This is a genomic window from Pseudomonas sp. (genome assembly GCF_051660785.1).
Lineage (GTDB): Bacteria > Pseudomonadota > Gammaproteobacteria > Pseudomonadales > Pseudomonadaceae > Aquipseudomonas.
The window spans coordinates 1-103406 of record NZ_JBOFQE010000039.1 but is presented as its reverse complement, the minus strand read 5'-3'; the positions used below and the strand labels follow the sequence as shown (position 1 = coordinate 103406).

Here is a 103406-nt window from a genome sequence, read left to right as displayed (position 1 = left end):
CGGCTTGCTGGCGATAGCGGTGGGGCAGGCGACAAGTTAATCGCCTGACGGACGCTATCGCCAGCAAGCCGGCTCCTACAGGGCGCGCGTACATCTGGAGAGTAAACAGTGCACTCAATTAAAAAGTTCGTGGCAGGGGCATTCTTGGTGTTTGCGGCAAGTGCTCAGGCGGATGACGGTATTGACCGCATGACCCTCGCCGATATGCGTCATGCGTTGAATAACGGGACAATCAGTTCTGAGCAACTGGTCCAGCACTATCTGGATAACATCCGGGCGAACAATCATCAGGGCCAACACATCAATGCGCTGGTGACGCTCAATGAGCAGGCGATCGAACAGGCGCGGAAGTGGGATGCTGAGCGGGCGAAAAATCCCGATGCCAAATACCCTGCGCTGGCCGGTATTCCGTTCGTGGTGAAAGACAACTTCGACACCGCCGGTATGGTCACCTCCGGTGGCTCCTACGTCCTGCGTTCGTCTGTGCCGAGCCAGGATGCCTTCACCGTCAAGAAGCTGATCGACGGGCAAGCGATTCTGCTCGGCAAAGCCAACCTGTCGGAATTGGCCGCGTCCTTTGGCTGGTTTGGCTACAGCTCGTTTGGCGGGCAGACGCTGAATCCGAGAAACACCAAGCGCGATGCGTCTGGCTCCAGCAGCGGCTCTGCTGCCTCGGTGGCAGCCGCGTTTGCACCGTTCGCACTTGGGTCCGATACCAGCGGCTCGATCCGCGCGCCGGCCAGCGTGACCGGCACGGTGGGTTTTCGACCTTCGCTGGGACTGATCAGCCGCAGCGGCATCATTCCGCTCTCGCTCGCGTTCGATACCGGTGGCGTCATCACCAACAGCGTGCTGGATCAGGCCATCGTGCTGGATGCGATCAAGGGCCAGGACAAAAGCGATCCGGCGACGCTCGACCTTGTGGCCGACAAAATACAGTTCGAGCCAGCGCTGAACCGTTCCTCGCTGCAAGGCAAGACCATCGGGGTGATCACCAATTTCAACGGTGCCAACCCGGAGGTGGATGCGGTGTTCAAGTCAGCGCAGGAAACCCTCGGCAAGCGTGGGGCGCATGTGGTTTCCATCGAGCTGCCGAAGGCATTTGAAACCTTGTGGAGCGATGTACTCGGCCCAGTGGGAGAGAGCGAATTCAAACCGCAATTCGAACGCTACCTGGCCACCCTCAACCCGAGTCAGCCGCGAACGCTTGCGCAGTTTCTCGACCTGGCGAAAAAAAATCAGGCTGAAAACGGTCCGCATGGGATGAACCCGGCGCGCCTGGCCGGGCTGGAAGCAGTATCGAAAACCGAAAGCACCGACTCACCGCAATACATCTCGATTCTCTCAAGGAAGATCCCGCAATTGCGTACGGAGCTGTTGGGCATCATGAGGAAGAACAAGGTGGATAGCCTGTTCTTCGCGACCATCAATTGCCCGGCGTCGGTGGTTCACGGCGTGACCGATGACAGTTATGTGTGCAAATCCGGTGATACCTACGCCTCGTCGTACATTGCCTCCGCCACAGGATTTCCCGAAATCACGGTGCCGGCAGGCACCATCAAGGGCAATCTGCCGGTCGGCGTTTCGTTCCTGGGCGGCTACGGCGAAGACGCCAAGATCGTCGGCTTTGGTTACGCGTTTCTCGGGCGCTGATCGTTCAGATCTGTTCCAGCAACCAGGTCCGGAACGCGACAAGGGAGGGCAGCATTTCGTTGCGCGGCGGGTAAGTCAGGTAGTAACTGCGCTGGCTGGCAAAGGGCTGGTCGAGGCTGATCAGCTCTGCGTTCGCCAGCTCGTCGGCCACCAGAATACGCGGCACCAGACCGATGCCGATGCCGGCCCTGACAGCCTGGATCAAGTGTGAGGTGAGTTCGAAACTCGGCCCCAGCCGCATCATTCGATGGGGCAGGCCGTGATGGCTGAACCACTCGCCCCAGACGTTGGCATTGCTTGCGACGTTGAGCAGCGTCTGCCCGCCAATGCGCTCCGGCGTCCAGATGTCATGGGCCTCGGCCGCTTGTGGAGACATGATCACCATCAATTCTTCCGTGTGCAGGCGATGGCTGATCAAGCCCGGCAGATCGGCATTGCCGACGACGATCGCGGCATCGATACCGCTGGTTTCGAAGTCGATGGCGTCGATCCGGGAATTGATATGCACCAGCATGCCCGGATGGGTTTTGTAAAAGTCATGAAGGCGCGGCAGTAACCACTTCGAGCCGAACGTTGGCAGTGTGGCCAGGCGCAGGGTGCCGCTGCCGGATTGATACGCCATGGCCTGCAACGTGGCGCTGCGGATGCGTCCGAGCGCTTCGCTCATTTCCCGCTGATAAAGACGACCGACATCGGTCAATTGCACTTGCCGGCCTTCACGGCGAAACAGGGTCAGGCCCAGTTGCTGTTCCAGCGCCTGGACTTGCCGGCTCACGGCGCTTTGGGTCAGTGACAGTTCCATCGCGGCGCGGGTGTAGCTTTCATGGCGGGCGGCGGCTTCAAAGGCCAGCAGCAACGACATCGAAGGAGTGAGGTGACGGTAATTCATTCGTAAAAGTCATCGATAGCGGCAGGATTATCCGTTTGTCCGGCGCCAGAGCCTGCAGGATCATTGGCATAGCCGACGACCTGAGGCTGACTCATTAATGCTCAGGCGACAAGTGTTTTGAATTTTCCCGTGATTAGACCGACAAGAGAACCGCCTGCGATGATCGCCCAGTTGCCCACCGTTGCACTCGCGGCACAGTACCCGGAATTTCTTCAAGCCCTGCGCGTCAGCGGCTTCCGCGGTCAGCTCAGCGCCGACTACGCCACGCGCACCGTGCTGGCGACCGACAACTCGATTTACCAGCGCTTGCCGCAAGCGGCGGTGTTCCCCATGGACGCGGACGACATAGCCCGCATCGCGACCTTGATGGCCGAACCACGCTTTCGCCAGATCAAACTGACCCCGCGCGGCGGTGGCACCGGCACCAACGGCCAGTCGTTGACCGATGGCATCGTGGTCGACTTGTCGCGGCATATGAACAGCATTCTCGAAATCAACGTCGCCGAGCGCTGGGTGCGGGTGCAGGCGGGCGTGGTCAAGGACCAGCTGAATGCCGCGCTCAAGCCCCACGGGCTGTTCTTTGCCCCGGAGCTGTCAACGTCCAATCGCGCCACCGTGGGCGGCATGATCAACACCGACGCCAGCGGCCAGGGCAGTTGCACCTACGGCAAGACCCGCGATCATGTGCTTGAACTGCACAGCGTACTGCTCGGTGGTTTACGCCTGCACAGCCAGCCTTTGTCTTATGCAGAACTGGAAGCGGCGTGTGTGCAGCCCGGCCGCATCGGCGAGGTGTATCGGACAGCGCGGCACATTCAGGAAACCCAGGCCGACCTGATCGAGTCAGTGTTCCCCAAACTCAACCGCTGCCTGACCGGTTACGACCTGGCGCACCTGCGCGACGAGCTCGGGCGTTTCAACCTCAACAGCGTGCTGTGCGGTGCGGAAGGTTCGTTGGGCTACATCGTCGAAGCCAAACTCAACGTGCTGCCGATTCCCAAGTATTCGGTGTTAGTGAATGTTCGCTACGGCAGCTTCATGGACGCGCTGCGCGACGCCAATGCGTTATTGGCGCACAATCCGTTGTCCATCGAAACCGTGGATTCCAAAGTGTTGATGCTGGCGATGAAAGACATCGTCTGGCACAGCGTCGCCGAATATTTTCCGACGGACGCCGAGCGCCCGACGCTGGGCATCAATCTGGTGGAATTCAGCGGTGAAGACCTGGCGGATGTGAATGCACGGGTGGCATCGTTCGTGGCGCATCTGCAGGCCGACACGACCATCGAGCGACTGGGCCACACGCTGGCCGAAGGTGCCGAAGCGGTGACCCGCGTCTACGCCATGCGTAAACGCTCCGTCGGGCTTCTGGGCAATGTCGAAGGCGAGATCCGTCCGCAGCCTTTCGTTGAGGACACCGCCGTGCCGCCGGAGAAACTGGCCGACTACATCGCTGAGTTTCGCGCATTGCTCGACAGTCATGGCCTGGCCTACGGCATGTTCGGTCACGTCGATGCCGGCGTGCTGCACGTGCGCCCGGCACTGGACATGAAAGACCCGGCGCAGGCCGCGCTGGTCAAGCCGATTTCCGATGCCGTGGCCGAGCTGACACAGCGTTACGGCGGCTTGCTGTGGGGCGAGCACGGCAAGGGTTTGCGTTCGGAATACGTCCCCGGTTTTTTTGGCGAGCTGTACCCGGCGCTGCAATCGCTCAAGGGCGCATTTGACCCGCACAATCAACTCAACCCCGGCAAGATCTGCACGCCGCCAGATGCCGCCCAAGGCTTGCTCAAGGTCAACGAAGTCACGCTGCGCGGTGATCTGGATCGGCAAATCGACGAGCGCGTCTGGCAAAGTTTCGGCACCGCTGTGCACTGCAATGGCAACGGCGCTTGCTACAACTACGACCCCGACGATGCGATGTGCCCTTCGTGGAAAGCCACCCGTGAACGCCAGCATTCGCCGAAGGGCAGGGCGTCATTGATTCGCGAGTGGTTGCGTCTGCAAGGCGCGGCCAATATCGACGTGTTGCAAGCGGCCCGGGGCAAGTTGTCGTGGCTGAACGGGTTGCCGACGCGGTTGCGCAATAACCTGGCGCGCTCGCGGGGTGAGGCGGATTTCTCCCATGAAGTCTACGATGCGATGGCGGGGTGTCTCGCCTGTAAATCCTGTGCGGGACAATGCCCGGTCAAAGTCAACGTGCCGGAATTCCGTTCGCGGTTTCTGGAGCTGTATCACGGCCGCTATCAACGTCCGCTTCGTGACTACCTGATCGGTTCGCTGGAGTTCACCCTTCCTTACATGGCCTGTGCGCCTGGTTTGTACAACGCGGTGATGGGCTCTAAATGGATGAGCCGCTTGCTAGAGCGACAGGTCGGCATGCTCGACAGTCCGCTGATCAACCGCTACGACTTGCAGGCCACGCTGACCCGCTGCAGCGTCGCCGTTGCCAGCGTGCCAGCCTTGCGCGAGCTCACTGGTGCGCAACGTGAGCGAAGCGTGGTGCTGGTGCAGGATGCTTTCACCCGGTATTTCGAAACGCCGTTACTGGCGCGCTTAATCGAGTTGGCGCATCAGTTGGGCTATCGCGTGTTTCTGGCGCCCTACAGCGCTAACGGCAAGCCTTTGCATGTCCAGGGCTTCCTCGGCGCATTTGCCAAGGCAGCAATCCGCAACGCCACTCAGCTCAAGGCGCTCGCCGACTGCGGCGTTCCGTTGGTTGGGCTGGACCCGGCGATGACGCTGGTCTATCGCCAGGAATATCAGAAAGTGCCGGGGCTTAATGATTGCCCAAAGGTCTTGCTGCCCCAGGAATGGCTCATTGATGTGCTGCCTGAAAACCCGCAGCCAGTGACGCAGACATTCCGTTTGTTGGCGCACTGCACCGAGAAAACCAACGTCCCGGCCAGTACAGCGCAATGGGAAACCGTGTTTGCCCGGCTTGGGCTCAAGCTGGTGACTGAGGCGACGGGCTGCTGCGGCATGTCCGGAACGTACGGTCATGAAGCACGAAACCAGGACACTTCGCGGACCATTTTCGAGCAGTCATGGGCGGGCAAACTGGACAAGGCGGGGGAGGCGCTGGCGACGGGGTACTCGTGTCGCAGTCAGGTAAAACGCCAGGCCGACAGGCAACTTCGCCATCCGCTGGAGATTGTGTTGGAACAAGTGCGAGCAGAGTAGGGGAGTTTGATCCTGCGGCTATCAGCCAATAAGCCGCGAGGGTGAAAAGACCTCGCGGCTGACCTCGGTTGTTTTCAGAAACGGCGCTGGGCAAGCGGTTTCAGAAGTGGTGAGGTCGGGGACACAGTGCCCCGGCTCTCATCATTCAGAAGCGAGTGCGGCAGCCCCTTGTTCCTGTTGGGTATCGGCGGCCGTCTGCCGATCCACTTTGAACCATGCCGCATACAACGCCGGGACGAAGAAGATCGTCAGTAGCGTCGCCACGGTAAGGCCGCCCATGATCGCAATGGCCATCGGCCCCCAAAACACACTGCGCGTCAGCGGGATCATTGCAAGCACGGTGGCCAGCGCCGTCAGCATCACCGGACGGGCCCGGTGAATGGCAGCATCCAGCACTGCGTTCCACGGGTCGCGCCCTTCGGCGATCTCGATCTGCACTTGATCGATCAGGATCACGGCGTTGCGCATGATCATGCCGCCCAGTGCAATGATGCCCAGAATCGCAACGAAGCCCAGCGGTGACTGGAACACCAGCAGCGCCGGCACCACACCGATCAGGCCCAGCGGTGCGGTCAGCACTACCATCCACATGCGGGAGAAGTTCTGCAGTTGCAGCATGAGCAACAGCAGGATGGTGATCAGCATCAGCGGGGCCACCGCGAGCAGCGCCTTGTTGGCCTTGTCACTTTCCTCAACGGCGCCGCCCGTGTCGATGCGATAGCCCGACGGCAGTTTCGCTTCGATGCCTTTAAGCAACGGCTCGATCTCCTGCGTCACCGATACACCTTGCTCGCCATCTATCACATCGGCACGCACCGTGATTGCCATGTCGCGGTTGCGGCGCCAGAGCACTGGCTCCTCCAGCCCGGAACGCACCTGGGCGACTTGCGACAGGGGCACAACCGTGCCCTGGCGCGTGTAGAGATTGATATCTTTCAGCGTGTCGAAGTTCAAGCGTTCCTCGGGTACGGCGCGGGCGACGATGTCGATCAGGTCCTCGCGCTCACGCAGCTGCGACAGGGTTGCGCCGTTCATCACGGTCTGGGTCGCCAGCGACACATCAGACGGCGTCAGGCCGAGCGCGCTCGCCTTGTTCTGATCCAGTTCCACCTTCAGCGTGCGCACCGGGTCGTTCCAGTCGAGCTGGAGGTCGCGGACCTTCGGGTTGGACGCAACCACGTGTTCCACCTCGCGAGCGATCTGGCGCACCTTCTGGGTGTCAGGCCCTACGACGCGGAACTGCACCGGGTAGCCGACAGGTGGCCCCAACTCGAGCCGGGTCACGCGCACCCACGCCTGCGGGAATTGTTGGTCGGCCGAGGCCACCAGCCGCGCACGCACTCGCTCGCGTGCCTCCAGATCTTTGGTCATTACAACGAACTGGGCAAAACCCGGATTGGGCAGCTCGGGGTTGAGCGAGAGATAGAAGCGCGGTGCGCCAGCGCCGGTGTAGGCGGTATAGAAACGCACGTCCTCGTCTTTTGCCAGGATCTCCTCCATGTGCTTGACCTGCTCGGTTGTCGCGGCGAACGAGGAGCCTTCCTTGACGCGCAGGTCTATGACCAGTTCAGGGCGCGAACTGTTGGGGAAGAATTGCTGCGGCACCAGCTTGATGCAGGCCAGAGCAAGCACCAGAGCGCCAACCGTCGCACCGATGACCACCCAGCGACGCTCGATGGCGGCGTCGATCAGGCGGCGCAGGCTGCGGTAAAACTTGGTGTCGTGCGGATCAGCGTGCTGGTGCTTGCCCAGGTCGTTGGGCAGCATCTTCACCGCCAGGTACGGCGTGAAGATGCCGGAACAGACCCACGAGAACAGCACCGCGGCGCCTACGATCCAGAAAATGCCACCCGCGTACTCGCCGGTGGTGGACTTCGAGAGGCCGATCGGCAGGAAGCCCACGACGGTGATGAGTGCGCCGGTCAGGCGCGGCATGGCGGTGGACTGATAGGAGAAGGCGGCCGCCTTCACGCGGTCCATGCCGGTTTCCATCTTCGCCACCATCATCTCGATGGCGATAATCGCGTCATCCACCAGCAGTCCCAACGCGATAATCAGTGAGCCGAGCGAGATGCGCTCGAGGTTCCAGCCCATCGCCAGCATCACCAGCGCCACGCCGCCCAGCACCAGCGGCACCGTGGCCGCGACCACGAGGCCGGCGCGCCAGCCCAGGCTGGCGAGGCTCACCGCGATCACGATGATCAGCGCCTCGGCCAGCGCGCGCCCGAAGTCCAGGATGGCATCCTTCACCGTGGTGGGCTGGTCGGCCACAAGTTCCAGCTCCACGCCATGCGGGAGCTCCGACTGGATCTTTGCGACGGCCGTGTCCATCGCTTTGCCAAGGTCCACGATGTTGCCATCGCCGGTCATCGTGATGCCGAGCATCAGCACCGGCTGGCCGTTGTGGCGGACCGTGTAGGTGGGCGGATCCTCGAAACCACGAGTGACGGTCGCAATGTCGCCGAGCTTGATCAGCCGGCCGCCTGCCGCGATGGGCACGTTGCGGATAGCCTCTTCGCTGGCAAATTGGCCGCTCACGCGCACCATGACGCGGTCGCCCTGGGTGTCGATCTGGCCGGCGGGCAACATGGCGTTCTGGCTTTTGAGGCTGTCGGCGATGGCCAGCGGAGTAATGCCCAGCGCTGCCAGGCGTTCGTGCGAGAACTCGACGTAGATACGCTTGGCCTGTTTGCCGATCAGATCGATCTTCTTGACCATCGGCACCTGCAGCATCTGGCGCTTGATGTTTTCGGCCGCGTCCGTCAGGTCGGCGTGACCGACGCCGTCGCCCTTGATGGCGTACATCAGGCCATACACGTCGCCGTACTCGTCGTTCAGGATCGGGCCGATCACGCCGTCAGGCATCTCGAGGCTCAGGTCGTTGAGCTTCTTGCGCGCCTGGTACCAGGCCTCGCGCTGGTCAGCCTTGGAGACGCCGCCGCGTACGGTGAGCGTCATGCCGGCGTAGCCTTGTCGCGCGTAGGTGACCACCTTCTCGAAGTTGTCGATCTGCTCGAATTTCTTCTCCATGCGGTTGAGGACCTGGTCCTGCAACTGCTGGGCAGTGGCACCCGGCCAGATGACCATGGCGGTCATGGAAGGCACGGAAAAGTTCGGATCCTCGAGTTGACCGAGCCGGGTGAAGCTGAAGGCACCGGCCACCGCGACAATGAGGAGCATGAACAGGACGAAGGCGCGATGGCGCAACGCCCAGTCGGTGAGGTTGAAATTGTTCATCGGGCGGCCTGCTGCGTGGTATTGGCGTCAACGATTGCCGCACCGGGGAGCGCGACTTTCAGTCCGGACGTCATCTTCTGGACCCCGGCGGTGACGACCAATACGCCAGCCTGCGGCCCGGAGACGAGCACGTCGTCGTTGCGGTAGCCCCAAACGGCCACACGCTCCAGTTCGACGGTACCTACCGGATCCTTGCCCGTGGGCGTGACCACCCACAGTGCCGGCTGACCGCCGTTTTGCGTCAGTGCCGAGGCTGGCACCGTCGCCACGGAAACGTTGGTCATGACACGCTCGGCCATCACTGTGGCGGTGGCGCCCAGCGGTAGCGCCTGCACCGGCTTGAGCCGTGCGCGATAGGTGCGCGTCTGCGCTGCAGCCTGCGGCGATAGCTCGCGCAGCGTGACATCGAAGACTTCGCTTGGCGCACTGGCCAGCGACGCCTTGAAACGCACGTCGTTGAAGACGGCCAACTGATCCTCGGGTACGTCAATGACGATTTCGGATTCATCTGGATTCGCGATCGAGACAACCGGTTGACCCTCCGGCACGACCTGCCCGGCCTCAAAGCGCACAGCCGTGACGACGCCGCTACGAGAGGCGCGCAACACAGTGTATTTGAGCCGGTTGCGCGCCAGGTCGAGCTTGCGTGCCTCGGCCTCGGCAGTCGCATGCGCGGTCTGGGCATTGGTCTGCGAGCGCTCGGCGTCGGCCGCACTGACCGAGCCGTCAGCCTTCAGCGCGGTCAGGCGCTGGCGGTCCGAGTCGGCCTGACGCGTCTGCTCAACTGCAACCGTCCACTGTTGTCGCGACGCTTCCTCAGCGAGGCGGTAATCGCTGTCGTCCAGCACAGCCAGGATGTCGCCTTCGCGCACGAGCTGGCCCACCTCGACCTTGCGCTGGGCAACCTTGCCGCCAACTCGGAAGGACTGGTCGACTTCATGCCTAGATTGTACGGTGCCCACGTAGCGACTGATGTCGCGGGCATTGTCGTAGCTGATTTCAACGGTGTGCACGGGGCGTGGTGCCTGCACGGCGGGCTGGTCGGGGCTGCACGCGGACAGCATGACGGCTACGGCCAAAGCGCCGGCCGCAGTAAGCGAATTCTTCAAGACGGTTCCTCTTTGGAAAACGACAGATTCTTAGGAAAGTGGTGGCCGGTCGGCTTTGGCGGATGCGGTTGGATTAGAGGGTTGTTCGAACACCTGCCAGCCCCCGCCCAGAGCCTTATAGAGCTGCACGCTGTTGATCAGCAGGCGGGTGTTGCTTTCATTGGAGTTCAGACGTGCCGCCAGACGCGCCCGCTGCGAATCCAGCAGCGGCAACAGGTCGATCTGCCCGCGGTTATAGAGCGACTGGGCGCGGTTCTGTGCAGCCTCGGCGGACGCGGCGGCCAAATGCAGCGAGCCGGCGCGGCGCCGCTCCTGCGCCAGGGTGACGAGGGCGTTCTCCACATCCTCGAGCGCCCGTACGATGCCGTCTTCGGCGCGCAGCAGCGCCTCTTTTTGAGCACTTTCGGCAGCCTCGTTGATGGCTTGCGTGCGCCCGGCGTTAAAGAGCGGCATCGCCAGCAGGCCCGCCACGTTGGTGAAGCGTGCGACGCCGAGATCGGCGCCGTTCAGGCTCAAGCCCTGGCGGCCGAAGGAGGCATCGAGGAACAGCCGCGGGAACCACTCGGCCGCGGCCTGCTTGCGGCGCGCATTGGCTGCATCGAGTTGCGCCATCAGCGCCAGCACGTCAGGTCGGCGTTGCAGCAGCTCGGCGGGCTGGCCCGGCTTGGCCTCGGGCACCACTGTCACATCGCTAATCGAAGTCTGGATGTTCGCGGTATTGAAGGACTGGTCGGCAATCAGCACCGCGATACGATGGCGCGACACAGCCACCTGCGTTTCTAGAGGCGGAATCTGCGCCCGCGCCGACAAGGCGTCGGTCTGCGCGCGTTCGACGTCGAAAGCGGATGCCAGCCCCGCCTGCTGGCGAGCGGCAACCAGACGTAGCGTCTCTTCCTGCATCGCTGAAATAGCGCGCAGTGTCGCGACCTGGCGTTGCGCACCGACCAGAGTGAAGTAGTTGCTGACCACGTCGCTCATCACCAGCAGGCGCACGCCGCGCATGCTGTGTTCCGCGGCCAGCGCATCGGCGTCAGCCGCCGCTGCGCCGGCTCGCAGACGGCCGCTCAGGTCTAGCTCCCACGAGACGTCCAGACCTGCACTGGTGGTTTTGGTATCCGGATAACCCTGTTTCGTGGCCGAGCTGTAGCCGCTGCTGCGGTCACTGCCGGAGACGGATGCTCCAACGCTCGGGAACAGCCAGGACTGGCTGACCGTTTCGCCGGCTCGTGCGGCGTGCAGGCGTTCGGCGGCGATCTTGACGTCGCGGTTCTCACGCGCTGCCCGGCGCACCAGATCCGTCAGCAGCGGATCGTGGTAAACCTCCCACCATGCCGCCTCGGGTTCCATCTCGGAGGCCGTGCTCGCGGCGAAGTTGCTCGGCAGGTCTATCGACGGCGTGAGCACCTCCGTGGAGCAACCGGTCAAGACCAGGGCAACAGTCGCGGCGAGCGCTGCCCCCATGACGATGCTGACCACGCGCTCGGCATTTTGCAGGGGTGTCTGCCCGTTGCGGGTCAACAGTTGGAAAGCTGGAAGTCGTGGCATCGGATTGGGGCTCGTGAAGATTCGAGGTGGCATCAGCGTAGGGCCCGGTGTGCGCGAAGTCGTCAGCGAAGGGTCGCCGTTCGGTCACCATATCGAGCGTTGATTGGGGGTGGAGGCGTCATTCGCCGCCGGTATCGGCCGTGTGCTCGCCGGTTGCCGACGCGAGGTCCGAGGCAATCGACTCCAACAGCTCTTCGGCGGACGAAAACTCGCGCTGTCGTCCGGTGACCAGGTTTTCGAGACGGCCCACGAAGGCCCCCGGCGCGGCGTCGCTGCGCAGCTTCACTACGTACGAGCGGCGGCTCGGGTATCTGGATTCAGGGTTCAGGATCATCGCAGACCAGGGGGGCAAGAAAGTTCGACGACAGCGTAAGCCGCCCCCCTGGGTCGAGTCGTAAGCGAAAGGTCAGGCTTTGGTCGGGACAGGTTAAGGCCTTGAACACCGCAGCCCCCTGCTCGCGATGACGGCAGTACATCCAGCATCAATATTGGCTGACCCACCGCTATCGCGAGCAGGCTCGCTACCACAAGTTTTTGCCCTTAACGCTTCAAGTCGACTGTGCAGCCTGAATCAGCGAGCGCGCACGTTGCGCCAGATCGGTTCCGTCAATTTCGGGCGACTGGTCAACCAGTGTGGCCAATGCCTGTAGGTCCTCGGCCGCAGCATCATGGTGCTCGCACAATTCGACCAGCGCTTGCAGTTCCAGCCACGGTGCTTCCTGGGCACGAGCCTCCTCAATCGCGCGCCGCACCGCAGCGATACCGGCATCGGGCCGACCCTGCGCTCGCGAGATCGCTGCCTCCAGCAGCAATAGCTGCGGCAGGTAGACGCGCTCGCCCAATTCCTCGCCCATCCGAAATGCTTCCTGCAGCTCGACTTGCGCTGCGTTGCAATCACCTGCGAGCAGCAACGCCTCGGTGGCGTACCCGAGTACCTCGCTGGCACCGGAGCGCATTCCAAGCCCGGTGTGTTCTTCATAGGCTTCACGGATGCGACGGTAGCCATCGCGCGGCGTACCGTTACGCGCGTCGGCCCAGCCGTGCCACCAGCGGCAAGCCGTACGCCCGAGTGCGAGTGAATATTCATCGACCAGCGCCTGCATGTCGTCGGCCAACGCAGCCACGCGCACGTGGTTTCCTAATCTGACTTCGATCAACACCTCCTGCCAGGCGGCGACCAGCCATGTCATGGGCTGGCGCAACGTCTGCGCACGTTCTCGTGCCTGCTGCAGGTGGACCCGGGCTTGCTCAATCAGGCCAGAACGCACCAGTTCTATGGCCAGCATGCCGTGCAACATGACCTGAGGATCAGTCGCAAAGACCTCGTTCGCCCCGATGTCCAGCGGCTCGGCGATCGCAAGGGCGCGCTCTAACCAATGGCGGGTCGTTTGCGTGTCTCCCTGCATATGATGCACCTCGCCCTGGACGATGCACGCCGCCAGCATGAGCTCTTGATCATTTGCATCCGAGGATAGGGCTTCAGCACGCTTCGCCACCTCAAGCGCCAGCGCATAGTCGCCGCGCAGACCCAGCAGATAGCCGAATCCGTGCAGCAGGCGACCACGCATGGGATGTTCAGGTACATCTGCCAACAGCGTGTAGGCGCGTTCGAAAGCGTTCCTGGCTTCGCTGCCGACACCGAACAGGTGGAATGCCGAGACCGCCTGCAGCGTAGCCAGGGTGATTTCGCGGGCGCTGCGCTCCGTTCCTTCGGGTGCCTGCATGAGCAAGACCAAGGCGCGTTCGGTGAGGCCAATGCACAAGCCCGGGCTGAAGTGCAGTAGCGCGGCTTCTGCGGCCTCGGCGTAGTAACGCAGCGCAATCATCGGCAGGCGGGCGCGGTCGAAGTGCATCGCCAGTTCCGAGGCAGCAACCGGCACGCCGGTCGTGCGCTCGCGTTCGAGGGCAGCGCCGGCCTGGCGATGAAGTTGAGTGCGCAATGATCGTGGCGTGCGTTCATACAGCACCTGGCGAAAGAGGGCATGCCGGAACGAATAGGGTTGATCTAGCGTCTCGTCAACTTTGGTAGTCCGGGACTGCGTGAGCCAGACCTGCTCGTGCATCAGCTCCTCACACGCGCTGGCGACCGAAGAGAAATCGCGCTCAAGGGCCAGCGAAACCGTCTCAACCCGGAATTCGACCCCGCACACCGCGGCGGTCGAGAGGAGGGCACGTTGCTCCGGATTCAGCCTGGCGATGTAGTGATCAATAATGGCGGCGAGGTTTTCGGGGACCGCCAGATCCGCAAGCCGAGACTCGATGGTGGCTTTGTCGTCCTTCGGGTCCATCACTTCACGGGTGATGGACGAAACGAACAAGGGCACACCATCGGTCCGCTCGTGCAGGGCGCGCACAAAGGCTTCATCGCGTGCCAGCGAGGTCGAGCGCAGCGCAACATAATCAGCGACCTCGGTTTCCGAGAACGGGTCGAGCACCACTTCCTCGCACAAACGCTGCAGACGCAATTCATGGCGCAACGAGTTGAGCGGATGTTCTAGTGCTACAACCTCGGCAAGGCGGAAGCTCGACAACCACATAAGCCGCGCGCGGCCACGTCGCCGCGCCACATAGTCGATAAGCTGAACCGTAGCCCGATCGCTCCAATGCAGGTCTTCGGTCACCAGCATCAGCGGGCGCTGCTCTGTGTAGCGGTCCAGTAATTCACCCATTTCCCTCAGCATGCGATCCGGGCCGACGCCGGCAAGCTCGCGCCGCAACGCTTCTTTCTCCTGCGCGGTACTCAACCACGGGAGTTGCAGCAGCCAGGTCGGTGCCACGGCGCGCATCAGCGGTGGCAGAGTGGGGTCGCTGCGGCACAGATCGGCTAACGCTTCCAGTACCGGCAGATACGGTTCGCCGGCGCCATAGTGCTCCACGCAATGGCCGCGTGCGCAGGCGACATCGCCAAGGTTTTCGAGGAAATGCTCGATCAGCGTGGTCTTGCCAATCCCCGGCTCGCCGGCGAGCCAGACCACTGAACGCTGGCCGCCATTCGCCCGCTCCCAGGCGCTTCGTAGCCTCTCGACCTCGTCAGCGCGACCGATGAATGACGGTGACGAAGGTGTACCGGCAGTTGAAACCAGGGTGAACGCAGGCGGCAGCGAAAGTGCGGAGGAGGGTGGGGCGATGAAGCGATAGCCGCGCCGCGACACCGTCTCGATGAACCGAGGCTGCCTGGGGTCGTCGCCCAGAACTTTGCGCAGATCGCTGATGGCCGTTTTCAGGACCGAATCGCTGACGAACCGATGTCCCCACACCGCATCAAGCAAGGCGTCCTTGGTCACCAGCGATCCTGGCTGGCGTGCAAGCGCGCATAGCAACGTGAAAGGCGTTGGTGCCACTGCAACGGTTTCTCCATGACGCAACAGGCAGGCGTTGGACTCGTCGAGCTCGAATTCGAAGAAGCAGAGCAGGACTGGATCTGGATGGGGCTGCAGACGTGCCACGGTTGATTCCTAAAGACTGAAACAGGGTTGTGCGCCGCGAAGCTGCACAGGGGACGATGTTGAAAACCGATGTGCCCGACTTCCCTGTTGACCAGCCATTTGAATCAACGGCGCTCCAGTCTCTGCAGTCTTGAGCCATTGGTGCAATGACAACGCTGATCGGCTCTGAAGCCAAGCGTCGCCGGTCGGAAACTGGCACACGCGCACACTCGGTTCAGGCCGCGCAATTCGGCTCGCCCCTTGGCCTCATCGCGGCTTGAGCATGATCTCAAAGATTAATGACAAAAACATCAATATTGAAATATCTCTCAATATTGAATACCTTCACCGTGCCTGACGATGGGACCTCGCGTCTCACGACTTCAATCACAACAAGGGCTCGAGATGAACAACAACAAGAAAGTTTGCGAATTGCCTCCCGCCGCCGTCGACGTGCTGATCATCGGATATGGTCCGGTAGGTGCGACAATCGCCGCGCTGCTCGGCCGCTATGGCGTCACGACCCTGGTCCTGGACAAGATCCATGACATCGTACTGATGCCGCGTGCCATTGCCCTGGACAACGAGGCGCTGCGCATCCTGCAACTCGCAGGTCTGTCGGAAGATGCTTTCGAGAAAATCGTAATCCCTGAGGTGAAGATGCACTCTCCGGTTCTCGGGCAATTCGGTCGAGCCAATACACAGGGGTGTATCGACGGCCATCCGAAGCTTGTGACGTTCTATCAACCCGATCTCGAACGAGCGATGCGCGCCCAGGTGTCCCGGCTGAAGTCTGTAAATAGTCTGGGTGGCTACGAACTTGAAAATCTAACTGAGGAAGCGGGTTGCGTGGTCGCCGCTGTACGGGATGAAAACGGACAGTCGCATTCCGTTCGCGCCCAGTACCTGATCGGTGCAGATGGCGCGAGCTCCAGGGTAAGGACGCTGATAGGCCAGGAATTCGATGGGCAGACCTACGCGGAGGATTGGCTGATTGTCGACGTCAAGAACCGGCATAAATCTGCGATTGATCACATTGAGTTTCTCTGTGATCCGTGCCGTCCGACGCCGCACATGCCCGCACCCGGCGGCAGGGAGCGTTGGGAGTTCATGCTGCAACCCAATGAGTCTCGAGAGGAGCTGGAAAGCCCGGAAAGCATCGCCCGGCTGATCGCGCCATGGATCAACCCGCAGGAGCTGGAAGTCGAGCGCAAGGCGGTTTATCGATTCCACGCTCGCTGCTGTAACCGGTTCAGCAAGGGGCGAACTTTCCTCGTTGGTGACGCCGCACACATTACCCCTCCATTCGTCGGGCAAGGCCTCGTAGCCGGACTTCGAGATGGCGCCAACCTTGCCTGGAAACTGGCTTGGGTCCTTCGCGGCCATGCCGCGCCTGCAATACTCGATACCTATGACGTAGAACGCCGTCCCCACGCTCAGGCAATGATCAATCTAGCGAAATTAATGGGCCGTCTGGTGATGCCCAAGAACAAGGTCGCCGCTTTCTTCGTCCACGGCCTGATGCGCACGCTGGCGCTGACTCCCTCGACCAGAAGGTACTTCGAACAGTTGGACATCAAGCCGAAGAACACCTTCAAACACGGTCTGTTTGTGCAGCATCGCCGAGGCGACAAGCTGGTGCGTGGCAGTCTGTTTCCCCAGGCCTGGACTCGCAACCTGCAAAAGCAGATCAAACTGAGCGACGATGCGCTTGGCGATAACCTGACCCTGGTTGGCTTCGGTGTTGACCCGTTGTCACTGCTGACCCCTGATCAGATTGTTTCCTGGGAAAAAATGGGAGGCCACTTTTTAGAAGTCAGAGCACGCGGCCAACGCTCCGGCGGCAGCTGTGACTTCATCGAAGACATGAACCATGAGATCCTGCCACTGGCAACCAAGGGAACGCTCGTCGCTGTTCGTCCAGACCGAATCATCATGCACCACGCCCCCGGCACTGAGGCAGGCAACCTCCTTCGAGACTGCGGGAACCTGCTGGCCAGCGAAGGCGCCACTGCGGACAGCGTTTCCATTACCATCAACGCGCCCATTAAATTGCGAGCTTGATCATGCATTCCCCCACACTTCCTTTAGAAAGTGATGCGCCAGAACCTCTCACGAGGGGTCACAAGAAGCGTGAGCGCACCCGCCGCGGCCTGATGGACGCAGCATTGCGCCTTATCGCACGTAAGGAAGTGGGGGAGATCGCACTGCTCGAGGTGGCTGCGGAAGCCGCGGTATCCAATGGCACCATCTACAACTATTTTCGGACTCGCGATGAAGTGCTGGAGGCGGTGGGCATTGCCATGGCCGCCGAGTTCTCCGATGCCATTTGCGCACTCAGCGCGGACGTGAACTGCGGTGCGCAGCGGCTTTCGATCGGTGTGCGCATGTTTGTTTGTCGGGCTGCGGCCGACCACCAATGGGCGAATGCGCTGCTGCGCATCATTCATTTCGACCAGGCCATGCGCTCGCGCCTGGCTGACCATGTACTGGGCGATCTGCGCGAGGGGCTGCGTGCGGGCACGTTTGCTTACCAGGACGAAGGGGTCGCCCTGGATATCGTCTTATCGTGCACAACCGGAGCCATGCGCTCGGTTGTCGAGGGAAGGGCAGTGGCGGAGCACGATCTGCGGGTCGCCGAAATGGTTCTCCAGGCTCTGGGTGTCACACCTGCCAAAGCCAGGAAAATCGCCGGCAAGCCGCTACCGGCCTGATCCTCTACCTGCCTTGATCAATCCATTGCCGATAGCTCTTCGCCTGGCGACGGGCTTTCAACTGATTGCCGATCAACGCCATGAGTGGCGACGTCCCGGGGTTCGTCCGTTTTCCCTGGCTCAGCAGGCCAAGCTGTTTCTTGATCACCGACGCCACTGCAAGCGAAGCCAGCGCCTTGTTCTTCCAGCGGACCACGATCGGTTCCACTTTGATGTCCCGACCCGCTATCCACTGTTTCGGCAGGGCTGGCTCGATTGCTAACGCAGTGGCAAGGCCGACCATCGATATCGAGCCGCTCACCACGCGCTCCGCGACCTCCTTTCTACGCACGCCGCCGGTAACCATCAGCGGCATGCGCGCTATTTTTCCTATTTTCTCCGCGAATTCGAGAAAGTAGGCCTCTCGAGCCAGCCGGCTGCCATCGCGGGTCTGCCCCTGCATGGCCGGGCTTTCGTAACTGCCACCCGACAACTCGACCAAGTCGACCGCCTTGGCGTTCAGCATTTCCACCACGCGGGCCGCATCCTCGGCATCGAACCCGCCGCGCTGAAAGTCTGCGGAGTTGAGCTTCACTGCGACGCAAAAGATCGGTGCAACTCGCTGACGTATGGCGTCGATGGTTTTTAATAAAATTTGCGCACGATTTTCGAGGCTGCCGCCCCAACGGTCATCACGCCGATTGGTCAGGGGGGAAAGGAATTGGCTGAACAAGTAGCCATGCGCGGCATGAATCTCCACACCGGTGAATCCGGCACGCTCGGCCAGCACCGCCGCTTGGGTGTAGCGCCCGATCAGCTCTTCGATCTCCTGCTCCTCCAAAGCCCTGGGCGGCACGAACGCTTTTGAAAGTCCGGGGATATCGACCGCCACTGCGGAAGGACCCCTTGCCGATTGTCCCATTGAAGCCAATAGCTGGCGTCCCGGATGATTGATTTGCATCCAGGCCTGGGCTCCACGGCTGCGGCAAGCATCGGCCCATAGCTTGAACTTGCCCAGATTCCGACCGTCCTCAAGCACTACGCCGGCCGGTCCGGTCAAGGCATGGCGGTCGACCATGACGTTGCCAGTGATGATCAGACCGGCTCCACCCTCCGCCCAACGCTGGTAGAGCTTGACCAACGCCTCGCCCGGAGCGTGTTCCTCGTTGCCAAGATTCTCCTCCATGGCAGCCTTGGCGATTCGGTTTGGAATCACCGTGCCGTTGGGCAATCGAGCGGTTCGGAGAGATTTGAGCCGGTCATGTTCTGTCCTTCAGCTGATGAAAAGTCGACCAACGTAATTGAACATGCGTGTTCAATTATGTCAATGTGCAGGGCTTGAAATGATTCAATGACCTCAAATCCTGTTATTCGGTTTGTCAGGTTCTAGGCCGGTTTTTTGGTTAGACAATCCAGCATGCTAAAAAATAGTGTTGACGTAAAATGAACACGAGTGTTCAATCGGTCCATAAGGTAATCCTGGAGAGAGCCGTGGAATCCCTGAATCCAACACAGCGCCGTATTCATCAAGCCGCCTTTCGCCTGTTCGCCGAGAGAGGCACTTCACAAGTGAACATTCTTGATCTCGCGCAAGAGGCGGGCGTGGCGCGCGGAACGGTTTATAGCAACATCGACAGCATGGAAAGCCTGTTCGAGGCGGTCGCCAGCCAGCTCGCGAGGGAGATGCATGAGCGCGTCAACAAGAGCTTCGACGACCTTTCGGATCCCGCTCATCGTCTTGCCAATGGCATACGATTCTTCATTCGCCGAGCGCACGAAGACTCCCAGTGGGGCGCGTTCATCCACAAATTCGCCATGAGCAATTCGGCGTTGCGCGAAATGTTCAGCAGCCAGGCAACCAAGGATCTTCTGAGCGGGCTTGCCACTGGGCGCTACTCGTTTGCGCAGGAGCAATTGCTCTCGGTACTGACGCTGATATCGAGCAGCGTATTGGGTTCGATTTTCCTGGTATTGGAAGGTCACCGAACGTGGCGCGAGTCGGGCTCTGATACCGCCGAGCTGGTACTGCGGGCATTGGGTGTACCGTCAGAAGAGGCTCGTGAGTTGGCGACCAAAGAGTTGCCGACACTTTCATCTCTCGACTGAGTTCGTAATTGATTTAACTGGATAAACCCCTGTTTTTCAGGGGTTCGGCACAGTTTTGCCCAAAAAACCGGAAAACAAGAACAATGAACAACAAAATCGAATTACACCGGTTGGCGACGCAACAACCCGCCCGGCATCCGCAGCCGACGGTGAAGGCCCATGATCTGACTCACCTGATCTTCCAGCGGCCGGACTTGAATGCAGCGGCGCGCTTCCTCACTGACTTCGGCCTGACGGTCAGTCGGCAGGACGCCGATACGCTCTACCTGCGCGCCACCGAAGCGACTGCCTACTGTTACCGTGTCCAACGTGCCGAACAGGCACGTTTTATCGGATTCGGACTTGCCGTGCAGTCTCTGGAAGATCTGGAGAAGCTCGCTCGAATCCCGGGTGCTTCATCGATTGAAAAGTCGGAGCATCCTGGCAAAGGGTGTTACGTCAGGCTGACGGATCCTTCCGGTTTCATCGTGGAAGCCGTCTGCGACCAGACGCTGTGCAAACCGCTGGCCCATAGAGCTCCTTTGAACTGGAATCTGGCGCACGAGCAGCCCCGAATCAACGCCACACAGCGCCCGCCGATTGCTCCCCCTGAAGTCCTCAAGCTTGGTCACATCGTCATTGAAGTCGCCGACTACCAAGCGACCTGTGCCTGGTATACGCGGCATTTCGGGTTTATTCCCAGCGATGTGCAGGTACTTCCCGACGGCACGCCTATCGTCACTTTCATGCGCCTTGATCTCGGTGACACTCCGGCGGATCACCATACGCTCGCGATTGCGCAAGGGTTCATGGCCACCTACAGCCATAGCGCCTACGAAGTCGTCGACGCAGACGCCGTGGGTATGGGGCAGCGCGTTTTGCGCGACCGCGGATGGAAGCATTCATGGGGTATCGGCCGGCACATTCTGGGCAGTCAGATCTTCGATTACTGGCAAGACCCTTGGGGTGACAAACACGAGCATTACTGCGACGGGGATCTTTTCACCGCCACCCGGCCTGGGGGCATTCATCCGGTCAGCCCCGAAGCAATGGCGCAGTGGGGGCAGCGCATGCCCAAGAGTTTCACCAAACCCAAGTTGAACTTGACCAATTTGCTTCTGCTGATCCGCAACTTGCGACGCAGCCCGGACCTGACCCTTCGGAAGTTGATAACGCTCATGCGGATGTTCGGGTAGAGCTGCCGCCATGTCGTGCAATTCAATCCGGTTTCGCCGGCGGGACGTGCTTAAAGCCGGCGCTTTGATTGCCGGCGGTGTGTGGGTCTACACCGTTGCCGGCCCCGTTTCAGAACAACACCACAGTTCTCGCGCCACCGAACGCGGGACAAACGCCGCTCCAGGAGTACCTTCAATGTCTGCTGTACACGTAGTCCGCTTTGAATTTGAGAACGGTATCCACTGGGGCGTGCTTCGCCAGGGCCGTATCACCGTTGTCCCCGGCGTTTTTGAAACCACCGGTGACTTCATTAGCCAGAACAGTCTCGACGACCTCGCTCAACTGAAAGGTCCGGAGTTGGAAGAGGGCGACGTAAAACTGCTGTCGCCGGTGACCCGCAACCAGCAGTTCGTCTGCCAGGGTGCCAATTACCGTCAGCACATGATCGAGTCGGGCATGGACCCTGATGCGAAGAAATTCAACATGATCTTCACCAAGGCGACGAGTTGCCTGGTGGCAGCTGACAGCGACCTGATCAAGCCGCGCCACGTGCGTTTCCTTGACTACGAGATCGAACTGGGCCTTGTGATGAAGCGCGCAATCACTGGGTCTGTTTCTGTCACCGACGCCAATCTGCATGAGTTCATTGCCGGCGTCGTCATTGTCAACGACTACTCGGCTCGTGACATTCAGATTCCCCAGATGCAGTTCTACAAGGGCAAGAGCTACCGCACTTTCGGCCCGGTCGGCCCGTACCTCTGCCTGCTGGATGCCAGGAACATGCATTACCTGAAAGAACTGCAGCTGCGCCTGACGGTGAATGATCAAGTGCGCCAGAACGACAGCACGGCCAACCTCGTTTACGGTCCCGCTGAAACCCTGACCGAACTTTCCACCTTGCAAGATTTCGCCGTTGGAGACTTGATCGCTACCGGTACGCCTGCCGGCTGCGCCTTGACGATCCCTTCGCCTGCCAAAATGCGCATTGCAGCCCTGCTGCCTGAAGCCACCAAGTGGATGCTTTTCCTCAAGGCGCAGGAAGGCCGGACGCAGTACCTCAAAGCCGGTGACGTGGTCGAGGCGCGTATTCGTAGCGCCGATGGTGTGGTCGACCTCGGTGTACAACGCAACTGCGTCGTGGGGGAAGCCTGATGGTTGTGCAGACCCTGGATGACATCGAAAGTCTCGAACGAGTCTCCTTGTCGGAGCGTGGTCTGGCTTGCAGCACTTATGAAGCCCTGCGACAGGCGGCCAAGCGCAACCCACAGGCACCGGCGCTGAGTTTCTTCGCTGATGCTGCCGATTTCAAACGCACCTGCAAGTGGAGCTACTCCCAGCTTTTCGCGGATATCACCCGCGCGGCAAATGCCTTCCATGACTTGGGCATACAACCGGGCCAGGTGCTTGCCTTCATCCTGCCAAACCTGCCGGAAACCCACTTCACCCTATGGGGCGGCGAGGCGGCAGGGATCGTCATGGCGATCAATCCGCTGCTTGACGCCAAGCAGATGGCCGGCTTGCTGAATGCCGCAAAGGCATCCGTGGTGGTGACACTCGCGCCGACTGCGGGCAGCGATCTTTGGCCCAAACTGGCTTCGCAGCTGGATCAGTTGCCGACGGTCCAGTCTGTCGTTTGGGTCAGCATGGAGCCCTATGCCGCCGAGACTGTGCGGGGGGCGCGCAACGCCATGGCATTGAAGGAACGAGAACTACACAGCGACATCGCGATCCACGATTGGCAATCGCTGATGAATGATCAGCCGCACACACACCTCAAGAGCGGTCGGCAAATCCGCCAGGATGAGTGCTCCTCCTACATTTGTACGGGCGGCACCACCGGACTCCCCAAGATCGCCGCGCGTACCCATGGCTCGGAAGTCTTCAACGCATGGGCCGTGGCCGCCCACTTGCAGCCACGCAGCGGTGGTCAGGTTATCTTTTGTGGCCTGCCGCTGTTTCACGTCAATGGCCAGTTGGTGACTGGACTGATGCCTTGGACTCAGGGCGATCATGTGATCCTCGGGACGCCTCATGGGTATCGTGGCGAGGGGGTGATCCCACGATTCTGGGAGATGGTCGAGCACTTCGGTATCAACCTCTTTTCCGGCGTGCCTACTGTCTATGCGGCGCTTCTGCAAAATGAATGGCAGGGGCGCGATCTTTCAAGTCTGCGCTTTGCCATGTGTGGCGCCGCACCCATGCCGGCTGAGCTTTTCCGAGAGTTCGAGAGCCGGACCGGGGTAAAGATCCTTGAAGGTTACGGTCTTACCGAGGGTGCCTGCGTCTCTTCAATCAATCCCCCCCATGGCGAGCGCCATATCGGCTCCATCGGGATACGGATCGCCTACCAGAATATGCGCGCGGTCTTGCTCAATGATTCTGGAGAGTATCTGCGCGACGCGAACGTGGATGAGATCGGCCTGATCACTATCAGTGGACCGAACCTATTCAACGGCTATCTGGAGGAGCGTCATAACCAGGGCCTCTGGATCGATATCGACGGTCAGCGCTGGCTGAATACGGGCGATTTGGGTCGCCAGGATGCGCAGGGTTATTTCTGGCTGACCGGGCGCAAGAAGGAGTTGATTATCCGTGGCGGCCACAACATCGATCCCAAGCAAATCGAGGAGGCTCTTCAGACGCATCCTGCCGTTGCCTTGGCCGCTGCAATCGGCAGCCCCGATGCCTATTCGGGGGAGGTGCCGGTCGCCTACGTTCAACTACGCCCCGGGCAAGTGTGCAACGCCGAAGAACTTCAGGTGTTCGCTCATCACAACATCAGCGAGCGCGCAGCAGTGCCCAAGCGCATTGAAATTCTTGACGCGTTGCCACTGACTGCGGTGGGCAAGATATTCAAGCCCGCTTTGCAGCAGCGGGAAATTGCCAAAGTAGTCCAGCTGGAAGTGGAACGTCTGGGGCTTTCGGGTATTGCTGTTGAAGTGGTGCAGGACAGTCGTTGTGGGCAGGTTGCCTGCGTCAGGGCCGGCACTGACCAGGAAGTTTTGGCTCCGCTCTTGGGGCGTTACAGCTTTCAAGTCGATTGGATTAATTGAACTCCTGAATTCACGCCCTGGCGCTGTTGCGCCAAGGCCTTTTACACACCATCGATCAACTCCAACCGGCACTGAGAAGTGCACAGGACGGCGAAGCCTTGCCTGCGTGCAATCAACAAAAATAATAAACAAGAGGTGGAAAATGAAACTGAATAGCCGCGTGATCCCGTGTCTCTCTGCTCAATGCAAGTGCGCTGTCTGGATTAAATTCAGCAGTGCCATCGCACTACTCAGCGCCTCTACAATCGCAAGTGCCAATGGCATTGCTCTAAACGAACAAAGTGCAAGCAGCGCGGGAACTGCTTATGCGGGGAGATCATCTTCCGCGCTGGATGCCAGCACCATCTTTGGAAATCCCGCAGGCTTGACCAAGTTGAAGCACACTGAGATTTCTGGCGGTGCCGCGGTCATCTCGGTGAGTGATGACATCAGTAATGCGCAGAGCAGTGCCGCAGGAACGAACAAGGGGGACTCAGTACCTTTGGGGGCGGTGCCTTTCGCTTATATGTCGACGCCACTTGATGATCGCCTTTCGATTGGTCTGGGCCTTTATGCGCCGAGTGGACTGATCAATGATTACGAGGACTCTTTTCAGGGCCGCTATCATGGTTCTTACAGCACGACCAAGGAAATAACGCTGCAGCCCACCATTGCCTGGCGGATCAATGATTACGTGTCCATTGGCGGCGGCCCGACTGTAAACCGCTTCAATGCAAAACTTCAGAATTACCTGGCCACCGGTGCGCTGAACAACGGCGAGGACACGCTGGTCACCATCAAAGGCGATGACACGGCACTTGGTTACAACGTAGGCATTCTGGTCGACTTTACTGAAGCCACCAGTTGGGGGATTAACTATCACTCGAAGGTGGATTATGAACTCGAAGGGCATACTGAGGTTTCTGGCTCCCCGAGCGTTATTCCGCTGGACGGAAAGTACGACAACAAGATAAACCTCACGATGCCCGAATCCGTGGACACGTCTATCACCCATCATTTCAATAGTCGCTGGACGGGCTACCTAGGGGCCACCTGGAAACGCTGGAGCCGGATCCAGAAGGTCGAGGCAGTCAACAGCGGTCTTTCCCCCATGGGCCAGGCGGCGGGCCTGGGACATGTGATCGAAGAAATGAACTGGCGCGACACCTGGAGCAGCGCAGTCGGCGCCTCCTATCAAGTGAACCAACAATGGCTGCTGCGCGCAGGCTACGCCTATGATCCTTCGCCCATCAGGAATGCTGACCGCAGCGTGCGTATTCCGGTCGGAAATCGCCAGGCCGTGACCTTGGGTGGCGCTTACTCTCCGAATTCCGATCTGACCATAGACTTTGCTTACGGTTATCTCTGGGATTCCAAAGTTTCGGTAAAGCAGCCGAATAACTCCGGTATTCAACCGGAATACAGTGCTAATTACGACAATAGTGCGAATGGAGTTTCAGTGCAGGCTACCTATCGGTACTAACGTGTGAGGCGCTGCGCAGCAGGTTTGCATCGAGCTGCAAAACCAGTCCAACGGCGTGCGCCGCACCAACGTGTTCGGACTCAAGTAGGCTCAGTTGACCGTTCCTGAAGCGGTTACGCACCTGCACCAGCTGCCTGGTGGGGATGGAGAGAACAGCTTTTCGACGTGACAGGACGCAGTTATCCAAGGTATGGGCTGAAGTATGGACTGTAGGATTTTATCAAAAGCCAGAAACGACAAAGCCCTGAATAATCAGGGCTTTGTCGGTACAAATATGGCGGAGGCGATGGGATTCGAACTCATGGACCTGTTACAGTCGACGGTTTTCAAGACCGTTGCCTTAAACCACTCGGCCACACCTCCGTTTGCGTTGCGGGCGCCATAATACCTGAATGAAACACACTGTCAAACTCTCTGCATGGCTTGTTACAGAGCGTCTGTTATGATCTTTGCGACTGAACGTTTCAAACCAACAGGAGTGTCGCCATGCGCGAACAGGATTACGCAGTTAATAACAGCGTGCAGGCTGAGCAGCTAGAGGTTAGCCGCGTCCTGCGCAACACATACGGCTTGCTCGCTCTCACCCTCGCATTCAGCGGCGTGATGGCGTTCGTCGCTCAGCAGATGCGTGTCGGCTACCCGAACATTTTCGTGGTGCTGATCGGTTTCTACGGGCTTTTCTTCCTAACCAACAAGCTCCGTGACTCGGCCTGGGGCCTGGTGTCGGCATTTGCCCTGACCGGTTTCATGGGTTTCCTGCTCGGCCCGATTCTCAACCGATACCTGGGCATGCAGGGCGGCGCTGAAGTCGTCAGTTCGGCTTTCGCGATGACCGCACTGGTGTTCGGTGGCCTGTCGGCTTACGTGCTGATCACCCGCAAGGACATGAGCTTCCTCGGTGGTTTCATTACCGCAGGCTTCTTCGTGCTGCTGGGCGCGACGCTGGCGAGCTTCTTCTTCCAGATCAGCGGTCTGCAACTGGCGATCAGCGCAGGTTTCGTGCTGTTCTCCTCGGTCTGCATTCTGTTCCAGACCAGCGCCATCATTCACGGCGGCGAGCGTAACTACATCATGGCGACCATCAGCCTGTATGTATCGATCTACAACCTGTTCGTCAGCTTGTTACAGCTGTTCGGCATCATGAGCCGCGATGATTAATCGCAGGCTTTAAGTAAAAAACCCGCCTGGGCGGGTTTTTTATTGCCTGAAATTCGGGCTTATTCCGTGATGATAATGCTGCCATCCGCCTGCTGGCGGTAGATGGTATAGGGCAGGAGCAACGTATCGAGAGCGCCGGAAATGACCACGTCGATGAGGACAATGGCCGGAGCATTGTCATGCACCTGCGCATCCCGTCCTTTTTCCAGGGGCGCATTGAGTATGCAGAAATCGTAGGTCACGCCGCTGTAGATACGGGGAACGGCACCGCAGTAACTTTTGTGCTCCTTGAGACTCTTCGCCGCCACTTCATCACCGCGCAAAGCTGTTTGAATCGTGCCGCAACCCGCCAGCATCAGCGCCGCGAGTAATATTGCCTGAGTTTTCATACCGCCAATCCTTCGCCGGAAAATTGCCAATTTACGCGTTTCCAGGCAAAACCGCACTCACGCCATCGGTGGCAAGCGGCGTTTGACCGGGGTCTTCTTGACGATGGCGGTATTGGTTTCAGCGTGGGTGTTGAGGCGATCGAGCAGGGTGTCCAACTGCTCCATAGAGCGCACATGCAGGCGTGCGATGAAGCAGTCGTCGCCGGTGACTTTGTCGCACTCGGTGAATTCGGGGATCGCCTGGATCTGCCGCTCGACTTCCTGCAACTGGCCCGGCAGTGGGCGAATCCTTACGATGGCCTGGAGTTGATAGCCGAAGCACTTGGGGTCAATCTCGACGGTGTAGCCCTTGAGTACGCCACGTTCTTCGAGGCGGCGCAGGCGTTCGGCAACGCTGGGTGAGGACAGGCCGCTGATGTGCGCCAGGGCCTTGAGCGAGCGGCGTGAATCTTCCATTAACGCGCCGATTAGCACTTGGTCGATGTCGTCGGTCATGGCAAATCCCCTGTTAGGCGGTTGACTGAATACGCCTTGATAAAAAAGGCAGAAACCGAGTTTAGCCTGCTTTTTGCTCTGGAGAAGCCCTTGGCCGGATTGGCATAATTTGGTCTCAATCACGGGAGTCTGATGATGGACAACACAATTCGTCGCGGTTCATTTGAAATGAGCGCTGCCATGCTGATCTCCGGGACCATCGGCTGGTTCGTGCTGGTATCCGGGCAGCCCGTGCTGGACGTGGTGTTCTGGCGGTGTGTGTTCGGCGCCGGCACGCTGTTGTTGATCTGCGCGGCCTTCGGCTTTTTGCGCCCGGGTATTCTGACCCGCACCACGTTCCTGCTGGCGGTGCTCAGCGGTGTGGCGATTGTCGGCAACTGGGTGCTGTTGTTCGCCTCTTATTCCCGTGCCTCGATTGCCATCGGCACGGCGGTTTATAACGTACAGCCGTTCATGCTGGTCGGGCTCGCGGCGCTGTTCCTGGGCGAGAAAATCACCCTGCAAAAGCTGTTCTGGCTGGGGATTTCGTTTCTAGGGATGCTGGCGATTGTCAGCGCCCATGGCGAGCAGGGCGCGGGTGGCAACGATTACCTGATGGGCATCGGCCTGGCCTTGGGGGCTGCGTTTCTGTACGCGATTGCGGCGTTGATCATCAAACACCTGACCGGCACGCCACCGCACCTGATTGCCCTGATCCAGGTCAGCACCGGCGTGTTGCTGCTCGCACCTTTCGCGCATTTTTCGGCATTGCCGCAAGCGCCAAGTGCCTGGGCCAGCCTGGTGACGCTGGGCATTGTTCACACCGGCGTGATGTATGTGCTGCTATACGGCGCGATTCAGAAACTGCCGACGGCGCTGACCGGGGCGTTGTCGTTCATCTACCCGATTGCGGCGATTTTCGTTGACTGGTTTGCCTTCGGGCATCGCCTGGAGCCGCTGCAATGGATCGGTGTCGCCGCGATTCTGCTGGCCGCCGCCGGCATGCAGCAGGGTTGGGGCCTGAAGGTTCGCCGGACGGTCACACAATAATCAGATGTTCCAGCGCGGTGCGGTTTTGGCCAGGCGCTGGCGCATCTCGCCGATGTTCGAAGCGAACTGGCGGATCAGTAGTCGATAACCGTCCAGCGCGTTATAGACCGGCGCTTCCAGACTTGAATCAACCGGCACATCGGCGGGGCGACTGAGCCGCTGCGAAGCGCCGGTTTTCAGCGCCCGGGCCATGCCGATCAGTTGCACGCGAATCTGCCGGTGTTCGGCTTTGAAGCTCGATTGCAGATGCGCCATGGCGTCGCGGTCGTTGGCATCGGGCCGGGTGTTGCCGAGAATTTCCAGGGTGCTGACGCACATGCGCAAATTGCGCTGGATGGCGTCGAGCTCGGTCATGGAAATCTTCACTTCCTTGGACACCGACGGCATCAGCGAACGCAATTGCACCATCACCGCGTTCAGGCGATTCATGATCTTGAGGTGTTCGTCATCAGAGACGGACTGACCATCGATGATGCGTCCGTAAATCGTCGCGCAATCGCGCAGTGCATTGGCCAGGTTGTAGCGCCAGGAATACAGCGCATACGACGGCAGGGCGAAGGAAAAGGCCAGGGCCAGGGCCACGCCAATCAGAATATCCACACCACGCCACAACCCGTCAGAGATCGGGTTGTCGCCATGCCCGGCGACAATAAACACCGTGATCCCGGCCAACAACGCGGTGTAACCGCCCCTGCCGATGGCGTGATACGAGAAGAACCCGCACACCACCGACATCACGAAATAGGTCAGCCATGGCATCCCGAGCCAGGCCTGTTGCGCCACCAACAGCAGGCCGATACTGGCGCCGATCAACGTGCCGACGGCGCGCTCGGCGGCTTTTTTGCCGATGTTGCCGTGGTGCTGCAAGCCGCCGATCACCACCAGCATCGTCACCGACGCCCACTCACCATGGGGCAGGTTGATGCCGGTGGTCAGCATGATCGAAGCCAGCAACCCCAGCGACACGCGGACTGCGTGGATCAGTTTTGCGTGGCGATAGCGCCGATACGGGTCCAGCAATGGACGCAGTAGCCGGCGCAGCAGCGGTGGCAGTCGATGGGCTCTGAACGTGTTCAGGCTTCGTGTCCTCAGAAGATGTAATCGGTGGTCAGGAAACTCGAACTGCGCCCGCTGATGATGTCGCTGATGAGTTCTTTGTTGGTTTCCTGGAACTTGGTCGCCACCAGCGTGCGGATCGAAAACACCCGCAGTGCATCGTGCACCGACAGCGTGCCTTCGGCGGAGTTTTTGCGGCCGTTGAACGGATAAGTGTCCGGGCCGCGCTGGCACTGGGCGTTGAGGTTTATCCGGCCGACCTGATTGGCAAAGGTGTCCACCAGTCGACCGACCGCCACCGGATTGGTGCCGAAGATACTCAATTGCTGGCCGAAGTCCGATTCCAGAACGTAGTCGATCACCGTGTCGAGATGCCGGTAAGGCACGATCGGCACCACCGGGCCGAACTGTTCTTCCTGGTAGACGCGCATCTGCGGCGTCACAGGGAACAATACCGCCGGGTAGAAGAACGACGCCCGCGCTTCACCGCCATTCGGGTTCACGACCTTGGCGCCTTTGCTGACCGCATCCGCGACCAGCGAGTGCAGATAATCGACCTTGCTCGCCTCGGGCAACGGCGTCAGCGCTACGCCGCTTTCCCATGGCATACCCGGTTTCAGGGTGGCCAGTTTGGCGTTGAATTTCTCGATGAAGGACTCGACCACGTCTTCATGGACGAAGAGGATTTTCAGGGCGGTGCATCGCTGCCCGTTGAACGACAGCGAGCCGGTCACCGCTTCGTTGACCGCGTTGTCCAGATCGACCTCCGGCAACACGATGCCCGGATTCTTCGCGTCCAGGCCCAGGGCCGCGCGCAAGCGGTGTGGTTTCGGGTGGAGTTTCTTCAGGTCGCTGGCGGCTTTGTTGGTGCCGATGAACGCAAAGATGTCGATCTTGCCACTGGCCATCAGCGCGCTGACGGTCTCGCGGCCGCTGCCGTAGATGACGTTGATCACCCCGGCCGGGAAGCTGTCGCGGAAGGCTTCCAGCAGCGGACGAATCAACAGCACACCGAGCTTGGCCGGTTTGAACACCACGGTGTTGCCCATGATCAGCGCCGGAATCAGCGTGGTGAAGGTTTCGTTCAGCGGGTAGTTGTAAGGCCCCATGCACAAGGCGACGCCCAGTGGAACGCGGCGGATCTGCCCGAGGGTGTCCTGTTCCAGCTCGAAGCGGCTGGAGCGGCGGTCGAGTTCCTTGAGGGCGTTGATAGTGTCGACGATGTAATCGCAAGTGCGGTCGAACTCTTTTTCCGAGTCCTTGAGGTTCTTGCCGATTTCCCACATCAGCAGCTTGACCACCGCTTCACGCTGTTCGCGCATGCGGGCCAGAAACGTTTCGACGTGCTGGATTCGTTCGGCCACACGCATGGTCGGCCACAAACCCTGGCCCCGGTCATAAGCACGGACGGCGGCGTCCAGCGCAGTCAATGCGGTTTCTGCGTCGAGCAGCGGGGTGCTGCCGAGGATGACTTGTTCGTCGCCATTTTCACCGGTCAGGTACACCGGGCTGCGGACTTGGGCGAGAGGACCGGACCAGGTTTTCAGTTCGCCATCGACCAGGTATTCACGCTGCTCGGTCTGGCCGTCGAGGCGGTATTTTTCCGGGATGTCGCTTGAGTCCGGAAACAGGTTGCCAAGGATATGTGCTGTGGTCATGTCGCTACCCCGTCTGGATTGGCTGATGCGCTGATGAATCGTTTTAGCAGACCTCGGCCTCGCTTGTCATGACTCATCTCATCGTTCGGCGTTTCAGGGTTTTCGATCGTGGAACGGCCGGCATCTTCGGTCATGGCCTCAGATGCCCCCCTTGTTGGCCCCCAATGCCCTCAACCCGCCCGCGCCGGTGCCTTAGTGTTGACCTGTGCCTGATCACAACAAAAAAGGTGCTTTCCACTGAGGGGCGCCATACGTGAGGACAACCATGCGGGCCAGTCGAGTCTCTGAAAAGCCTAGCCTTTGTTTGGCATTGGTGGGCGGCGTCTTCGCCGCTCTGCTAAGTGGTTGTGGCGATGAACCGAAAAGCCCGGCGACCTACAACGACGCGGCCATCGCCACGCCCCCCGATGCCGCTCTGGCGCAGGTCTACGACAACAGCTGCAAGCTCTGCCACGCCAACCCGGCAGCCGGCGCACCGTTGACCGGCGACACCAAAGCCTGGGAGCCGCGGGTGCAGCAGGGCGCCGACACGCTGCTCGACCACGCGATCAACGGTTACAACGGCATGCCACCGATGGGGATGTGCATGCAGTGTTCGCAGGAAGAGTTCCTGGCACTGATTGCCTTCATGTCCGGCCAATCCATCCCACAATAAAAACGGCAGGGTGCGATTCATGACGATGGATTTAACACGGCGCCAACTGCTGCAACGGGCGAGTGTCATTGGCGCCTTCACCGCGCTGGGATCGACCCCCGCGCTGGCCGAATTCCTCCGCGCGCCACGGCTGATTCCGTGGCGCAATTGGTCGGGTGGCCAGAGTTGCCTGCCGGCGGCGCGGCTCGCGCCCAAGACCCTGGACGAACTGACCCAGATCATCCGCAAGGCCCCGGGCAAGGTTCGCCCGGTCGGCTCGGCGCATTCCTTCAGCGCGCTGGTGCCCACCGACGGCACGTTGCTGTCGCTGAGCTATTTCACCGGACTGCTCGATCACGACGCCCAGACCCTGCAGGCCGAGTTCGCCGCCGGCACGCCGATGTCACGCATGGGCACGCCGCTCAAGGACATCGGCCAGGCCCTGCAAAATATGGCCGACATTGACTACCAGACCCTGGCCGGTGCGATCGCCACCTCGACCCACGGCACCGGGAAAAACTTTCAGTCCTACTCGGCCCACGTCTGCGGCCTGCAACTGGTGAACGCAAACGGCGACGTCCTCGACTGCGACAGCACGCGCCAGCCTGAAGTGTTCAACGCGGCGCGGGTGTCGCTCGGCGCGCTCGGCGTGGCCACCAAAGTGCGCCTGCAAAACCGTCAGGCGTATCGCTTGAAAGAACGCCAATGGATCGCCAAGACCGAAGAATTGCTGGAAGAACTCGACAAGAACACCCGGGAAAACCAGCACTGGGAAATGCTCGTGGTGACCCATTCCGATTACGCCTTGTCGATCGCCCTGAACGAAACCACCGACCCGGCCACACCGCCGATTCCGCCGGAGGAAGAGGGCGGCAATGAGTTTGTGACGCTGATCGAGAAGATCGACAAATACGCCAGCGACTTCCCCGACCTGCGCCGCACGATGCTGAACAACCTGCGTCACCTCGCCAGTTTCGATGATCGGGTCGGCGACTCGTTCGACATCTACGCCAATGTGCGCACGGTGCGCTTCAACGAGATGGAGTATTCGGTGCCGGCGGAACACGGCCCGGGCTGCTTGCGCGAGATTCTGAAGCTGATCCGGGACAAGGACCTGCGCACCTGGTTTCCCATCGAATATCGCTACGTCAAAGCCGATGACATTCCGTTGAGCATGTTTGAAGGTCGCGACAGTTGCTCGATATCGGTCCACCAGCATTATCAGATGGATCACCACAATTTCTTCGCCGCCATCGAACCGATTTTCTGGAAGTACAACGGCCGGCCACATTGGGGCAAGTTGCACACGCTCAATGCGAAGAACCTGCAACCGTTGTACCCGCGCTGGCAGGAATTCATCCAGGTTCGCCAGGAAGTCGACCCCGGCGGCAAATTTCTCAACGCGCATTTGTCGTCGATTCTGGGGGTGAGCTGATGGCCGTCAATCGCCGCAGGTTTCTCATCGGGACTATCGGAATTGGCGCCTTGCTGGCGGGCGTTGGCGCGTGGCTGCGGCCGGGCGATCGGGGCGGCCCCTACAACGATTATTTCCGCGCGCTGAACGACGAGCTCGAAGCTTACGGCCCGATGCGCCCGGTGATGCTGATTGATCTGGATCGGCTCGACCACAACATCGATGTCGTCATGCTGTCGGTGAAGCGCGGCGGCAAGCAGCTGCGCCTGGTGGAGAAATCACTGCCGTCGCCGGGGCTGCTGCGCTACATCGCCAATCGCACCGGCACCCAGCGCTTGATGTCGTTCCATCAGCCGTTTCTCAACCATGACGCGGTGCAGTTTCCCGAGGCGGACATTTTGTTGGGCAAGCCGCTGCCAGTGCGTTCGGCCGAGTTGTTTTACAAGACGCATCAAGGACCATTCGATCCGTCGAAGCAGTTGCAATGGCTGCTCGATACGCCGGAGCGCTTGCAGCAGTACCTGGCATTGGCCAAGGGATTGGGCACGCGATTGCGGGTCAACATTGAGCTGGACGTGGGTTTGCATCGCGGCGGTGTCGGTGATCTGGCGGTGCTCGGGCAGATGCTGACGCTGATCAACGCGAACTCGCAACACCTGGAGTTCGCCGGGTTCATGGGCTACGACCCGTTTGTGGGCATGGGCGTGCCGGGCATTCTGGGATCGCCCGAGGAACTGTTCGCCAAGGTCATGGTGATTTACAACCGCTGCGTCGACTTCACCCGTCAGCAATTCCCCGGGTTGTGGCGTGAGGGGCTGACGCTCAACACCGCCGGCAGCCCGAGTTATCGCATGCACGAGCAGGAAAGCCTGAGCAGCGAAGTGTCGGTGGGCACGGCGATGCTCAAGCCGACACACTACGATTTGCCGTCGCTGGTGGAGCATGTGCCTGCGGCATTTATCGCGACGCCGGTGTTGAAAAGCACGGGTGCGGTGAACATTCCGGCGCTGGACGGCAAGTCGAAAGTGTTTTCGTGGTGGGACGTTAATCAGCGCGAGACGTTTTTTATCTATGGCGGCAACTGGATGGCGGAGTTTGAGTCGCCGTCGGGGCTGCAGAGTAATGGAGTGTATGGGCGCAGCTCGAACCAGGAGATGGTCAATGGTTCTGCGGCGGTGGGGCTCAGGGTTGAGGATCAGGTGTTTTTGCGGCCGACCCAGACCGAGGCGGTGTTGTTGCAGTTTGGGGATTTGTTGGCGGTTCGGGGTGGGAGGATTGTTGATACCTGGCCGGTGTACACCTGATAAATGTCAGGTGTTCTTGCAATCGCCATCGCGGGCAAGCCCGCTCCCACATTTTTTTGGTGTGGCACAACTTGCAGTCACGCCATCGAACCCTGTGGGAGCGGGCTTGCCCGCGATGGCGTCTGTCAGAACGCAAACGGAATACTGACTTTGGCCCACAGCATCTCGCCCTCCGGCCGGTTCTCCACATCGAACTCCTTGGCCCAGCGAATCTCCGCGCTGGCGTACTTCAAAAAGGTCAGGTGCAACGCCGGCCCGATCGCGAACACTTGCCCACGCACGCCGTCATTCACGTCCTCGCCATTGAACTGCACGGTCCTGCCGAACTGCTTGTCGTCGGTGGTCTGCTTCAGGTAGTAGCCGTTCAGCCCCAGCATCAGGTTGTCGGTGATCTTGTAGCTCGCCGAATAATCGAAGTGAAAAATCTGCCCTGACTTGTAATCGGTGTCCTTGTTTTTCTCGTTGAAGCTGTACGTCGTCTTCATCGACACCTCGGTTCTTTCCGTCGGTAGCCAGGTGAAGGAAAACAGCGGCTTGTAGGTGTAGAAATTGTTGCTGGTATTGGCCAGGCGATCGACGCTGTACTCGCCGGTGGGCACGGTGATTTCCACAGCGGCGCCGAGGGTCAGGTGCTTGCCCATGTCCCACAGAATGATCGGCGCGAAAGTGGTGTCGCCCATGCCTTCGCGGGTGTCCTGCAAGCCGAACACCGAGACTTCCTGTTTCAGCCACGGCTGCCCGATGTAGCCGGCCAGCCGCCCCCCGAAAACCCGCACAGGGCTGAGGTAATCCAGGCGCGGAACAACTGCCGTGGATTCGATCTCGACATTCGGCACCTTGCCGCCGAGTGAGCTGATGTTGAGCTTCGTGGATTTGTAGTGGTTGTAGTAGAGATTGAACACAACCATGTGGTCCGGAAGGCTGTCGACGTCCAGCGGCAGCATGAAGAAACCGTCGGTGCCTGGGCCGATGTTGTCGACGCCGGCCTCGGTGGCCAGGGCTGGTTGAATGGCGCAGACGCCGGCCATGCTCAGGGCCAGCAGGGGAAATCTCGTGCGGGTCGGGTTCATGTGTGTACTCATTATTATTGTTAGCGGGCGAGCCGGCGGCCACACGCAGGCCGCACCATAGAAATAAGCTGTCTACGCCATGCGGGGCAGGGTATTGGCGGCCATTAGGGGGACTTCTGCGGACAGCCTTTCAACCCTGTGCTAACTTCCTTCGACATAACCGGTAACAAAAATAAGAATGCAGCCTGATCCGGAATGTCTAGCCCCATGCAGATGAAAATGATCGATCCCACCTTTGAATTGGCGCTGGTGTCGCCATTTCTGCTGCAAACCCTGGCCGAAGTCGCCGAGCAAAAAGGCGTCGATCCCGACAGCCTTTGCCGAGGCCTGGGTTTTACCCTTGAAGACCTCCAGGACCCGGCGCAACGCATTTCCTATCGGCAAGCCGTGGCCATGATTCAGCGCGCCCTCAAGGCCTTGCCCAATCAGGGGCTGGGTTTGTGGGTGGGCGCGCAGAATGTGCTGGGCACGCTTGGGTTGCTCGGGCATGTGCTGTCGTTGTGCAAGACCCTGCGCGATGCCTTTGCGCTGGGCATTCGGCATCAGCACACCTCGGGCGGTATCGTGGTCTCGAGCGTGGAGGAGGCGGGTGATCGGGTGTTTGTCGACGTCGAATGTCGCTTGCCGTTTGCTGACGTGCAGTTGTTTGCGGTCGAGGAGTTTTTCGCCAGCCTGCTGGTGTACGGCCGGGCGTTGGTGGGGGCTGATTTCAAGCCGATGGCGGTGGAGTTCATGCACGCGGCGCCAGAGTACTTCAGCGAATATCAGCGGCTGCTGGGGCCGGACGTGCGTTTCGGTTGCCGGCAAAACCGCATGGTGATTGCCGCCCATTGGTTGGGCGTGCACCTGCCTAATCACCATTCCCTGGCGCTGCGCCAGGCGGTCAAATTGCTCGAGCTGGAAGCGGCGCAGGTTCACCGCAAGATGGACTTGATCCAGGCCGTCGAGCGAGCGATAGCCCGGGACCTGACCGAGGGCAGTCACATCGAGAAGATCGCCAACGACCTGAACATGAGCAGCCGCACCTTGCGCCGCCGCCTGACTGAACATGCGCTGACCTTCGAAACGCTGCTGGAACAAGTGCGCCAGGCCCGCACCATGAACCTGCTGGCCAACCCGGACCTGTCCATCGAGCGCATCACCGAAGAAGTCGGTTACAGCGACGTACGCAGCTTTCGCCGGGCCTTCAAACGCTGGACCGGCATGAGCCCGAGCGCTTTCCGCAACGAAACCCCACTCTCACTAACGACAAATCCCCTGTAGCAGCTGCCTTGTGGCGAGGGGATTTAGCGAAACGTCGCACCGCCCCGTTCGGCTGCGCAGCAGTCGTGAATCAGGCAACTCGGTGCGCCAGATAGACCGTGCGTTCAGGTATTACGACGGCTTCGCCGCCGAACGGGGCGGTGCGACGTTTCGCTAAATCCCCTCGCCACAGGGCAGCTGCTACAGGTCAGTGCACACAAAATCCCGTTCCCCGGTTAAACTCCGCGCTCTTTTCAAGGAGTTCATATGAGTTACTACCAGCCGGGCATTCTCGCCACCCCCGTTCCGCCTCAAGCCCGTCATATGTTCTTCGCCCTCGAATCCGCCGAAGCCTTGCCGGCCGCGCTCGATAACTTGATGCAACGGGTGGACGGTAAATCGGCGGTGGTCGGCTTTGGTGAATCCCTGGTCAAGGCGCTGCACGCGCAGATCGATGGCCTGCGACCGTTTCCAGCGCTGACCGGTGTCGGCGTCGACAACCCGTCGACCCAACACGCGCTCTGGTGCTGGCTGCACGGTGTCGACCGTGGTGAGTTGCTCAATCGCAGCCACGCCATTGAAGCCGCGCTGGCCCCGGCGCTGCGACTGGTGCAGATGAACGAAACCTTCCGCCACCTGACCGGCCACGACCTGACCGGCTACGAAGACGGCACCGAAAACCCGCACGACGAAGCCGCCGTGGCCGCCGCGTTGTTGGGCGAAGGCGCTGAAGGCCTGATCGGTGGCAGCTTCGCCGCGATCCAGCAGTGGCAGCATGATCTGAAGGGCTTTCACGCGATGCCCTCCCATGAAAAGGACGACATCATGGGCCGTCGCTTGAGCGATAACGAAGAACTCGACGACGCGCCGATTTCTGCTCACGTCAAACGCACCGCCCAGGAAAGCTTCGCCCCTGAAGCGTTCGTGGTCCGTCGCTCGATGCCGTGGATCGAAGGCGATCGCGCGGGCCTGATGTTCCTGGCATTCGGTTATTCCCTCGACGCCTTCGAGGCCCAACTGCGACGCATGAGCGGGCTGGAAGACGGTATCACCGACGGTCTGTATCGCATCAGCCGCCCGATCACCGGCGGTTACTACTGGTGCCCGCCGCTCAAGGACGGTCATCTGGACCTGCGCGCCTTGCGCATCGGCTAAGGATCAAGGACAGAACATGGACGTCGTACGCTGGGGCATGATCGGTTGTGGCAGTGTCGCCGAGCGCAAGAGCGGGCCGGCCTTCTACAAGGCACCCGGCTCGGCGCTGGTGGCGGTGATGGGGCGGCGGCTGGAGGCGGTGACCGACTACGCCGCACGCCACGGCATCGGCCGGGTTTACACCGACGCGCACGCCCTGATCAATGATCCCGAGGTGGACGCGGTGTACATCGCCACGCCACCCGACAGTCACTATGCCTATAGCTTGATGGTCGCCGCGGCCGGCAAACATTGCTGCGTCGAGAAACCGATGTCGCTGAATGCCGGGCAAAGCCGTGAGATGCAAAAGGCGTTTGCCGATGCCGGTTTGCACCTGTTCGTTTCCTACTACCGACGCTCTCTGCCGCGCTTTCAACAAGTGCGACAGTGGCTGGAGGAGGGGCGGATCGGCGAGGTGCGGCATCTCACCTGGACCCTGACCAAAGCCCCTTCGCCGAACGATCTAAGTGGCGCCGGCAATTGGCGCACTGATCCGGTGATTGCCGGCGGCGGTTACTTTGCCGACCTGGCCAGTCATGGTTTTGACCTGTTCCAGTATTTGCTCGGGGATATCGTTGAAGTCGCCGGATTCACCGCGCGGCAGGCCGGTTTGTATGCCGCCGAAGACGCTGTCAGCGCCAGTTGGCGGTTCGCTTCGGGTGCGCTGGGCATGGGCTGCTGGAGTTTCGTGGCGGATCGCCGCGAAGACCGGGTCGAGCTGATCGGCAGCCAGGGCCGGATCAGTTTTTCCGTGTTCGACGAGCACCCGGTGCAGCTTGAAGCCGATGAACACCTCAGCCTGCACATCGACCATCACGAGCACATTCAGTGGCATCACGTGCTGGGCATGAACGCTCATATCCGGGGTGAGGCGCAGCATCCGGCAGTAGCCGAACACGCGCTGAAAACCGACTGGGTGATGGACCAGATCCTCAAGCGCTGAACTCACTGAAGAAACCGAACGTTGTAGCAGCTGCCTTGTGGCGAGGGGATTTATCCCCGTTCGGCTGCGAAGCAGTCGTGAATTCAGACAACGCGGTGCATCAGATAGACCGTGTGTTCAGGGTTTACGACTGCTGCGCAGCCGAACGGGGATAAATCCCCTCGCCACACGGCAGCTGCTACAGGGGTGAGCGGTTTGTCTGGTGAATCTAACCTTATGCTCAAACAGTATTTCTCAAGCCTCCCATTAGAACTTTAAGATCACGTCATAACTCGTTATAACAAGTGATCTGCCATGACCGATAACGTTCTATCCCTCAGTAGCGTCCCGCTGCACACCCAGCTGCGCGATGTGCTGCGTGCCCGCATCCTCGACGGCGAATACCCGCAAGACAGCCAGATGCCTTCCGAAAGCGAACTCGGTGCGCTGTTCAAAGTCAGCCGCATCACCGTGCGCCAGGCCTTGGGCGATCTGCAGAAGGAAGGGCTGATCTTCAAGATTCACGGCAAGGGCACCTTCGTCGCCAAGCCGAAAACCTTTCAGAACGTCAGCACCCTTCAAGGCCTGGCCGAGTCCATGACCGGTCGTGGCTACGAGGTGATCAACCGCCTGCGCAGCTTCAAATTCATCCCCGCCGACAAACTCGTCGCCGAGCGTTTGCAGGTTGCCGAAGGCGAGACCGTGGCGCAGATCAAACGCGTTCGGCTGATCAACCGCGAGCCGATCTCACTGGAAATCACCTACCTGCCCAAAGCCATCGGCGAACGGCTGGAGAAAGCCGATCTGGTCACCCGTGACATTTTCCTGATCCTCGAAAACGACTGCGGTCTGGCCCTCGGTCACGCGGATCTGGCCATCGACGCGGTGCTGGCCGACAGCGACCTGACCCAGGCGCTGAACGTCGAACCGGGCTCGCCGATCATGCGCATCGAACGCCTGACCCACGATGCCAGCGGCCAGCCGGTGGACTTCGAACACCTTTACTACCGCGGCGATGCTTTCCAGTACCGCTTGCGAATCGATCGGCAAAAAGGGGATCAGGCATGAGTAGAAATACCCTTGAACAGGAATACGACATCGTCGTGATCGGCGGCGGTACCGCTGGGCCGATGGCGGCGATCAAGGCCAAGGAACGCAACCGCGATCTGCGCGTGCTGCTGATCGACAAGGCCAACGTCAAGCGCAGCGGCGCGATCAGCATGGGCATGGACGGCCTGAACAACGCGATCATTCCCGGCCACTCGACACCGGAGCAGTACACCAAGGAAATCACCATCGCCAACGACGGCATCGTCAATCAGGCGGCGGTTTATGCCTACGCGACCCACAGCTTTGAAACTATCGAGCAACTGGACCGCTGGGGCGTGAAGTTCGAGAAGGACGAAACCGGCGACTACGCGGTGAAAAAGGTCCACCACATGGGCGCCTACGTGCTGCCGATGCCGGAAGGGCATGACATCAAGAAAGTCCTGTATCGCCAGTTGAAACGGGCGCGGGTCAGCATCACCAATCGCGTGGTTTGCACGCGCTTGTTGTTGGACGAAGAGGGCGCGGTCAACGGCCTGATGGGCTTCGACTGCCGCACTGCCGACTTCCACGTGATCAAGGCCAAGGCGGTGATTCTCGCGTGCGGCGCCGCCGGCCGCCTGGGTTTGCCGTCTTCGGGTTATTTGATGGGCACTTACGAAAACCCGACCAATGCCGGCGACGGCTACGCCATGGCGTATCACGCCGGCGCCGAGCTGGCGAACCTCGAATGCTTCCAGATCAATCCGTTGATCAAGGATTACAACGGCCCGGCCTGCGCCTACGTCACCGGCCCGTTGGGCGGCTACACCGCCAACAACAAGGGCGAGCGCTTCATCGAGTGCGACTACTGGAGCGGGCAGATGATGTGGGAGTTCCACCAGGAACTCGAAAGCGGCAACGGTCCTGTGTTCCTCAAACTCGATCACCTGGCCGAGGAAACCATCCAGAACATCGAAGAGATTCTGCACAGCAACGAACGCCCGAGTCGTGGCCAGTTCCACGCCAATCGCGGCACCGATTACCGCACGCAGATGGTCGAGATGCACATCTCGGAAATCGGCTTTTGCAGCGGGCATTCGGCGTCGGGCGTGTGGGTCAACGAGAAAGCCGAGACGTCGGTCAAGGGTTTGTACTCGGCGGGTGACATGGCGGCGGTGCCGCATAACTACATGCTCGGTGCGTTCACTTATGGCTGGTTTGCCGGCACCAACGCGGCGGATTTTGTCGCCGCTCGCGAGTTTTCAGCGGTCGATGCCAAGCAGATAGAAACGGAAAAACTAAGGGTCTACGCGCCACTGGATCGCGAACACGGTCTGCCACCCGCACAGGTCGAATACAAGCTGCGACGCTTTGTGAATGACTACCTGCAACCGCCGAAAGTGACCAAGAAGATGCAAATCGGCCTGCAACGCTTCAGCGATATCCAGCGTGACCTCGATCAGATAAAGGCCCACAACGCCCACGAACTGATGCGCGCCATGGAAGTCAGCATGATCCGCGACTGCGCCGAAATGGCCGCCCGCGCATCCTTGTTCCGCGCGGAAAGTCGCTGGGGGCTTTACCACTATCGGGTCGACCACCCGCAACGCAACGATAGCGACTGGTTCTGCCATTGCCACCTGAAGAAGGGCGACGACGGCCAGATGACCAGTTTCAAGAAAGCCGTCGAGCCTTACATCATCCCGCTGGATGCCGAAGAAATGCAGGCTTACGACCGGCTGCGGGTCGGTGCCTTTGCTGCCTGAGCCTCATAAAAAAGAGAGACCGCGAAATGGCCTATCAACCCCAGGAAATCTTCTTCCGATCCAACGCACCGGTCACGGTCGACGAGGACCTTTGCATCGCCCACAAAGGCTGCACCGTTTGCGTCGACGTCTGCCCGATGGACCTGCTGGCCATCAACCCGGCCACGCAAAAAGCCTACATGGCGTTCGATGAATGCTGGTACTGCATGCCGTGTGAAAAGGACTGCCCGACCGGGGCGGTGAAAGTCGAAATACCTTACTTACTGCGGTGACTGAAAGGACGCCATCGCTGGCAGGCCAGCTCCCACAGGGATTTGCAGTGGGACACAGATTTCGTTGGCACCAGAGAACCTTGTGGGAGCTGGCCCGCCAGCGATGAGGCCCACCCAGACAACCCAAAGCCATCCGGAAACACCGGACGCTGGATTCACCCAACACCCCTCGTTTCCCACCACGCCCTGATCGTGGCGGAGACGAACATCCTATAAATGATTCGAGGGGATACACCCATGTCTTTGCCAACATCGCTGCGTGCAGCATTTGCCGGTCTGGTACTGGCTTCATTCACCTTGTCGGCTTCGGCCGAAACCATCCGCATTGCCATCGGCACCCAGGACACCACGATCAACTGCGCCGCCGGCGGTCTGTTGATTCGCGAGCTCGGTTTGCTGGACAAATACCTGCCCCATGACGGCCAGTACAAAGATGCCAAATACGAAGTCGAGTGGAAGAACTTCACCAGCGGCGCACCCCTGACCAACGAGATGGTCGCCGGCAAACTCGACTTCGGCGCCATGGCCGATTTCCCCGGTTCGTTCAACGGGGTGGCGTTCGAAACCGCCGGCAAGCACAGCCTGTTCATCAGCGTGCTCTCGGGCAGCATCAAGGGCAGCGGCAATGGCATCGTGGTGCCGAGTGCGTCGGGCGTGCAGTCATTGGCCGAATTGAAAGGCAAGACCATTTCTGTGCCGTTCGCCTCCACCGCCCATGGCATGTTGTTGCGTGCGGTGGCGGCGCAAGGCTGGGATCCGCTGAAAGACGTGAACATCATCGCCCAGCCGCCGGAAGTCGCCGGCTCCGCATTACAGGCCGGGAAAATCGACGCTCACGCCGACTTCGTGCCGTTCGCCGAACTGTTCCCGAGTCGTGGTTTCGCCCGCAAGATTTATGACGGTTCCCAGGCCAATGCACCGACCTTCCATGGCGCGTTGGTGGATCAGGCCTACGCGAAAAAGTACCCGGAAATCGTCGTCGCTTACCTGCGCGCAAGCATCGAAGCCAATCAATTGTTGACGGCCGAACCAGAGAAATACAGCGAGCTGATCGCCAAGGTCACGGGCGTCGATGCCGAGGTCAATTACCTGTTTTACGGCCCGCTCGGTGTGCAGACCCGCGACCTCAGCTGGAAGCCGGAATACCGTCAAGCCGTGGGCACCGCCATCGATACCCTCAAGCTGCTGAAGAAGGCTGATCGGGGTCTCGATCTCAATACCTTTATCGATGACCAGTACATCCGCGCCGCGTTCAAGGCGTCGAACCTGGACTACACCGCGCAACTGGCCAACTACGCACAGACACCGCTCAAAGGCGTGGATGCGGCCAGCGGCAAAGCCATCACCGACTTCAGCCATGTGGCCGAGATCTGGGTGCGTGGCGAGCCGAAGGTGCGTCAGTACGCCTCGGCGGAATCGGCGTTCACCGCATTGGCCAGTTTGAAATCCCAAGGCAAAAACATTCGGGCGGTGTATGCCCAGGCCAGTGACAGCGGGATCAAGTTGCTGGCGGATCAGGCCTGGTTTGCCAGTGATGCCAAGGGTCGCCTCAGTGCATTCCTGCTCAAAGGACAGGCCCAACAATTCGCCACGGCCCAGGGCGGAAAAGTCCTCGACTTCACGGATGCCACCACTCAAGCCGTCGCCAGTCGCTGAGTAGTGGGGTGGACTCAAGAACCACCCCCCTCACCCCAACCCTCTCCCCAGTGGGAGAGGGGGAAAGGGAGCAGATCTCCATGCTTTTCAAAGCCTGAGTTCGACTCGAGGTCGCAGGTCTCAGTACATCGCCCAAACACCTCGGTCAGTCCCCTCGCCCCTCCGGGGAGAGGGTTAGGGTGAGGGGTGGTTCTCCCGTCCTACCCATCTACAACTGGAACCCGACATGCCCAAATCACTAACCCGCTGGATCCCCCGAGCAGCCTCCTTACTGCTCTGCCTCCTGTTCTGGCAACTCGCCGCCAGCCACCACTGGAACCTCGGCCTGGTCACCTTCGCCAACGTCCCGACGCCGGTGGCCGTCATCGAAGCAGCATTGGGCCTCGGCGATTCCGGCAAGCTCGCCCAGCACCTGAGCAGCAGCCTCAGCCGGGTCTTCGCCGGTTACCTCGCGGCGCTGGTCATCGGCATTGCCCTGGGCCTGGCCATCGGCCGCTCGAAATGGGCCGAAGATTTACTGCTGCCACCCCTTGAAGTCCTGCGCCCGATCCCCGCCGTCGCCTGGATTCCCCTGGCCATCCTGATGTTCCCGTCCTCGGAACTGTCGATGGTCTTCATCACCTTCACCGGCGCACTGTTCCCGATTCTGCTCAACACCGTGCACGGCGTCGAAGGCGTCGACCCGCGCCTGATCGCCTCGGCCAGAAGCCTCGGGGCAGGGCGTCGGGCGATTCTGCTGGAAGTGATCCTGCCGGGCGCCGCACCGAGCATCATCACCGGCCTGGCCATCGGCATGGGCACCTCGTGGTTCTGCCTGGTGACTGCGGAAATGATCTCCGGCCAATACGGCATCGGCTATTACACCTGGGAGTCCTACACCATCCAGAACTACGCCGACATCGTCGTCGGGATGTTGCTGATCGGCGTACTCGGCATGGGCAGCAGCCTGCTGATCAAACGTCTCGGCGGGCTGTTCACGCCGTGGCACCGACCACGAGGAAAAGCCTGATGAGCGTGATGCAAACCCCTGAAGGGCGGATCGACATCCGCCAACTGTCCATCGTCCTCGGCGAAGACCAGCAAGCCTTCGAAGCCGTGCAAGGCCTCGATTGCCAGATCGAACCGGGACAATTCGTGTGCATTCTCGGGCCGTCCGGGTGCGGCAAATCGACCTTGCTCGGCGCACTCGCCGGGCATCTGCAGTCGTATACCGGAATACTGAAAGTCGACGGCGCGCAGGTCTCGGGTCCATCGCCCCAGCGCGGCATGGTCTTCCAGCACCACACCCTGCTCCCTTGGCGAACCGTGCGCGACAACGTCGCCTTCGGCCTGAAAATGCGCGGCATCGGCAAAACCGAACGCCACAAAGCCGCCGATGAAATCCTTGCACTGGTAGGGCTGGAAGGCTTCGCAGACCGCTGGCCCGACCAGCTCTCCGGCGGCATGCAGCAACGGGTTGAGATCGCCCGGGTGCTGGTCAATCGTCCGCGCCTGTTGCTGATGGACGAACCCTTCGGCGCCCTCGACGCGTTGACCCGGTTGAACATGCAGGAACTGCTGCTGGACATCTGGACGCGAATTCGCACCACCGTGGTGTTCGTCACCCACGACATCGACGAAGCGCTGTTCCTCGCCGATCGCCTGTTGGTCATGAGCTCGCGCCCCGGTCGAATCATTGAAGACCTGAGCCTCGACTTCCCCCGGCCACGCACTACCGAACTGGTGACGAGCCACGAGTTCTCCCGCCTGAAACGCCATTGCCTCGAATTACTGCGTCACGAAGACGGTCGGCAGTTACCGCGCCTGAACCCTCTCGGACTTCCCCCTGAAAACAAACTGCCGCGATTTGCCCTATGACCTCACTATTCGATGTAACCGACAACGACGACATTCTTGCCCTGCAACCGCGCCTCACGGATGAAGATCCGGGCGTGCGCAGAATTGCCTTGATCGAATTGGCCGACCTTGAAGAACCGGACGGTTTGCTGTGGCTGGTCAATCGTCTGGCTGAGGACGCGACCGAAGAGGTCCGCGCCGAAGCCGCGCGATTGCTCGAAGCCTGGGAGGACGAACCGGTGGTCGAAGCGCTGTGCCAGGCCCTGACCGATCCATCCTCGGCGGTGCAGGCTGCCGCTGCGCAAAGCCTCAGCCTGCTCAAGAGTGAGGCGGCGGGCAGGGTGATTCTGCCTTGGACCGGGCATGCCGACATCAGCGTGCGCATCGCCGCGTTCCGGGCCTTGCGCGAGTTGCGTTTTCCCGATGCCGCTGCTGCCGCCGTCGTTGCCTTGAACGATGAAGACGCTGGCGTTCGTCGCGAAGCGGTCGGCGTGCTCGGCTGGCTCAAGCAGCTCGATGCCTTGCCAGCCTTGGCGAAATTGGCCAGCGACGACCCGGACACCGAAGTCCGCCGCGCCGCCACCGGCGCCCTTGGCCTGGCCTCCGATGCTCAAGTGCTGCCCGCGCTACGTCAGGCCTTGCAGGACCACGCCTGGCAAGTGCGCGAAGAAGCCGCCACCACCTTGGGCAAGGTCGGCCACGTTGACGCCGGTGCCGCCCTGGTCGACGCCTTGAACGACGATTACTGGCAGGTCCGCCTGCGCGCCACCCGCAGCCTCGGCCGCTTGCGTTTCGTCCCGGCCCTCGACGCCCTGATCGAAACCCTCGGCCACCGCATCAGCAACCTGCGCAAGGAAGCCGCACTGGCCCTCGGCGAACTGAACGATAAAGGCGCCATCGCACCCTTGCAGGCCGCCCAGGACGACGGCGACCCGGAAGTACGCAAAGCCGTGCGCATCGCCTTGAGTCAGCTGCAATGAACCCGCTGGCGATTGGCAATTCCCAAGGTCAACAACAGCTGCGATTGAACTGGCCGGATGGACGAGAGCAACTGCTGGGCCATGCCGAGTTGCGCCGCCAGTGCCCGTGCTCGCAATGCCGGGCGTTTCGGTTGCAGGGGCTGACGGTGAAAGTCGACGAGCGCATCCGCGTGATCGAACTCAACCAACAGGGGTACGGCTTGCAACTGATCTTCAGCGACGGCCACGAACGCGGCATCTACCCGTGGCCGTACCTGGCACAACTCACCCCCGAAACCACTGAAATCTAATGTGGGAGCGAGCCTGCTCGCGATAGCGGACTTACATTCAACATCGATGTTGAATGTGAGGCCCTCATCGCGAGCAGGCTCGCTCCCACAGGGGATCTGTGTGGGGTCAGAAGGATTTGCTGATGCTTGCTACGACGGTCGCGGTGCAGACATCTCCATAACCCCAATTGCTGATGCACTGGCTTTGGGACAGGTCAGTGTCGATGTAACTCAAGCCCAGCATCACACCCGCCAGTTCATGGGTCAGTTTGACTTCCCATTCGCGGTACGAGTCTTCGGCTTCGCCCGACATCGCGTACAGGTGCGGGTCCTTGAAATCCATGTTGCCGTAACGCAGCTTCAGGCCTGTGTCGTAAGGCAACTCGGTTTCATAGCCAACGTAGCTGTAGAGCGAGCTCTGCTTGCTGTCGATGCCCGGCGCGTCCGCGGAGTAATAGGCCGCCAGCTTCACGCCGTAAGCGCTGAGGATGGCGTAGGTCTCGCCCTGGTTGAACTGGCTTTCCTTGGGGTAAGCGTATTTGAGATAGCCGAGGTCCAGGCTGACCGCATCGGTCGCTTGCCAGAGCCAGCCGGCGTAGTAATCGACTTCCTGTCGGGTCTTCAAACCGCCGCCGAAATCGACGTTCGAACTCCATGCGCCGAGGTACAGGCCGCTGCTGTGCGCCAGGGTCAAACCGGCCTGCACGGCGGGGTCGTTCTGGGTTTGGGAAATGCCACGGGTGCGGTAGTCGCTGGCCAGGGTCAGGTCGACCAGCAGGGCGAAGTCGTCATTCAAGGGCAGGGCCTGGCTGCTTAAGGGAAGAAGGCTCAAAGAACCGAGGGCGAACAGGGTGAAAGCTTTCATGGGGTGCGTCCCGTTATTGTGATTTTTATTGGGGCAAAGCTGTGCCGGGCCCCGGCTACAGGAGCGGGGTCGGGCAAGGGTTACAGCTGGTGTTTCTAGAGCGTCGGTGCGTAGACTTCGCGACCGGCGAACCAGGTTTGCAGCACCTGGGTGTCGTGCAGGGCTTTGTTGTCGACGCTGAAAACATCGCGGTCCAGCACGATGAAATCGGCTTGCTTGCCGGGGCTCAACGAACCGATCTGCTTCTCCAGCCCAATGGTCCGGGCAGCGTTCAGGGTGTAGGCGTAAAACATCGTCTCGCGGTCAATACGCTCATCGGCATTCAACACGCCCAACGGACCTTCTCGGGTAATGGCCTGGGCCATGGCGTTCCACGGATTCGGCGAAGACACCGCCCAGTCACTCGCACCGGCAATGGTCGCGCCCTGTTTGAGCAGCGAGTGCGCCGGGTATTGGTAACGGAAGGCGAGCGCGCTGACATACGGCTTGATCATGTCCAGGGTGTACTCGTCGGCGCTGGCCCACAGCAATTGCATCGAGGCAACGACGTTGAGCGGTTTGAACCGCGCAAACTCTTTCGGGTTGACCATTTGCAGGTGGGTGATCGAGTGGGTCACGCCGCTCTGACGATCCTTGCGCGCCTGGGCGATGCCGTTCAACGACTCACGCACTGCGCGGTCGCCGATGGCGTGGATGTGCACCAGCCAGCCACGCTGATCGATGGCGCTGACCAGTTCACCAAAATGCTTCGGATCGATCAGCAGTTCACCCTGTTTGTGCGAGTTGCTGTATGGATCGATCATCGCTGCGCTCTGCGCCGGGTATTCAATCACGCCATCGGCGAAGATCTTGATCCCGGGCAAGGTCAGGTTGGGGATGCCCTGGAATTGCTGGCGGACCTTGTCCAGGGTATCGAGATCGGCCGGCACGCTTTTCGGGTTGGCTACCAGCAGCGCAGCGACGTGGGCACTCATGCCGCCGCTTTCGGCCAGCGCTTTGTACACCGGCAGCACGCCAACGGTTTTTTCCGTGGGTTTGAGCGCGAACACCGGCTCGCCGGGCGCGGCATTGGCGGCGGGGTCCATCCACGCGGTGATGCCCAGGCTGTTGTTGTAGCGCACGGCGGATTGCGCGGCTTTCAACATGTCGGCGGGGCTCGGCACTGGCATCTTCGAGGCGACGCGATCCCAGCCGGCGTCCACCAGGAAACCGTTGGGGCGGCCATCGGCGAGTTTGCCGATGGTGTCTTTCTCGGCGTCCGGCAATGACTTGAGCAGCGCCGCATCAATCCCCGCGCGTTCGAGCATCACGTTGTTGGCCCACGCGGTGTGGTGATCGCTGCCGGTGAATACCACGGGCACCTTGGCCCATTCGCCATGGTTGAATTTCTTGCCGAAGGCTTCGGCCTGAGCCCAGTAAACCGAACTCATGCCGGCCACGCTCAACACATCGCCATGCCTCGCCTTGCCGTCATCGCGCCAGGCTTTCAGGCGTTTTTCCAGTTCGTCGAGGTCGACCACCTCGTCTGCCATATTGGCCGAGACCATTTCCAGACCGCCGAAAACCGCGTGGGAATGGCTGTCGATCAGGCCCGGCATCAGGGCTTTTCCGCCGAGGTCGACGACTTGGGTGCCCGAGTCGATCAGGGCCTTGATCTGCGCATCGCTGCCGACTTGCAGCACTTTGCCGTCCTGTACCGCCAGCGCCTGCACCTTCGGCAGGGCGCGGTCAGCGGTGAAAATCTTGCCATTGATCAGCACCAGATCGGCCGCTGCCATGGCTTCCATCGAGGCAAAACTGACGGCGGCCATCAATAGATTCGGGATGAATCTTTTCATTGAATGTTTCCTTGTTATTGCGTCTGATGGCCAGATTAGTGGCTTGTCACGGCAAGCAGAACGCCTTGCTCACGAAAAACGTTTTTGCCTTAATGGAAAAGAATGGACAAGTTGGGTGCACTGAAAATGTTCGTGGTCACGGCGCAACTGGGCAGTTTCAGCCGCGCCGCCGAGCAACTGGGCAAGACCCCGTCGGCCCTGACCAAAGCGGTCAATCATCTGGAAGCGGAGCTCGGCGCCCGGCTGTTCGAGCGCAGCACCAGGCGGATTTTGCTGACCGAATCGGGGCGTCTTTATCTGGAAACCGCACGTCAGGTGTTGCAGCGGCTGGACGAGGCCGGCGAGGAGATCGAGCAGTTGCAGCATGGCCTGCGCGGCAACCTGAAAATCACCGCGCCGCTGGCGTATGGGCAGGCATTTCTCGATCAGGTGTGCGGCGGTTTTCTGGAGCAATACCCGCAGATCAACCTGCAAGTGGACCTGTGCGATGAGTTCGTCAATCTGCTGGAAAGCGGCTACGACCTGGCGTTGCGCGAGGGGCATGACGACTTGCCGGGGTTGATTGCGCGCGTCGTCGGCAGCAATCGCCTGGCGTTGTGCGCCAGCCCTGATTATCTGGCGCGAAAGGAGCTGCCGGTCACGCCCGAAACTCTCGATGACCACGAATGGCTGCTCTATCGACATCCGTTGCTCAGCCGCGAATTCTGGTGGGCCGAGCGCGACGGCCAGCGTTTGAGCCTGCAGCAACCGCAGTCACCACGGTTGCGCAGCGACAATTACGACCTGCTGCTGGCCAATGCGCTGGCCGGGCGCGGTTTGCTGCACACGCCTTTGTGGAGTGCCGCGCCGTATCTGGCGGATGGCCGGCTGGTGCGGGTGATGGCCGACTATGATATCGATCCGGACAGCTTCGGCTCGTACATCCTGGCGGTGTACCCCAGCCATCGACGGGCCACCGCCAAAGTGCTGGCCTTCATCGATTACATCGCAGGGTTTCTGGCGTCGCGTGGCTTGAGCTGACTGGCGGTCCTTGCCAGGAAAATGCCGAAAGAGTACAAATGTACTCCATGACGACCCTAACCCCCCGCCGTACCGCCATCCTGACCTTTATCCGTGATCGAATCGCGGAGCACGGTCAGTCCCCGAGCCTCGCTGAAATCAGCGAGGCGTTTGGTTTCGCCTCCCGCAGCGTGGCGCGCAAGCATGTGCTGGCGCTGACCGAGGCAGGGGTCATTGAGGTCAACCCGCATCAGGCCCGGGGCATCCGTTTGCTCGGGCAACCGGCGCGCCCCGAATTGCTGGACATCCCGGTACTCGGTCGGGTCGCGGCAGGTGCGCCGATCGGTGCCGATGCCGAGGTGCACAGCCGCTTGCTGCTCGATCCGTCGATCTTCTCGCGGGTGCCGGACTACATGCTGCGGGTCCAGGGGGATTCGATGATCGAGGACGGCATTCTCGACGGCGATCTGGTGGGCGTGCACCGCAACCCCGAGGCGTTCAACGGCCAGATCGTGGTGGCGCGGCTCGACGGCGAAGTCACCATCAAGCGTTTCGAACGGGTCGGCGATGTTGTCCGGTTGCTGCCACGCAACCCGGCCTATAAGCCGATCATCGTCGAGGCCACTCAGGACCTGGCCATCGAAGGGGTGTTCTGCGGTCTGGTGAGGCAAGGGTGATGGGCGCCGTCGTTGCGTTGGACACGCTGTTCAATGGCGGCCAGGTCTGGAAGGGCCGGCCTGCGCCACCGGCGGTCAGCCCGCAACCCACCGGGCATGCAGCGCTGGATGCGGCGTTGCCCACGGGTGGTTGGCCGGAAGCGGCGCTGACGGAAATTCTCCTGGCCGGGCAGGGCGTTGGCGAGTTGCAACTGGTGTGGCCGGCGCTGGCGCGGCTGTCGGCGGCGGGTGAGCGCATTGTGCTGGTGGCGCCGCCTTACGTGCCGTATCCCCAGGCCTGGCAGAACGCCGGGGTCGATCTGCGCCAGTTGTCGATCATTCAGGCCAGCGAGCGCGATGCGCTGTGGGCCGCGGAACAATGCCTGCGTTCGGGCAGTTGCGGTGCGGTGTTGTGCTGGCCGCACAAGGCCGATGACCGGGCGCTGCGGCGCTTGCAAGTGGCGGCCGAAACCGGCTCGACCCTGGCGTTCGCCTATCGCTCGATCAACGAAGCCATCAACCCTTCGCCCGCGGCCCTGCGCATCGCCATCGATGCCCGGCCTGCACAGTTGCGCGTGCTCAAGTGTCGGGGCGGGTTGGCGCGGTCGACGCCGATTGCCTTTCCCGTGGGGCATTGAGGTTGCCATGCGCTGGGTCTGCATTCTCTTCCCGCAATTGGCGCTGGACGCGGTACTGCGTCAGCGCCCCGATCCCGATGAACCTTTGGCGCTGCTGACCGGACCGGCGCAGCGTCGGGTGCTGCAAGCGGTCAACGCTCCGGCGCGGGCATTGGGCTTGCGCCCGGGCCAGTCGATGACCGCCGCCCAGGCCTTGAGCAAAGGTTTTGTCACGGCCGAATACGACGTCGCCGAAATCGAATACTGGCAGCAGTTCCTGGCGGCATGGGCCTATCGCTTCAGCTCTCAGGTCAGCGTGCATTACCCGCGTGCCGTGGTGTTTGAAATCGAATCCAGCCTGGGGTTGTTCGGGCCCTGGCCGCAGTTCGAGGCGCGGTTGCGAGCCGAGCTCGGCGAACTGGGCTTTCGCCATCGCATCGTCGCCGCGCCCAACCCGGTGGCCGCGCGGGTGTTGGCCAACGTGTATGACGGTCTGGTGGTGCCAGACGATCAAGCCTTGCGCTATCACCTGGGGCAACTGCCGGTCGACCGGGTTGCCCTGGAACCGGCGGTGGCCACGGCGTTGTCGCGCATGGGATTGCGCACCTTGAGTCAGGTGCAGGCGTTGCCGCGCAATAGCCTGGCGCGACGGTTCGAAGCGCAGGTGCTCAAGCACCTGGATGCGCTGTTCGGTGAGCGGCGGCTGGCGCTGGCGTTCTACCTGCCACCGGACCGGTTTGATGTGCGCATCGAGCTCAACTTCGATGTGCAGTCCCATCAGGCGCTGCTGTTTCCATTGCGTCGCCTGACCGGCGATCTGTCGGCCTTCCTCTGCGGCCGGGACAGCGGCGTGCAGCGTTTCGACCTGCACCTGGAACACGCCGGTTTGCCGGACACGGTGATCAAGGTCGGCCTGCTCAGCGCCGAGCGCGATCCGGCGATGCTCTTCGAACTGGCCCGGGGGCGGCTGGAGCAGGTCCAGGTTTCGGCCCCTGTACGCGGTTTCCGGCTGCGCGCCGAAGACCTGCCGAGCTTCGTCCCGCAGCGTCAGGAGCTGTTCGACGACCGCCCGCAGCAATCCTTGCCCTGGGAGCAACTGCGCGAACGCCTGCGCGCACGGCTTGGGGATGAGGCGGTGCATGGCTTGCGCTTTCAGGCCGATCACCGTCCAGAGTGCGCATGGCAGGCACGGGCCGGCAGTCAACTGTGCGCGGGATTGGCGGGCGTGCAGCGTCCGGGTTGGTTGCTGACGGAGCCGCAGGCCGTGCACGAAGGCTCGACGCGGATCCTCATGGGGCCGGAGCGCATTGAGTCCGGCTGGTGGGACGGCGACGACGTGCGCCGCGATTACTACCTGATCGAAACCCGTTCCGGCCAGCAGGGCTGGGCCTACCGTGCGGTGGGTGAGGGCGGCCCGTTGTGGCTGCAAGGCTGGTTCGCATGAGCGTCGAGTATGCGGAGCTGCACTGCCTGTCGAACTTCAGTTTCCAGCGCGGTGCGTCCAGCGCCCTCGAGCTGTTTCAGCGGGCGAAAAAGCACGGCTATCAAGCGCTGGCGATCACCGATGAATGCACCTTGGCCGGCATCGTCCGTGCCTGGCAAGCGGCGAAGTCGGTGGAGCTGCCACTGATCATCGGCAGCGAGATACGCATCGAGGACGGTCCGAAACTGGTGCTGCTGGTGGAAAACCTTGAGGGTTACCAGACCCTGTGCCGGCTGATTACCCGCGCGCGGCGCCGTACGCAGAAAGGCCAGTACCAAGTGCTGCGCGAGGACTTCAGCGAACCGATGCCGGGGTTGCTGGCCTTGTGGGTGCCGGACACGGTAGATGATTTCGCCAGCGGCCACTGGCTGAAACAGACGTTCAGCGATGGCCTGTGGCTGGCGGTGCAGTTGCATCGGGGGCAGGACGACACCCGACGACTGGACGCACTGCTGACCCTGGCGCGGGAACTGCGGATTCCAGCAGTGGCCAGTGGCGATGTGCACATGCACACCCGTGGGCGGCGCGCCTTGCAGGACACCATGACTGCGATCCGTCATCACCTGCCAGTGGCCGAGGCCGGGTTGCGGCTACATCCGAACGGCGAGCGGCATGTGCGCAGCCTCGATGCCCTGCAAACGCTCTACCCGCAAGCGTTGCTCGATGAAACGCTGACCATTGCCCGGCGCTGCACCTTCGACCTCGGCCAGTTGCGTTACCAGTATCCCCGCGAGCTGGTGCCGGAAGGCCAGACGGCCACATCCTGGTTGCGGCATCTGACCGACGAGGGGATCGCGTGGCGCTGGTCCGCAGGTCCGCAAGCCAAGGTGCTGGTGCAGATCGACAAGGAACTGGCGCTGATCGCCGAGCTGGGCTACGAAAGCTACTTCCTGACGGTGCACGACATTGTGCGCTTTGCCCGTGAGCAACAAATCCTCTGTCAGGGCCGGGGTTCGGCGGCTAACTCAGCGGTGTGTTTTGCCTTGGGCATCACGGAAATCGATCCGGATCGCACCACTCTGTTGTTCGAACGTTTTCTCTCCAAAGAGCGCAATGAACCGCCGGACATCGACGTCGATTTCGAACACGAACGTCGCGAGGAGGTCTTGCAGTACGTGTTTCAGCGTTATGGCCGGACCCGCGCCGCGCTCACGGCGGTGGTCAGCACGTATCACGCAGCCGGCGCGGTGCGTGATGTGGCCAAGGCCTTGGGGTTGCCGCCGGATCAGATCAACGCCCTGGCCGATTGTTGTGGCCACTGGAGCGATACAACGCCCCCCGTGGAGCGCCTGCTTGAAGGCGGCTTCGACCCCGAGAGCCCGGTGCTGCGCCGGGTGCTGAGTTTGACCGGGCAACTGATCGGTTTTCCTCGCCACCTGTCCCAGCACCCGGGCGGCTTCGTGATTTCCGAGCAGCCGCTGGACACTCTCGTGCCGGTGGAAAATGCCGCCATGGCCGAGCGCACGATCATTCAGTGGGACAAGGACGATCTCGACGCGGTGGGGCTGCTCAAGGTGGATATCCTGGCCTTGGGCATGCTCAGTGCGATCCGCCGTTGTTTTGATCTGCTGCGCCGTCATCGCCATCAGGACTTGAGCCTGGCGACGATCCCGTCCGAAGACTCCCTGACCTACGACATGATCGGCCGAGCCGACACCATCGGCGTATTCCAGATCGAGTCCCGGGCGCAAATGTCGATGTTGCCGAGGCTCAAACCCCGCAAGTTCTATGACCTGGTGATCGAGGTGGCGATCGTCCGTCCGGGGTCGATTCAGGGCGGGATGGTGCACCCGTATCTGCGCCGCCGGAACAAGGAAGAGCCCGAAACCTATCCCTCGCCGGAACTGGAAGTCGTGCTCAAGCGCACCCTGGGTGTGCCGCTGTTTCAGGAACAGGTCATGCAGATTGCGATTGTCGCCGCCGACTACAGCCCCGGCGAGGCCGATCAGTTGCGCCGTTCAATGGCGGCCTGGAAACGCCACGGTGGACTGGAGCCGCACAAGGATCGGCTGGCCGCCGGGATGAAGAAAAACGGTTACACGGCCGAGTTCGCCGCGCAGATCTTCGAGCAGATCAAAGGCTTCGGCAGCTACGGTTTCCCCGAGTCCCATGCCGCCAGTTTCGCCTTGCTGACCTACGCCAGTTGCTGGTTGAAATGCCATGAGCCGGCGGCCTTCGCCTGTGCGCTGATCAACAGCTGGCCCATGGGTTTCTACAGCCCGGACCAGATTCTGCAGGACGCGCGCCGGCATCATTTGCAGATTCGTCCGGTGGACGTGCGCGCCAGTGACTGGGATTGCAGCCTCGAACCGATCACCGGCGCGCAACCGGCGATTCGCATGGGGTTGCGGATGATCAAGGGCTTTCGCGAGGACGATGCCCGGCGTATCGAAGCGGCGAGGGCGAAGGGGGTATTTGTCGACATCGCCGACCTGGGCGAGCGCGCGCGCCTCGATGCCCGTGCCCAGGAGCAACTGGCCGATGCCGGTGCGCTGCGCGGCCTGGCCGGTGACCGTCATCGGGCGCGCTGGGAAGTGGCGGGGGTGCACAGGCAGCTCGGTTTGTTTGCCGGTCTGCCGAGTCAGGAAGAACCTGCGATCTATCTGCCCAAACCCACGGTGGGTGAGAATTTGCTGGCCGATTACAACAGTGTCGGCACCACCCTCGGCCCGCATCCGCTGGCGTTGCTGCGCGGTGAATTGAAAGCCCGACGCTGCCGCAGCTCGAAAGAACTGATGGAGGTCGAACACGGGCGCCCGGTCAGCGTCGCCGGGCTGGTCACCGGTCGGCAACGGCCGGGCACGGCCAGTGGCGTGACCTTCGTCACCCTGGAAGATGAGTTCGGCAACATCAACGTCATCGTCTGGCGCGACCTCGCCGACCGGCAGCGAAAGGTCCTCGTCGGCTCACAATTGCTCAAGGTCGATGGCCGCTGGGAAAAGGAAGGCGAGGTGCGCCACCTGATTGCCGGACGGCTGAGCGATCTGAGCCCTTTGCTGGACGGCATCAGCGTGCGCAGCCGGGATTTCCGCTGATCGCTACCTGAACAACACCCTCTGTAGCAGCTGTCGAGTGAAACGAGGCTGCGTTCTTTTGATCTTGTTTTTAAAAAGCAAAATCAAAAGAACGCAGCCTCGTTTCACTCGTCAGCTGCTACAGGTAAGCGTGTAGCCAAATCACTGGCGCCAATAATAAATTAAACACTGTCCACGATGATGGCACTTTGGCATAATGCCCGCCGCCGACGTCCCGCACGTCGATTATCGATTTGATTCCCCCTCGCTTTTTCGCCGCTGCAACCCGCAGCGGTTGGCTATTGCCATGCCGGGATAAACCGTTTTTTCAGAAGGAATGCACAGTGAGAATGATCTCTCGGATGTTGGTATCAGCGGCAGCGATTGCCTTCTTCGGCGCGATGACCGGATGTGCGACCGAAAGCTCGCGCGCCTTGCCGATCGCAAAAGTCGAAAGCGCCAGCGTCGTTTATGCCGGTGTTCGCGTACCCATGGCCGTTGGCAAGTTCGACAACCGTTCGAGCTACATGCGCGGGATCTTCTCCGACGGTGTGGACCGCCTCGGCGGTCAGGCCAAGACCATCCTGATCACTCACTTGCAGCAAACCAACCGCTTCAGCGTGCTGGACCGCGACAACATGGGCGAGATCCAGCAGGAAGCCGCGATCAAGGGCCAGTCCCAGCGCCTCAAGGGTGCGGACTTTGTGGTCACCGGTGATGTCACCGAGTTCGGCCGCAAAGAGACCGGCGATCATCAGCTATTTGGCATTCTTGGTCGCGGCAAGACCCAGGTGGCCTACGCCAAGGTCAACCTGAACATCGTCAACATCAGCACGTCCGAAGTGGTTTATTCGACTCAGGGCGCGGGCGAGTACGCCTTGTCCAACCGTGAAGTCATCGGCTTCGGCGGCACCGCTGCCTACGATTCGACCCTCAACGGCAAAGTGCTCGACCTGGCCATGCGCGAGGCGATCAATCGCCTGGTGGACGGCATGAACGCCGGGGCATGGAAACCAGGTAACTGATCAAGGTTGATGACAAGGAGCGGTACAAGCATGTTCAAGACTTATTTGTCGTGGGCGCTGATGGCGTCGACTTTGCTGGTCAGTGGCCTGTTGGCCGGTTGCGCCGGCCCGAAAACCCTTTACCAGTGGGAAAGCTACCAGCCTGAGGTCTACGAATACTTCAAGGGTGAAGAACCCAAGGAAGCCCAGGCCGAAGCGCTGGAACGCGACCTGCAAAAGATCAGGTCCACCGGCAAGACCCCGCCGCCTGGCTACCATGCTCACCTGGGTCTGTTGTACCTGAGCATGGGCAAGGACGATCAGATGGTGCAGCAGTTCCGGACCGAGAAAACCCTGTTTCCCGAGTCGACGCCGTACATGGATTTTCTGCTTAAAAACGCCAAGACCGGAGACACCCAATGATCGCGCGCTCATTGAAACTGATGGCCGGGCTGCTGGCTCTGGCGCTGCTCGGTGGCTGCGTCAGCCCCAAGACCGTGGACTATTCGGCGTACAAGCAAGCCCGTCCGAAAACCATTCTGGTGCTGCCGCCGCTGAACAACTCGCCGGACATCAAGGCGTCTTACAGCATGCTGTCGCAGGTCACGTTCCCGTTGGCGGAAGCCGGTTACTACGTGCTGCCGATCGCCCTGGTCGATGAAACATTCCGCCAGAACGGCCTGACCACAGCGGCGGATATTCACCAGGCACCGGCCAACAAGCTGCAGGAAATCTTCGGTGCCGATGCGGCGCTGTACATCACCGTGACGGACTACGGCACTCGCTACATGATCATCAGCAGCGAAACCGTGGTGACCGCCACCGCGAAACTGGTGGACCTCAAAAGCGGCACCACCCTGTGGACCGGCTCGGCCCGGGCCTCGAGCGAAGAGGGCGGCAACAATGGTGGCGGTGGTTTGATTGGCATGCTGATTACGGCGGCAGTCAAGCAAGTGATCAACAGCTCCACCGACGCCGGCCACCCGATTGCCGGCGTGACCAGTGCGCGACTGCTGTCGGCCGGGCAATCCGCGGGCTTGCTATACGGACCGCGCTCGCCGAAATACGGGACTGACTGAACCCACGAAGCACCTGTTTGGAGCTACTCCTGTGGCGAGGGAGCTTGCTCCCGTTCGGCTGCGCAGCAGTCGTGAAACCATTCAACGCAGTTTTGTCTGAATGGCTGCGGTGACTGGTTTAGGGGCTGCTCCGCAGCCCAGCGGGAGCAAGCTCCCTCGCCACAGTAACAGGTGATTTTCGGTTACTTGGTGACAGGCCAAAACCGCTCCCCACCCCCGGGCGCATCCGTCCACGCCTGCAACGACCGCGTCGGCAAATCGAAATAATCCCGCGTCCGCGCATAGCCATGCCCACCCATGCGCCCGATCGCATCCAGCCCCAGCTGATCGATGTACAAAGTCTTCGGGTCGATCAATTCGTCCCGCACGTGCGCCATCAACACTTCGCCGAAGATAATCTCCCGCGACTGCCCGATGGACAGCGCCATCATCCGTCGACACTCCAATGCCACCGGCGCCTCGCCGATGCGCGGGCATTTGACCGTGGTGCCGGCAATTGCAGTCAGCCCCGCCGCCGTCAACTCATCGAAGCCGGGAGCAAACGGCACGGCGCAGACGTTCATGGCCTCCACCAGCGCATCGCTGACGATGTTGACGGTGAATTCCTGATTGAGCTGGATGTTGCGGGTGGTGTCCTTGGGGCTTTGATCGCCGTAGTTTTCCACGCCCAGCGCGAGGATCGGCGGGTCGGCGGACAGTGCATTGAAGAAGCTGAACGGCGCGGCATTGATCCGGCCTTCGCCGTCAATGGTGGTGACCAGCGCAATCGGCCGCGGCACAACGCTGCCGATCAGAATCTTGTATTTGTCCCGGGCACTCATTTTGCTGAAGTCGAAGCTTTGCATAGGCAGACATCTCTAAAGAAGGGGATCGATTGCGCTCAGCGGCGCGTGTGCGCTGTAGTCGTCGGCGAACGGGATGGTCGGTTTGAACAGGGTTTTCCAGTCCGGTTGGCCAAAGGCCCGGTCGCTGTGGCTGCGCATCAGTTTTTCGAATTGTTGTTGGGCCTGGCGTTGCAGGGCGGGGTAATCGATGCCCTGAACCTGGCCGTCCTGCATGACGCAGCGGCCATTGATGTAACTGGCGATGCAGTCGTCACCACGACCGGCCAGCACCAGGTTTTTCAGCGGATCGAACAGCGGTCCCAGATGCAAACCGCGCAGGCTGAACACCGTGATGTCAGCCTTGGCCCCGGTTGCCAGGCGGCCGAGATCATCACGGCCCAAAGCCTTGGCACCGCCGAGCGTGGCGGCGTTGTACAGGTCCAGCGTGCTGGTCAGAGCGCTGCCGCCCTCCATCAAACGGGCGATGTTCAAGCCCTGGCGCATGTTCTCCAGCAAATCCGCCGGCCAGGTGTCAGTGCCCAAGGCGAAGTTGATGCCCTTGGCCCGATATCGACCGAACGAGTTCAACGCTTCACCGTCCCGGGCAAATACCACCGGGCAATGCACCAGGTTTGCGCCGCCATCCACCACGCGTTGCAGATCGTCGTCGCCTGAGGTGTAGATGCCGTGGGGCAGCAGGCTGCGTGGGGTCAGCAGGTCCAATTGCTGCAACCAGCGCAGCGGCGACACACCGCGCAGTTGCTCGACCATCGCCACTTCACCCAGCCCCTGGCAGCAATGCAGACGCATCGGCGCGTTCAGTTCGCGACTCAGTGCGGCGGTGCGTTGCAACAATGCCGGGGTGCAGGTCTGGATGCGATCCGGCAACAACGCACCACGAATCAATCCCTCGTGCGCACCCTCGAAATCATGGAAAAACCGGACAGCGGCATCGAGCCCGGCCATTCCCCGCGCTTCATCCCAGTGATGCCCGAGGGTGCCATCGGCCCGCCAATAACTCATGCCGCTCATGTAGCAAGGGCCAAGGTAAGTCCGCAGTCCCAACTCGCCGGCGACTCCCGCCACGGCAGCAAATTCGTCGTAGGTCTCGGCCCACTCGCGGTAATACATCGAGGTGATCGGCATGGCCGTGGTGATGCCGTTGCGGATCAGTTGAGTGAAGGCGTAGCGGTATTTGAAGACTTCTTTGTCGGGGTTGAAGCTCTCGCGCGGGCCGGCCGCCAGATAGTCCTCGGACCACATCCGACCCATGTCGCGTTCATCGCCATTGTCCAGCGTCAGCACCGTGGAATCCAGATCGCCCAGCGCATCCAGATCGATGAAACCCGGGCCGATCAGCGCGTTGCCATAGTCGATCCATTGATCCACCGGCCCTGCATAACCACGCCCGACAAACTCGATGCACGAACCTTCGAACACCACTTCGCCATCGCGCCACAGCACGTGCTGCGTGCCGTCGAAGCCGACCACGCAACTGGCCTTCAGGCCGATGCGTTTCACAAGCGACTGTCCAGCAAGCGGCCGCCCGTAGCGATCAACTCACCGCCGCGATACACCTGGCGCAACGGTCGCGCTACCACGGCTTCGCCCAGCGTCTGCACCGGCATCAGCAGGAAGTCCGCGGGCCGGCCGATCTCCAAACCATAACCTTCACAGCCCAGCGCCCGGGCACCGTTCACCGTTGCCGCTTCGAACGCCGCCGCCAGTTCATCGTCCTTGTTCAAATCAAAACGGAACGCCAACAACATTGCGCGTTCCAGCATGTCGCCGTTGCCCATTGGCGACCAGGCGTCGCGAATGCCGTCCGAACCCAGGCAGACATTCACGCCTGTTTCACGCAATGCGAGAAACGGTGGCACCGCACAATCGGCCGGTGCCGAACTCATCAGTGAAATCCTCAAAGCCGCCAAGCGTTCGGCCACCGGTTTGACCTGGCTCCACGGCAACATCCCCAGGCAGTACGCGTGGCTGATCATCACCCGGCCCTGAAGCCCGAAGCGCTCGGTGTAGTCGGCGATCAACGCGATTTGCCACAGGCCCAGTTCACCTTTGTCGTGCAGGTGAATGTCGACGCCACGCTCGAACTCGCTGGCCAGCTTAAAGACGAAGTCGAGTTGCGCGACCGGGTCGTTGTCGATGCCGCACGGGTCGAGGCCGCCGACGTTTTCCACGCCCAACATCATCGCTTCGCGCATCAAGTCGGCGGTGCCGGGCCGGCTGATCAGGCCGGTTTGCGGAAACACCACGAGTTGCAGGTCGATCAGGTCGCGGTAGGTGTCGCGCAGTTGTTGCATGGCCTCGACATGACGCAGGCCGAATTCCGGGTCGATATCGACGTGACAACGCATCGTCAGCGAGCCACGGGCGATGCAGTTTTCCAGCAGCGCGCCGGCGCGTTGAGCGATGGGCGCCTCGACTTCACGCAGCACACGGCGCTCGTTGGCGATGTAGTCCTTGAGCGTCGGGCCGGCGCTGTTCGGGCGCCAGGGTTGGCCCCAAAGGGTTTTGTCGAGGTGGACGTGGCTTTCCACCAGGGCCGGGGTGAGGAGTTGGTGTTGGCCGTCAATGTCGGTGGCGGTCAGTGCCGCGGACGATGCCGGGCGGCGCTGTTTGAACAGGCCGTTTTCGATCAGCAGATCTTCGGCGGTGGAACCGTAGGGCCGCACATTGCGCAGCCAGCGGGATTGGGTCATCTAAACCTCGAATTCTGTGTTGTTTGGGAGGGCCTCATCGCTGGAAGGCCAGCTCCCACATGGATTTGCGGTGTTCACAAAACCCCTGTGGGAGCTGCCTGCTAGCGATAGCCGCGACTCGGTCTCAAGCCAGGCAATCAGCCCTTTAGCTTCGACCAGACCCGATCCTGCAGCTCCCGCGCCTTGTTGCTGCACTCTTTTTCTGGGCGCAGGCGCGAGGCGAACTCGTCGGGCATGTTGATGGCGTCCATGACTTTCCACTTGGCGTCGAGCAGCTTGTCGCTCTGGATGCCGTTGGCATAGGCGATGGAATTGGACACGGCGGCGGCGTTTTCCGGTTTCATCATCCAGTCGATGAAGATCTTGGCGTTGCCCGGGTGCGGCGCGCTTTTCGGCACGGCGAAGTTGTCCTGGAACATCGCTAGGCCTTCGCGCGGATAGACGTACTTGATGGTGCTCTTCTGCAGGGTGGCCCGCGCTGTAGAACCGTTCCAGTTCTGCATCATGATCACCTCGCCGCTGGCCATGCGGTCGACGGTGTTGTCCGAGCTGTACATTTTCAGGAACGGTTTCTGTTTTTGCAGCAGTTCGAGGATGCGCTTGGCGTCCTGCGGGTTTTCGCTGCATTCGTCGACGTTCAGGTAATGGCTGGCGGCGTTGATCACGCTGCTGGAAGTGTCGAGGGCCGCGAGTTGTCCTTGCAGTTCCTTGCGCGGTTCGAAGAACTCTTTCCACGAGTCATCGAGCTTGCCGCCAGGTACACGTGCGCTGTCATAGGAAAAACCGGTGGTGCCCCACAAATACGGCGCCGAGAACTTGCGGCCGGGGTCGAACACCGGGTCGCGGAACGCCGGTTTCACGTATTGGAAGTTGGGCAGGGTGGAGGCATCGATTTGCAGCAGCAAGTTCTGGTTGATCAAGGTGCGCATGATCGACTGCGACGGCACGATCACGTCATACGCCGCGCCGCCGGCCTGCAACTTGGCCAGCAGGGTTTCGTTGCTGTCGTAGCCGTCCATGGTGACCTTGATCCCGGTCTCCTTTTCAAACTTGGCCAGCAGGTCGACCGGGTAGTAGTCGGTCCAGTTGTAGAAGAACAGTTCCTTGGGCTCAGCCGCCTGCGCGGAAAAAACGCTGAAGCAACTGAGGGCCAGACCGGTGACGGCGAAACACATGTTTTTCATTTTCATGTTTTTGTGCGCTCCAGGATTATTGGTTTTTGCCGCGCTGTCCCAGCCAGAAGGCCAGCACCACCAGCACGATGGAAATCACCAGCATCAGGGTCGAGATCGCGTTGATCTCCGGCGTCACGCCGGCCTTGATCGCCGAGAAGATGTACACCGGCAAGGTGGTCGAACCCGGGCCGGCGACAAAGAAGGTCATGATGAAATCGTCGAGGCTGACCACGAACGCCAGCACCGAACCGGACAGCACTGCCGGCCACAACAGCGGCAGCGTGACCCGGCGAAACACCTGCCACGGGTTGGCGTACAAATCGTTCGCTGCCTCCAGCAGGCTCTTGTCCAGATCATTGAGCCGCGCGCGGATCGGCAGGTACGCGAAGGGAATGCAGAAACCGACGTGCGCGACAATCACCGTCAGCAAACCGAGCTTGATCCCCAGCGCCATGAACAGCAGCAGCGTGGCCACGGCGGTGACGATCTCCGGCAGGATCAGCGGCAGGTTGATCCCGCCCTCGACCATCTTCTGTCCATAAAAGGGTCGGTACGTCGCCAGCGCCGCGAGCAACGCAATCGCCGTGGCACAGACGGTGGCGATACTGGCGACGATGATTGAGTTCAACGCCGCGGTCTGGATCGACGGGTTGGCGACAATCCTTGCGTACCAGTCGAACGAGAACTCGGTCCACACTGTCGCCGAGCGGTTGGCGTTGAAGCTGTAGGCGATCAGGACAAAGATCGGCACGTACAGGTAGGCCAGGATCAGCAGGCTGACTTCGCGGGTCAGCGGCAGTTTTTTCAGGTGCAGGGCGATCATGCGGTGGCTCCCCGGCGAAGTGTTTTGGCGGCGCTGCGGCTGTAGAGCGCGTAGCCCACCAGCGACAGCAGCAGAATCCCCAGCAACAGGAACGACAGCGAACTGCCCAGCGGCCAGTTGCGCGCGGTGCCAAATTGCTGCTGGATCAGGTTGCCGATCATCAGCGTCTTGCCGCCGCCGAGAATCGCCGGGGTGATGAAGGCGCCGAGGCTCGGCACAAACACCAGCAGCGCACCGGCAATCACCCCCGGCATCGACAGCGGCAGGATGATCCGCTTCAACGCATGCCAGCGATTGGCGCCCAGGTCGTAGGCGGCTTCCACCAGGCGCCAGTCGAGTTTTTCCAGGGTCGAGTAGATCGGCAAAATCATGAACGGCAGGAAGCTGTAGACCAGCCCGACACTGACGGCGAAGTCGTTGTAGAGCAGGGTGATGCCGCCGGCCTGCGGGAATAGCGCGTTGAGGCTTTGGGCGACCCAGCCGTGCTCGCGCAGGATGATCAGCCACGCGTAGTTGCGGATCAGCAGGTTGGTCCAGAAGGGAATGGTGATCAGCAAGACCATGAGGTTGCGCCGACGCGGGGTCAGGCTCGACATCCACAACGCCACCGGAAAGCCGAACAGGAAACACAACACCGTGGTGCCGCCGGCCTGGAACACCGAGCGCAGCAACGCCTGGGCGTAGACCCAGTTCAGCTCCAGTTCACCGTCGAAACCTTCCTGGAAAAACAGTTGCACATAGCTTTGCAATTGCCAGTCGGCCTGCCAGTCGACACCACCATACACATTGCGCGGCAACAGGCTGATGTAGCCCATGATGCCCAGCGGAATGGCGATCAGCGCCAGCAAAGTCAGAACCACCGGGCTCAGTAACAGCGCGCGGTTGAGGGCGGGAGAAGTGCTGCTGACGCTCATCTCAGGCCTCCATCAACAGACAGGCGTGAGGCGGCAGATTGACCGCCACACGATCACCGACCACTCGGCCGCGGTTCAGGCCTTCGTTGTTCTCGCGCAGCATGACCTTGATGTCGTTGTTCAGGCGGCATTGGTAAAGCGTCGCGGTGCCGACGTACAACACCGCTTCGATGACGCCGCGCAGGTGATGCGGTTGCGCCGGGTCGACCAGTTGCGAACGCTCCGGACGGAAGGCCAGTTGCACGTTGGCGCCGTCGAAGCCTTGGGCCGGGCAGGGGATTTCCACGGGCATGCCGCTCGGGACGAAGAGTTTTTCGTTCTGCTGGCCGCGCTTGAGGTGGCCGGGGAGGAAGTTGATGTCGCCGATGAATTGGGCGACGAACTGATGTTGCGGGCGTTCGTAAATATCGTTGGGCGTGCCGATCTGCAGGATCTTGCCGGCGGACATCACAGCAATGCGGTCGGACAGCGTCAGCGCTTCTTCCTGATCGTAGGTGACGAAAATGAAGGTGATGCCGGCTTCCTTCTGCACGCGCTTGAGTTCGACCTGCATTTCCTTGCGCAGCTTGAGGTCCAGCGCCGACAGCGGCTCATCCAGCAACAGCACCTTCGGCTTCGGCGCCAGGGCCCGGGCCAGCGCCACGCGTTGCTGCTGACCGCCGGACAATTCGGCCGGTTTGCGCTTGGCCAGGTGTTGCATTTGCACCAGCGCGAGCATCTCATCGACACGCTGGGCAATTTGCTTGGTATCAAGACCCTGCATCTCGAGGCCGAAGGCGATATTCTGCGCGACACTCATGTGCGGAAACAGCGCGTAGCTCTGGAAGACGGTGTTGACCCGGCGCTTGAACGGCGGCAAATCATTGACCGGCTCGCCCGCAAGACGTATCTCGCCGTCGCTGACGTTTTCGAAGCCGGCGATGGTGCGCAGGAGGGTGGTCTTGCCGCAGCCGGAAGGGCCGAGCAGGGTGAAGAATTCGTTGTCGGCAATGTCGACTGACACGTTGTCGAGGGCTGGAGCCAGCCCCGGGTCGTCGGAATACCGCTTGGAGACGTTACGCACTTCGATTGCTACTGGATGACCCATAATGGTGCATTCCTCTAATTATTGTATGCAATATCTGGATGCAATCTACAAATAACCGGATTAATCTGCTCGTGCAACCCCCTTTTTCCAATGGCTGCTCACCGCCAGGGGCCGGTTGTTTAGCGCTAAAGGAGTGTTGAGATGACCGACAAGAAACTCGAAACCACTGTCGACCGCGTCTACCAAGGGGTTTACGAGGCGATCAGCAAACGTTCGTTGCGTCCCGGCATGAAGCTTGGCGAGGCATCGCTGGCCGAACTTTTTAATGTCAGCCGCACGTCGGTTCGTGCCGCGCTCAAGCAATTGGAAGCGGATGGACTGGTGACCACCGAGCCCAATAAGGGGGCGTCGGTGTCGTTGCCCAGCGACGAAGAGATCCGCTCGTTGTTCGAAACCCGGCGCTTGATCGAAATCGGCATCGTCAGCGAACTTTGCCGTCGACGTGACACCTCGGTGACCCAGGACCTGCGCGATCACCTGTTGCTGGAAGATGAGGCGCACCGCAGTGGCGACCACGAACGGCTGATTCATCTGCTCGGCGAGTTCCACATCAAGCTCGCGCGAAGCCTGAACAACCCGGTGCTGCTGGACTGGTTCCAGAAGCTGATTTCCCGCGCCTCGCTGTACGCCGCCGCGCTGGATGACGACAGCCACGAGGCCTGCCGCGACGATGAACACCTGCGGCTGATCGAGTACATCGAGGCCGGCAATCAAAGCGCGGCGATCGAACTGACTTGCATGCATTTGAACGGCATCGAGAAGGCCATCCTCGACGTCGCCGCCACCCTGAAAACCGGCTACCACCCGCTCAAGCACCTGATCGAGGTTTAGTCGCCGGGACCTGTAGCAGATGCCCTGTGGCGAGGGGATTTATCCCCGTTCGGCTGCGAAGCAGTCGTGAAATCGGAGTACGCGGTGTGTCATAAGAAATGTGATTACCGACTTTTGGGGCCGCTTCGCAGCCCAACGGGGATAAATCCCCTCGCCACAGGGCAGCTGCTACAGGGGGCGTTCCTCGGGCAAGACCACCAAATCCGCAGATCAAGAATCGGCTAACCTCTTATGAAACCATTGGCGTCGGTGATGCTCGAAACAAACGGGTCCGCGCCGTCCTCGAGCCGTTGCGATCCCGCACGTCAGCCACTCACAAGGACATAAAGCCAGTCGATGCAGTTTCTATCTGATAGCCACGGATGTGCCGGCTGGAACGGTGAAATGGCCGGGCGCATCCGTGCGTTCGACTGGAGCCAGACCGAGCTTGGACACATCGACGCCTGGCCCGCCAGTCTGTGCAGCGCAGTGCAGCTGATGCTCGCGTCGCCACTGCCGATGGTGATGCTCTGGGGCCATGCCGGTTACATGATCTATAACGATGCCTACTCGCAATTCGCCGGTGGCCGCCATCCGTATTTGCTGGGGGCTCCGGTGGAGCTGGGCTGGCCGGAAGTGGCCGAGTTCAATCGCCATGTGGTCGATACCTGCCTGGCGGGCGGCACGTTGTCTTATCGCAATAAAGAGCTGGAGTTGTTGCGCAACGGGGTCCCCGAAGACGTGTGGCTGGACCTCTATTACAGCCCGGTCGCCAATGACGAAGGTCTCCCGGTCGGGGTCATGGCGATGGTCGTTGAAACCACTGAACATGTGATTTCCGAGCGCCGACGCCAGGAAGCCGAAGACGCCTATCGCGCCGACAACGAACGGGTGCGCCTGGCGCTCAATGCCGGGGCTTTGCTCGGTTCATTCGTCTGGGACATCAAGGGCAATGTGCTGTCGGGTGATGAGCGCTTTGCACGGACGTTTTCCTACCCCGCCGAACAGAACCTGGCCGACCTGCCCACCGACATCGCTGAAGCGCAGATTCATCCTGATGACCGCAGTTGGGTCCAGGAACAGGTCAATCAGTCGGTGACGACCGGCGAGCCCTTCAATGCCGAGTACCGGGTCTTGCGCCCCGACGGCAGCTACCTGTGGGTGCAGGCCAGTGGCTGTTGCGAATTCAACGAGCAGGGCGAACCGTTCCGTTTTCCCGGTGTGTTGATCGACATTCACGAACGCAAGATTGCTGAAGAATCCTTGCTCAGATTCACCCGCAACCTCGAGCAGCGCGTGGCCGACGAAGTCGACGCGCGGCTGGCGGCTGAAGAACAGCTGCGCCAGTCGCAGAAGCTCGAAGCCATCGGCGGCCTCACTGGCGGCGTGGCCCACGACTTCAATAATCTGCTGCAAGTGATCGCCGGCAACCTGCACTTGCTGGCGCGGCATGAACCGGACAACGCCAACGTGCAGCGTCGGGTCAGCGCTTCGATTGCGGCCGTCGAGCGTGGCGCCAAACTGTCTTCGCAATTGCTCGCGTTTGCCCGCCGCCAACCGTTGTCGCCAGCGGTGTGCGATCCAAAACAGATCTTCGAAGGCCTGGGTGAGTTGTTGCAGCGAGCGCTCGGGGAGACCATCCAGATCGATGTGCAGGTCCCGCAAGAGTCCTGGCACATCAACGTCGACCGCAATCAGCTGGAAAACGCCATTCTCAACCTGGCGATCAATGCCCGTGACGCCATGCTGGGCGAAGGGACGATTGACCTGAGTGCCGAAAACGTAGCCCTCGACCGTGCGTACTGTGCCGGCAAGGGCATCGTGGCGGGCGACTATGTGTGTGTCGCGGTGGCCGATACCGGCGCCGGCATGTCGCCCGAAGTGCTCGGGCAGGCGTTCGAACCGTTTTTCACCACCAAGGCCGACGGCCAGGGCACGGGTCTGGGACTGAGCATGGTGTTCGGTTTCGTCAAACAGAGCGGCGGCCACATCGAAATCTCCAGCGTCGTCGGGCAGGGCACTCGGGTGCAGCTGTACTTCCCCCGCAGCTTGCGTGCGTTGCCCAGTGAAACAACGCAGCGTGATTCACCCCGCCGAGGCGGGCATGAAATCATTCTGGTGGTCGAAGACAATGAAGCGGTGCGCAGCTCGGCGGTGGAGTTACTGCGCGAAGAGGGCTATCAGGTGCTGACCGCGGCCAACGGCGACCAGGCGATGCAGATGTTGCTGGAGGGCGAGAAGGTGAACCTGATTTTTACCGACGTGGTCATGCCTGGCCTGATCAAAAGCTCGGACCTGGCGGCCTGGGCCAAGGTGCAGAATCCACCGGTGGCGGTGCTGTTTACCTCCGGCCATACCCGAGACATCATTTCGCGCAATCACCAGCTCAGCCCCGATACCCATCTGCTGAGCAAACCGTATGGGCCGGACGCGCTGACGCACATGATCCACACCGTCCTCAGCGGTTGACCACATTCACAGGTGGAAGCGAACCTGTGGCGAGGGAGCTCGCTCCCGCAGGACTGCGTAGCAGTCCCATTTTTCGGAGCGCTTCGCACTCCAGCGGGAGCAAGCTCCCTCGCCACAAGGGCTCGTTCACACAAGGGTTTTGTGTTTTTTCTGCAATCTGACAAAGGCTTCCCGATGACTTCAACGCGCACCTCCAATCCTCCTTCCGGCATGGTCAGGGTACGCGGTGCCCGGGAACACAATCTCAAGAACATTGACGTCGACATTCCCCGGGACGCACTGGTGGTGTTCACCGGCGTCTCGGGTTCGGGCAAGTCGTCGCTGGCATTTTCTACCCTGTATGCCGAAGCGCAGCGACGTTATTTCGAATCCGTGGCGCCGTATGCCCGGCGTTTGATTGATCAGGTCGGTGTGCCGGATGTGGATTCCATCGAAGGCCTGCCACCGGCCGTGGCCCTGCAACAGCAGCGCGGCACGCCAAGTACGCGCTCTTCAGTGGGCAGCGTGACGACGCTGTCGAGCCTGATCCGCATGCTCTACTCCCGGGCCGGCAGCTATCCGCCAGGGCAGCCGATGCTGTACGCCGAGGACTTCTCGCCCAACACCCCTCAAGGCGCCTGCTCTGAATGTCATGGTTTGGGCCGGGTGTATGAGGTTACCGAAGCGCTGATGGTCCCGGACCCGAGCCTGACCATCCGCCAACGCGCAGTGGCTTCCTGGCCCACGGCGTGGCAGGGGCAGAACCTGCGCGACATCCTGGTGACGATGGGCTACGACGTCGATAAACCCTGGCGCGAGCTGCCGAAAAAGCAGCGTGACTGGATCCTCTTCACCGAGGAAACACCGACCGTCCCGGTGTACGCCGGGCTCACGCCAGAAGAAACCAGAGTCGCGCTCAAACGCAAAATGGAGCCGAGTTATCAGGGCACGTTCACCGGTGCCCGGCGTTACATCCTGCACACGTTCAGCCACTCGCAAAGCGCGCTGATGAAGAAGCGTGTTGCGCAATTCATGCTCGGCAGCCTGTGCCCGTTGTGCGATGGCAAGCGGCTCAAGCGCGAGGCGTTGTCGGTGACGTTTGCCGGCTACGACATCGGCGAGCTGTCGCAGATGCCGTTGCTGCAAGTGGCCGAGGTGCTGAAACCGGTGGCGGCTCACAGTTACCTGGAACAGGCCGAGGAGGCGGGCGAGGTGTTGACGCACCGCCAGACGCGCGAGGCCCGTGAACAACGCGTGGCCCACGGCGCCAGCGGGCATGCCAACGCGCCGGACGTGCGGCACACGCCTAACCTGTCGGTCGAGAAGCGCTTGGCCGCACAACGAATCGCTCAGGACTTGCTGGAGCGGGTCAGCACCCTGACCGACCTCGGCTTGGGTTATCTGGCCCTGGAGCGCAGCACGCCGACGCTGTCGTCCGGTGAGTTGCAGCGGCTGCGCCTGGCCACGCAATTGGGCTCGCAATTGTTCGGCGTTATCTACGTGCTGGATGAGCCGTCGGCCGGTCTGCACCCGGCGGATGGCGAAGCGTTGTTTGAAGCGCTGCAACGGTTGAAGGCGGCCGGCAACACCCTGTTTGTGGTCGAGCACGATCTGGAAACCATGCGCCGCGCGGACTGGTTGATCGATGTCGGCCCGGCGGCCGGTGAGCATGGCGGGCGGATTCTGTACAGCGGGCCGCCTCAGGGACTGGCCGGGATCAAGGATTCGCAGACCCGTGCCTACCTGTTCGCCGAGCAGGTCACTGAAGCCAGAACCCAGCGCAAGGCGACCGATTGGCTGCGCCTGGAAGGCATCACGCGCAACAACCTCAACGAGCTCGCCGTCGAGTTTCCCTTGGGCTGTTTTACCTCGGTGACCGGTGTTTCCGGTTCCGGCAAATCGAGCCTGGTCAGCCAGGCCTTGCTGGAACTGGTCGGCGCGCATTTGGGGCGCGGCACCAGTGCCAGCGAACCCGAGGAGTTGAGTCTTGAGGACGATGCGCCTCAAGTCAGCGGTGGTCAGGTCACGGCCGGTCTGGAATCGATCAAGCGCCTGGTGCAGGTTGATCAGAAACCCATCGGTCGCACGCCGCGCTCGAACCTGGCGACGTACACCGGGCTGTTCGACAACGTGCGCAAACTGTACGCCGCCACGCCTCAGGCACAAGCAGAGGGTTACGACGCCGGGCAGTTTTCCTTCAACGTTGCCAAGGGCCGTTGCCCGACCTGCGAAGGTGAAGGTTTTGTCAGTGTCGAGTTGCTGTTCATGCCCAGCGTGTATGCACCGTGTCCGACCTGCCACGGCGCTCGCTACAACCCCGAGACGCTGGCGATCATCTGGCAAGGTTTGAACATTGCGCAGGTGTTGCAGTTGACGGTGGACGAAGCGGTCGACGTGTTCGCCGAGCAACCGGGCATTCGCCGTTCGCTGGAAGTGCTGCATGACATCGGCCTGGGTTATCTGCGCCTCGGTCAGCCGGCAACGGAGCTCTCTGGGGGCGAAGCCCAGCGCATCAAACTGGCGACCGAGCTGCAACGCAACCAGCGTGGGGCGACGCTGTATGTGCTCGATGAACCGACGACAGGCTTGCATCCACGGGACGTTGACCGGCTGCTCGAACAGTTGAATACGCTGGTGGCGGCGGGGCATACGGTGATTGTGGTGGAGCATGAAATGCGCGTGGTTGCGCAGAGTGACTGGGTGATTGATATCGGGCCGGGGGCGGGGGATCAGGGCGGGAAGATTGTCGTGGCCGGCACGCCGCAGAAAGTCGCCAGGAGCAAGAAAAGCCGGACGGCACCGTTTTTAGCCCGGACACTTGGCTCTGCTTGAGAGGGATATTGTTTTCGCTGGCCTCATCGCGAGCAGGTCGAATCGTCGCACCGTCGCTCCCACAGGAGAATGCAGTTTAATGTGGGAGTGAGCCTGCTCGCGATGGCTGCTTATCAGGTGCAGTCGATTGTGCGCCGGACCTTGTCCAACAGCTCATTGATCTGAAACGGCTTGATCAGCATGTCCATGCCTTCGCCCAGGAACACTTGGCGGTTGAGCGCGTTTTCCGCGTAGCCGGTCATGAACAGGATCGGCAATCCCTCACGCCAGCCACGGGCGACATCGGCCAGCTCGCGACCGTTCATGCGCGGCAACCCCACGTCGGTCAGCATCAGATCAATCGACGGATCGTTTTGCAGGCGTTCAAGGGCGCCTTCGATATCGCCCACTTGCGTACAGCGATAACCGGCATCCACCAACACTTCGGCGACGAACAGGCGCACCGACGGCATGTCTTCGACAATCAGCACATGCTCACCCGCACCCTGTTGATCCACTGTCGTCTGTTCCACTTCAGTGGTAGTCGCATCGGTGCTGGCAGGCAGCATGATGGTGACTTCGGTGCCGCGACGGGCCACGCTGCGGATGTGCGCGTCGCCCCCCGATTGCCGGGCGAACCCGTAAATACTTGACAACCCGAGCCCGGTGCCCTGACCCAGTGGCTTGGTGGTGAAAAACGGGTCGAACACCTTGTCGATCACATTGTGTTCAATGCCCGTCCCGTCATCGCGAACAGACAATGCAACATACGCACCGTCCGCCAGTTTCAGGTCGCCGTGGGAATACGCCGCGTAGGTGCTGACCCAGATATTCCCGCCCTGGGGCAAAGCATCGCGCGCGTTGATCACCAGGTTGAGCACCGCGCTTTCCAGCTGGATCGGATCGACCAGGGCGATCGCAGCCTTGGAGGTCAATTCGAGTTTCAGCGCAATGTGCTCGCCGATGGTACGTGCCAGCAGTTCCTCAAGGGAGCGGATGTGCTCGTTGATGTCCACCGGCCGGGTGTTGAGCGGCTGCTGACGGGCGAAGGCCAGCAAACGATGGGTCAGGGAAGCCGCGCTCATGGCCGAGTTCAGCGCCGCTTCGGCATAGAACTGGACCTTGTCGGTACGCGAATCGGCCACCCGTTTCTGAATCAGTTCCAGGCTGGTGATGATGCCGGTCAGCAGGTTGTTGAAGTCATGGGCGATGCCGCCGGTCAGCTTGCCCAGCGCGTCCATTTTCTGCACTTGCAGCAACTGGCCCTCGGTGCGCACCCGCTCGGCGATCTCACGTTCCAGTTGCGAGGTGGCATCGTCGAGTTGAGCCAGGTGCGAGCGTTCGCGGTGACGATGCTCGGTGACGTCTTCCACGAAAACCAGGCTCAGTTCAGGGGTGCGATACGGTGAAATCTGCCACTCGGTTTCCCGCAGCTCCCCATTCACACGCATGTTCAACGTGCCTTTCCAGCGCTCGCCGGCGGTCAGGCGCAGGCGCAGTTCGTCGAGGATCGCCTCCTGTTGGTCGGCGAAGCATTCGCGCAAGGTCTGCGGGTCGAGGTTGTCTTGAATCAGTCGGGCGAACGCATGATTGCATTCGTGAACTTTGAATTGGGCGTCCAGCACCGCGATGGGCGCCGACACATTGACGAAAATCTCCCGAAAACGCGCCTCGCTTTCACGCAGGGCGTTTTCCGTATCACGCACCCGCAGCAGGGTGCGCAGGGTCGCCAGCAACACGTCCGGGTCCACGGGGTGGATCAGGTACGCGTCGGCACCGGCATCCAGGCCGGTAATGATGTCACCGGTCTGGATCGACGCGGCGGACACGTGAATCACCGGCAGCAACGCCGTGGCAGGTTCCGAACGCAGCTTGCGGACGATGTCGAAGCCGCTCATGTCCGGCAGGTTGACGTCCAGAATCAGCGCATCGATCAATTCACTTTCGATCAGCGCCAGGCCGTCGCCGCCGGTCCCGGCCTCCAGCACAATGTAGCCGTGCGGCTCCAGGCGTCGGCGCAGGGCGTAGCGGGTGGCGACGTTGTCGTCGACGATCAGCAGGCGAATGTCACGTTTCATCGGCAGGCTCCATGGCGATGGCCAGCGGGATGATCACGAAAAAGGTCGAACCGACCCCGGGTGTACTCTCGACTCCGACCTCGCCACCCAGCAGTGCGGCGAAGCGCTTGCACAAAGACAAGCCCAGACCGGTACCGCGCAGGCGTTTTTGCAAGGGCGAATCGACCTGGGAAAAGTCTTCGAACAATGCGCCATGTAGCTCGGGAGCGATACCGATTCCTGTATCGCTGACGGCAAAACGTACCTGGCTTGCGCCTTCGAGAAAGGCCGAGACCCGCACTTCGCCGCGGGTGGTGAACTTCAGCGAGTTGGAAATGAAGTTGCGCAGGATCTGCGCCAGCTTCTTGTCATCGGTGTACAAACGCGGCAATCCCACCGGTTCTTCGAAGATCAGGTCCACGGCGGTCGCATCGACAATCGGGCGGAACATGCCGCGCAGGGCGGCGAACAAGTCGAACATGTCGAACCAGGCGGGCGAGATGGTGATGCGCCCGGCCTCGATTTTTGCCAGGTCCAGCAAGTCGTCGACCATGTTGCTCAGCTCCCGCGCGGCGGTGCTGACGAACGCGACTTGCTTGTGTTGCTCAGGGCTCAGCGGGCCGTCGATTTCGTCGGTCAGCAGGCTGGCGATGCTCAGGATCGAGCCCAGTGGCGTGCGAAACTCATGGCTCATGTACGACAGGAAGCGGCTCTTGAGATCCGACGCCTGGCGCAGTTCTTCAGCCTGGGTGTCGAGTTCGGCGTACAACGCGAGCACGCCCTGATTGGTTTCGTCGAGTTCTTCGCGCAGCGCTATGCTTTCGTTCTGCAGGCGCTCGATCAACGCTGATTGTTCGTCGATCAGGGGCAAGTCAGCCATGGGCGGCCTCCAGGGCAACGACCAGCACCGTTACGTCGTCCCGGCCGCGACAGAAATCGCGATGCAGGACCGCGGCTATCACGGCGGGATGACGGTGTGCCAGGCCGGGGTAGTCGTGCAGGTTCCAACGTGACTGCAGGCCGTCGCTGTACATGATCAATAGATGTCCGTTCACGTGAGCATAGTTAAAAGGTTGAGCTTTGCGGTATTGCCCGCCGACGATGCCCGGGTGGGATGCCAGGCCTCGGGACGTGCCCGGGCTGATCAGGCTGCCGCCGATGTTGCCGATACCGATGAATTTCAGTGTGCCAAGGTGACCGTCGAACTGCGCAATCGCCAAGGCGCCGCCACGGGTGCCGATCATGGCCTGATGGATGTCTTCGAGCAGCAACAGCGGTGAGGCAAACGGTGCCAGGGCGAAAGCTTTTTCACCGGCGCGGGCGGCGCGCTCGGCTTCTTCGCCATGGCCCAGGCCGTCGATCACCAAGACACTGAGGTTCGCCCCGTCGAATGCGAGGTGCCAGACATCGCCGCATGCCGGATCGTTGTGCAGTGAGTGCTGGCTGATGCCGATGCGCAAATCCGCGGCCTTGTGGGTGCGCGGATACAAACGGGCCAGCAACACGGTGCCGCGCGAGTCGGTGTGAACATCGAAGACTTCGGTCTGGCGCGACACCGCTCCCAGGCCGATGCCCTGGGTGCCTACGGTGGAAAACCCGTCAGCCATGCAAGCGTAAAAGTCAAAGCCCTGCGCACGGTCCACTGCCAGCATCTCGATGCCGCGGGTGTCTTTACCGGGCAGAATCCGCAGGTGCAACTCGCCCCGGGCCGCATGCTTGAGTACGTTGCTGGCCAATTCAGTGGCCACCAGCGCCACACGTCCGGCATCCGTCGCGTCGAAACCATTCTCTTCGGCGAGCTTCTGCGCGGTGCGCCGGGCAAAGCCGATCTGGCTGCTGTCCTCGATCAGCAGCACTTGCGTCAGCGATCCCCCGATGTTCATGTCCATCGGGTGATCGTTATGCGAGTGCCTTTGCCGGGCGCGGTGTCCAGTTCGAACTCATCCACCAGCCGTTTCGCCCCGGTCAGGCCCAGGCCCAGACCGCTGCCGGAGGTCCAGCCGTCGGTCATTGCCAGTTTGATGTCCGGGATCCCGGGGCCTTCATCACGAAAGGTCAGGCGCAAACCGACCCTCGAGTTTTCGTCGAGGATCTGCCAGTCCATGTCACCACCGCCGCCATAGACCATGGTGTTGCGCGCCAGCTCGCTGACGGCGGTCACCAGTTTGGTCAGGTCGATCAGGCGCATGCCGCACTCCGTGGCCAGCTTACGCGCGGCCTGGCGGGCCAGGACCACGTCCTGCTCGATCTGGATCGGTTGAGTGCCGCTGCTGCGCAGGGTCATTGCGTGAGTACTCGATCCTGAAGCAGTTTCATCCCGCGCTCGACGTTCAGCGCGGTGCTGACGCCAGGCAGGGTCAGGCCGAGCTCGACCAGCGTAATCGCCACGGCGGGCTGCATGCCCACCAGTACCGTTTCAGCGTCCATGATTTTCGACAGGCCGGAAATCGTCCCGATCATCCGGCCAATGAACGAATCGACCATGTCCAGCGCGGAGATATCGATCAATACCCCGCGCGCCGAGGTGTTGCTGATCCGTTCCGACAGGTCGTCTTGCAGGGTCAGGGCCAATTGGTCATGCATGTCGACCTGAATGGTCACCAGCAGCAAATCGCCCATTTTCAGAATAGGAATGCGTTCCATCGGCTTATACCGTCTTGCTGACGGTGATTCCCAGACGGGTCAGGGCCAGTTTCAGTGCATCGGCCAGGTTGGCCTTGGTGACCACACCTTGCAGGTCCAGGCCCAGGTGGACGATGGTCTGCGCAATCTGCGGACGTACGCCACTGATGATGCAATCGGCGCCCATCAGGCGAATCGCGGTCACGGTCTTGAGCAGGTGCTGAGCCACCAGGGTGTCGACGGTCGGCACGCCGGTAATGTCGATGATGGCAATTTCCGAACCAGTGTCGACGATCCGTTGCAGCAGCGATTCCATCACCACCTGGGTGCGTTGCGAGTCCAGGGTGCCGATCATCGGCAGGGCGAGTACGCCGTCCCAGAGCTTGACCACCGGGGTGGAGAGCTCCAGCAGCTCTTCCTGCTGACGCTTGATCACCGCTTCACGGGATTTCTGGAAGGTACGGATGGTGTGCATGCCCAGCGCATCGAGCAGCTCGGACACTTCCCAGAGCTGTTCGGCCAACGCAGCCGGATTGTCTTTGTAGTGAGATTGCAGCAAGGTAAACAGCGGACCTTTCAGCGAGAAAATGAAGCTGGCGGTCTGGTGGGAATCCTGACCGAGCAGGGCGCGGCTGTGGGAAAGTTTTTCAAGAAATTGACGAACTTCGTCCCAGCCCGGTGCGGCGATATTCGGGCCATTGCCGTTTTCCAGGCCTGTGACCACCAGTTGCAGAAACTCGGAAGTCTGTTGCTTCAGGTCATGGTCCTTGAGATTACGGTTGGCGCCACTGGCTTCCAGACTAGTGACCCAATCGCCAAGCAATTGCGCGTGGTTATTTTTCATCGCGTCGAGTGTGCTGATTTGCATTGCTGCCATGTTGTTGTGCTCCAGAAAAATGACGGGCCGACTCCCCAAAAAACGATCGGCCCGAGTCAGTGACATTTGCCGAGTGAAATAGTTAGTTATTCAGGCGGGAAATTTTCATCCTGGCCAGTACTTGCCCGGTAACTCTAGTCGGCACTGCGTCAGTTGGAGATTTATTGACCCTGGTTTTCAGGTGCCCGCCCATTGGATTGAACCCCTGTCCCGGGATGGCTTCGAACGTTCAAGGCCCGGCTGTTTGAATCGCGGGCTTGCCGTCACGAGCGAGGTACGTATGAAAGAGGAATCGACACAACAACAGGATCAATCGGGGGCGCCGGTTGACCGCAATGATCCGGCAATAGACCCGCAGACACCGGGTGAAGGCGCGCCCGGTGGTCAAGGGCAAAACCAATCCGGCGACTCGCAAAGCGCCGATGCCGCGGTGGATCAGAAGAATCGCCACACCGACAACGACAATGAATTCAGCCCGGGTTTCAAACCGACTCCAGACAGGCCAAAACCCGGCGAAGACACGGATGCCGACATCGACACCGATGGCGGCTAGGGTTGTCAGGCATAAAAAGAGGCCGCATCAAACGATGCGGCCGTTTTTTTGGGGGTTATTTGTCGGGATGGGCGGCCTGGAGCTTTTTCGCCATATCCAGGTGCTTTTCCAGCGCCGGCAACATTTTCTGTGCGAAGCCTTTCAACTCGGTGGCGCCTTTGACCTTGTCGTCCGTCACCGTGTTGGCTTGTTTTTTGAACAGCTCAATAGTGTCTTCATGGGCCTTCACCTGATTGTTGGCATAGGCCGTGTCGAAGGACTCGTCGCGCATGTCGAGGATTTTTTCCTTGGCCTGCTTCACCAGTGTGGTGTCGTCCGGCACCTCGATGTCGTTCTTTTTCGCCAGCGCAGTCAATTCCTCATTCGCCTTGGTGTGGTCGGTGATCATCATGTTGGCGAACGCTTTGACGTCGGCCGATGAGCTTTTTTCCAGGGCCAGTTTGCTGGTTTCGACTTCGGCGATGCCACCGGCAGCTGCTTTGTCGACAAAGTCATTGGAAGTGGCGGCAAAAACTGTGCCCATGCTCGTGCTCAAGGCTACGGCCAGGGCGAGGTGGCGCAGGGTGAATCCGTCCATTGGTCATTCTCCACACAGGTTTTAGATAAGCGATCGGGGTGATCGTTATTCAATGGAGGCGGGCGCTCGGGCAAAGGTTTTATCGGGTTTGCAACCGGACGACGAACGGGCACCGCTGGTCTGATAGGCGGTCGACAGAACCTGCCAACCGAGGCCATTCTGATAGTTGGTGAACGCAATCGATCGCGTTTGCCATCGATCAACAAACGGAGGTGTTCCATGCCGGTGCCACACGATATTTGTCAGGACCTGAAACTTTCAAAGGAAGATATCCAGCAAAAACGCTCCAAGGATTCTCGACTGGACTCATTACTTAACCAGTATTCGCAAGCGGACGCCGAGGTGGTAAAGGCTGAAACCGCGAAATCGGATGCGCCCAGTGATGACGCACTGAAGAAACTCAAGGAGAGGCGCGTACAGGTCAAGAATCAGATCGTTGAACGGCTCCAGACGCCATCTTGATGTGCCTTGCCAACCCACCGACAACCGGTGACTGAAAAATTGGAACGGTGATCAAAACCGGCACCTCGAAAGATCAGAGTCCGACCCTTTCGACTCCCTGCGAGGTGCCTTATGACCGACATGACCGATCCAAAATTCCCCAGTGAAGAGCAGGGCGGGTTCGACCCGATCCCGACTCATCCTGAACCGCTAAGCCCTGGCCGTACCACGGTCAACCCTGAAGACGAACCGGGCATCGATGAATTGCCGAACAATGAAGGTGTGCGCCCGCTGGATGAGGACGACTCCACCGCGATGGACCCGGAACGGGTGCGTGAAGAAACGGACAACGCCGTACGCGACAACGAGATGGATCCCCGCTAATCCCTGAACAAGCAAACCCCCTGTGGGAGCGAGCCGGCTCGCGATGAGGTCGTGTCAGTCAATATCAATATTGAATGCCAGACCGCCATCGCGAGCAGGCTCGCTCCCACATTTTGATTTGCATTATTTTTGGAGGGCGGTGGTCAGGGGTAATCGCGCCATGTTTTTCGCTTTCAGCGAACCCAGGTACAACCATTCTCCATACTCGCGCACCGTGGTAATCGGCGAGTAATTGCCCGTGCTTCCATCCTGCAGGTTGGCAATTACCTTGCCGTCAACATCCAGGCCCAGCGCAAAGGCGCGCTTTTCCACCGGTTTGGGCAGCACTGTCATCGCCCGTGCAATCATCTTGCGCACGAACGGGTGCGGCGCTGTGGCGTCGAGCAGGGCATTGCGTGGTGCGTAGAGCGCCACCCAGAAGCGATCCTGGCCATTGAAGGCGAGGTTGTCCGGCATCCCCGGCAGATTGTCGATAAACACGTCGTGGGTACCGGTCTTCGGCCCGCTCAACCAAAAGCGGGTAATGCGGTAGGCGCCGGTTTCGTTGACCAGCACAAAGCTGTCGCCCGGCCCCAGCGTCACGCCGTTGGCAAACTCCAGTTTGTCCAGCAATACCGTGGTCTTGCCCGTCTGGAAGTCATAGCGCAACAAACGACCGTCGCTACCGTGCTCGATGATCGCCTGGCCGTCCTCGCCATAACCCCAGCGGCTGGAGGCGTCGCTGAAATAGGCGTAGTGCCCGGACTTGTCGATGACCACGTCATCGGTAAAACCGAAAGGCACGTTGCCGGCCGCAGTGGTCAGCGCAATCAACCGACCCTGGGCATCGAGGGAAAGCAAGCCTTTGACGCCGTCAGCGATCACCAGCATTCCATTCGGGTGTCGCGCCAGGCCCAGCGGCCTGCCGCCGGTGTCGGCCAGTACCTTGATGTCTTTACCGTCGAGACTGGTGCGGATCAGCCGGCCGTCGTGCAGGCCTGTGATCAGCACGTTGTCTTCCAGTAACAGCGCCTCGGGCCCGTCGATGTCCGCCGGGCCGACACGCTCCACCCCTTTGAGACGCTGATTGTCGGCATACACGCCGCTGGCGAGGGAAGGTGCCGGAGGCGGTGTCCAGGCCACTGGCTGAATACTGGTCGGAAACAACAGCAGAAAGGCGCCCAGGGCAATGATCAGAACCAACAACAGCGTGCTAAACCTGAAGGCTCTTCTCACACGCGGGCTCCCGCTGGGGCCAGGTGTTTTTGCGCCATCTCGCGCAACGCCAGCATCGAGGCTGCGGATTCACGCTCGATGCGCCGCTTGAGCAGCAGCTGATTGGTGATACGCATCGCCAGGCCACTGAACTGATACTCCAGCGTACGCACGAAGCGGGTGCCTTCACCTTGCGCCTCGCACTCGTAGGTCACGACCAGCGACAATCCATGATCACCGCGCGCCCAGGCGCTCCAGCGGCGGCCTGGCAGGTATTCGTTGACCTCCCAGCTCAAATGCCCCGTACGCCCACCGGCACGGATGTCCTCCTCGAACCGCCGGCCGGCATGCAGCGGGCCACCTTGTCCCTCGACCTTGAGCGAGGACGGATGCCACTCCGGCCAGCGGGTGACGGTGCTGGCATAGGCAAGCACGTCAATCGGATTTCCAGCGATAGCGATCTGGTGCTGCATGCGGGTCATGGTCGATCTCGTCAGGGGCAGGGGGGCTGGCTCCGGTTCCCAGTACAGGGTGCCGAACAGGTAGTCCATCAGCGGAAAAACGATATTGAAATTGCGCTCCTGCATCAGCTCGCGGCGGTGATGCAGTTCGTGCAGGCGTCGCATCTGGCGGATCCACGGCAGGCGCGTGACCGGGTTTTCAGGGGGCAAGTGCTCGCAGGCATGGAACACTTCGTACATCAGGTAGCCGAGGACCAGGCAGCCGCCAAACAGTCCGGCGACATTGGCGTCGACCTGCTTGAGCAACCACCAGAGGGGCAGGGTAATGGCGACGGTGTGCAACACGATCAGCCAGGCCGGGAACAGAATCACCCGCCAGTCCCGGGGGCTGTCGTAGGTCATGTGGCCGGGGGCGAAAAAGCTGTGATGGTCGCCGGCATGACGGGCGTAGAACATCCGCGCGAAGCTTTTTTTGTGATGCCCGAGATGCCGATGCACCATGTACACGCCGAAGTTGAAGAACAACAGCGTCAGCGGCACTGCCAGCCATTCCAGCGGCCGGACCTGATGCACGGTGCTCCAGAATCCGCCGATGGCCAGCAATCCGAACAGGAGCACGAAGGCGCCGTGCAGCCATGGGTTGTAGCGGGGATGAATGTCAGCGCGATAGCGGCTGCGGAATGCCTGGGTGGTCTGCCTCACTGCGGTCACCTCCTGGTTATTGTTATCACCAGCAGATTAGCTGATCTGCCCGCGAAGGCTCGAGCAAACCTGGATGACACAAGCGCCATGATCCGGTGTATTCAGGTCAGCGGGTTCCAGCGCTGGGACCAGTCGTCATCGCTCTTGATGACTTCGCGCAGCAAATCGAAGGCCCGTTGCAGGGTCGCCGAGTCGCGATCGCGCGAGTAAACCAGGTAGGTCGGGTAACTGAATTCCGGGGCCTTGGGCACGGGCTCCAGCACGCCGCTTTCCAGGTAACTCTGGACCACGCGGGTGCGAAAGTAGCCGCTGCCGCCGTTTTCCAGAATGTATTGCAGGGCGAGTGGCCCGAGGTTGAAGCTCAGGGCCGCCTTGGCTTTTTCCGGCAGGGCAGCATCGTGCTGACGGCGGAAGTCCGGGCCCCAATCGATGTAGACGTAAGGATCGGGCTGTCCGGCAAGGCGTACCAGAATGAGTTTTTCTTCGAGGATCTGTTCGACTTGCAGGCGCGGCCAGTACTCGGGCTGATAGACCAGCGCCGCGTCCAGCACCCCCAGTTCCAGCTGACGCAACAGATTCTCTCCGTCGCGGATTTCCATGCGCAAGGCGTGGCTGGGAATCTTCTCGCGCAGTTCGCCCGCCCAACTGAGCATCAGCGGATTGCACAGGCTGACTTCGCCGCCGATGTGCAGCACGTCGCGGTAACCTTCGGGCAACGGCAAGTCCCGACGCGCCGCTTCCCAGGTCTCGACCAGTTGATTGGCGTACACCACAAAGGCCTCGCCATTGGGCGTCAGGCGCGCACCGGCGCGGTTACGCACGAATAATGTGCTGCCCAGCTGGCTCTCGAGTTTTTGCACGCGCGCCGTGATTGCGGTCTGGGTGACGTGGAGTTTTTCAGCGGCGGCGGCAAGGCTGCCGTGGCGGACAATTTCCAGAAAGGTACGAGCGAGATCGATGTCCATGGGGCGGCCGGTGCAAGAAGTGCAGGCATTGTAAACGGATCCTGCCGGAGCCGGCTCCTGTTGCTGTTAGCTAGATCCCTGTGGGAGCGAGCCTGCTCGCGATGAGGCCATGCCAGTCAATATCAATGTTGTATGTCAGACCGCTATCGCGAGCAGGCTCGCTCCCACAGGGACTTCGCCAGCTGCGACAGCGTGTGTTCAGTTTCGCGGTGTGTGAAGGCACTACACTGCAACCGTCTCTAGCCCAACGGCGCCCCCCATGACGGCCAAGCACGCAGCAAACATCCTCGATACCACTGAAGGCCTGCGCCTCGCCGGCCACGACGCCGAAGCCTGGCGCGAATGGGGCCCGTACTTGAGCGAACGCCAATGGGGCACAGTGCGCGAGGACTACAGCGCCGATGGCGATGCCTGGCGTTACTTCCCCCATGATCATGCCCGCAGCCGTGCCTATCGATGGGGCGAGGATGGACTGGCCGGTTTCTCCGACAAGGCTCAACACTGGTGCCTGGGGCTGGGACTCTGGAACGAGCGTGATCCGATTCTCAAAGAGCGCCTGTTTGGCTTGAACAACGCCGAAGGCAATCACGGCGAGGACGTCAAAGAGCTGTATTTCTACGTCGATGGCGTGCCAAGTCATGCGTACATGCGCATGCTCTACAAGTACCCGCAGGCTGAATTTCCCTATACCGACCTGGTGGCCGAAAACGCCCGCCGTGGCCTGGCCGACACCGAGTACGAAATCCTCGATACCGGTGTGTTCGAGGACAACCGTTATTTCGACGTGACAGTGGAATACGCCAAACACGCCGCCGATGACATCCTGATGCGCGTCACCGTGCACAACCGGTCCGACCAGCCGGCACGGCTGCACGTGTTGCCGCAGCTCTGGGCACGCAACACCTGGAGCTGGGCGGCGGACGGTCAGTCACCGAGCCTCACGCTGAGCGGCGATGAGGTCCTGGCCCGGCACCCGCAACTCGCCGATCGACAGGCCAGCGCCTGGGGCGAGGAGGACTGCCAATGGCTGTTCTGCAACAACGAAAGCAACTTCCCCAAACTCGATGGCGTGACGGCAAGTGGTCCGTTCAAGGACGGCATCAATGAGTTCCTGGTCGCGGGCAACGACGATGCGATCCGCCATGACGCTGGAACCCGGGTAGCGGCGCACTTCACCCTGGAGTTTGAAGCGGGCCAAAGCCGATGCGTGTACCTTCGGTTCGCTCCCGTCGGCGCGGTTCGGGTCAACGCCAATGCGCTGTTCGAACGGCGTCGCGGTGAAGCTGATGAGTTTTACACGGCCCTGCAAACCGGCATCGACGATGCGGATGCGCGTAACGTTCAGCGTCAAGCGCTGGCCGGGCTGCTCTGGTCGAAACAGCTGTATTACTTCGACGTCAACCAGTGGCTCGACGGTGATCCGGCCCAGCCTTCGCCACCGCCCGGACGTACGCACATTCGCAACACCCATTGGCGCCATTTGTCGAACTTCGACATCGTGTCGATGCCAGACACCTGGGAGTACCCGTGGTACGCCTCGTGGGATCTGGGCTTCCAGGCCGTGGCGTTCGCGCTGATCGATCCGGGATTTGCCAAGCATCAATTATTGCTGCTGGTCAAAGACCGCTTCATGCACCCCAACGGTCAGTTGCCGGCGTACGAATGGCGTTTCGACGACGCCAATCCGCCGGTGCATGCCTGGGCCTGTTGGCGGGTGTATCAGCAGGACAAGGCGCTGGCCGGAACAGGAGACATGGATTTTCTTGAGCGGATCTTCCACAAACTGCTGCTGAACTTTTCCTGGTGGGTCAATCGCAAGGACGCCGAAGGTCGCAACCTGTTCCAGGGCGGTTTCCTGGGGCTGGACAACATTGCGTTGTTCGATCGCTCGGCGCTGTTGCCGCCCGGCTATCAGCTCGACCAGGCCGATGGCACGGCGTGGGTCGCCGCCTATGCACTGGACCTTATGCGCATCGCGCTGGAGCTGGCCAGGCGTAACGCGGTGTACGTTGATATTGCGGTGAAGTTCTTCGAACACTTCCTCTACATCGCCGGGGCGATCAATCGGGTCGACTCCGATGCGCAAGGCTTGTGGGACGAACAGGACCAGTTCTTCTACGACGTCCTGCATCGCCCCGATGGCGTGAATGAACCGCTGCGTTTGCGCTCGATCGTTGGCCTGATGCCGCTGTTTGCCGTGCAAGTGCTGGAGCAACACGAGCATGAAGGACTACCCGGCTTGCGTGAGCGTTTGCTCGGTTTCATGCGGCATCGCCCGGACCTCGCCAGCCTGGTCTCACGCTGGACCGAACCTGGCGAAGGCAACCGCATGCTGCTGGCGCTGTTGCGTGGCGAGCGCACCAAGGACTTGCTCAAACGCATGCTTGATGAAAGCGAGTTTCTCTCCGAATGCGGTATTCGCTCCTTGTCCAAAGCCTTCGCCGAGCAGCCATTCGGCCTGCAAATCAATGGCGAACGGCTCTGTGCCCATTACGAACCTGCAGAATCCGAATCGCGCCTGTACGGTGGGAACTCCAACTGGCGTGGGCCGGTGTGGATGCCGATCAACTACATGCTGATCGAATCCCTGCGCGAGTTTCATCGTTATTACGATCAGAACTTTTCGGTGGAATACCCGACGGGGTCGGGGTTTCTGGCGTCGCTCGAAGAAGTGGCTGACAGCTTGAGCCAACGATTGACCCGGCTTGTGCTTCGCGATGAAGAGGGCAATCGGCCGTCAATGGCGGCGTATCCGCAGTTGCAGGCCGACCCCGCCAGCCGTGATCTGGTGCTGTTCCACGAGTATTTTCATGGGGAAACCGGGCGCGGATTGGGCGCCAGCCATCAAACGGGATGGAGCGCACTGATTGCGCTGTTGTTGCAGCCTTGATTGCGAAATCACGAAGATCTCTGCTCGACGCAAAACCCCTGTGGGAGCTAGCCTGCTAGCGATGGCGTCCTGTCATTCAGCATTGATGTCGGCTGACAAGACGCCTTCGCGAGCAGGCTCCTACAGTGATCGGCGGTGTTGGTGAGGGCTTTGTTCAAAACGCGAAACAGGAACAGCCAAACGCCCCCCAGAATCCCTGAAAGTCACTGACCGGCGCTGACGACAATCGCGCCCGGTCATGGCTGTGCGCATGCACCGCGCACGCGCCGACGCATTGATGCACCTGCGCCGTCAGGGGCGCCAAGGGTTTCCAGTGGCCCGGCACCTTGGCCACGGGCGACCACTCGGGCACCACAGGAATTGCTGGCGGCCCGAGTTTTTCGAACTCGACGGCGCCATAGACAATCTTGCCGTCGACAATGGTCAACACCGACTCGATCCATTTGATCGCTTCATCGTCGATATGGAAGTAGTCCGCCGACAGCGCAATCAGATCCGCCAGTTGCCCGACTTTGATCTGGCCTTTCTTGCCTTGTTCGGAGGAAAACCAGGCGCTGCCGTGGGTGAACAGTTCCAGCGCCGTATCGCGGCTCAAACCTTGCGGGTACAGCTCCAGGCCACCGACGGTACGGCCGCTGACCAGCCAATACATCGAAGTCCACGGGTTGTAACTGGACACCCGCGTGGCGTCGGTGCCGGCACCCACCGGGATGCCTTCGGCGAGCATCCTTGCAATCGGCGGTGTGTGTTCGGCGGCTTTGGCGCCATAGCGATCGACGAAGTATTCGCCCTGAAAGGCCATGCGATCCTGAATCGCGATGCCGCCGCCCAAGGCCTTCACCCGCTCGATGTTCTGCGGGGTGATGGTTTCCGCATGATCGAAAAACCACGGCAAGCCGTCGAACGGAATGTCGCGATTGACCTTCTCGAAGACATCGAGCATGCGGCTGATGGATTCGTTGTACGTGGCGTGCAGGCGGAATGGCCAACGTTGTTCCACTAGATGGCGCACCACCGGTTCCAGCTCCTGTTCCATGGTTTGCGGCAGGTCCGGGCGCGGTTCGAGGAAGTCTTCGAAATCTGCCGCCGAAAACACCAGCATTTCCCCGGCACCGTTGTGCCGCAGGAAGTCGTCGCCCTGGCCGTAATGGGAGGTGCTGGTCCAGTTTTTGAAGTCGGTCAGCTCTTCTTTCGGCTTCTGCGTGAACAGGTTGTAGGCGATGCGCACTGTGAGTTGTTGGTCTTTGGCCAGTTGCTGAATGACCTGATAGTCGTCCGGGTAATTCTGATAACCGCCACCGGCATCGATGGCGCTGGTGACGCCGAGGCGATTGAGTTCACGCATGAACTGGCGGGTCGAGTTGACCTGATATTCCAGCGGCAGCTTCGGTCCCTTGGCCAGGGTCGAGTAGAGAATCATCGCGTTCGGGCGGGCGATCAGCATACCGGTGGGATCGCCGTTGGCGTCACGCTGGATTTCTCCGCCTGGCGGGTTCGGCGTGTCGCGGGTGTAGCCAACCACTTTCAGCGCGGCGCGATTGAGCAGTGCGCGGTCGTAGAGGTGCAGCACGAACACCGGCGTATCCGGCGCAGCCTTGTTCAGCTCATCAATCGTCGGCAGGCGTTTCTCGGCGAACTGAAATTCGTTCCAGCCACCGACCACTCGCACCCATTGCGGCGTCGGCGTGCGGTCAGCCTGGTCCTTGAGCATGCGTAACGCGTCGACCAGCGAGGGCACGCCTTCCCAGCGCAGTTCGAGGTTGTAGTTCAGGCCTCCGCGGATCAGGTGCAGGTGCGAGTCGTTGAGGCCGGGGATCACCGTGCGGCCGTGCAAGTCGATGATCTGCGTGCCGGGGCCCTGCAGGGCCATGGCCTGGGCGTCGCTGCCGACCACCACGAAGCGCCCGTCCTTGATCGCGACGGCGCTGGCCTGGGGTTTCTTGCGATCGACGGTGTGCAGGCGTCCGTTGTACAGAATGAGGTCGGCCGGGGTGTCGGGCATGGTTTTACTCCCTGCGAATAGCGGGCTGATCCAGGCACCGACGGCGCCTGCCGAAAGGCCTTGCAGTACACGTCGGCGGTTGAAACCGTCGTGCTCGTCAGGTGGGCTCATGGCAGTGCTCCGCGCAATTCATTTGGGAGGCAAGCAGCCGATGTCTGACGCATGCGGCCAGAAGGAATATAGACGGCAAATCCACAGGTAGCCGTTTTCCAGGGGCGGAAAACGACGAATCCCGCCTCGAGGGGCGGGATTCGTGTGCAGCGAGGAAGGTTTCCGAAGACGGAAACCGCCGTCTTAGCTTGGGAACAGCTCGGACAGTTTCATCGCCAGCATCATGTCGCCTTCAGCGCGCAGTTTGCCGCCCATGAACGCTTGCATGCCGTCGGTCGAACCGTCGACGATGCCTTGCAGGGTTTCGCCGTCCATCACCAGAGTGACCTGGGCGTCAGGGTTTTCGCCTTCTTGCAGCTCGCAGGTGCTGTCTTTGACGATCAGCGAGAAGTTCTTGGTGTCGTCGATGCGGAAACCGAATACCAGGTCCAGACCGGCAGCGGCGGCTGGGTTGAACTTGGCTTTCATTGCTTGTACGGCATCAGCTACGGAGGTCATGGTTCGATCCTTTCTTGGGTAATAAGAGCAGGGTAATTACAGCTGGGTGAATACAGCCAGGGTCACAATAGTCCGGACTCAGCGAAACGTGATGAGTTCCGGTGCCTTCAACAGTTGCAAGTGCGCATGACTGTTGAAAGAAGACAGTGCCACCTCGCGACCACGAAACTTCAGCAGGTTGAGCGAGGTGTTGACGATTTGCCAGTTCAGTTCAAACGCCTGCCGGGCAGGCATTTGCGTAATGAGGTGGAGCAGGGCAGTGATGGTGCCGCCGGAGGTGAACACGGCGATTTTCTGAGTGTTGTCGGCGTTTTCGAGGATCCGGTGAAGACCGGCCTGAACACGTTCGACAAAACCCAGCCAGCTTTCGAGCCCCGGCGTGTCATAGGTGCCGGCCAGCCAGCGTTCGATGATCAGGGCGAAGATGCGCTGGAATTCAACACGGTTTTGCGCGGCGTTGCGCAGGATCTCCAGTGCTTCCGGTTCATCCTCCAGCATGGCTGGCAGCAGCGCGCGGATCACCGCGTCGGCGTCGAATTCGTTGAAGGCGGAATCGGTTTCCAGGGTCGGCACCGGCAGGCCCACGGCAGCGAACTGTTCCAGCGCGCTGGTGGCCGTATGCTGCTGGCGGCGCAGGTCGCCCGAAAGGCAGCGGTCGAAGCTGACACCCAGCTCGGCAAGGTGCTGGCCGAGGATTTCTGCCTGGCGAATACCGGTCGGCGACAGGACGTCATAGTCGTCTGCACCAAAGGAGGCCTGGCCATGTCGAATCAGATAGATGCTGCCCACGTCCGCGTCATCCCGGTACGTTGAAGGTTTGGCGAGGTTATGAGGATGACGGAGACCTGTCAATGAAAAAACATACGCTTGTTTGAAATGCCCGTTACAGGCTTGTTGCCAGAGGTTTCCCGGCTGGCCGCCGAGGCGGAGCATGGGTATGCTGACGTTGTCCCGCGTGTGTTTTCAAGCCGCGCATCGTTTTGAAGGAGCCACTGTGGAGTTTTTGTCCGAGTACGCCAGTTTCCTGGCCAAGACCGTGACACTGGTGATCGCCATTCTGGTGGTCCTGGCCAGTTTCGCGGCGTTGCGCAGCAAAGGTCGGCGCAAGTCGGCCGGCCAGTTGCAAGTCAGTAAACTGAATGATTTCTACAAAGGGCTGCGCGAACGCCTGGAGCAAACCTTGCTCGACAAGGACCAGCTCAAGGCCCTGCGCAAGTCCCAGGCTAAAACCGATAAAAAACAAAAGAAGAAGCCTGAGGCCAAGCCCCGGGTGTTCGTGCTGGATTTCGACGGCGACATCAAGGCGTCGGCCACTGAAAGTCTGCGCCACGAGATCACTGCGTTGTTGACCCTGGCGACGCCAAAGGACGAAGTGGTTCTGCGTCTGGAAAGCGGCGGTGGCATGGTTCACAGCTACGGCCTGGCATCATCGCAACTGGCGCGCATTCGCGACGCCGGTGTGCCGTTGACCATCTGCATCGACAAGGTCGCGGCCAGCGGTGGTTACATGATGGCGTGCATCGGCGAGAAGATCATCAGCGCCCCCTTTGCGATTCTGGGTTCGATCGGCGTCGTCGCGCAGTTGCCCAACGTCAATCGCTTGCTGAAAAAACACGACATCGACTTCGAAGTCCTGACCGCTGGCGAATACAAGCGCACCTTGACCGTGTTTGGCGAAAACACCGAGAAGGGCCGGGAGAAGTTTCAGGAAGACCTGGACATCACCCATCAGCTGTTCAAGAACTTCGTCTCGCGCTATCGCCCACAACTGGCGATTGATGAGGTCGCCACCGGTGAAATCTGGCTCGGCATCGCAGCGCTGGACAAACAGCTGGTGGACGAGCTCAAGACCAGCGACGAGTACCTTGCAGAGCGGGCGAAGAAGTCCGAGCTGTACCACTTGCATTATTCCGAACGCAAAAGCCTGCAAGAGCGTATCGGCATGGCGGCCAGTGGTTCGGTCGACCGTGTATTGCTGAGTTGGTGGAGCCGCTTGACCCAGCAGCGCTTCTGGTAACAATTTCTAACAAAGGTCCCGTTCATTGTCATGCAGCGAACGGGGCCTTTTTTTGCGGCGGTATATATGTAGCGCTTTTTAAAAAATGGGCTCGATAGGCTAGCGTTCCTAGTCAGTTTCGAGTGATCACAATGTCTTCTCTGCCCATAAACTCAAACACGTCTGTATTAACGCCAGATCAACAGGGTATTTTTTTCGACCTGATTAAAAGTAATGCCCCGGCCTGGTTGTTGACAGCCTCAAGTCAACTGCGAGGTGAACTGTATGAAACGCTCATCGCCAGCCATCGTTCAAGAAGTGAACTTGCCGATCTCCTGAAGGGCTTCAAATCGCCTGAAAATTTCTGCACGCCGTTGCTGGCCAAAGCCATGTCGGACAAGCTGGGTACACCGCTTGATACGACAGGCGTTATCTTCCAGCACGTACGCTCAACCTCCAGTCTGCTGGGACTTCGCAAGAAACTGGTCCTGCCGATTGACCGGGATTTGCTCACCGCGGCCTGTGAAAACTTTGAGCTTGGCGAGACGCTGGCCGGAAACTACAGCGACACGTCATTAATCTATATCCCCGAAACAATAACCGGTACTGGCAATAAAATAGTTTCGATAGAGCCGCATGAGTTTGCCGAACTGTGCCGGGAACTTGATCTGGGAAAACAATACCAGGCCCATATCAAGTCGCTGTTTCAACCGGCAACCGGGGTTAATGAATTGCACAACAAGTACGTTGCGCATGCGATGAACAACTTTGAAGTGCACCGCCATCTCGCGCTGATGAAAGAGACCATCAGTGCAGAAATGCATCGAGTGTTGAAGGCCGTCAAGGAAAAACAGCCAGTCAAGCTTGGCAACAACACCCTGGGTTATCAGGCGTTGGAAATGTTTGATGTCACGATCAATGGCGCGATGTTTATCGGCCCTGTGGGCGAGCATGACGATGACGATTATCGCTGCGTGGTCTATCTGCCGGATGACCCGCTGCATCCATTGAAGGAATATGCGTCGTTCAAGGATTTCGAGGTGGAATTGAGTGGGCGGCTGAGAGCCAGCGCATTCCGCAAATTTTTCCTGCGCTACATTAACTTGGGTGAACAGTCGGCGTTTCTGCAAGCCCTTGATAAAGGCTTGACTTCTCCCGGTTCCTCTCCGCTTCCCCCGTCCAGTGTTTATGTGTCCGTGTCCGGTGTCGATGTATCAGGCGATATATTCCAGGAGATCTTTCGCCAGTATGCAAATCAGGTCATGGCCGATACCCGGCTGCTGGTTGTACCCACGGACGATGAAGACGAAAAATCCAGGCTGGACAGGTTGGAGACCTACAAGTCTATCGGTATCAATATTCTGTTGTTCGGGGCATCGTTTGTGCCGTTTGTTGGCCATGTCCTGTTGGCAGTGACGGTCATGCAGCTGCTGTCGGAGGTGTATGAAGGCATCGCCAGTTGGTCCAGAGGCGAGCAAGAACAGGCCACGGATTATCTGTTCGATACCATCGAAAACCTGATCCTGATGGCTGCTTTTGCAGCAGGTTCAGTGGCCGTCGGCAGAGCGTACAAATCCATCAGGACATCCGTCTTCATCGAGCGCCTGAGAAAGGTTGCGGGCGGTGACGCCCGGGGTCGTTTGTGGAATCCGGACCTGGCGGTCTATCAACAGAGCCGGCAACTGCCCCGAGCCCTCGCACCTGATGCCAGGGGACTGCACTGGGTGGGCGGGCAAGCGTACCTTCCACTCGATGCAGGTCTTTATGCGGTACGTCCAAAAGCGGCGACGGATCTATGGGAGGTGATGCCCCCGGTAGGTAACGACGGCACCTATTTTCCCGTACTCGAAACCAACGACGTCGGGGCCTGGCGCCATGATTCTGAGCTTCCACAAGAATGGACCCCGTTGAAACTGTTTCGCCGGTTCGGCTATACCAGCGACGACCTGCCTGATGCCGCCGCCGAACAAATCCTGGCTGTCTGTGGTATCGATGACAATATTTTGCGCCAGGCCCATGTAGACCGAAGCAGGCCTCCGGCGTTGCTGGTCGACACCGTACAACGCTTTCGGGCAGATGCCGCAGTCACCCGTTTTATCGAGCAGCTGAGTGTTCCGGCCTCGGTATCCCTGGCGGATCGGGATCTGCAATTGCATCTGCTGACGAGCTCCAGCCAATGGCCGACCGATTGCGCGATCAACGTGGTCAATGCTGCCGGTCGGCAAGTCGGTTTCTATGGCGCGACCACAGTCGAGGCTGGAAAAATCATCAGCCTCCAGCTGGACGCGTTGCGTAGAGGGCAACTCCACACGTCGCTGTTATCAGCCTTGAGCCGTACTCAACGTGAAGCCCTTTTAAGTACGGCAACGGTGGACTCGGTGGCTCAGGCCAAGACCTTGACCAAGGTCATTGCCGATCAAGCCGAAAGCTCCAGTCTCGCGCTGTTCGAACGGGTCTATCAACGCACCGAAGCGCCAGCCAATACGCGTGTAGCGGTGCTGATGAAGAAATTTATAGATTTGCCTGCGGCGATTGCCGACGAGCTGGTGCGATACGCAGAAAACGGCGAATGGGACGACCTGGATGCCGACAAAGTACCGTTACGGCTGGCAGAGGAGGCCGGACGTTACTTGCAGGTCGTGCGTGTCAGTCGGGCTTACGAAGGGCTGTACCTCAACGCTGCGGGCGGCCTTCACACAGATCGTCTGGTACTCGACTCTCTTGAACACTTGCCTGGCTGGACGGGTGATGTGCGGGTTGAAATACGCGAGCGTTCAGGCAGCCAGAGCGAATCGGCCAGTATCGGATCGGCCCAAGCCCCGGAGAAGGTGCAGGTCAACGTTCATTCCGATCGATACAGCGTGTTTGTCGACGATATCCTGCCGTCGACCACCTTCGCGAAACGCACACGCGAACATTATTTTCAGGCCCTCTGGCATGGACTTTCGACGCAGCGCAAAACGGCGCTGGGTGTGCAAGCAGACGACGCCGGGGTTGCATTGCGACAGAAAATCACGCAGCTCGCCTTGACGCGGCGGACAGCCATTGCCCGGGTGATTGAGGCCCAACCCTCGCGGCCAGGCTACCTGTCGCCCATGAGATTGGCTGACAGACCCATAGCGCCGGCGTCGCCAGGATTTTCCGGACGCCTGGCGCTCAAAAGCAGCCACGACGTGTTGGTCCATCGGGCATTGGAGCTTTATCCGATGCATTCTCCGGCGCAAATCCACACGCTGGTCAATGCGTTGGGGACAAACGTGATTGTGGTGCTGAAGAAACTCGAGGCGATGCGGCGGGAATTTCAGGCAATCAGGCAAGGGTTGAGCCTATGGGTGAACCGGCAAACCTGGCATCAGGCGCCCGATGGCCCAAGACTGGAGGTCTCGAAGCTGAGCAAGTTTCGCACGGCTCAGGCGATCATTCGCTGCTGGCGCAGGGAGCCTGAGTTTATTCAAACCGGCGAGGAACTGTTCAGTACGCTGACGTTTGACGCCCAGCCTATGGGGGAGTTACCGGTGATTATCGGCGACTTCAGTCATGTCGGCAGACTGGTGATGGACGGCGTGGGAGCCAGCGCCGGGCTGAATGCTTTCCTGCAAAACTTCAGTAATTTGCGCAGTCTCACCTTAAGAGGCAACCACTTGACCCGGTTGCCACAGGCGTTGAGCACGATGTCCAGGCTCGTTCATCTGGACCTGAGTGACAACCTGATCCAGCTGACAACCGATTCGGTAAGCCAATTGGCAAGTATGACCGGACTTCAATCGTTGGACCTTGCGTTCAATCCGCACCTCACGCGGGCACCGGATGTCAGCAAACTGCTACACCTGGAACGGTTGAGCCTGCGAGGGACCGGGATCACTCAATGGCCGAAGGGCGCCTCCAGTTTGTCCGGGCTGCACGAGCTCGATTTACGTGACAACCGGATCGAGACGATCCCGGATGAAGTGTTCCAGGGCAATCCGGTGCCAAACAAAGGAACCAACCTGCACGGCAACCCGTTATCACCCGACACTTTGAAAAAGGTCGTTTCCCATCAGCAAAAAACCGGTGTCAGTCTAGGGGTTATCGCTTCGGACTATCGTCGACTCAGCATACCTGCCTCGAACGAAGCGCAAAGTTCCCTGTGGCTGGCAGGATTGAGTCTGGCCGAAACCCAGCCCAAGCGTGCGGTGTGGGAGTCATTGCGCTCCGCCCCGGATTCGATGGGGTTTTTCAATGTATTGGCGCACCTCCCCAGCACCGCCGATTACAAACGTCTTTATAGCCACTACAGCCAGCGGGTCTGGAACGTTCTTCACGCGGCGGCCGAAGATGACCGTTTGCGACGCTCACTGTTTCGTCTTGCCCGACTCGGGCGGTTCAGCGCCGATGGCTACTCGGCACTTTTCAGCGAGATGGAAGTGCAGGTTCTGTGTTACCGGGCGATGGTCGCCGCCACCACCGGGACTGCATCCCTGGAGCAACAATTCATCACGCTGCTCAGGGGCTTGTTCCGGCTGCATGAGGTCGAGGGGCTGGCACTGGCCGACATCAACACCCGCACCGGAACTCAAGCAAAAACCTACACGAACGCACTGGAGATCAGTCTGGCGTATCGCGTGGGGTTGGCCGAGCGCCTGGACTTGCCGGCTCAGCCCAGGGCGATGACCTCCGGGTGGAATGTCGAGGTTACGCCGGCGACGCTGGATCAGGCCTGTCAGAAAGTGCTCACGGCGGAACGCAGCAGCGCATTGCGCGAGTGGGTCATCACTCAGGGATTTTGGGTGGAATATCTGGAGGTGACGTATCAAGAGCGGTTTCGTGACATCTCGGATCGATCAGTGCGCGCGTTTGCGCAATTGGAAGGGGAGGCTGGACTTACCCGAGAAGTTGCCACCGAACGCATGAATGCCCTTTTCGACAATTTCAAGAACGAACGTCGTGAATTGGTCAACCAGATGACCGCCCAGGCACTGCTGCGTCACCCCGCACCTCAAGTTCCAGGCCCCAGCACCGGTTCGGAGGCATCCCGATGAACGATCTTTCAAACGAAGCAGTTGCCGCACCGGCCCCCTTGACGACGCCGAGACTGCGCGATGAATTGAAGGCCATTCTGGACGTCGCACTGCCGCAATCACCCGGCCAGTTCGGCGAGCGCATGATCAGGGAAAAATGGGGGGCAGGTATCGATCCGCGGACGGTCGTGCTGGTCACGCTCGATTACAACTACAAGGGCCATCCCGCCGAAAACGGTGTCCAGCAGGGGCGAGTAGCCAGTTCCCGGTCGTTGCTGCAATCCCTGCTGTCCAACTACCAGACTGTGGGTGACGGCCGTTTTGCGGAAACGGCATTCGGCCTGTACACCCCGCCGGACGTGGGGCCGGCGGTTCGGTTGGTCGAGCACGTCGATGAATTCGCCGATGAGGGCAGCGGCAATCACGATACCTATGAGGGCATTTATCAGCAGACCACACCGCAAGCGTATGGGCCGCTGACACAGATCAAGCTCAGACCCGCCGATTTCAAACAGTGGGTCTGGGAGCTGAATTTGAAGGATGTGTACAAGGCGTATCTTGATCAGGCCTGGCCGTCCGATGACGTGCTGGTGGCGGCCCGACCTTATGCATTGAGAACATCGGTCAAGGCCGCGTTTGTCATGGCGGCCTGGCTGCAGTTTCATGAACAGCGCCTGACTGAAAAAGGTCTGGCGCTGGCGATGCAGGCGGCAGGCTTGCCACCCGGTCAGTCATGGGAAACGCTGACCCTCGAACAACTGCAGGCGCCCGCTCGCGTGCCTTCAACCCTCAAGTTCGGCCTGCTGAAACTTTACCGTTACACCGCGACCGATATCTGGGCCTTCCGTGACACTTCAAGTGCCAGAGTGCTGCTGTACATCCCCGGCAACTCCTCCCCGCTGCACGAATTCGCCGATGCCACGCACCTGCAGCAATGGGTTGTTGCGCAGGGCAAGCTCGACGAGACCAGAAAAGCCCTGGCCTGTCACTTTGCCGAAGACGATCGAGAGGACGGTACGTTTCACGCCGGTGTTCTGACGGCGCTGGAGGGCATGGCGCTTTATCCGGAAAAGCACTGGTTGGGCAACAATGCCGGTTTTTTCAACAACGACGGCTATTGGGACCCGGACGAGTACATTGGCTACGACGATCCGGCGGTTGGAACCGATCCTTTCGCCCGGTTGGTCCTGACCATGAAGGCTGCCGCCCTGTCGGACATCCAGACCATCCGTGACTTTGCGCAGGTCAATCGGGATCAGTTGAGCGCGTTCGTCGAACCGGTTGTGCAATGGGTCAACCGATTTAGCCCGCTCGCCATGTTCGTGCCCGGAGGCGAGGGGATACTGGCATTGGCCGGGCTGATTGATGCCGGTTACGGGCTGGATCAGGCGGTCAACGGCAAAACAGCGAGCCAACGCTCGGAAGGGCTGGCGCGTACGGTATTTGGCTTGCTGAATGCGCTGCCGATGTTAGGGGCGGGGGTGGCGCTGAAGGGCGAAACCGCCGAGGCCGGTGCCGTGGCAGAGCACGCCCGCGAGCCTGACATTGGACCCGTAGCGCAGGGGCGCGGACCTGAGCCGGCCGTCATCCCGACGCCCGTACCCTTGAGCAGGACCGAGCTCATCCGTGGAGTCGGCCCCTCGGTAGCTTCTTTCAGCGATGAGGTGCTGGCGCAGATTGGCAAGGTCAGCGCGATTGATGACGACATGCTGCGGTTGATGCAGACCGGTCGCCCACCCACGCCTTTGTTGGCGGACACGATCAGTCGATTCAAGATCGATCAGGATCTCGGTCCAGCCGGGGATCCGGCTCAATTCAACCAGCGTTACCAGGCGCTCCAGCAATCGGAGCATGAATGGGTTCGTCTGTTTCAACGTGAATACCCCAGCCTGCCCACTAGTGCGATCGAGCAAATGCTCGATCGCTATGGCATCGACATCGTGCAGATCCCTGACGCTATCGAAGCAAAGCAACTGTTCGCGCGCCTGGACAGCAAGGCACGGCAGTACCAGCTGCACGTACGCCTGAATCGGGCCTATGAAGGCTTTTACTTGAGGTCGGTGGTGAACGCCGAGACGGATACGCTGGCGTTTCACTCACTGAAGAATCTGCCTGGCTGGCCAAAAGACTTGCGAATCGAGATCCTCGACGGTTCGTCCTCTGGCCGGGTACTTGATCGTTGCGGCTCCCTTGATGCCCGCCATTATCGAAGCATCATCAAGGTCGCAAGCCGTTATCTGCGTCATGGCCAGCCAACGGATTTCTATGAGGCAGTACTTGGCGTGCTGTCGGACGACGAGCGCTCGGCGTTGCAACTGACGTCGCGCGACCCGGCCAGTGAGTTGCGGCAAAACCTCAGCGATCGGGCACTGTCCCGCGACGAAACCATGCTCGGTCTGCAAAGGCTGGACACAGGGCTGACCTTCGAGCGGCAAGGGCTGCGCGGTGGAGGCCATCCGACGACACCGCAGGGCGAAGCGATGACTCACGAAATGATGAGGTTGCAGCTCAAGGATATCTATCCCGACTTCACTGACGCGCAGGCGGATGAAGCGCTGCAACGCGTGGGCAATGGCGCGCAGGCTTACATCGATGGGTTGAACCAGCAGTTGCAGCAACTCAACACCGATTTGAACGGTTGGATAGATCAGGCCGCCGAAGACGTCGACAACATGGACCTCGGCTTCCTCGCCATTGGAGATGAGGCTGCGGCGGGCTTGAGTAATCAGCAAATCGCGACCTATAACACCCAACTTCTGACCGAGGAGTTGCAGGACGAACGTGCGCTCAGGAGAGAGCTCGCCGACGACCTGATTGCCATCTGGCAAAAGCGCGGAGCGCCACGTTCCACGCTGGATATGAACTACGAGGACTATCATCGATTACCGGAGTTGAACGCCCGGTTCGACGACGTCACCGAATTACTGATGCAAGGCTTCCACCTGACCGAGGAAGACAGTTTGGACGGGTTCCTCAAGAGCTTTCCAAACCTGGAAATCCTGAATCTGGACAGCGTGGATATGCGCCATTTCTTCGTGGGTGGCGCTGAGCCGCGCTCGCTGCCGACAGCAATCGGGCAGTTAAGGCGCCTCCGTTCACTGAACCTGCGAGCAACCCAGCTGGTGTTCACCGAAAGCACCGCTTCACAGCTGCTTGAGCTGACCCGTTTGCAGACGCTGGTCTTGAGCGATAACCCGTTAGGTGTGCCGCCCATGGTGCTGGGCATGGACGAATTGCGCCAGCTCAACCTGAGGAATACGCAGATAACCCGATGCCCGATCGGCATCAAGGAAGAACCCTATCTGACGGCGCTGGATTTACGTGATAACCGGATCAACCGGGTTCCACCGGCGGTGATGAATCAGGCAGTCGCAGACGATAACGTGCTGATATGGGGGAATCCGATAACGGACGAAGACACGCTGCGCCGGTTGGTCAGGCATCGAGAGGCGACGGGGATCAATCTGTGGCTTGCCGCCCCCGGAGCCGGCTTCGATTCGCCGAGGGTGTGGCTACGAGACTGCGATGCCGCGTTGCAAGCGTCCCGACAAGCCCTTTGGCAACGACTGGCTGGCAAACCTTCCGGTACACGGTTTTTAGCGGTTATGGACAGGTTGAGTCTGACGCCCGACTTTCAGGTCGATTACCTGGCGCTTCAGGAGCGAGTCTGGCAACTGTTGCAGGAAGCCGATGCGTCGGAGCAAACGTGGACTCGATTGAGTCGCAGCAGTGGCCGGTTTGAACATCCGATGGCGGCTTTCGCGGCGTTGGAAGCGCGTGCCAATCCTTGACGTGTGCAGGCAAAGCCTTGAACCCCGCAGGGTTCAAGGTGCGCCAATCAACGTCGACGGAACAGCGGCAGCGGTTCGTCGGTGGCGGCCTGATAGGTCACCGAGAAGTCCTTGAGACCTTCAAGGGCTTCGTACGGGTCTTTGTCGGCACGAATGGCAAATGCGTCGAAACCGCAGCGGTGCAGGTAGAACAGCTGGTCGCGCAGTACGTCGCCGATCGCCCGCAGTTCGCCTTTGAAACCGTAACGGTCACGCAGCAAACGGGCGTTGGAGTAGTTGCGGCCATCAGTGAAGGCCGGGAAGTTCAAGGCGATCACCTTAAACTGATCCACGTCTTCACCGATTTCTTCGGCTTCTTCATCGGCATCCAGCCATACGCCCAGGCCGCCATCGCGGGCCAGGAGCATACGGCTGTGTTCACGCCACAGCGACAGCGGGACGATCAGGTCGTCGCAGTTGCTGATCTCATCGATGTTGAAATCCTTGGGCAACAGGTGCCAGGTTTCGTCGACGACTTCGTTGTTCTTAATGATTCGCTGCATAGACGCGCTCCTTGAAGAGGTCGATGCCAATACGCTGATAGGTGTCGATGAAACGCTCGTCTTCGGTACGTTGTTCGATGTACACGTCGATCAGCTTTTCGATCACATCAGGCATGGCTTCCTGGGCAAAGGACGGGCCGAGGATCTTGCCCAGGCTGGCGTCGCGGCTGGCGCTGCCACCGAGGGAAACCTGGTAGAACTCTTCGCCTTTCTTGTCCACCCCGAGAATGCCGATGTGGCCAACGTGGTGGTGACCACAGGCGTTCATGCAGCCGGAGATGTTCAGGTCCAGCTCGCCAATGTCGAACAGGTAGTCCAGATCTTCGAAGCGACGCTGGATCGACTCGGCAATCGGGATCGACTTGGCGTTGGCCAGCGAGCAGAAATCGCCGCCAGGGCAGCAGATGATGTCGGTCAGCAAGCCGATGTTCGGCGTGGCGAAACCTTGCTCGCGCAACTCGCCCCACATCGCGAACAATTGGCTCTGTTCAACATCGGCCAGAATGATGTTCTGCTCGTGGGAGGTGCGCAGTTGACCGAAGCTGTAACGATCGGCCAGGTCGGCCACGGCGTCGAGCTGCTTGTCGGTGATGTCGCCCGGCGCAACGCCGGTCGGTTTCAGGGACAGGGTCACCGCCACATAACCCGGCTTCTTGTGCGCCAGGGTGTTGCGGGTGCGCCAGCGCGCGAAGCCCGGGTGTTCCTTGTCAAGATCGGCCAGCTGGGCGGTCTGGTTATCCAGGGCCTTGTAGTCCGGATCGACGAAGTGCTTGGCGACGCGATGCACCTCGGCTTCGGTCAGCGTGGTCTGGCCACCGCGAAGGTGCTCCATTTCCGCATCGACTTTCTGCGCGAAGACTTCAGGTGTCAGCGCCTTGACCAGAATCTTGATCCGCGCCTTGTACTTGTTGTCACGGCGGCCATAGCGGTTGTAGACCCGCAGGATGGCGTCGAGGTAGCTCAACAGGTCTTGCCACGGCAGGAATTCATTGATGAACGCGCCCACCACCGGCGTACGGCCGAGGCCACCGCCCACCAGCACACGGAAGCCCAGCTCGCCCGCGGCGTTGTGCACCGGCTCAAGGCCGATGTCATGGACTTCGATGGCCGCACGGTCAGAGCTCGAACCGTTGATGGCGATCTTGAACTTGCGCGGCAGGTAAGCGAATTCCGGGTGGAACGTGGTCCACTGACGAACGATCTCGCACCATGGGCGCGGGTCGATCAGCTCATCGGCAGCGACACCGGCGAACTGGTCGGTGGTGACGTTGCGCAGGCAGTTGCCGCTGGTCTGGATCGCGTGCATCTGCACGGTGGCCAGTTCAGCGAGAATGTCCGGGATGTCTTCCAGCGCCGGCCAGTTGAACTGCACGTTCTGCCGGGTACTGATGTGGGCATAGCCCTTGTCATAGTCGCGGGCAATCCTGGCCATCATTCGCGTCTGGCGCGAAGTCAGTTGGCCGTAAGGCACCGCCACCCGCAACATCGGCGCGAAGCGTTGGATATAAAGCCCGTTCTGCAGGCGCAGGGGGCGGAATTCTTCTTCGCTCAGCTCGCCTGCCAGATAGCGTCGGGTCTGATCTCGGAACTGCTTGACGCGGTCCTCGATGATCCGCTGATCGTACTCGTCGTATACGTACATATAAGTCCTGTTCTCAGGCTTGGGCCGGTCGGATCAGTGGCGTTTTTCGCTTGCTGAAGTCTCCGATACTGCCTCGGCAATTCTGCGCGCACGGCCGCGCACTCCCTACGGAGCCGGGGCAAGATACCAGTTTGCAGTTATGCGCAAAAGTGATGTTTGAGTATATGTAAAGAACCAAAACGACTAACGAGAACCGTTATTGATAAACCCGTATTTGTCGTACGGGCAATCGTCGTCTTTACTGTGGTCGAGTCTTTATGCAATCACCGATAAAACCGACAAGAGGCGATGCAATGAGCAACCCTACCAAAGCTTCAAAGCCTGACAGTACGGTCGATGCCTGGGCGATTCTGTTCCTGATCATCCTGGTCGTGGGCACTGCGGTCTTTTGGGTCAGCCATCAGTAACCGACCCCGTCCGGGCCCGGTTCCGACGATTGTCGGACAAAAAGCGGAATAAACGCCGTTTGCCAGTACTACGCTGGCTATAATGCGCGGCGAAATTTCCGGGGGCTCGGACGTTAATGTTGAAGTTTTTCTACACCTTCCTGCTGATGCTTGGCGCGGCTTATGGCCCTGCTGCGCATGCGGAATCGGTGTTGTTCCTGAGTCCCGGCAAGACGGATGAAGCCTTCTGGATCAGCTACTCGCAGTTCATGCAGGCGGCCGCCACGGATCTGGGCATTGACCTGCGAATTCTCTATTCCCAGCGCATGCCCGAACTGGCTGTGGCACAGGCCCGAATCGCGCTGCAAGGTTCCGATCGTCCGGACTATCTGGTGTTCGTCAACGAACAGTACGTTGCCCCGCAGATTTTGCGTCTGGCCCAAGGCAGCGGAGTGAAGTTGTTTATGGTCAACGCTTCGCTGACGGCCAATCAACAGAGCTTGCTGGGCGAGCGCCCTGATCGATTGGGCAGTCTGGTGCCGAACGATGAGGAGGGCGGTTACTTGATGCTCAAGGAACTGATTCGCCAGCATCCACCGGCGGCGCCCGGTCAGGTCATCGAATTACTGGCGTTTTCCGGCCTGAAGATCACACCGTCGGCGCAACTGCGCGAGCAAGGCATGATGCGTGCCTTGGCCGAGCACCCGGAAGTACGCTTGCGCCAGTTGGTTTACAGCGGCTGGACCCGGGGGCGGGCCTACGAGCAGGCCAAATTGCTGTTCCAGCGTTACCCGAATGTCTCTTTGGTGTGGTCTGCCAACGACGAGATGGCGTTTGGCGCCATGCAGGCGTTTTCAGAAACGGGTCGAGTGCCCGGTAAAGACGCGTTGTTCAGCGCGGTAAACACATCGCCCGCCGCACTGCAGGCGATGGTTGACGGTCGCATGAGCGTGTTGTTGGGTGGGCACTTCACGTTGGGCGGCTGGGCGCTGGTGGAGTTGCATGACCTTGAGCGGGGCGTGGATCTGGAGCAGTACGGCGGGCGCGACCGGCTGATTCCGCTGCTGCAACTGATCGACAGGGACCAGGCCAAACGCTTGCTGGCCATGGGCGCCTCACCGAACTACGGGGTGAACTTCCGTCGTCTGTCGGCCAAGGGCCGGCCGACGTCCTATCGCTATCCGTTCAGCCTGCAAACCCTGATGCGCTAAACCCCGGCCAGATGCACCACCAGTTGCACGATGCCAAACAGCGTCAACGCAAAGACCGCCGTAAACAGAATCCCCAGGATCACGAAATGACTCGGCTTGCCGTGGGTAAAATCCCGCGCCCGATTCTTCCCGCTCTGCACCCCGAACGCCGCCGCCATGACGCTGTGCAGCATCTGCCAGAACGTGGGCGGCTTGTTGTCGACTGGATCGTCCATAAATCCCCCGTCACCAATATGTGAAAAGTAAGCATAGACAATCTATTTGGAGGCGACACAAACCCTGTGGGAGCGGGTTGAACCCGGTAATTGTGACCACCCCAAAACACCTGTGGGAGCTAGCTGTGATCTCTCTGTAGGTTGTTCACTCGGGGCTTTTCCGGGAAATTGGAGGTGCGAACCAAACCAAGTACCTGGAGGCCCCGAGTGAACACTCATAAAAATGCCCGATTAACCGTTTCTGGTCG

Annotated in this window: 80 protein-coding genes, 1 tRNA gene and 1 pseudogene; 44 read left to right on the top strand and 38 right to left on the bottom strand. The window is 60.4% G+C overall.

Annotation, left to right across the window (positions count from 1 at the left end; genetic code table 11):
• Positions 1 to 108 precede the first annotated feature (108 nt).
• Positions 109 to 1653 carry an amidase family protein gene (locus ACRC4F_RS09620; RefSeq protein ID WP_438659089.1) on the top strand — a complete coding sequence of 515 codons (1545 nt, stop codon included), beginning with the start codon at positions 109 to 111 and terminating at the stop codon, positions 1651 to 1653.
• A 4-nt stretch (positions 1654 to 1657) separates the two neighbouring features.
• Here ACRC4F_RS09620 and ACRC4F_RS09615 read toward each other — a convergent pair whose 3' ends face one another.
• Complete coding sequence (locus ACRC4F_RS09615; protein WP_438659088.1) at positions 1658 to 2542, bottom strand: LysR substrate-binding domain-containing protein; 885 nt, start codon at positions 2540 to 2542, stop codon at positions 1658 to 1660.
• A gap of 159 nt (positions 2543 to 2701) precedes the next feature.
• Here ACRC4F_RS09615 and ydiJ point away from each other — a divergent pair, with 159 nt between their 5' ends.
• Positions 2702 to 5725 carry a D-2-hydroxyglutarate dehydrogenase YdiJ gene (gene ydiJ, locus ACRC4F_RS09610; protein WP_438659087.1) on the top strand — a complete coding sequence of 1008 codons (3024 nt, stop codon included), beginning with the start codon at positions 2702 to 2704 and terminating at the stop codon, positions 5723 to 5725.
• A gap of 141 nt (positions 5726 to 5866) precedes the next feature.
• On the opposite strand, the gene ACRC4F_RS09605 is transcribed toward ydiJ, so the two are convergent.
• The 5 genes from ACRC4F_RS09605 to ACRC4F_RS09585 all read right to left on the bottom strand — a co-directional run bounded on the left by ACRC4F_RS09605 (position 5867) and on the right by ACRC4F_RS09585 (position 15062).
• Entirely contained in the window at positions 5867 to 8962 is a 3096-nt protein-coding gene (locus ACRC4F_RS09605; protein ID WP_438659086.1) for an efflux RND transporter permease subunit, read from the bottom strand.
• The gene (locus ACRC4F_RS09600) at positions 8959 to 10071 is read right to left on the bottom strand and encodes an efflux RND transporter periplasmic adaptor subunit (protein ID WP_438659085.1); all 1113 of its coding nucleotides are present in this window, start codon (positions 10069 to 10071) and stop codon (positions 8959 to 8961) included. The genes ACRC4F_RS09605 and ACRC4F_RS09600 overlap by 4 nt, the downstream gene beginning before the upstream one ends.
• Before the next feature lie 30 nt (positions 10072 to 10101).
• Positions 10102 to 11616 carry a TolC family protein gene (locus ACRC4F_RS09595; RefSeq protein WP_438659084.1) on the bottom strand — a complete coding sequence of 505 codons (1515 nt, stop codon included), beginning with the start codon at positions 11614 to 11616 and terminating at the stop codon, positions 10102 to 10104.
• A gap of 118 nt (positions 11617 to 11734) precedes the next feature.
• Positions 11735 to 11950, bottom strand: coding sequence for a hypothetical protein (locus tag ACRC4F_RS09590; protein WP_438659097.1), 216 nt, complete (start codon positions 11948 to 11950; stop codon positions 11735 to 11737).
• 214 nt (positions 11951 to 12164) lie between these two features.
• Positions 12165 to 15062 carry an AAA family ATPase gene (locus ACRC4F_RS09585; RefSeq protein ID WP_438659083.1) on the bottom strand — a complete coding sequence of 966 codons (2898 nt, stop codon included), beginning with the start codon at positions 15060 to 15062 and terminating at the stop codon, positions 12165 to 12167.
• A 384-nt stretch (positions 15063 to 15446) separates the two neighbouring features.
• On the opposite strand from ACRC4F_RS09585, the gene mhpA reads away from it, so the two are divergent.
• Together mhpA and ACRC4F_RS09575 are read left to right on the top strand one after the other, a co-directional pair.
• Positions 15447 to 17105: a bifunctional 3-(3-hydroxy-phenyl)propionate/3-hydroxycinnamic acid hydroxylase MhpA gene (mhpA, locus tag ACRC4F_RS09580; protein ID WP_438659082.1), complete on the top strand. Its 1659-nt coding sequence runs from the start codon at positions 15447 to 15449 to the stop codon at positions 17103 to 17105.
• Between the two features lie 2 nt (positions 17106 to 17107).
• On the top strand, positions 17108 to 17755 hold the full coding sequence (locus ACRC4F_RS09575) for a TetR/AcrR family transcriptional regulator (RefSeq protein WP_438659081.1): 648 nt from the start codon (positions 17108 to 17110) through the stop codon (positions 17753 to 17755).
• Positions 17756 to 17759: 4 nt separating this feature from the next.
• Here ACRC4F_RS09575 and ACRC4F_RS09570 read toward each other — a convergent pair.
• Positions 17760 to 18997: pseudogene (locus ACRC4F_RS09570) on the bottom strand (NADH:flavin oxidoreductase/NADH oxidase family protein).
• A 228-nt stretch (positions 18998 to 19225) separates the two neighbouring features.
• On the opposite strand from ACRC4F_RS09570, the gene ACRC4F_RS09565 reads away from it, so the two are divergent.
• The 5 genes from ACRC4F_RS09565 to ACRC4F_RS09545 all read left to right on the top strand — a co-directional run bounded on the left by ACRC4F_RS09565 (position 19226) and on the right by ACRC4F_RS09545 (position 25510).
• Complete coding sequence (locus ACRC4F_RS09565) at positions 19226 to 19840, top strand: TetR/AcrR family transcriptional regulator (protein ID WP_438659080.1); 615 nt, start codon at positions 19226 to 19228, stop codon at positions 19838 to 19840.
• Positions 19841 to 19923: 83 nt separating this feature from the next.
• Positions 19924 to 21015, top strand: a complete 1092-nt coding sequence (locus ACRC4F_RS09560; protein WP_438659079.1) for a VOC family protein — start codon at positions 19924 to 19926, stop codon at positions 21013 to 21015.
• A gap of 175 nt (positions 21016 to 21190) precedes the next feature.
• Positions 21191 to 22147: a fumarylacetoacetate hydrolase family protein gene (locus ACRC4F_RS09555; RefSeq protein WP_438659078.1), complete on the top strand. Its 957-nt coding sequence runs from the start codon at positions 21191 to 21193 to the stop codon at positions 22145 to 22147.
• Positions 22147 to 24048: an acyl-CoA synthetase gene (locus tag ACRC4F_RS09550; RefSeq protein ID WP_438659077.1), complete on the top strand. Its 1902-nt coding sequence runs from the start codon at positions 22147 to 22149 to the stop codon at positions 24046 to 24048. The genes ACRC4F_RS09555 and ACRC4F_RS09550 overlap by 1 nt, the downstream gene beginning before the upstream one ends.
• A gap of 142 nt (positions 24049 to 24190) precedes the next feature.
• The gene (locus ACRC4F_RS09545; RefSeq protein ID WP_438659076.1) at positions 24191 to 25510 is read left to right on the top strand and encodes an OmpP1/FadL family transporter; all 1320 of its coding nucleotides are present in this window, start codon (positions 24191 to 24193) and stop codon (positions 25508 to 25510) included.
• Between the two features lie 275 nt (positions 25511 to 25785).
• Here the strand turns inward: ACRC4F_RS09545 and ACRC4F_RS09540 are convergent.
• Positions 25786 to 25873 (bottom strand) — tRNA-Ser (locus ACRC4F_RS09540).
• 123 nt (positions 25874 to 25996) lie between these two features.
• On the opposite strand from ACRC4F_RS09540, the gene ACRC4F_RS09535 reads away from it, so the two are divergent.
• Positions 25997 to 26668, top strand: a complete 672-nt coding sequence (locus ACRC4F_RS09535; RefSeq protein ID WP_008006561.1) for a Bax inhibitor-1/YccA family protein — start codon at positions 25997 to 25999, stop codon at positions 26666 to 26668.
• A gap of 59 nt (positions 26669 to 26727) precedes the next feature.
• Here ACRC4F_RS09535 and ACRC4F_RS09530 read toward each other — a convergent pair whose 3' ends face one another.
• Positions 26728 to 27057, bottom strand: a complete 330-nt coding sequence (locus ACRC4F_RS09530) for a YceK/YidQ family lipoprotein (RefSeq protein WP_438659075.1) — start codon at positions 27055 to 27057, stop codon at positions 26728 to 26730.
• A gap of 57 nt (positions 27058 to 27114) precedes the next feature.
• The gene (locus ACRC4F_RS09525; RefSeq protein WP_438659074.1) at positions 27115 to 27552 is read right to left on the bottom strand and encodes an Lrp/AsnC family transcriptional regulator; all 438 of its coding nucleotides are present in this window, start codon (positions 27550 to 27552) and stop codon (positions 27115 to 27117) included.
• A gap of 135 nt (positions 27553 to 27687) precedes the next feature.
• Between ACRC4F_RS09525 and ACRC4F_RS09520 the strand changes: the two genes are divergently transcribed.
• A complete protein-coding gene (locus ACRC4F_RS09520) occupies positions 27688 to 28581 on the top strand; it encodes a DMT family transporter (protein ID WP_438659073.1) in 894 nt (297 codons plus the stop codon).
• Here ACRC4F_RS09520 and ACRC4F_RS09515 read toward each other — a convergent pair whose 3' ends face one another.
• Together ACRC4F_RS09515 and ACRC4F_RS09510 are read right to left on the bottom strand one after the other, a co-directional pair.
• Positions 28582 to 29601, bottom strand: a complete 1020-nt coding sequence (locus ACRC4F_RS09515) for an FUSC family protein (protein ID WP_438659072.1) — start codon at positions 29599 to 29601, stop codon at positions 28582 to 28584.
• Positions 29602 to 29669: 68 nt separating this feature from the next.
• Entirely contained in the window at positions 29670 to 31295 is a 1626-nt protein-coding gene (locus ACRC4F_RS09510) for an NADP-dependent glyceraldehyde-3-phosphate dehydrogenase (RefSeq protein ID WP_438659071.1), read from the bottom strand.
• Positions 31296 to 31560: 265 nt separating this feature from the next.
• On the opposite strand from ACRC4F_RS09510, the gene ACRC4F_RS09505 reads away from it, so the two are divergent.
• From ACRC4F_RS09505 to ACRC4F_RS09495, 3 genes are all read left to right on the top strand, one after another.
• Positions 31561 to 31950: a c-type cytochrome gene (locus ACRC4F_RS09505; protein ID WP_438659070.1), complete on the top strand. Its 390-nt coding sequence runs from the start codon at positions 31561 to 31563 to the stop codon at positions 31948 to 31950.
• 85 nt (positions 31951 to 32035) lie between these two features.
• Positions 32036 to 33364 carry a D-arabinono-1,4-lactone oxidase gene (locus ACRC4F_RS09500; RefSeq protein WP_438659096.1) on the top strand — a complete coding sequence of 443 codons (1329 nt, stop codon included), beginning with the start codon at positions 32036 to 32038 and terminating at the stop codon, positions 33362 to 33364.
• A gap of 74 nt (positions 33365 to 33438) precedes the next feature.
• Entirely contained in the window at positions 33439 to 34647 is a 1209-nt protein-coding gene (locus ACRC4F_RS09495) for a DSD1 family PLP-dependent enzyme (RefSeq protein ID WP_438659095.1), read from the top strand.
• 125 nt (positions 34648 to 34772) lie between these two features.
• Here the strand turns inward: ACRC4F_RS09495 and ACRC4F_RS09490 are convergent, their stop codons facing one another.
• On the bottom strand, positions 34773 to 35717 hold the full coding sequence (locus tag ACRC4F_RS09490; protein WP_438659069.1) for a SphA family protein: 945 nt from the start codon (positions 35715 to 35717) through the stop codon (positions 34773 to 34775).
• Positions 35718 to 35924: 207 nt separating this feature from the next.
• On the opposite strand from ACRC4F_RS09490, the gene ACRC4F_RS09485 reads away from it, so the two are divergent.
• The 11 genes from ACRC4F_RS09485 to ACRC4F_RS09435 all read left to right on the top strand — a co-directional run bounded on the left by ACRC4F_RS09485 (position 35925) and on the right by ACRC4F_RS09435 (position 46904).
• Positions 35925 to 36980: an AraC family transcriptional regulator gene (locus ACRC4F_RS09485; RefSeq protein WP_438659068.1), complete on the top strand. Its 1056-nt coding sequence runs from the start codon at positions 35925 to 35927 to the stop codon at positions 36978 to 36980.
• 246 nt (positions 36981 to 37226) lie between these two features.
• Positions 37227 to 38114 (top strand): Dyp-type peroxidase, encoded by an 888-nt coding sequence (locus ACRC4F_RS09480; protein WP_438659067.1) that lies wholly within the window; start codon positions 37227 to 37229, stop codon positions 38112 to 38114.
• A gap of 16 nt (positions 38115 to 38130) precedes the next feature.
• Positions 38131 to 39096: a Gfo/Idh/MocA family protein gene (locus ACRC4F_RS09475; protein WP_438659066.1), complete on the top strand. Its 966-nt coding sequence runs from the start codon at positions 38131 to 38133 to the stop codon at positions 39094 to 39096.
• Between the two features lie 294 nt (positions 39097 to 39390).
• Positions 39391 to 40143, top strand: coding sequence for a GntR family transcriptional regulator (locus ACRC4F_RS09470; protein ID WP_438659065.1), 753 nt, complete (start codon positions 39391 to 39393; stop codon positions 40141 to 40143).
• A complete protein-coding gene (locus ACRC4F_RS09465; RefSeq protein ID WP_438659064.1) occupies positions 40140 to 41870 on the top strand; it encodes a fumarate reductase/succinate dehydrogenase flavoprotein subunit in 1731 nt (576 codons plus the stop codon). The genes ACRC4F_RS09470 and ACRC4F_RS09465 overlap by 4 nt, the downstream gene beginning before the upstream one ends.
• Before the next feature lie 26 nt (positions 41871 to 41896).
• The gene (locus ACRC4F_RS09460) at positions 41897 to 42142 is read left to right on the top strand and encodes a 4Fe-4S dicluster domain-containing protein (protein WP_007946457.1); all 246 of its coding nucleotides are present in this window, start codon (positions 41897 to 41899) and stop codon (positions 42140 to 42142) included.
• 237 nt (positions 42143 to 42379) lie between these two features.
• Positions 42380 to 43798 (top strand): ABC transporter substrate-binding protein, encoded by a 1419-nt coding sequence (locus ACRC4F_RS09455; RefSeq protein ID WP_438659063.1) that lies wholly within the window; start codon positions 42380 to 42382, stop codon positions 43796 to 43798.
• 226 nt (positions 43799 to 44024) lie between these two features.
• On the top strand, positions 44025 to 44807 hold the full coding sequence (locus tag ACRC4F_RS09450; protein ID WP_438659062.1) for an ABC transporter permease: 783 nt from the start codon (positions 44025 to 44027) through the stop codon (positions 44805 to 44807).
• Positions 44807 to 45655, top strand: coding sequence for an ABC transporter ATP-binding protein (locus tag ACRC4F_RS09445; RefSeq protein WP_438659061.1), 849 nt, complete (start codon positions 44807 to 44809; stop codon positions 45653 to 45655). Before ACRC4F_RS09450 ends, ACRC4F_RS09445 begins: the two co-directional genes overlap by 1 nt.
• The gene (locus tag ACRC4F_RS09440) at positions 45652 to 46614 is read left to right on the top strand and encodes a HEAT repeat domain-containing protein (protein ID WP_438659060.1); all 963 of its coding nucleotides are present in this window, start codon (positions 45652 to 45654) and stop codon (positions 46612 to 46614) included. Before ACRC4F_RS09445 ends, ACRC4F_RS09440 begins: the two co-directional genes overlap by 4 nt.
• Positions 46611 to 46904 carry a DUF971 domain-containing protein gene (locus ACRC4F_RS09435; RefSeq protein ID WP_438659059.1) on the top strand — a complete coding sequence of 98 codons (294 nt, stop codon included), beginning with the start codon at positions 46611 to 46613 and terminating at the stop codon, positions 46902 to 46904. The genes ACRC4F_RS09440 and ACRC4F_RS09435 overlap by 4 nt, the downstream gene beginning before the upstream one ends.
• Before the next feature lie 106 nt (positions 46905 to 47010).
• On the opposite strand, the gene ACRC4F_RS09430 is transcribed toward ACRC4F_RS09435, so the two are convergent.
• On the bottom strand, positions 47011 to 47748 hold the full coding sequence (locus ACRC4F_RS09430) for a TorF family putative porin (RefSeq protein WP_438659058.1): 738 nt from the start codon (positions 47746 to 47748) through the stop codon (positions 47011 to 47013).
• 95 nt (positions 47749 to 47843) lie between these two features.
• On the bottom strand, positions 47844 to 49586 hold the full coding sequence (locus tag ACRC4F_RS09425) for an amidohydrolase (RefSeq protein WP_438659057.1): 1743 nt from the start codon (positions 49584 to 49586) through the stop codon (positions 47844 to 47846).
• A gap of 102 nt (positions 49587 to 49688) precedes the next feature.
• On the opposite strand from ACRC4F_RS09425, the gene ACRC4F_RS09420 reads away from it, so the two are divergent.
• The 8 genes from ACRC4F_RS09420 (at position 49689) to ACRC4F_RS09385 (ending at position 58438) form a co-directional block, all read left to right on the top strand.
• Positions 49689 to 50606 carry a LysR substrate-binding domain-containing protein gene (locus ACRC4F_RS09420; protein ID WP_438659056.1) on the top strand — a complete coding sequence of 306 codons (918 nt, stop codon included), beginning with the start codon at positions 49689 to 49691 and terminating at the stop codon, positions 50604 to 50606.
• Positions 50607 to 50644: 38 nt separating this feature from the next.
• Positions 50645 to 51262, top strand: coding sequence for a transcriptional repressor LexA (gene lexA / locus ACRC4F_RS09415; RefSeq protein ID WP_438659055.1), 618 nt, complete (start codon positions 50645 to 50647; stop codon positions 51260 to 51262).
• Positions 51262 to 51879, top strand: coding sequence for a translesion DNA synthesis-associated protein ImuA (gene imuA, locus ACRC4F_RS09410; protein ID WP_438659054.1), 618 nt, complete (start codon positions 51262 to 51264; stop codon positions 51877 to 51879). The genes lexA and imuA overlap by 1 nt, the downstream gene beginning before the upstream one ends.
• Positions 51880 to 51886: 7 nt before the next feature.
• Entirely contained in the window at positions 51887 to 53302 is a 1416-nt protein-coding gene (locus tag ACRC4F_RS09405; RefSeq protein ID WP_438659053.1) for a Y-family DNA polymerase, read from the top strand.
• Positions 53299 to 56376, top strand: a complete 3078-nt coding sequence (locus ACRC4F_RS09400; RefSeq protein WP_438659052.1) for an error-prone DNA polymerase — start codon at positions 53299 to 53301, stop codon at positions 56374 to 56376. Before ACRC4F_RS09405 ends, ACRC4F_RS09400 begins: the two co-directional genes overlap by 4 nt.
• Positions 56377 to 56705: 329 nt before the next feature.
• Positions 56706 to 57380 (top strand): CsgG/HfaB family protein, encoded by a 675-nt coding sequence (locus tag ACRC4F_RS09395; protein WP_438659094.1) that lies wholly within the window; start codon positions 56706 to 56708, stop codon positions 57378 to 57380.
• A gap of 30 nt (positions 57381 to 57410) precedes the next feature.
• A complete protein-coding gene (locus tag ACRC4F_RS09390; RefSeq protein WP_438659051.1) occupies positions 57411 to 57782 on the top strand; it encodes a DUF4810 domain-containing protein in 372 nt (123 codons plus the stop codon).
• Positions 57779 to 58438, top strand: coding sequence for a DUF799 domain-containing protein (locus ACRC4F_RS09385; RefSeq protein WP_438659050.1), 660 nt, complete (start codon positions 57779 to 57781; stop codon positions 58436 to 58438). The genes ACRC4F_RS09390 and ACRC4F_RS09385 overlap by 4 nt, the downstream gene beginning before the upstream one ends.
• Positions 58439 to 58620: 182 nt before the next feature.
• Here the strand turns inward: ACRC4F_RS09385 and ACRC4F_RS09380 are convergent, their stop codons facing one another.
• From ACRC4F_RS09380 to ACRC4F_RS09350, 7 genes are all read right to left on the bottom strand, one after another.
• Positions 58621 to 59283: a flavin reductase family protein gene (locus ACRC4F_RS09380; RefSeq protein ID WP_438659049.1), complete on the bottom strand. Its 663-nt coding sequence runs from the start codon at positions 59281 to 59283 to the stop codon at positions 58621 to 58623.
• 12 nt (positions 59284 to 59295) lie between these two features.
• Positions 59296 to 60783, bottom strand: coding sequence for an amidohydrolase family protein (locus ACRC4F_RS09375; RefSeq protein WP_438659048.1), 1488 nt, complete (start codon positions 60781 to 60783; stop codon positions 59296 to 59298).
• Entirely contained in the window at positions 60780 to 61976 is a 1197-nt protein-coding gene (locus ACRC4F_RS09370; RefSeq protein WP_438659047.1) for an amidohydrolase family protein, read from the bottom strand. Before ACRC4F_RS09370 ends, ACRC4F_RS09375 begins: the two co-directional genes overlap by 4 nt.
• Positions 61977 to 62113: 137 nt before the next feature.
• Entirely contained in the window at positions 62114 to 63166 is a 1053-nt protein-coding gene (locus tag ACRC4F_RS09365; RefSeq protein ID WP_438659046.1) for an extracellular solute-binding protein, read from the bottom strand.
• Between the two features lie 19 nt (positions 63167 to 63185).
• Positions 63186 to 63974 (bottom strand): ABC transporter permease, encoded by a 789-nt coding sequence (locus tag ACRC4F_RS09360; RefSeq protein ID WP_438659045.1) that lies wholly within the window; start codon positions 63972 to 63974, stop codon positions 63186 to 63188.
• Positions 63971 to 64888 (bottom strand): ABC transporter permease, encoded by a 918-nt coding sequence (locus tag ACRC4F_RS09355; RefSeq protein ID WP_438659044.1) that lies wholly within the window; start codon positions 64886 to 64888, stop codon positions 63971 to 63973. The genes ACRC4F_RS09360 and ACRC4F_RS09355 overlap by 4 nt, the downstream gene beginning before the upstream one ends.
• 1 nt (position 64889) lies before the next feature.
• Entirely contained in the window at positions 64890 to 65975 is a 1086-nt protein-coding gene (locus ACRC4F_RS09350; protein WP_438659043.1) for an ABC transporter ATP-binding protein, read from the bottom strand.
• 141 nt (positions 65976 to 66116) lie between these two features.
• On the opposite strand from ACRC4F_RS09350, the gene ACRC4F_RS09345 reads away from it, so the two are divergent.
• The 3 genes from ACRC4F_RS09345 (at position 66117) to ACRC4F_RS09335 (ending at position 72065) form a co-directional block, all read left to right on the top strand.
• Positions 66117 to 66806, top strand: a complete 690-nt coding sequence (locus ACRC4F_RS09345; protein ID WP_438659042.1) for a GntR family transcriptional regulator — start codon at positions 66117 to 66119, stop codon at positions 66804 to 66806.
• A 336-nt stretch (positions 66807 to 67142) separates the two neighbouring features.
• Positions 67143 to 69254: an ATP-binding protein gene (locus ACRC4F_RS09340; protein ID WP_438659041.1), complete on the top strand. Its 2112-nt coding sequence runs from the start codon at positions 67143 to 67145 to the stop codon at positions 69252 to 69254.
• A 174-nt stretch (positions 69255 to 69428) separates the two neighbouring features.
• On the top strand, positions 69429 to 72065 hold the full coding sequence (locus ACRC4F_RS09335) for an excinuclease ABC subunit A (protein WP_438659040.1): 2637 nt from the start codon (positions 69429 to 69431) through the stop codon (positions 72063 to 72065).
• A 113-nt stretch (positions 72066 to 72178) separates the two neighbouring features.
• On the opposite strand, the gene ACRC4F_RS09330 is transcribed toward ACRC4F_RS09335, so the two are convergent.
• From ACRC4F_RS09330 to ACRC4F_RS09305, 6 genes are read right to left on the bottom strand one after another with little or no spacing between them, the layout of a single operon-like run.
• A complete protein-coding gene (locus tag ACRC4F_RS09330; protein WP_438659039.1) occupies positions 72179 to 74122 on the bottom strand; it encodes a response regulator in 1944 nt (647 codons plus the stop codon).
• On the bottom strand, positions 74112 to 74981 hold the full coding sequence (locus tag ACRC4F_RS09325; protein ID WP_438659038.1) for a sensor histidine kinase: 870 nt from the start codon (positions 74979 to 74981) through the stop codon (positions 74112 to 74114). The genes ACRC4F_RS09330 and ACRC4F_RS09325 overlap by 11 nt, the downstream gene beginning before the upstream one ends.
• Positions 74974 to 75984, bottom strand: coding sequence for an ATP-binding protein (locus tag ACRC4F_RS09320; RefSeq protein WP_438659093.1), 1011 nt, complete (start codon positions 75982 to 75984; stop codon positions 74974 to 74976). The genes ACRC4F_RS09325 and ACRC4F_RS09320 overlap by 8 nt, the downstream gene beginning before the upstream one ends.
• Positions 75981 to 76385, bottom strand: a complete 405-nt coding sequence (locus ACRC4F_RS09315) for an anti-sigma regulatory factor (RefSeq protein WP_438659037.1) — start codon at positions 76383 to 76385, stop codon at positions 75981 to 75983. The genes ACRC4F_RS09320 and ACRC4F_RS09315 overlap by 4 nt, the downstream gene beginning before the upstream one ends.
• A complete protein-coding gene (locus ACRC4F_RS09310; protein WP_438659036.1) occupies positions 76382 to 76744 on the bottom strand; it encodes an STAS domain-containing protein in 363 nt (120 codons plus the stop codon). Before ACRC4F_RS09310 ends, ACRC4F_RS09315 begins: the two co-directional genes overlap by 4 nt.
• Before the next feature lie 4 nt (positions 76745 to 76748).
• Positions 76749 to 77600, bottom strand: coding sequence for an STAS domain-containing protein (locus tag ACRC4F_RS09305; protein ID WP_438659035.1), 852 nt, complete (start codon positions 77598 to 77600; stop codon positions 76749 to 76751).
• Between the two features lie 280 nt (positions 77601 to 77880).
• Here ACRC4F_RS09305 and ACRC4F_RS09300 point away from each other — a divergent pair, with 280 nt between their 5' ends.
• Positions 77881 to 78153 carry a hypothetical protein gene (locus ACRC4F_RS09300; RefSeq protein WP_438659034.1) on the top strand — a complete coding sequence of 91 codons (273 nt, stop codon included), beginning with the start codon at positions 77881 to 77883 and terminating at the stop codon, positions 78151 to 78153.
• A gap of 55 nt (positions 78154 to 78208) precedes the next feature.
• Here ACRC4F_RS09300 and ACRC4F_RS09295 read toward each other — a convergent pair whose 3' ends face one another.
• Positions 78209 to 78730, bottom strand: a complete 522-nt coding sequence (locus tag ACRC4F_RS09295) for a DUF4142 domain-containing protein (protein WP_438659033.1) — start codon at positions 78728 to 78730, stop codon at positions 78209 to 78211.
• Between the two features lie 219 nt (positions 78731 to 78949).
• Between ACRC4F_RS09295 and ACRC4F_RS09290 the strand changes: the two genes are divergently transcribed.
• Both ACRC4F_RS09290 and ACRC4F_RS09285 read left to right on the top strand, forming a co-directional pair.
• Positions 78950 to 79192: a hypothetical protein gene (locus tag ACRC4F_RS09290; protein ID WP_438659032.1), complete on the top strand. Its 243-nt coding sequence runs from the start codon at positions 78950 to 78952 to the stop codon at positions 79190 to 79192.
• Between the two features lie 120 nt (positions 79193 to 79312).
• Positions 79313 to 79555, top strand: a complete 243-nt coding sequence (locus ACRC4F_RS09285; protein WP_438659092.1) for a hypothetical protein — start codon at positions 79313 to 79315, stop codon at positions 79553 to 79555.
• A gap of 123 nt (positions 79556 to 79678) precedes the next feature.
• On the opposite strand, the gene ACRC4F_RS09280 is transcribed toward ACRC4F_RS09285, so the two are convergent.
• The 3 genes from ACRC4F_RS09280 to ACRC4F_RS09270 all read right to left on the bottom strand — a co-directional run bounded on the left by ACRC4F_RS09280 (position 79679) and on the right by ACRC4F_RS09270 (position 82877).
• Positions 79679 to 80770 (bottom strand): SMP-30/gluconolactonase/LRE family protein, encoded by a 1092-nt coding sequence (locus ACRC4F_RS09280; RefSeq protein ID WP_438659031.1) that lies wholly within the window; start codon positions 80768 to 80770, stop codon positions 79679 to 79681.
• The gene (locus ACRC4F_RS09275; RefSeq protein ID WP_438659030.1) at positions 80767 to 81912 is read right to left on the bottom strand and encodes an SRPBCC family protein; all 1146 of its coding nucleotides are present in this window, start codon (positions 81910 to 81912) and stop codon (positions 80767 to 80769) included. The genes ACRC4F_RS09280 and ACRC4F_RS09275 overlap by 4 nt, the downstream gene beginning before the upstream one ends.
• A gap of 101 nt (positions 81913 to 82013) precedes the next feature.
• Positions 82014 to 82877, bottom strand: coding sequence for a LysR family transcriptional regulator (locus ACRC4F_RS09270; protein ID WP_438659029.1), 864 nt, complete (start codon positions 82875 to 82877; stop codon positions 82014 to 82016).
• Between the two features lie 259 nt (positions 82878 to 83136).
• On the opposite strand from ACRC4F_RS09270, the gene ACRC4F_RS09265 reads away from it, so the two are divergent.
• Positions 83137 to 85767, top strand: coding sequence for an MGH1-like glycoside hydrolase domain-containing protein (locus ACRC4F_RS09265; RefSeq protein ID WP_438659028.1), 2631 nt, complete (start codon positions 83137 to 83139; stop codon positions 85765 to 85767).
• A gap of 154 nt (positions 85768 to 85921) precedes the next feature.
• On the opposite strand, the gene ACRC4F_RS09260 is transcribed toward ACRC4F_RS09265, so the two are convergent.
• The 3 genes from ACRC4F_RS09260 to ACRC4F_RS09250 form a co-directional block, all read right to left on the bottom strand.
• A complete protein-coding gene (locus ACRC4F_RS09260) occupies positions 85922 to 87769 on the bottom strand; it encodes an amidohydrolase (RefSeq protein WP_438659091.1) in 1848 nt (615 codons plus the stop codon).
• A 294-nt stretch (positions 87770 to 88063) separates the two neighbouring features.
• Complete coding sequence (locus tag ACRC4F_RS09255) at positions 88064 to 88378, bottom strand: SCP2 sterol-binding domain-containing protein (RefSeq protein WP_007946492.1); 315 nt, start codon at positions 88376 to 88378, stop codon at positions 88064 to 88066.
• 78 nt (positions 88379 to 88456) lie between these two features.
• Positions 88457 to 89167, bottom strand: a complete 711-nt coding sequence (locus ACRC4F_RS09250; protein ID WP_438659027.1) for a histidine phosphatase family protein — start codon at positions 89165 to 89167, stop codon at positions 88457 to 88459.
• A gap of 205 nt (positions 89168 to 89372) precedes the next feature.
• On the opposite strand from ACRC4F_RS09250, the gene sohB reads away from it, so the two are divergent.
• The 3 genes from sohB (at position 89373) to ACRC4F_RS09235 (ending at position 99162) form a co-directional block, all read left to right on the top strand.
• Positions 89373 to 90395: a protease SohB gene (sohB, locus tag ACRC4F_RS09245; protein WP_438659090.1), complete on the top strand. Its 1023-nt coding sequence runs from the start codon at positions 89373 to 89375 to the stop codon at positions 90393 to 90395.
• A gap of 131 nt (positions 90396 to 90526) precedes the next feature.
• Positions 90527 to 95392 carry an NEL-type E3 ubiquitin ligase domain-containing protein gene (locus ACRC4F_RS09240; protein WP_438659026.1) on the top strand — a complete coding sequence of 1622 codons (4866 nt, stop codon included), beginning with the start codon at positions 90527 to 90529 and terminating at the stop codon, positions 95390 to 95392.
• Positions 95389 to 99162 carry a dermonecrotic toxin domain-containing protein gene (locus tag ACRC4F_RS09235; protein ID WP_438659025.1) on the top strand — a complete coding sequence of 1258 codons (3774 nt, stop codon included), beginning with the start codon at positions 95389 to 95391 and terminating at the stop codon, positions 99160 to 99162. The genes ACRC4F_RS09240 and ACRC4F_RS09235 overlap by 4 nt, the downstream gene beginning before the upstream one ends.
• Before the next feature lie 47 nt (positions 99163 to 99209).
• Here ACRC4F_RS09235 and ACRC4F_RS09230 read toward each other — a convergent pair whose 3' ends face one another.
• Complete coding sequence (locus ACRC4F_RS09230) at positions 99210 to 99704, bottom strand: DUF934 domain-containing protein (RefSeq protein ID WP_438659024.1); 495 nt, start codon at positions 99702 to 99704, stop codon at positions 99210 to 99212.
• The gene (locus ACRC4F_RS09225; RefSeq protein ID WP_438659023.1) at positions 99688 to 101346 is read right to left on the bottom strand and encodes a nitrite/sulfite reductase; all 1659 of its coding nucleotides are present in this window, start codon (positions 101344 to 101346) and stop codon (positions 99688 to 99690) included. Before ACRC4F_RS09225 ends, ACRC4F_RS09230 begins: the two co-directional genes overlap by 17 nt.
• Before the next feature lie 523 nt (positions 101347 to 101869).
• Between ACRC4F_RS09225 and ACRC4F_RS09220 the strand changes: the two genes are divergently transcribed.
• Positions 101870 to 102943 (top strand): ABC transporter substrate-binding protein, encoded by a 1074-nt coding sequence (locus tag ACRC4F_RS09220; RefSeq protein ID WP_438659022.1) that lies wholly within the window; start codon positions 101870 to 101872, stop codon positions 102941 to 102943.
• Here the strand turns inward: ACRC4F_RS09220 and ACRC4F_RS09215 are convergent.
• Positions 102940 to 103158 carry a DUF2970 domain-containing protein gene (locus tag ACRC4F_RS09215; RefSeq protein ID WP_438659021.1) on the bottom strand — a complete coding sequence of 73 codons (219 nt, stop codon included), beginning with the start codon at positions 103156 to 103158 and terminating at the stop codon, positions 102940 to 102942. The two genes, ACRC4F_RS09220 and ACRC4F_RS09215, sit on opposite strands and share 4 nt — an antisense overlap.
• Between the last annotated feature and the right edge of the window lie 248 nt (positions 103159 to 103406).

Excerpts from the sequence above, each read along its gene's own strand:
- ACRC4F_RS09530 (WP_438659075.1), bottom strand. The coding sequence starts at position 27,057 with ATGAAAACTCAGGCAATATTACTCGCGGCGCTGATGCTGGCGGGTTGC.
- ACRC4F_RS09485 (WP_438659068.1), top strand. The coding sequence starts at position 35,925 with ATGCAGATGAAAATGATCGATCCCACCTTTGAATTGGCGCTGGTGTCG.
- ACRC4F_RS09435 (WP_438659059.1), top strand. The coding sequence starts at position 46,611 with ATGAACCCGCTGGCGATTGGCAATTCCCAAGGTCAACAACAGCTGCGA.
- ACRC4F_RS09440 (WP_438659060.1), top strand. The coding sequence starts at position 45,652 with ATGACCTCACTATTCGATGTAACCGACAACGACGACATTCTTGCCCTG.
- ACRC4F_RS09220 (WP_438659022.1), top strand. The coding sequence starts at position 101,870 with ATGTTGAAGTTTTTCTACACCTTCCTGCTGATGCTTGGCGCGGCTTAT.
- ACRC4F_RS09285 (WP_438659092.1), top strand. The coding sequence starts at position 79,313 with ATGACCGATCCAAAATTCCCCAGTGAAGAGCAGGGCGGGTTCGACCCG.
- ACRC4F_RS09555 (WP_438659078.1), top strand. The coding sequence starts at position 21,191 with ATGTCTGCTGTACACGTAGTCCGCTTTGAATTTGAGAACGGTATCCAC.
- ACRC4F_RS09225 (WP_438659023.1), bottom strand. The coding sequence starts at position 101,346 with ATGTACGTATACGACGAGTACGATCAGCGGATCATCGAGGACCGCGTC.
- ACRC4F_RS09510 (WP_438659071.1), bottom strand. The coding sequence starts at position 31,295 with ATGACCACAGCACATATCCTTGGCAACCTGTTTCCGGACTCAAGCGAC.
- ACRC4F_RS09480 (WP_438659067.1), top strand. The coding sequence starts at position 37,227 with ATGAGTTACTACCAGCCGGGCATTCTCGCCACCCCCGTTCCGCCTCAA.
- ACRC4F_RS09535 (WP_008006561.1), top strand. The coding sequence starts at position 25,997 with ATGCGCGAACAGGATTACGCAGTTAATAACAGCGTGCAGGCTGAGCAG.
- ACRC4F_RS09460 (WP_007946457.1), top strand. The coding sequence starts at position 41,897 with ATGGCCTATCAACCCCAGGAAATCTTCTTCCGATCCAACGCACCGGTC.
- ACRC4F_RS09605 (WP_438659086.1), bottom strand. The coding sequence starts at position 8,962 with ATGAACAATTTCAACCTCACCGACTGGGCGTTGCGCCATCGCGCCTTC.
- ACRC4F_RS09390 (WP_438659051.1), top strand. The coding sequence starts at position 57,411 with ATGTTCAAGACTTATTTGTCGTGGGCGCTGATGGCGTCGACTTTGCTG.
- ACRC4F_RS09560 (WP_438659079.1), top strand. The coding sequence starts at position 19,924 with ATGAACAACAAAATCGAATTACACCGGTTGGCGACGCAACAACCCGCC.
- ACRC4F_RS09295 (WP_438659033.1), bottom strand. The coding sequence starts at position 78,730 with ATGGACGGATTCACCCTGCGCCACCTCGCCCTGGCCGTAGCCTTGAGC.
- ACRC4F_RS09215 (WP_438659021.1), bottom strand. The coding sequence starts at position 103,158 with ATGGACGATCCAGTCGACAACAAGCCGCCCACGTTCTGGCAGATGCTG.
- ACRC4F_RS09550 (WP_438659077.1), top strand. The coding sequence starts at position 22,147 with ATGGTTGTGCAGACCCTGGATGACATCGAAAGTCTCGAACGAGTCTCC.
- imuA (WP_438659054.1), top strand. The coding sequence starts at position 51,262 with ATGGGCGCCGTCGTTGCGTTGGACACGCTGTTCAATGGCGGCCAGGTC.
- ACRC4F_RS09235 (WP_438659025.1), top strand. The coding sequence starts at position 95,389 with ATGAACGATCTTTCAAACGAAGCAGTTGCCGCACCGGCCCCCTTGACG.
- ACRC4F_RS09470 (WP_438659065.1), top strand. The coding sequence starts at position 39,391 with ATGACCGATAACGTTCTATCCCTCAGTAGCGTCCCGCTGCACACCCAG.
- ACRC4F_RS09325 (WP_438659038.1), bottom strand. The coding sequence starts at position 74,981 with ATGGCTGACTTGCCCCTGATCGACGAACAATCAGCGTTGATCGAGCGC.
- ACRC4F_RS09255 (WP_007946492.1), bottom strand. The coding sequence starts at position 88,378 with ATGACCTCCGTAGCTGATGCCGTACAAGCAATGAAAGCCAAGTTCAAC.
- ACRC4F_RS09575 (WP_438659081.1), top strand. The coding sequence starts at position 17,108 with ATGCATTCCCCCACACTTCCTTTAGAAAGTGATGCGCCAGAACCTCTC.
- ACRC4F_RS09405 (WP_438659053.1), top strand. The coding sequence starts at position 51,887 with ATGCGCTGGGTCTGCATTCTCTTCCCGCAATTGGCGCTGGACGCGGTA.
- ACRC4F_RS09290 (WP_438659032.1), top strand. The coding sequence starts at position 78,950 with ATGCCGGTGCCACACGATATTTGTCAGGACCTGAAACTTTCAAAGGAA.
- ACRC4F_RS09260 (WP_438659091.1), bottom strand. The coding sequence starts at position 87,769 with ATGCCCGACACCCCGGCCGACCTCATTCTGTACAACGGACGCCTGCAC.
- ACRC4F_RS09330 (WP_438659039.1), bottom strand. The coding sequence starts at position 74,122 with ATGAAACGTGACATTCGCCTGCTGATCGTCGACGACAACGTCGCCACC.
- ACRC4F_RS09300 (WP_438659034.1), top strand. The coding sequence starts at position 77,881 with ATGAAAGAGGAATCGACACAACAACAGGATCAATCGGGGGCGCCGGTT.
- ACRC4F_RS09445 (WP_438659061.1), top strand. The coding sequence starts at position 44,807 with ATGAGCGTGATGCAAACCCCTGAAGGGCGGATCGACATCCGCCAACTG.
- ACRC4F_RS09430 (WP_438659058.1), bottom strand. The coding sequence starts at position 47,748 with ATGAAAGCTTTCACCCTGTTCGCCCTCGGTTCTTTGAGCCTTCTTCCC.
- ACRC4F_RS09505 (WP_438659070.1), top strand. The coding sequence starts at position 31,561 with ATGCGGGCCAGTCGAGTCTCTGAAAAGCCTAGCCTTTGTTTGGCATTG.
- ACRC4F_RS09380 (WP_438659049.1), bottom strand. The coding sequence starts at position 59,283 with ATGCAAAGCTTCGACTTCAGCAAAATGAGTGCCCGGGACAAATACAAG.
- ACRC4F_RS09545 (WP_438659076.1), top strand. The coding sequence starts at position 24,191 with ATGAAACTGAATAGCCGCGTGATCCCGTGTCTCTCTGCTCAATGCAAG.
- ACRC4F_RS09595 (WP_438659084.1), bottom strand. The coding sequence starts at position 11,616 with ATGCCACGACTTCCAGCTTTCCAACTGTTGACCCGCAACGGGCAGACA.
- ACRC4F_RS09350 (WP_438659043.1), bottom strand. The coding sequence starts at position 65,975 with ATGGGTCATCCAGTAGCAATCGAAGTGCGTAACGTCTCCAAGCGGTAT.
- ACRC4F_RS09315 (WP_438659037.1), bottom strand. The coding sequence starts at position 76,385 with ATGACCCTGCGCAGCAGCGGCACTCAACCGATCCAGATCGAGCAGGAC.
- ACRC4F_RS09395 (WP_438659094.1), top strand. The coding sequence starts at position 56,706 with ATGATCTCTCGGATGTTGGTATCAGCGGCAGCGATTGCCTTCTTCGGC.
- ACRC4F_RS09340 (WP_438659041.1), top strand. The coding sequence starts at position 67,143 with ATGCAGTTTCTATCTGATAGCCACGGATGTGCCGGCTGGAACGGTGAA.
- ACRC4F_RS09490 (WP_438659069.1), bottom strand. The coding sequence starts at position 35,717 with ATGAACCCGACCCGCACGAGATTTCCCCTGCTGGCCCTGAGCATGGCC.
- ACRC4F_RS09385 (WP_438659050.1), top strand. The coding sequence starts at position 57,779 with ATGATCGCGCGCTCATTGAAACTGATGGCCGGGCTGCTGGCTCTGGCG.
- ACRC4F_RS09310 (WP_438659036.1), bottom strand. The coding sequence starts at position 76,744 with ATGGAACGCATTCCTATTCTGAAAATGGGCGATTTGCTGCTGGTGACC.
- ACRC4F_RS09270 (WP_438659029.1), bottom strand. The coding sequence starts at position 82,877 with ATGGACATCGATCTCGCTCGTACCTTTCTGGAAATTGTCCGCCACGGC.
- ACRC4F_RS09345 (WP_438659042.1), top strand. The coding sequence starts at position 66,117 with ATGACCGACAAGAAACTCGAAACCACTGTCGACCGCGTCTACCAAGGG.
- ACRC4F_RS09240 (WP_438659026.1), top strand. The coding sequence starts at position 90,527 with ATGTCTTCTCTGCCCATAAACTCAAACACGTCTGTATTAACGCCAGAT.
- ACRC4F_RS09360 (WP_438659045.1), bottom strand. The coding sequence starts at position 63,974 with ATGATCGCCCTGCACCTGAAAAAACTGCCGCTGACCCGCGAAGTCAGC.
- ACRC4F_RS09265 (WP_438659028.1), top strand. The coding sequence starts at position 83,137 with ATGACGGCCAAGCACGCAGCAAACATCCTCGATACCACTGAAGGCCTG.
- ACRC4F_RS09465 (WP_438659064.1), top strand. The coding sequence starts at position 40,140 with ATGAGTAGAAATACCCTTGAACAGGAATACGACATCGTCGTGATCGGC.
- ACRC4F_RS09400 (WP_438659052.1), top strand. The coding sequence starts at position 53,299 with ATGAGCGTCGAGTATGCGGAGCTGCACTGCCTGTCGAACTTCAGTTTC.
- ACRC4F_RS09305 (WP_438659035.1), bottom strand. The coding sequence starts at position 77,600 with ATGGCAGCAATGCAAATCAGCACACTCGACGCGATGAAAAATAACCAC.
- ACRC4F_RS09230 (WP_438659024.1), bottom strand. The coding sequence starts at position 99,704 with ATGCAGCGAATCATTAAGAACAACGAAGTCGTCGACGAAACCTGGCAC.
- mhpA (WP_438659082.1), top strand. The coding sequence starts at position 15,447 with ATGAACAACAACAAGAAAGTTTGCGAATTGCCTCCCGCCGCCGTCGAC.
- ACRC4F_RS09335 (WP_438659040.1), top strand. The coding sequence starts at position 69,429 with ATGACTTCAACGCGCACCTCCAATCCTCCTTCCGGCATGGTCAGGGTA.
- ACRC4F_RS09590 (WP_438659097.1), bottom strand. The coding sequence starts at position 11,950 with ATGATCCTGAACCCTGAATCCAGATACCCGAGCCGCCGCTCGTACGTA.
- ACRC4F_RS09615 (WP_438659088.1), bottom strand. The coding sequence starts at position 2,542 with ATGAATTACCGTCACCTCACTCCTTCGATGTCGTTGCTGCTGGCCTTT.
- ACRC4F_RS09320 (WP_438659093.1), bottom strand. The coding sequence starts at position 75,984 with ATGAACATCGGGGGATCGCTGACGCAAGTGCTGCTGATCGAGGACAGC.
- ydiJ (WP_438659087.1), top strand. The coding sequence starts at position 2,702 with ATGATCGCCCAGTTGCCCACCGTTGCACTCGCGGCACAGTACCCGGAA.
- ACRC4F_RS09425 (WP_438659057.1), bottom strand. The coding sequence starts at position 49,586 with ATGAAAAGATTCATCCCGAATCTATTGATGGCCGCCGTCAGTTTTGCC.
- ACRC4F_RS09420 (WP_438659056.1), top strand. The coding sequence starts at position 49,689 with ATGGACAAGTTGGGTGCACTGAAAATGTTCGTGGTCACGGCGCAACTG.
- ACRC4F_RS09355 (WP_438659044.1), bottom strand. The coding sequence starts at position 64,888 with ATGAGCGTCAGCAGCACTTCTCCCGCCCTCAACCGCGCGCTGTTACTG.
- lexA (WP_438659055.1), top strand. The coding sequence starts at position 50,645 with ATGTACTCCATGACGACCCTAACCCCCCGCCGTACCGCCATCCTGACC.
- ACRC4F_RS09370 (WP_438659047.1), bottom strand. The coding sequence starts at position 61,976 with ATGACCCAATCCCGCTGGCTGCGCAATGTGCGGCCCTACGGTTCCACC.
- ACRC4F_RS09450 (WP_438659062.1), top strand. The coding sequence starts at position 44,025 with ATGCCCAAATCACTAACCCGCTGGATCCCCCGAGCAGCCTCCTTACTG.
- ACRC4F_RS09525 (WP_438659074.1), bottom strand. The coding sequence starts at position 27,552 with ATGACCGACGACATCGACCAAGTGCTAATCGGCGCGTTAATGGAAGAT.
- ACRC4F_RS09475 (WP_438659066.1), top strand. The coding sequence starts at position 38,131 with ATGGACGTCGTACGCTGGGGCATGATCGGTTGTGGCAGTGTCGCCGAG.
- ACRC4F_RS09455 (WP_438659063.1), top strand. The coding sequence starts at position 42,380 with ATGTCTTTGCCAACATCGCTGCGTGCAGCATTTGCCGGTCTGGTACTG.
- ACRC4F_RS09520 (WP_438659073.1), top strand. The coding sequence starts at position 27,688 with ATGGACAACACAATTCGTCGCGGTTCATTTGAAATGAGCGCTGCCATG.
- ACRC4F_RS09365 (WP_438659046.1), bottom strand. The coding sequence starts at position 63,166 with ATGAAAATGAAAAACATGTGTTTCGCCGTCACCGGTCTGGCCCTCAGT.